General features: G+C 44.4%; 91 protein-coding genes and 1 pseudogene (1 of these 92 running past the window's edge). 58 read left to right on the plus strand and 34 right to left on the minus strand.

The features are described 5' to 3' along the window. The 10 genes from ACX6CI_RS18180 to ACX6CI_RS18225 form a co-directional block, all read right to left on the minus strand. On the minus strand, nucleotides 1–285 hold the 5' portion of the coding sequence (locus ACX6CI_RS18180; RefSeq protein ID WP_458775077.1) for a DsrE family protein. It extends 75 nt beyond the left edge of the window; only the first 285 of its 360 coding nucleotides appear in the window; the start codon lies at nucleotides 283–285; the stop codon falls past the left edge of the window. A 30-nt stretch (nucleotides 286–315) separates the two neighbouring features. Beyond that, nucleotides 316–861, minus strand: coding sequence for a DOMON-like domain-containing protein (locus ACX6CI_RS18185; protein WP_458775078.1), 546 nt, complete (start codon nucleotides 859–861; stop codon nucleotides 316–318). A gap of 151 nt (nucleotides 862–1,012) precedes the next feature. Next, on the minus strand, nucleotides 1,013–1,243 hold the full coding sequence (locus ACX6CI_RS18190; protein ID WP_458775079.1) for a hypothetical protein: 231 nt from the start codon (nucleotides 1,241–1,243) through the stop codon (nucleotides 1,013–1,015). Continuing rightward, a complete protein-coding gene (locus ACX6CI_RS18195; protein ID WP_458775080.1) occupies nucleotides 1,243–2,541 on the minus strand; it encodes a porin in 1,299 nt (432 codons plus the stop codon). Before ACX6CI_RS18195 ends, ACX6CI_RS18190 begins: the two co-directional genes overlap by 1 nt. Nucleotides 2,542–2,673: 132 nt before the next feature. Continuing rightward, complete coding sequence (locus ACX6CI_RS18200; protein ID WP_458775081.1) at nucleotides 2,674–4,251, minus strand: MBL fold metallo-hydrolase RNA specificity domain-containing protein; 1,578 nt, start codon at nucleotides 4,249–4,251, stop codon at nucleotides 2,674–2,676. 139 nt (nucleotides 4,252–4,390) lie between these two features. Further along, the gene (locus tag ACX6CI_RS18205) at nucleotides 4,391–5,242 is read right to left on the minus strand and encodes a class I SAM-dependent methyltransferase (RefSeq protein WP_458775082.1); all 852 of its coding nucleotides are present in this window, start codon (nucleotides 5,240–5,242) and stop codon (nucleotides 4,391–4,393) included. 119 nt (nucleotides 5,243–5,361) lie between these two features. Continuing rightward, entirely contained in the window at nucleotides 5,362–5,562 is a 201-nt protein-coding gene (locus tag ACX6CI_RS18210) for a cold-shock protein (protein WP_458775083.1), read from the minus strand. 156 nt (nucleotides 5,563–5,718) lie between these two features. After that, nucleotides 5,719–6,252, minus strand: a complete 534-nt coding sequence (locus ACX6CI_RS18215) for a GDYXXLXY domain-containing protein (RefSeq protein ID WP_458775084.1) — start codon at nucleotides 6,250–6,252, stop codon at nucleotides 5,719–5,721. Further along, nucleotides 6,245–7,315 carry a DUF4401 domain-containing protein gene (locus ACX6CI_RS18220; protein ID WP_458775085.1) on the minus strand — a complete coding sequence of 357 codons (1,071 nt, stop codon included), beginning with the start codon at nucleotides 7,313–7,315 and terminating at the stop codon, nucleotides 6,245–6,247. Before ACX6CI_RS18220 ends, ACX6CI_RS18215 begins: the two co-directional genes overlap by 8 nt. Further along, nucleotides 7,312–8,280 carry a DUF2157 domain-containing protein gene (locus tag ACX6CI_RS18225; protein WP_458775086.1) on the minus strand — a complete coding sequence of 323 codons (969 nt, stop codon included), beginning with the start codon at nucleotides 8,278–8,280 and terminating at the stop codon, nucleotides 7,312–7,314. Before ACX6CI_RS18225 ends, ACX6CI_RS18220 begins: the two co-directional genes overlap by 4 nt. 112 nt (nucleotides 8,281–8,392) lie before the next feature. Between ACX6CI_RS18225 and ACX6CI_RS18230 the strand changes: the two are divergent. After that, nucleotides 8,393–8,518, plus strand: a pseudogene (locus tag ACX6CI_RS18230) (alcohol dehydrogenase catalytic domain-containing protein); the annotation flags it as partial. Nucleotides 8,519–8,656: 138 nt separating this feature from the next. Here ACX6CI_RS18230 and tyrS read toward each other — a convergent pair. Further along, on the minus strand, nucleotides 8,657–9,949 hold the full coding sequence (tyrS, locus tag ACX6CI_RS18235; protein ID WP_458778486.1) for a tyrosine--tRNA ligase: 1,293 nt from the start codon (nucleotides 9,947–9,949) through the stop codon (nucleotides 8,657–8,659). 404 nt (nucleotides 9,950–10,353) lie between these two features. Here tyrS and ACX6CI_RS18240 point away from each other — a divergent pair, with 404 nt between their 5' ends. From ACX6CI_RS18240 to ACX6CI_RS18315, 16 genes are all read left to right on the plus strand, one after another. Then, nucleotides 10,354–12,126, plus strand: coding sequence for a sigma 54-interacting transcriptional regulator (locus ACX6CI_RS18240; protein WP_458775087.1), 1,773 nt, complete (start codon nucleotides 10,354–10,356; stop codon nucleotides 12,124–12,126). 286 nt (nucleotides 12,127–12,412) lie between these two features. Further along, on the plus strand, nucleotides 12,413–13,528 hold the full coding sequence (locus ACX6CI_RS18245; protein ID WP_458775089.1) for an ABC transporter substrate-binding protein: 1,116 nt from the start codon (nucleotides 12,413–12,415) through the stop codon (nucleotides 13,526–13,528). A 160-nt stretch (nucleotides 13,529–13,688) separates the two neighbouring features. Continuing rightward, nucleotides 13,689–15,767, plus strand: a complete 2,079-nt coding sequence (locus tag ACX6CI_RS18250) for a PAS domain-containing protein (RefSeq protein WP_458775090.1) — start codon at nucleotides 13,689–13,691, stop codon at nucleotides 15,765–15,767. Between the two features lie 735 nt (nucleotides 15,768–16,502). Next, nucleotides 16,503–17,516 carry a TRAP transporter substrate-binding protein DctP gene (gene dctP / locus ACX6CI_RS18255; RefSeq protein ID WP_458775091.1) on the plus strand — a complete coding sequence of 338 codons (1,014 nt, stop codon included), beginning with the start codon at nucleotides 16,503–16,505 and terminating at the stop codon, nucleotides 17,514–17,516. Nucleotides 17,517–17,611: 95 nt separating this feature from the next. Beyond that, nucleotides 17,612–18,211 carry a TRAP transporter small permease gene (locus tag ACX6CI_RS18260; RefSeq protein ID WP_458775092.1) on the plus strand — a complete coding sequence of 200 codons (600 nt, stop codon included), beginning with the start codon at nucleotides 17,612–17,614 and terminating at the stop codon, nucleotides 18,209–18,211. After that, nucleotides 18,208–19,524, plus strand: coding sequence for a TRAP transporter large permease (locus ACX6CI_RS18265; RefSeq protein WP_458775093.1), 1,317 nt, complete (start codon nucleotides 18,208–18,210; stop codon nucleotides 19,522–19,524). Before ACX6CI_RS18260 ends, ACX6CI_RS18265 begins: the two co-directional genes overlap by 4 nt. Nucleotides 19,525–19,534: 10 nt before the next feature. Continuing rightward, nucleotides 19,535–19,687 (plus strand): hypothetical protein, encoded by a 153-nt coding sequence (locus ACX6CI_RS18270; protein ID WP_458775094.1) that lies wholly within the window; start codon nucleotides 19,535–19,537, stop codon nucleotides 19,685–19,687. A 107-nt stretch (nucleotides 19,688–19,794) separates the two neighbouring features. Then, entirely contained in the window at nucleotides 19,795–20,706 is a 912-nt protein-coding gene (locus tag ACX6CI_RS18275; RefSeq protein WP_458775095.1) for a proline dehydrogenase family protein, read from the plus strand. A 327-nt stretch (nucleotides 20,707–21,033) separates the two neighbouring features. Then, the gene (locus ACX6CI_RS18280; protein WP_458775096.1) at nucleotides 21,034–22,740 is read left to right on the plus strand and encodes an aldehyde ferredoxin oxidoreductase C-terminal domain-containing protein; all 1,707 of its coding nucleotides are present in this window, start codon (nucleotides 21,034–21,036) and stop codon (nucleotides 22,738–22,740) included. Continuing rightward, nucleotides 22,734–22,952 carry a hypothetical protein gene (locus ACX6CI_RS18285; RefSeq protein ID WP_458775097.1) on the plus strand — a complete coding sequence of 73 codons (219 nt, stop codon included), beginning with the start codon at nucleotides 22,734–22,736 and terminating at the stop codon, nucleotides 22,950–22,952. Before ACX6CI_RS18280 ends, ACX6CI_RS18285 begins: the two co-directional genes overlap by 7 nt. 194 nt (nucleotides 22,953–23,146) lie before the next feature. Beyond that, a complete protein-coding gene (locus tag ACX6CI_RS18290) occupies nucleotides 23,147–23,368 on the plus strand; it encodes a 4Fe-4S dicluster domain-containing protein (protein WP_458775098.1) in 222 nt (73 codons plus the stop codon). Further along, complete coding sequence (locus ACX6CI_RS18295; protein ID WP_458775099.1) at nucleotides 23,361–24,509, plus strand: 2-oxoacid:acceptor oxidoreductase subunit alpha; 1,149 nt, start codon at nucleotides 23,361–23,363, stop codon at nucleotides 24,507–24,509. Before ACX6CI_RS18290 ends, ACX6CI_RS18295 begins: the two co-directional genes overlap by 8 nt. A 1-nt stretch (nucleotide 24,510) precedes the next feature. Further along, nucleotides 24,511–25,317, plus strand: a complete 807-nt coding sequence (locus ACX6CI_RS18300; protein ID WP_458775100.1) for a 2-oxoacid:ferredoxin oxidoreductase subunit beta — start codon at nucleotides 24,511–24,513, stop codon at nucleotides 25,315–25,317. Beyond that, the gene (locus tag ACX6CI_RS18305; protein WP_458775101.1) at nucleotides 25,317–25,868 is read left to right on the plus strand and encodes a 2-oxoacid:acceptor oxidoreductase family protein; all 552 of its coding nucleotides are present in this window, start codon (nucleotides 25,317–25,319) and stop codon (nucleotides 25,866–25,868) included. Before ACX6CI_RS18300 ends, ACX6CI_RS18305 begins: the two co-directional genes overlap by 1 nt. A gap of 367 nt (nucleotides 25,869–26,235) precedes the next feature. Continuing rightward, nucleotides 26,236–28,062, plus strand: coding sequence for an SLC13 family permease (locus ACX6CI_RS18310; RefSeq protein ID WP_458775102.1), 1,827 nt, complete (start codon nucleotides 26,236–26,238; stop codon nucleotides 28,060–28,062). Between the two features lie 93 nt (nucleotides 28,063–28,155). Then, complete coding sequence (locus ACX6CI_RS18315) at nucleotides 28,156–29,199, plus strand: CAP domain-containing protein (protein WP_458775103.1); 1,044 nt, start codon at nucleotides 28,156–28,158, stop codon at nucleotides 29,197–29,199. A 109-nt stretch (nucleotides 29,200–29,308) separates the two neighbouring features. Here ACX6CI_RS18315 and ACX6CI_RS18320 read toward each other — a convergent pair whose 3' ends face one another. From ACX6CI_RS18320 to proV, 4 genes are all read right to left on the minus strand, one after another. Then, nucleotides 29,309–29,782, minus strand: coding sequence for a MarR family winged helix-turn-helix transcriptional regulator (locus ACX6CI_RS18320; RefSeq protein WP_458775104.1), 474 nt, complete (start codon nucleotides 29,780–29,782; stop codon nucleotides 29,309–29,311). A 193-nt stretch (nucleotides 29,783–29,975) separates the two neighbouring features. Then, nucleotides 29,976–31,004 (minus strand): glycine betaine/L-proline ABC transporter substrate-binding protein ProX, encoded by a 1,029-nt coding sequence (gene proX / locus ACX6CI_RS18325; protein ID WP_458775105.1) that lies wholly within the window; start codon nucleotides 31,002–31,004, stop codon nucleotides 29,976–29,978. A gap of 17 nt (nucleotides 31,005–31,021) precedes the next feature. After that, nucleotides 31,022–31,861, minus strand: a complete 840-nt coding sequence (locus tag ACX6CI_RS18330) for an ABC transporter permease (protein WP_458775106.1) — start codon at nucleotides 31,859–31,861, stop codon at nucleotides 31,022–31,024. Between the two features lie 28 nt (nucleotides 31,862–31,889). After that, nucleotides 31,890–33,113 carry a glycine betaine/L-proline ABC transporter ATP-binding protein ProV gene (proV, locus tag ACX6CI_RS18335; protein ID WP_458775107.1) on the minus strand — a complete coding sequence of 408 codons (1,224 nt, stop codon included), beginning with the start codon at nucleotides 33,111–33,113 and terminating at the stop codon, nucleotides 31,890–31,892. Between the two features lie 495 nt (nucleotides 33,114–33,608). Here proV and ACX6CI_RS18340 point away from each other — a divergent pair, with 495 nt between their 5' ends. Together ACX6CI_RS18340 and ACX6CI_RS18345 are read left to right on the plus strand one after the other, a co-directional pair. Further along, nucleotides 33,609–34,493, plus strand: a complete 885-nt coding sequence (locus ACX6CI_RS18340) for an ArsA family ATPase (protein ID WP_458775108.1) — start codon at nucleotides 33,609–33,611, stop codon at nucleotides 34,491–34,493. 230 nt (nucleotides 34,494–34,723) lie between these two features. Continuing rightward, nucleotides 34,724–35,020: an isoamylase early set domain-containing protein gene (locus ACX6CI_RS18345; protein WP_458775109.1), complete on the plus strand. Its 297-nt coding sequence runs from the start codon at nucleotides 34,724–34,726 to the stop codon at nucleotides 35,018–35,020. A gap of 35 nt (nucleotides 35,021–35,055) precedes the next feature. Here the strand turns inward: ACX6CI_RS18345 and ACX6CI_RS18350 are convergent, their stop codons facing one another. After that, entirely contained in the window at nucleotides 35,056–36,366 is a 1,311-nt protein-coding gene (locus tag ACX6CI_RS18350; protein WP_458775110.1) for an MBL fold metallo-hydrolase, read from the minus strand. Between the two features lie 409 nt (nucleotides 36,367–36,775). Between ACX6CI_RS18350 and ACX6CI_RS18355 the strand changes: the two genes are divergently transcribed. The 6 genes from ACX6CI_RS18355 to ACX6CI_RS18380 all read left to right on the plus strand — a co-directional run bounded on the left by ACX6CI_RS18355 (nucleotide 36,776) and on the right by ACX6CI_RS18380 (nucleotide 44,990). Continuing rightward, nucleotides 36,776–37,792, plus strand: a complete 1,017-nt coding sequence (locus ACX6CI_RS18355; RefSeq protein WP_458775111.1) for a LacI family DNA-binding transcriptional regulator — start codon at nucleotides 36,776–36,778, stop codon at nucleotides 37,790–37,792. 76 nt (nucleotides 37,793–37,868) lie between these two features. After that, nucleotides 37,869–38,867: a C4-dicarboxylate TRAP transporter substrate-binding protein gene (locus ACX6CI_RS18360; protein WP_458775112.1), complete on the plus strand. Its 999-nt coding sequence runs from the start codon at nucleotides 37,869–37,871 to the stop codon at nucleotides 38,865–38,867. Between the two features lie 110 nt (nucleotides 38,868–38,977). Next, on the plus strand, nucleotides 38,978–39,478 hold the full coding sequence (locus ACX6CI_RS18365) for a TRAP transporter small permease (protein ID WP_458775113.1): 501 nt from the start codon (nucleotides 38,978–38,980) through the stop codon (nucleotides 39,476–39,478). 115 nt (nucleotides 39,479–39,593) lie between these two features. Then, a complete protein-coding gene (locus ACX6CI_RS18370) occupies nucleotides 39,594–40,874 on the plus strand; it encodes a TRAP transporter large permease (RefSeq protein ID WP_458775114.1) in 1,281 nt (426 codons plus the stop codon). A 12-nt stretch (nucleotides 40,875–40,886) separates the two neighbouring features. Beyond that, a complete protein-coding gene (locus ACX6CI_RS18375) occupies nucleotides 40,887–41,837 on the plus strand; it encodes a glycerophosphodiester phosphodiesterase (protein WP_458775115.1) in 951 nt (316 codons plus the stop codon). Between the two features lie 57 nt (nucleotides 41,838–41,894). Then, on the plus strand, nucleotides 41,895–44,990 hold the full coding sequence (locus ACX6CI_RS18380) for a hypothetical protein (RefSeq protein ID WP_458775116.1): 3,096 nt from the start codon (nucleotides 41,895–41,897) through the stop codon (nucleotides 44,988–44,990). A 53-nt stretch (nucleotides 44,991–45,043) separates the two neighbouring features. Here the strand turns inward: ACX6CI_RS18380 and ACX6CI_RS18385 are convergent, their stop codons facing one another. Further along, nucleotides 45,044–46,048 (minus strand): AraC family transcriptional regulator, encoded by a 1,005-nt coding sequence (locus ACX6CI_RS18385; protein ID WP_458775117.1) that lies wholly within the window; start codon nucleotides 46,046–46,048, stop codon nucleotides 45,044–45,046. Nucleotides 46,049–46,251: 203 nt separating this feature from the next. Here ACX6CI_RS18385 and ACX6CI_RS18390 point away from each other — a divergent pair, with 203 nt between their 5' ends. The 3 genes from ACX6CI_RS18390 to ACX6CI_RS18400 all read left to right on the plus strand — a co-directional run bounded on the left by ACX6CI_RS18390 (nucleotide 46,252) and on the right by ACX6CI_RS18400 (nucleotide 48,984). Next, the gene (locus ACX6CI_RS18390; RefSeq protein ID WP_458775118.1) at nucleotides 46,252–46,656 is read left to right on the plus strand and encodes a hypothetical protein; all 405 of its coding nucleotides are present in this window, start codon (nucleotides 46,252–46,254) and stop codon (nucleotides 46,654–46,656) included. Next, nucleotides 46,653–47,180 carry a hypothetical protein gene (locus ACX6CI_RS18395; RefSeq protein WP_458775119.1) on the plus strand — a complete coding sequence of 176 codons (528 nt, stop codon included), beginning with the start codon at nucleotides 46,653–46,655 and terminating at the stop codon, nucleotides 47,178–47,180. Before ACX6CI_RS18390 ends, ACX6CI_RS18395 begins: the two co-directional genes overlap by 4 nt. Nucleotides 47,181–47,325: 145 nt before the next feature. Continuing rightward, nucleotides 47,326–48,984: an alpha/beta hydrolase gene (locus ACX6CI_RS18400; protein ID WP_458775120.1), complete on the plus strand. Its 1,659-nt coding sequence runs from the start codon at nucleotides 47,326–47,328 to the stop codon at nucleotides 48,982–48,984. Nucleotides 48,985–48,997: 13 nt separating this feature from the next. Here the strand turns inward: ACX6CI_RS18400 and ACX6CI_RS18405 are convergent, their stop codons facing one another. The 4 genes from ACX6CI_RS18405 to ACX6CI_RS18420 are packed head-to-tail and all read right to left on the minus strand — an operon-like array spanning nucleotide 48,998 to nucleotide 51,447. Next, the gene (locus ACX6CI_RS18405) at nucleotides 48,998–49,462 is read right to left on the minus strand and encodes a GDP-mannose mannosyl hydrolase (RefSeq protein ID WP_458775121.1); all 465 of its coding nucleotides are present in this window, start codon (nucleotides 49,460–49,462) and stop codon (nucleotides 48,998–49,000) included. Nucleotides 49,463–49,480: 18 nt separating this feature from the next. After that, nucleotides 49,481–50,689 carry a winged helix-turn-helix domain-containing protein gene (locus ACX6CI_RS18410; RefSeq protein WP_458775122.1) on the minus strand — a complete coding sequence of 403 codons (1,209 nt, stop codon included), beginning with the start codon at nucleotides 50,687–50,689 and terminating at the stop codon, nucleotides 49,481–49,483. Continuing rightward, nucleotides 50,686–51,012 carry a TfoX/Sxy family protein gene (locus ACX6CI_RS18415; protein ID WP_458775123.1) on the minus strand — a complete coding sequence of 109 codons (327 nt, stop codon included), beginning with the start codon at nucleotides 51,010–51,012 and terminating at the stop codon, nucleotides 50,686–50,688. The genes ACX6CI_RS18410 and ACX6CI_RS18415 overlap by 4 nt, the downstream gene beginning before the upstream one ends. A gap of 12 nt (nucleotides 51,013–51,024) precedes the next feature. After that, nucleotides 51,025–51,447, minus strand: a complete 423-nt coding sequence (locus ACX6CI_RS18420) for a QcrA and Rieske domain-containing protein (RefSeq protein WP_458775124.1) — start codon at nucleotides 51,445–51,447, stop codon at nucleotides 51,025–51,027. 448 nt (nucleotides 51,448–51,895) lie between these two features. On the opposite strand from ACX6CI_RS18420, the gene ACX6CI_RS18425 reads away from it, so the two are divergent. From ACX6CI_RS18425 to ACX6CI_RS18435, 3 genes are all read left to right on the plus strand, one after another. Further along, the gene (locus tag ACX6CI_RS18425) at nucleotides 51,896–52,258 is read left to right on the plus strand and encodes a hypothetical protein (protein WP_458775125.1); all 363 of its coding nucleotides are present in this window, start codon (nucleotides 51,896–51,898) and stop codon (nucleotides 52,256–52,258) included. Between the two features lie 43 nt (nucleotides 52,259–52,301). Beyond that, entirely contained in the window at nucleotides 52,302–53,894 is a 1,593-nt protein-coding gene (locus ACX6CI_RS18430; protein WP_458775126.1) for a cation:proton antiporter domain-containing protein, read from the plus strand. Nucleotides 53,895–54,059: 165 nt separating this feature from the next. Then, nucleotides 54,060–54,518, plus strand: coding sequence for a hypothetical protein (locus ACX6CI_RS18435; protein ID WP_458775127.1), 459 nt, complete (start codon nucleotides 54,060–54,062; stop codon nucleotides 54,516–54,518). Nucleotides 54,519–54,612: 94 nt separating this feature from the next. On the opposite strand, the gene ACX6CI_RS18440 is transcribed toward ACX6CI_RS18435, so the two are convergent. Then, nucleotides 54,613–57,150 carry a transporter substrate-binding domain-containing protein gene (locus ACX6CI_RS18440; RefSeq protein ID WP_458775128.1) on the minus strand — a complete coding sequence of 846 codons (2,538 nt, stop codon included), beginning with the start codon at nucleotides 57,148–57,150 and terminating at the stop codon, nucleotides 54,613–54,615. A gap of 692 nt (nucleotides 57,151–57,842) precedes the next feature. Here ACX6CI_RS18440 and ACX6CI_RS18445 point away from each other — a divergent pair. Further along, nucleotides 57,843–58,778 (plus strand): nuclease-related domain-containing protein, encoded by a 936-nt coding sequence (locus ACX6CI_RS18445; RefSeq protein WP_458778487.1) that lies wholly within the window; start codon nucleotides 57,843–57,845, stop codon nucleotides 58,776–58,778. A 77-nt stretch (nucleotides 58,779–58,855) separates the two neighbouring features. Here the strand turns inward: ACX6CI_RS18445 and ACX6CI_RS18450 are convergent, their stop codons facing one another. Next, nucleotides 58,856–60,355, minus strand: a complete 1,500-nt coding sequence (locus ACX6CI_RS18450) for a DHA2 family efflux MFS transporter permease subunit (RefSeq protein WP_458775129.1) — start codon at nucleotides 60,353–60,355, stop codon at nucleotides 58,856–58,858. 354 nt (nucleotides 60,356–60,709) lie between these two features. On the opposite strand from ACX6CI_RS18450, the gene ACX6CI_RS18455 reads away from it, so the two are divergent. Continuing rightward, on the plus strand, nucleotides 60,710–60,835 hold the full coding sequence (locus ACX6CI_RS18455) for a hypothetical protein (RefSeq protein WP_458775130.1): 126 nt from the start codon (nucleotides 60,710–60,712) through the stop codon (nucleotides 60,833–60,835). 136 nt (nucleotides 60,836–60,971) lie between these two features. On the opposite strand, the gene ACX6CI_RS18460 is transcribed toward ACX6CI_RS18455, so the two are convergent. Further along, entirely contained in the window at nucleotides 60,972–61,988 is a 1,017-nt protein-coding gene (locus ACX6CI_RS18460; protein WP_458775131.1) for an alpha/beta hydrolase, read from the minus strand. Between the two features lie 230 nt (nucleotides 61,989–62,218). Here ACX6CI_RS18460 and ACX6CI_RS18465 point away from each other — a divergent pair, with 230 nt between their 5' ends. Together ACX6CI_RS18465 and ACX6CI_RS18470 are read left to right on the plus strand one after the other, a co-directional pair. Continuing rightward, nucleotides 62,219–64,174, plus strand: coding sequence for an ABC transporter substrate-binding protein (locus ACX6CI_RS18465; RefSeq protein WP_458775132.1), 1,956 nt, complete (start codon nucleotides 62,219–62,221; stop codon nucleotides 64,172–64,174). Nucleotides 64,175–64,204: 30 nt separating this feature from the next. After that, nucleotides 64,205–66,526, plus strand: coding sequence for a hybrid sensor histidine kinase/response regulator (locus ACX6CI_RS18470; RefSeq protein WP_458775133.1), 2,322 nt, complete (start codon nucleotides 64,205–64,207; stop codon nucleotides 66,524–66,526). Nucleotides 66,527–66,563: 37 nt separating this feature from the next. On the opposite strand, the gene ACX6CI_RS18475 is transcribed toward ACX6CI_RS18470, so the two are convergent. Together ACX6CI_RS18475 and ACX6CI_RS18480 are read right to left on the minus strand one after the other, a co-directional pair. Further along, nucleotides 66,564–68,714 carry a hybrid sensor histidine kinase/response regulator gene (locus ACX6CI_RS18475; protein ID WP_458775134.1) on the minus strand — a complete coding sequence of 717 codons (2,151 nt, stop codon included), beginning with the start codon at nucleotides 68,712–68,714 and terminating at the stop codon, nucleotides 66,564–66,566. Between the two features lie 150 nt (nucleotides 68,715–68,864). After that, nucleotides 68,865–71,978, minus strand: a complete 3,114-nt coding sequence (locus ACX6CI_RS18480) for a PAS domain-containing hybrid sensor histidine kinase/response regulator (RefSeq protein ID WP_458775135.1) — start codon at nucleotides 71,976–71,978, stop codon at nucleotides 68,865–68,867. A 373-nt stretch (nucleotides 71,979–72,351) separates the two neighbouring features. Here ACX6CI_RS18480 and ACX6CI_RS18485 point away from each other — a divergent pair, with 373 nt between their 5' ends. Further along, nucleotides 72,352–74,313, plus strand: a complete 1,962-nt coding sequence (locus tag ACX6CI_RS18485) for a RecQ family ATP-dependent DNA helicase (protein WP_458775136.1) — start codon at nucleotides 72,352–72,354, stop codon at nucleotides 74,311–74,313. Nucleotides 74,314–74,364: 51 nt separating this feature from the next. On the opposite strand, the gene ACX6CI_RS18490 is transcribed toward ACX6CI_RS18485, so the two are convergent. The 4 genes from ACX6CI_RS18490 to ACX6CI_RS18505 form a co-directional block, all read right to left on the minus strand. Beyond that, a complete protein-coding gene (locus tag ACX6CI_RS18490) occupies nucleotides 74,365–75,039 on the minus strand; it encodes a class I SAM-dependent methyltransferase (protein WP_458775137.1) in 675 nt (224 codons plus the stop codon). 11 nt (nucleotides 75,040–75,050) lie between these two features. Further along, the gene (locus tag ACX6CI_RS18495; RefSeq protein ID WP_458775138.1) at nucleotides 75,051–76,604 is read right to left on the minus strand and encodes a hypothetical protein; all 1,554 of its coding nucleotides are present in this window, start codon (nucleotides 76,602–76,604) and stop codon (nucleotides 75,051–75,053) included. Nucleotides 76,605–76,694: 90 nt separating this feature from the next. Further along, nucleotides 76,695–77,414 (minus strand): transglutaminase-like cysteine peptidase, encoded by a 720-nt coding sequence (locus ACX6CI_RS18500; protein ID WP_458775139.1) that lies wholly within the window; start codon nucleotides 77,412–77,414, stop codon nucleotides 76,695–76,697. 65 nt (nucleotides 77,415–77,479) lie between these two features. Continuing rightward, complete coding sequence (locus tag ACX6CI_RS18505; protein ID WP_458775140.1) at nucleotides 77,480–77,983, minus strand: cupin domain-containing protein; 504 nt, start codon at nucleotides 77,981–77,983, stop codon at nucleotides 77,480–77,482. Nucleotides 77,984–78,288: 305 nt separating this feature from the next. On the opposite strand from ACX6CI_RS18505, the gene ACX6CI_RS18510 reads away from it, so the two are divergent. Both ACX6CI_RS18510 and ACX6CI_RS18515 read left to right on the plus strand, forming a co-directional pair. Further along, complete coding sequence (locus ACX6CI_RS18510) at nucleotides 78,289–79,734, plus strand: trimethylamine methyltransferase family protein (RefSeq protein WP_458775141.1); 1,446 nt, start codon at nucleotides 78,289–78,291, stop codon at nucleotides 79,732–79,734. 304 nt (nucleotides 79,735–80,038) lie between these two features. Continuing rightward, nucleotides 80,039–81,727, plus strand: coding sequence for a SpoIIE family protein phosphatase (locus ACX6CI_RS18515; RefSeq protein WP_458775142.1), 1,689 nt, complete (start codon nucleotides 80,039–80,041; stop codon nucleotides 81,725–81,727). A 572-nt stretch (nucleotides 81,728–82,299) separates the two neighbouring features. Here the strand turns inward: ACX6CI_RS18515 and ACX6CI_RS18520 are convergent. Next, nucleotides 82,300–82,479, minus strand: coding sequence for a hypothetical protein (locus ACX6CI_RS18520; RefSeq protein WP_458775143.1), 180 nt, complete (start codon nucleotides 82,477–82,479; stop codon nucleotides 82,300–82,302). Between the two features lie 155 nt (nucleotides 82,480–82,634). Next, nucleotides 82,635–83,369, minus strand: coding sequence for an SDR family NAD(P)-dependent oxidoreductase (locus tag ACX6CI_RS18525; RefSeq protein WP_458775144.1), 735 nt, complete (start codon nucleotides 83,367–83,369; stop codon nucleotides 82,635–82,637). Nucleotides 83,370–83,637: 268 nt separating this feature from the next. Here ACX6CI_RS18525 and ACX6CI_RS18530 point away from each other — a divergent pair, with 268 nt between their 5' ends. The 3 genes from ACX6CI_RS18530 to ACX6CI_RS18540 all read left to right on the plus strand — a co-directional run bounded on the left by ACX6CI_RS18530 (nucleotide 83,638) and on the right by ACX6CI_RS18540 (nucleotide 89,031). Further along, on the plus strand, nucleotides 83,638–85,422 hold the full coding sequence (locus ACX6CI_RS18530) for a sensor domain-containing diguanylate cyclase (RefSeq protein ID WP_458775145.1): 1,785 nt from the start codon (nucleotides 83,638–83,640) through the stop codon (nucleotides 85,420–85,422). A 569-nt stretch (nucleotides 85,423–85,991) separates the two neighbouring features. Next, nucleotides 85,992–86,984 (plus strand): TAXI family TRAP transporter solute-binding subunit, encoded by a 993-nt coding sequence (locus tag ACX6CI_RS18535; RefSeq protein WP_458775146.1) that lies wholly within the window; start codon nucleotides 85,992–85,994, stop codon nucleotides 86,982–86,984. A gap of 94 nt (nucleotides 86,985–87,078) precedes the next feature. Beyond that, a complete protein-coding gene (locus ACX6CI_RS18540; protein ID WP_458775147.1) occupies nucleotides 87,079–89,031 on the plus strand; it encodes an ExeA family protein in 1,953 nt (650 codons plus the stop codon). Nucleotides 89,032–89,092: 61 nt separating this feature from the next. On the opposite strand, the gene ACX6CI_RS18545 is transcribed toward ACX6CI_RS18540, so the two are convergent. After that, on the minus strand, nucleotides 89,093–90,247 hold the full coding sequence (locus ACX6CI_RS18545; RefSeq protein ID WP_458775148.1) for an amidohydrolase: 1,155 nt from the start codon (nucleotides 90,245–90,247) through the stop codon (nucleotides 89,093–89,095). Between the two features lie 248 nt (nucleotides 90,248–90,495). Here ACX6CI_RS18545 and ACX6CI_RS18550 point away from each other — a divergent pair, with 248 nt between their 5' ends. From ACX6CI_RS18550 to ACX6CI_RS18630, 17 genes are all read left to right on the plus strand, one after another. Further along, entirely contained in the window at nucleotides 90,496–91,332 is an 837-nt protein-coding gene (locus tag ACX6CI_RS18550) for a sulfide/dihydroorotate dehydrogenase-like FAD/NAD-binding protein (RefSeq protein WP_458775149.1), read from the plus strand. Nucleotides 91,333–91,379: 47 nt separating this feature from the next. Next, on the plus strand, nucleotides 91,380–92,792 hold the full coding sequence (gene gltA / locus ACX6CI_RS18555; RefSeq protein ID WP_458775150.1) for an NADPH-dependent glutamate synthase: 1,413 nt from the start codon (nucleotides 91,380–91,382) through the stop codon (nucleotides 92,790–92,792). Between the two features lie 645 nt (nucleotides 92,793–93,437). Beyond that, complete coding sequence (locus ACX6CI_RS18560; protein ID WP_458775151.1) at nucleotides 93,438–93,797, plus strand: NADH-quinone oxidoreductase subunit A; 360 nt, start codon at nucleotides 93,438–93,440, stop codon at nucleotides 93,795–93,797. Further along, on the plus strand, nucleotides 93,788–94,300 hold the full coding sequence (locus ACX6CI_RS18565) for an NADH-quinone oxidoreductase subunit B (RefSeq protein ID WP_458775152.1): 513 nt from the start codon (nucleotides 93,788–93,790) through the stop codon (nucleotides 94,298–94,300). The genes ACX6CI_RS18560 and ACX6CI_RS18565 overlap by 10 nt, the downstream gene beginning before the upstream one ends. A gap of 1 nt (nucleotide 94,301) precedes the next feature. Further along, nucleotides 94,302–96,017 (plus strand): NADH-quinone oxidoreductase subunit D, encoded by a 1,716-nt coding sequence (locus ACX6CI_RS18570; protein ID WP_458775153.1) that lies wholly within the window; start codon nucleotides 94,302–94,304, stop codon nucleotides 96,015–96,017. Next, entirely contained in the window at nucleotides 96,014–96,520 is a 507-nt protein-coding gene (locus tag ACX6CI_RS18575) for an NADH-quinone oxidoreductase subunit NuoE family protein (protein ID WP_458775154.1), read from the plus strand. Before ACX6CI_RS18570 ends, ACX6CI_RS18575 begins: the two co-directional genes overlap by 4 nt. Nucleotides 96,521–96,533: 13 nt before the next feature. After that, entirely contained in the window at nucleotides 96,534–97,820 is a 1,287-nt protein-coding gene (gene nuoF, locus ACX6CI_RS18580) for an NADH-quinone oxidoreductase subunit NuoF (protein ID WP_458775155.1), read from the plus strand. Between the two features lie 7 nt (nucleotides 97,821–97,827). Continuing rightward, entirely contained in the window at nucleotides 97,828–99,390 is a 1,563-nt protein-coding gene (locus ACX6CI_RS18585) for a 2Fe-2S iron-sulfur cluster-binding protein (protein WP_458775156.1), read from the plus strand. A 7-nt stretch (nucleotides 99,391–99,397) separates the two neighbouring features. Continuing rightward, nucleotides 99,398–100,663 (plus strand): complex I subunit 1/NuoH family protein, encoded by a 1,266-nt coding sequence (locus ACX6CI_RS18590; RefSeq protein WP_458775157.1) that lies wholly within the window; start codon nucleotides 99,398–99,400, stop codon nucleotides 100,661–100,663. A gap of 11 nt (nucleotides 100,664–100,674) precedes the next feature. Continuing rightward, on the plus strand, nucleotides 100,675–101,199 hold the full coding sequence (locus ACX6CI_RS18595; RefSeq protein ID WP_458775158.1) for a NuoI/complex I 23 kDa subunit family protein: 525 nt from the start codon (nucleotides 100,675–100,677) through the stop codon (nucleotides 101,197–101,199). A 4-nt stretch (nucleotides 101,200–101,203) separates the two neighbouring features. Further along, nucleotides 101,204–101,713 carry an NADH-quinone oxidoreductase subunit J family protein gene (locus ACX6CI_RS18600; RefSeq protein ID WP_458775159.1) on the plus strand — a complete coding sequence of 170 codons (510 nt, stop codon included), beginning with the start codon at nucleotides 101,204–101,206 and terminating at the stop codon, nucleotides 101,711–101,713. Beyond that, nucleotides 101,710–102,006, plus strand: a complete 297-nt coding sequence (gene nuoK, locus ACX6CI_RS18605; RefSeq protein WP_458775160.1) for an NADH-quinone oxidoreductase subunit NuoK — start codon at nucleotides 101,710–101,712, stop codon at nucleotides 102,004–102,006. The genes ACX6CI_RS18600 and nuoK overlap by 4 nt, the downstream gene beginning before the upstream one ends. A gap of 4 nt (nucleotides 102,007–102,010) precedes the next feature. Next, a complete protein-coding gene (nuoL, locus tag ACX6CI_RS18610; protein ID WP_458775161.1) occupies nucleotides 102,011–103,924 on the plus strand; it encodes an NADH-quinone oxidoreductase subunit L in 1,914 nt (637 codons plus the stop codon). Between the two features lie 19 nt (nucleotides 103,925–103,943). Next, complete coding sequence (locus ACX6CI_RS18615; protein ID WP_458775162.1) at nucleotides 103,944–105,467, plus strand: complex I subunit 4 family protein; 1,524 nt, start codon at nucleotides 103,944–103,946, stop codon at nucleotides 105,465–105,467. A 15-nt stretch (nucleotides 105,468–105,482) separates the two neighbouring features. Next, entirely contained in the window at nucleotides 105,483–106,892 is a 1,410-nt protein-coding gene (locus ACX6CI_RS18620) for an NADH-quinone oxidoreductase subunit N (RefSeq protein WP_458775163.1), read from the plus strand. A 154-nt stretch (nucleotides 106,893–107,046) separates the two neighbouring features. Next, on the plus strand, nucleotides 107,047–107,487 hold the full coding sequence (locus ACX6CI_RS18625) for a CBS domain-containing protein (RefSeq protein WP_458775164.1): 441 nt from the start codon (nucleotides 107,047–107,049) through the stop codon (nucleotides 107,485–107,487). A gap of 246 nt (nucleotides 107,488–107,733) precedes the next feature. Beyond that, nucleotides 107,734–113,745 carry an AAA family ATPase gene (locus ACX6CI_RS18630; RefSeq protein ID WP_458775165.1) on the plus strand — a complete coding sequence of 2,004 codons (6,012 nt, stop codon included), beginning with the start codon at nucleotides 107,734–107,736 and terminating at the stop codon, nucleotides 113,743–113,745. 209 nt (nucleotides 113,746–113,954) lie between these two features. Here the strand turns inward: ACX6CI_RS18630 and ACX6CI_RS18635 are convergent, their stop codons facing one another. Beyond that, nucleotides 113,955–115,160: a diguanylate cyclase gene (locus tag ACX6CI_RS18635; RefSeq protein ID WP_458775166.1), complete on the minus strand. Its 1,206-nt coding sequence runs from the start codon at nucleotides 115,158–115,160 to the stop codon at nucleotides 113,955–113,957. Between the last annotated feature and the right edge of the window lie 183 nt (nucleotides 115,161–115,343).

Here is a 115,343-nt window from a genome sequence, read left to right on the forward strand (position 1 = left end):
TGGTATGTCCTGCTTTTCTGCCTCCTCAAAAGTTCCCATTTTCTGAGAACAGGCCTTACAAATACAGGTCAGTAGCCCTTTTTCTTTAAGCTCTGCATATACCTTAGAAAACGGTGCATCCGGTTTGGCAAGCTCTGTAATAAGCTTTGTGGCCGAACCTTCGAGCACCACCTTAACCTCATAACCTTTTTTATTAAAATCAAGGGCATAGAGCATTACGTGGGCAAAGCACATCAATTCGCCATTATATGCGAGCAAGGCAACTTTTTTGGTATCTTTTTCCATCTCTTCCTCCGTATTTTAATTTTCTTTTCCCTAGAAACTCTTTAAAAAACAACGCGGATCATGAAAATCCGGTTTCTCTCCTGGATGTGATAGAGCCCAGTAACCAAACGTACCTCCCAGGCCTTCAACAATGCAACTCACCCCTACATCAATTGCACCTGCAGCTGGAATAAAACTGTCCAGATCAACCTCTGCGCAGAGGGAAAAGATCTTAGCTGTTTTCTCGGTAACGATGACAGGTTCTGATTTAACATATGCCTGCGTCATACCTGTCCTATACGAGTCAAAGGAATATATGTTCCAATCACCCGAAGGTGAGAAGTTACATTCAAGATAGCCTTCCACCTGTGTGTCCGCATCTTTAACAAAAAGCTCCAGACACGTGTGACGCCACAAATCATCACAACGCTTTCCTTTCGAGTCTTCAACATAGGGTGGAATCACAAGATGGCTGAGTAAACCGTATATATCATATTCAACACGGAGTTTCGTCCCATCACGCCATACTCCATATTCAATCCCCTCAACAGCATCAGCCTCATTGCCAGCAAATGGTCTCAACGCCCTTTTAATCAATGACTTCTCCAATTTCTCTTAAGGTAAACCTGCAAACTACGTTTGTCGGCCAACATAGATATTGTACCGCCATAAAAAAACCGGAGACACATCCGAAGATATGTCTCCGGCTTAAGCTACCACCAGATAATAGTTATCCCAACAAATTCTGCTACTCTGAAGATGTTTTTTCTGCGGCCTCTTTTTCTTTGCCCACTTCTTTTGAATCCTTTCCGATGACAGTAAAGACGCCATCATCTCCTGAGAAAAGGCCTGGCCCCGGTTTCTCTTCGTTGGCATCAACATAGGTGTAATCGGTACCACTACAGCTACAGAGTAGACACCCAAGAAAAAGAACCATCAGACAGTATGTTTTATTTCCTACTTTTCTCGAGCAAGACACTAAAATTTTACCCTCGCCCCACCCATGACCGCATTAACATCGTCATAGGACAGGGATTCAGAATCGAGACTATAGTTTCTAAAGGCGAGATAAAATTCAGTACCCCATGAAGGGATATCCTGCACGGCGGATACCGCCCAGGTCTTACCAGTCTCTCCGTTGCTTCTGATATCTTCATTTTCACCATAGTCTACAGCAAAGGAGGTGGTTCCCATGCTGCATACGTTCACCCTGTAGCCGAGTTTTCCATACCAGGTAGTGGCGTCATCCCTGTCGTCATCACTCATTTCCCGTAACCCTGCAGAAAATGTCGCATTTAGACCATTACCAAGAAGAATGGACATGGAACCATCATACTGATTATCTACACTTGTATTGGTATCAGCGGGGTTTGCCCAGGCAACTGCGGCCGCCACCTTGGTATCGCCATAGGATCTGGAGTATCTAAGGGCTGCATCGTAAGCATCACCTGAAACTGCAGAACCACTCAGGGTAAGCCCCATCACACTCGGGCTATCATAACGCAGTCTATCGTCACGGCCTAAGCCATCCATATTAGAGTAAAAATTTTTCACCTGTAACTCTGAAAGAGCGTCGGAATCTGACTCATAAAGATATTGTCCTCCTGCATAGTCGCCAACACTTGAGTAGGCAATAACAGTCGTTCCTGAAAGATCGATCTCAGCCGTGCCATCAGAGGCCGTACTTCCCTGACCAAGGGATACCTTACCATAGGTCTTTGAGGTGAGAAAAATATCGGCATGTCGCAGATTCCAGTTAACAGAAGTAGCGCCATTGGTATCAATTTGATTGACGTCTGCAGAGGCGTTGGACTTAATGCCATACTCAATCTTACCGCCTACATTAAAGTCTTCAGAAGGTGATACCGAAGCATTAACTCCAATTCGAGATTGCGAATTACTGTTATCCACAAAACTTACCTTACTGGCATCTCCGTTATCAGCCCATAGAACACCCTTATTGATGTGTCCATAGAGGTTGACATCCACCTCTTTCAACCTCGAAGAAACAACTTTTTCTTCACCAGCAGCCGCTGGTTCTTTCGCTTCAGCCTTCTCCGCCATAGGTGCCTGCGCGACAGCACCACCACTCAGTTGATTTTTAAGATCCGCAATCTGTGCTGCCTGGGTATCAAGCTGTTTTTGCTGCTGTTCAATCAGCTTTTTCAGCTCAAGCAGCATTGTTTCATCTACCCCTTCGGCATTGGCTACTGTGGCCAGGGAACAGATCAGCGCAGTTCCCGAAGCTGCAGCTGCGATCTTTTTTACAATTGTCATACTTACTCCTCCGTTTTCAAGCATGATTAACGTTACCTGATTCCATCCTTAACTACTGTTATTATGAATAAAATTCTAAAAATCATTGTAAACTCTGAACGCATAAAGACCTTCGAAGTACTTAACCCCGAGTTATACCTCTACACTCTGTCCATGCCGTGGAACCACGACATCAAACCCCTCATCTCGCAGATAATCACCAAATGCTAGGGTCTGCTCTTCTTCGCCGTGAACCAGGGCTATCTTCTTAATATTCAGATTCGATTCTTTAACCACCCTCGTCATTTCATCCCTGTCTCCATGGGCTGAAAAACCTCCCAGGGTAATGACCTCTGCCTTGAGAGGATAGTCCTTATTATAAAAGCGGACCGTTGGCGGCTCACCCTGGCGACCATCCGCAGCATACTTTTCACCTTTCTCCTGAAGCTGACGACCAAAGGTGTTCTGCCCCATGTATCCCACTATCAAAACGGTATTACGTGAGTCATGGATTTTATGACGCAGGTGATGCAGGACCCTCCCGCCCTCACACATCCCTGAACCCGCAAGCACGATATGGGACTTGGTTTCCCGGTTAAGGGCCATTGACTGCTCGACACTCTGAACAAATTCCAGTTGGGTAAAATCAAATGGATTCAAACCTTTTCGTAGAAATGCCTCATGGGTCTCTTCATCGTAGGTCTCCGGATGTTCACCAAAGACATGGGTTATCTTAGTGGCAAGAGGACTATCAACCCACACAGGCATAGGAGGAACATCCCCTGCCAGATACAACTCATGGAGGAAGTATATAAGTTCCTGGGTTCGACCGTAGGAAAATGCTGGAATAATCACAGAACCACCACGGTCAAAGGTCTCCTGGAGAACTTTTTTGAGTAGCGGCTTCATGTTAACAACAGGATCGTGAACCCTGTTCCCATAGGTGCTCTCCATAATCATCAAGTCGATATCCCTGTGTTCTTCCAGGAAATCAAGAGTTGGATCTTTTATAATCGGCTTATTAAATCGGCCTAAATCACCGGTATAGAGCACTGTTTTTGTCTCACCGTTTGCCTTGTACTGCAAAACTGTCATGGCAGAACCAAGAATATGTCCTGCCACATAAAATGTGCATGTCAGGTCTTTTCCTATGGTGACAGTCTCTTTAAAAGGGACACCGCGAAAGGCCTCAAGCGACTCTTCCGCCTCTGTCATAGTGTAGAGTGGTTCTACTATTTCAAGATTTTCCTCACGAAGCAGTTTACCTATTGTCTCGTTTCGAAGATCATGATTACCGGACTTCAGCAAAGATTTAATCTCAGCTGCCTGGGCCTTTGTCATGCTCTTTTTGCCCCCTCCTGTTTTAATCTTACCAAGAAAGGCCTTAGCTGTTTTATAGTTAAGATAAGAGGCATCACCTTCCTGAATCTTTGCTGAATCCATTAACAAAAACTCACTGGCATGGGCCGTGGGCCGTGTAGAATAGATGTTTCCGCTAAAATTGTTTTTGCACAGCATGGGGATTCGACCGGAATGATCAATATGGGCATGGGATAAAACCATATTTGTAAGAATTTGTGGATCAACTGGTAAGACTTTGTTTTTAACCTCAGCCTCTTTTCGCCTACCCTGAAACAAGCCACAATCTAAGAGGATATTGTCGTGATCGGTTGTAAGAGTGTGAAATGATCCAGTAACTTCCCGAGTTGCGCCATAAAATGAAACGTGCATACCTACTCCTTATCTGACTTTCCTTTTGCATCAATCCATGTCCACAGGACACCGCATCGCCATAATATACCCGTACAGTACATAACAAACAGTAGTACAAACTACAACTGCAATAGCGGTAAATAAATGGTTGGTTTTTTCAAACAATCTGGGCATCTACACATATTCTATAACTTCTTGGCCCACAGTGACCGCAGCGTGTCACACTCGTTTGAGACAGCACGCGACCAGCCTGCCTGCAGGCGTCTTTAACCCGCAAAACAGCTGTTTCAAACGCGCCCTCTTGTGCCATCTCATAGTAGTGGATCGTGCCTCCAGCCGGCTTTAACATTGCAAACCCCTTGTCTAAGAACTGATACCCCATGGTCGGCAGCGGCATAACAATACGATCAAATCGATCATCGATTAGATCTGATAGGGCAGAATCGTCGCCTACATCGCCCACGTCACCCATGTGCAACTGAACATTTTTGATATTTTTATTGAGTTGTATATTTTTAAGGGCGTATTCATGGGCCTGGGGGTTCTTTTCAATTCCTATGACACACTCAGCCTCACTATGCTTTGCGATAAGTAAAGGATAGGGTCCAACACCAGAGAACATCACCAAAACCCGTTCTCCCGCACCAACCAGTGATGCAATTCGCCTTCTCTCATTACCACTTCTGACGCTATAATACGTCGTTTCAACATTAACAAGGAGACGCACTCCAAACTCTGTGATATGAGTTTCTTTTCTCTCTTCTCCTGCGATTACCTCAAGTGCAATAGTGCGATACTCACCTCCATAATGCCCAACTCTTCTGGCAACAACCTGCACATTTTTATTATCTTCAAGAATTGCTTCACCAATGATTTTTTGCCTGTGAAGCAAGCCTTCAGGGATAATGATAATGGCGATATCTCCGACAATATCATAACTTCCCACAACTCGTCCCAACTCCTCAGGCTTGAGCTGTGATGCGAGCAGATCCTTTAATTTAGATGACATACAAACAATACATGGTGACACTGGTTGGTTACAAAAATGCGCCGTTAAGAAGATATGAGGATATTCTCACACCATCCACGACGCATACAAAAAACTAAGCCCATTGGGGCCTACTTTTACTATATTTTTTTTACATTTTCCGCGGCTGGCCCTTTTTGGCTCTCCACAAGATCAAAGCTAACCTTCACCCCTTCATCCAGGGACTTGAAACCCTCCATCTGTATGGACGAGTGGTGAACAAAGACATCTTTTCCACCATCATGTTCGATAAATCCAAAGCCTTTAGAATTGTTAAACCATTTTACTGTTCCTTCCGTCATGATGTAACCCCTCTACCGCAAAAGTAACTGTCTATGGTCCCTTCAAGGGACCACTCCTCTTTTTGGTTATACTCTTTTGAAGAATAATTTCAACAGGAGATAGTGGCTGAATCGCTCTAATTGCTCTGTTTGTAGTTAATCTGTACCATTCAAACACTACCGGTCATTTTTTTCATTTGGCTCAAGTTTGACCAAATCTTTATCATACATGGCGACCAGCAGTAACTCTCCCTTCTCGTCCACACGAAACTGACCGTACCGTGCCGGTTGATAGTACTTGCCATGACCTTCCTGGAAATAATAGGCATTGGTGGCAAATTTAATGGTTCCGTTTCGAACTCGGTAACGCATCAGAACCTCATTTTGAGCCAGGGGCTGATCAGTGTGAAGACGCTTAAATGATCCGATGTTTCGAGCGTCCATGCTAATAACCACAGAACCGTCCGATGACCCCTTATCTTGCGCCGGCGGTCTACCATTTTCCGCTTTTAAAAGGGCTTTATACACTTCATCGGTTAAACGAAAACGCAGCGCCATGTAATCACCTTGCATCAGGGAACGCGGGTCCACAGGTGCTAGCTCGAGATAAACAATCTTACCTTCTGCCAACTGTTTTTCCTTGTTAAAGATAGACCAGTTCACAAGAATCAAGACAATAGCAAGGGCAATAAACGCGATTTTTTTAAACATGTTGCGCCCCCTTTTGTGCAGGTAGAAATCGCAGCATCAACAATCGGAGAGTGAGTAGCGTCAGACCGACAATTAATAAGGTCTTGGACTTGTCCAGCAGGGTCGCATCAAGCAGGTAATAGTATGAAGAAATATAAAACAGCAGTGACACTATACCTAAACCGAGGAGTACGCGATTAGAAGCCGAAAAACCCAGGAACATTATCACAATACCCACAGTAATGCCCTGGACCTCAAGTGATACGGCAATTAACAATAACGCACCCAGAAAGGCCAGGATTGAGAGACGTCCAGAAATAGTCTGTTTGTATCTTTGCAATACATGCCAGACGATGTACAGCGTAACCAGCCCGATAAGTATTTCACCAATCCATACCGAAGATAATGCAGCAGGCTGATAACGACCAAACAGCCACCCAATAGACCTGTAGCCATACAACGCAGTCCCCTGAAGCAGTAGCAAAGCCAGCACTACCCCATAACCAATGGCGCGTATCTTTTCCATATGTTGCGGATAGCGAAATTCGTTAAGCCAGCACAGGGCGGAGAGAAACAAGACAGCACCACTGACAATATAAGGCAAATCCATAATTATCAAAGCCATGGAAACAGCGAATACCCCAACAAAAGAAGAAAAGACACGGTGAACAAAACTAGGCATGACCGCAGCCAGGGGTACTTGCAGTAGAGCGACAAGCAACCATGCAATTTCCTCACTTCTGTTGGAAAAATCAAATATTGCAAACACGACTAAAGCCTGGCCCGCAAGACTTCCAGCCAATCCTAGATGCTCAATAAATTCATTTTTGGGAATACGTAATATGAGAAAAGCACCTCCGATCATCATGCTGCCCATGATCAAGGTTACAGGCCTGTTTTCGAAGATGATATCAAACCCCATGGCAAGAAAACCAAGTAGGAACAGTGCTGCGAGCCAGCCGGAAAAAGCCAGTAATACCTTAACATACCAAGGAGCCTCCGGGCTTTCTGTTTCCGGTTCGCTTCCCTGAACTAAACCGCCCTCAAGTAACGTCGTCCACACCTTTTCAATCTGTCTTGTCATCGCTGATTCTCCTGGTGGACATTTTTAAGCCACAAAGCCGCTCCCGCACCCATGCCAATGACCACCAGGGCGAGAAAAAGGAATCCCCCGGCATCTCCGTCTGCCAGTAGATGCTTGCCCAAAAAGGAGACCGTCACCGTAATTCCGGCCAGGCAACAACCAGCCAGCATAAAGAGATCAGATATTACCTTTCGATAAACAAACAACATTACCCCCAACCAGATAACCCACACAAAACCGGATATAAGGCCGCCACCATGGGAGAATATCACTTCAAGACTGAGCATAGTTACAGGAACGCCGCTGCCAACAGCCAGAAGGCGAATCGCCCATCGTTCCGACAACCAAGACCATATATTTTTAGAAAACTCCCAGACAACGAGGGCAAGAGTATTAAATGAAAAGGCAAGCCACAATCCTCCGGTTTCTGAATTGGGCATAAACCATAAGGCCCCCGGGAAAGTGTGCTGATACAGGATGATGGAGGTATTTATGAGTACGACCCATACAATCCAGATCGCTGGAAAACGTCCAATTATCGCCCATGGAAGCATCAATAGCGCCCAGTTGAAAAATAATTGCCATGGATCAGCCCCGGTTTGATAGGTCTGGCCATATAAGGCGAGTAGTACGCCAAGGCAGATCGTCGCTATGAGTAGCGACACCTTACTGGCAGCTGTATCTCTATCAAGTATACAGTAAGCGATAATAGCTAGAACAATACATCCTTCCACCATCGCAAATTTGGTAAAATGTCCAATATCCGCCCAGTTATAGGCAATAAAAAACAGAACAGCAAAGGCCAGTGCTAAACCGCCAAGCCAGAGCAAAAGATGATCAATAAAGTTTCGCCAGCTTTTGCCGTCCGGCATGACGTTAAGAGCGGTGAGAGCCTCATCTATATTTTTTAACGGAATCGCTCCCTTCTCTATAAATTCAATAATTTGACTACGTGGAGAAATCAAAGTTACATCCTGTATTAATGTTATTCTGTACACAAGTGAATCGTAGAGTGAATGTGCTCATGGTGACACATTGAAGATGCAAATGCACCCCAAAACATGGAACGTGAAATAGCAGGTGCTCTGTTGGGACGCAACAGGCATCATTAAAGAAGTGGGTGACGAAGTCACTCATTTTAAGGTTGGTGACAAGGTATACTATACAGGAAATCTTACACGCTCCGGCAGTAATGCAGAGTACTACACTGGGAGCTGATGTTCACACGCTCAATGCTGCAGACCTTGCACAGGCACACGCCATGATCGAATTACAGCAAACGGCCCTTGGCAAGTAACCGAGAGCCGTTGTTTACAGAACGCGCTATTGAACTCAACTCAACTAAACAGCTTCAATAATAAAATATGTTTTCTTTCCTTTCTGGACAAGCAGGTACGATTCATTGATGAGATCCGCTGTGGTAACAGAGTATTCCTGATCAGCAAGCTTTGCCTTATTCAGACTCAAACCATTGCCTTTAATAGTACGACGAACCTCACTCTTATTAGGAAAGGTCGCAGTCTCGGCGGCGAGCAATTCTATGATGGGGACTCCGGCCTCAAGTTTACTTCTCTCAATCTCAAAGGTCGGCACCCCTTCAAATACAGCAAGAAAGGTTTGCTTGTCGAGTTTAGCTAAGCTTTCGGTGGTTGCCTTGCCAAAAAGAATCTGAGAAGCCTCCACAGCCATATTATACTCGTCCTCACCATGAACCATACAGGTCACTTCTTTTGCCAACCGCTTTTGCAATGGTCTGAGGTGTGGAGCGTCTTCCTGCTCTTTTACGAGCTCTGCTACTTCGGTTTGATTGAGCAGCGTAAAAATTTTGATGTATTTTTCGGCGTCAGCATCAGACACATTAAGCCAGAACTGAAAAAACTTATATGGAGTGGTCAGTCTCGCATCAAGCCAGACATTACCGCTCTCTGTTTTACCGAACTTGCCGCCGTCAGCTTTTGTAATCAGTGGACAGGTAAGAGCAAAAGCTTCTCCACTTTCTTTTCTGCGAATAAGCTCTGTTCCGGTGGTGATATTTCCCCACTGATCAGAACCACCCATCTGCAGTTTACAGTTCTTTTCCCGGTAGAGATGTAAGAAATCTGTTCCCTGAACCAACTGATAGGTAAATTCGGTGAAAGACAGCCCCATCTTGGACTCTTCACCCAGACGTTTTTTTACACTGTCTTTGGCCATCATATAATTGACCGTTATATGCTTACCAATATCCCGAATAAATTCTAGAAAGCCGAAGTCTTTCATCCAGTCATAGTTGTTCACAAGCTCAGCCGCATTTGGGGCATCCGATTCAAAATCCAGAAATTTTTCCAGCTGTTTCTTCAGGCACTCTTCATTATGACGCAGGGTCTCTTCATCGAGAAGGTTACGCTCTGCGGACTTACCAGAAGGATCCCCGATCATGCCTGTGGCTCCACCAACCAGAGCAAGTGGCTTATGCCCTGCAAGCTGGAAATGCTTAAGCATCATCACACTGACCAAGTGACCAATATGAAGTGAATCTGCAGTCGGATCAATACCAACGTATGCGGCAGTCATTTCTTTTTTTAACTGCTCTTCTGTCCCTGGCATGATGTCATGTATCATGCCGCGCCATGTCAATTCTTCGATAAAGTTCATCTTGATAATTTTATAATTTTTTTTATTGTTGAGCTTCTGCTCTGTCACACTATGGGTACGTTCATAAGCCCCATGACTAGATTGAGATTCCTGTACGTTTCCGACCTGACCTCTTTTCTTCGAATCTGTGGACATCACTTCTGCTTTAATTCAGGATATAGCTTTTACCATGGGCGCGTATATTTGTCCTGTCCAAATTTTTTCTACCTCTCCCCCCACCATTTTCATCTAATGTTGCCATAACCACGTTGCATACATCTCTTGGTAGACGGACCATACACTAAGATTGACTGATAGGCGGAGCCTGAATTTAATTATTCTAATGTGAATAGAAATTCAAAATTGTATAATCTAATTAAACATTCCTACTTCCCCGCATATTTCGCATATACAGGCTGGACACCATGACAAACAGCAACATATCTTCAAGTATTGATGAGTTGATCAACAACCCTCCTCCCCATTGGCAGATATTGAGCCAGGGGATTATCAACGTTTCAAGAAACTGCTTATTTGCCATAGACCGCAAAGGCACCATTTTCATGAGTAACACCAGTGCCAATGAAAAATTTGGGCCCATAAAGACTATGGATTTGAGTGAGGCGATACCTGAACTGAGCCAATTTGTTGAAAAAACATTTGTCGATGGTCAGCGACACACTGTAAAATCAATGTTTGTGCGTTCGTCAGAGTACAGAGTTATTGTCAGCCCAATACTCGCGGAAGACAAGGTTGTGGGAGCAATTTGCCAGTTAGAGGAAAGTACCGAAGTTGAAAAAGTTGCCCGTCAAATGCGCTTCTTTCAGCATATGACCAGAGAACTTGAAGCCATAATTGATTCTTCTTCCGACGGCCTTTTTGTCTGCGACGCCCAGGCAAATGTTATCCGTGTCAATCCTGCATCTGAACGTATCCACAAAGTAAAAGCTAAGGAGTTGATAGGCAAAAATATGGTTAATCTGGTTGAGGAAGGATTCATCGATCAATCCGCAACACTCCTCGCCATCGATCGGAGAGCAACCACAAGTCTTTTACAGGAGAAAGATAACCGTAAACTCATATCCATTGCGACTCCAGTTTTTGACAATAATGGTGTCCTTATTAGTGTGGTTGTAAGCGAACGTGATATTACAGAAATTGACACCTTACACCGTGAGCTTGAGGAACAAGGGTCGCTCGCAGACCGTTTACAATATCAGTTGTTGGAAATGCAACTCGCTGAACTCAAATCAAATAAGGTTATTGCCAGAAGCCCGTCCATGATCAAGGTGATGGAAAAAGCAATAAAGGTTAGTCCTGCCAATTCCACGGTCCTGATAACTGGAGAATCGGGAGTAGGTAAAGGCCTCATCACTAACCTGATACACAACAATTCAAGCCGCGCTGAAAAACCTCTTATTCGAATTAACTGTGGCGCCATACCTGAATCGCTTATCGAGTCAGAGCTCTTTGGCTATGAAGAGGGGGCATTTACCGGAGCGAAAATCGGCGGCAAAGCCGGATCCCTCGAGCTTGCCGATGGCGGCAGCCTCTTCCTTGACGAAATTGGAGAACTACCTTTATCCGCCCAGGTAAAACTCCTGCGGTTTCTCGAAAAAGGTCGGCTCACACGGGTTGGTGGCTCAAAAGTTCGAACCATCGACGCACGTATCCTGGTCGCCACCAACCGTAATCTTCATGACATGGTTGCCGAGGGATCATTTCGCCAGGATTTGTATTATCGCCTTAGCGTTATCCCTTTACGTGTTCCACCTCTGCGCGACCGCAAAGAGTGTATCCTGCCACTTATCACCTACTATATTGATCATTTCGCCAATATTTCAAAGACCAGCAAACGAATTTCCAGGTCAGCCCTTGATGTACTCCTGACCTACCCATACCCTGGAAATGTTCGCGAACTTATGAATATTTGTGAACACGCAGCCGTAATGTCTGAGACAGAAGTCGTAGATCTAATTGACCTTCCAAAAGATGTTCGACAACACAACTCGTCACCATCTGTGCTTGAAACAGAACTGCCAGAAGGCATGTCACTGAAGCAAATTCTTGAAAATGTAGAGCAAAAAGTGATGAGTCAGGCGTTTAAACGTTATAAAAACCAGGCGGCTGTGGCTTCCGCATTAGGGGTCAGCCAACCAACAATCGCCCGTCGTTTCAAAAAATATACCATTGAATGACAGTGTATCATTGCGGTTGATATAGCGTGTCCGAAACCAGAACGTTTGCCAGGTTGTAGGGCTGGAGTGCTGCGGTGTCGTCCAAGGAGCCAACTATCTCCGAAACCGTATTGGAAAATTTACCAGTGATTAAGCCCTGACTGTAAGAATGGTATTGTTTGAAATAAGTAAACAATCTGAATACAAGGGTGCCTGGGGATAATTGACATTTTCCACCGTATTTGCGATAATTTAAATCATTCAGGGTTTATCTACCTCTTTCAATTCGCCACTAAAGGTCAAAAATATGATTTTTGCCACGTCGTTTCGAACGATTGTTTTCACCTTGTTAGTAGCGCTGAACACCACACTGTGTCTGGCTACAACAGCGCCGAATCCGTCGCCCAACCCAAGCGTTGTTTTCCTCAATCCCGGCGAACCTGTCGATCGTGGCAAGGGGATGTTTTGGCCGATGACTGCTCGGTTAATGGGCATCGCTGCAAAGACCTTCGGAATGCAGCTTGAGGTGTTGTACGCCGAGCGTGACCACTTACTGATGCTGCGGCAGGCGGAAAGCGTTGCCCAGCGCACTGATCTACCTAACTATGTCGTGTTAGTCAACGAGAAGCAGGCCGCACCAAAGATGCTGCAAATGTTCGCTGGCACCCATACCAAAGTTCTGCTGATCCACAACGACCTGACCGTAGAGCAACGGCGTACCATCGGGAACGAGCGCGAACAGATGACCAATTGGATAGGTACCGCAAAGACCGATGAGGAGCGTAGCACTTTCCGCATGATGGAAGAGTTGTATCGTCAACTCGGCACCCCCGAGCCACAAGTGCTAGGCATTACCGGTGCCCGCGGTACGACGGTATCAAAGGAGCGCGCACAGGGTGTCAGCAATTACATAGCCCATACCGGACGAGGCCAGCAACTTCAATTGGCGTATGGCAATTGGGGCGCCACCGACGCAGAGAGCAAAATTGATGTCCTGCTTACCCGCTATCCTCAGACCAACATTGTCTGGGCCGCTAATTACTCGATGTCACTTGGTGCACTGCGTGCGGTGAAGGCCCGTAATACAAAAATATTGGTTGGTAGCACCGCTGCCGCACCACAAGCCGTACCAAGCATGGCCGAGCAAGGTATGGCGGTTAGCCTGGGAAGTCATTTTTTCATTGGTGCCTGGGCTATGGTCCTGCTGTACGATTATCACCACGGTGTCGACTTTGCCGCACACGGCGGAGCAAGACAAAAGCTTGACTACCTCTACGTAATTAAACCAGACAACGCTTCGCGTTACTATGAGGCAGTGTACGACCAAACCGACGCAATGGACTTTAGTGTTTTTTCGAAGTACCTTCACCCCTCTCCCGGCTTATACAAGTTTTCCTTGGCGCCGCTGATGCACAAGAAATAGCATGCCCTTGTCAAGTCGACTGAGCCTGACCAGCCTTCACACCAAGCTAATGCTGATGCTGGCGATACTTGTCACTCTGGCAGTGGTTTGTGTGGCTTCTGTGCTACTCGAACGCGAGCGCGAAACTCGTTTTATTGAGCTGGAAGGGCGTGCGGATCGCTTGATCGATCTTGCCAGCCACTCGGTGGCCTACTCACTCTGGAACGTCGACCTTACTGCGATCGATAAACAGCTTGCTTCTTTGGCATCTGATCCCGAGGTTGTGCAATTCAGCGTCACAGCCGTTGGCTACGGCAAGCTGCGCGAGGTCACCAAACCAGCGGGGTCGCTGGTTGACCCGGTCGTGCGCCAACAGGATATCAACTTCGTCACTGCCGAGACCGGATCGCAGAAAATTGGCGAGGTCCGTGTCGTGCTGACAAGAGAGCTTGTAGAGCAGGCTATCACGAAAGCACACCGCGCCGTATGGGTACTGGTGGCCGTAACCCTGGTCGTACTGTATATCGCAACCTTTATGCTTCTCAGACGCATGGTCAGCGTGCCCGTCAATCGCCTGGAGGCCATGGTTGTTCGAATTGCTTCTGGTGACTTGGATGCAGAGTGCGCTGTAGAGTCCGGCGACGAATTAGGGCGGTTGGCCAAGCGCTTCAACACGATGGCCAAACAGCTGCGTGAGTCAGGCGAAAGCTTGCGTGACAGCGAAACACGCTTACAACTTGTGCTTGATGGCAGCCAATTAGGTTCCTGGGACTGGGACATTGAAACAGGTGAAGTAATTCGAAATCCTCGTTGGGCCGAGATGCTTGGATACAGTCCGGAAGAGATTGAATCTTCTATGACACAGTGGACCAATCTGTTACATCCTGATGATCAAACTCTCGCGTGGGAGTCTATTAATGACCACCTGGAAGGACGATTGTCAGCCCATGAAATGGAATATCGTATGCGTACAAAGGATGGGCAGGATATATGGATACTTGATCAGGCGAAGATTGTCAGCTGGGACGCACTGGGAAAGCCATTGAGGATGTGTGGCACCCTTAGAGACATCACAAAACGTAAACAGGCCGAACAGGATCGGGAAAAACTGCAAAATCAGTTAATTCAAGCCCAAAAAATGGAGTCCGTAGGTAGATTGGCCGGTGGAGTTGCCCATGACTACAACAATATTTCAAGTATCATCATCGGTTATTCAGAACTGGCTTTGGAAAAAGTTGAATATGATGACCCTTTACATGAGGATCTCATAGAGATTCTTACCGCCGCAAATCGTTCGACGGACATTACCCGGCAACTCCTTGCTTTTTCCCGCCAACAAACCATAGCTCCCAAGACTCTCGATCTGAATGATACCATAGGAAGTATGCTCAAGATGCTCAGGCGGTTGATAGGTGAGGATATCGATCTTGGTTGGCTGCCTGGAGATGATGTGTGGCCTATTAAAATTGATCCCTCCCAGGTCGATCAGATTATGGTAAATCTCTGTGTCAACGCTCGAGACGCTATCGCAGATGTCGGCAAGCTGACCGTTGAAACAAAAAATATCAAATTTGATAAAGACTACTGCGCTGAGCATCAAGGTTTTTTGCCTGGGGAGTATGTATTACTGGCTGTAAGTGATAATGGTTGTGGAATCGCGCCTGAGATTCTGGAAAAAATATTTGAACCGTTTTTTACCACTAAAGGGTTGGGCAAGGGGACCGGGTTGGGGTTAGCAACAGTTTATGGCATTGTCAAACAGAACAACGGGTTTATTAACGTCTACAGCGAACAGGGCAATGGGACAACCATAAAGATCTATTTTCCTCAACATTCAGGTCAGGCTGATGTCGTAATCCATGAAGAAGTTTCTGAAATTCCGTTAAGCTGCGGTGAGACAATATTGCTCGTTGAAGACGAGGGCTCCATTTTGACACTCGGCAAAAGGATACTGGGAGATCTGGGATATACTGTGCTGGCTGCAACCAGCCCCAACGAGGCTATCAATTTGGCAGAAGAACACTCTCACGAAATCAAACTTTTAATAACAGACGTGATTATGCCAGAAATGAATGGTCGCGAATTATCCGAACAACTGCAAATGTTTTATCCAAACCTCAAAGTTCTTTTCATGTCTGGATACACGGCTAACGTTATTGCCCACCTGGGTGTGTTAAATGACGGCGTATGTTTCTTGCCAAAGCCGTTTTCCAAAATGGAAATGGCTGTCAAGGTCAGAGAGGTGCTGGCTGGAAATTAACAACTAATGAGCCTTTTGCAAATGGCTTTGATGGTCTCGTGTATCATCATATTGTTACGTTCTGTACAGGGCATCCTGACCGGTGTGGACAACCCTGCAACACACAGACGTAAATCACTATTTTTTCATCCTTACTTCAACAAACTATTCTACTTTGAATTAGTTATTCATATTTGAATTAATTTGGTATTGCCTTTACAAGAGGTGAACCAAATTCCTCCCACCCCACCAAAAAAAGGAAAAAGTTAACAAAAAAGTAATACAACCCAACTTTCTATCAAACAGTTGGCACTGAGTAAATTCTCAGAGGAACTCAATTCGCCCCCTTGTTTATTCAGAATTGAATAAATATCTCTATTCTGCCTCCTTTCCCTCCCTTTGACCACGGTCTGTCACAGTCAACAATGTCAATATTGCACATTAAAAGTCTACCTTGCACCGTCACAGCTGCGAAGAAACACCCCGAAAAATTCACAAAATAACATTTGATATCAGACCATTACACCGTTCAACACCCTAAGTATCTGCCGACATCTCCCTTCTTACTTCGAAGTAAGAAAAATGATGGCACCAATGTTGCTATGAACCGATCAACAGTTAAAAATACAGGCTCCACAGCACACGGCTCGCCTGTAGTATTTTGGAATTAATCATTACCAGAGGGGGAAAAGCGAAACGAGTATTCAGTACTGATCAGAAGGCCACATAAATGTCAATTTTCACGGAGAATTCAGAATGTCTTTTAAATTCAAATCTATCATCGTATCTACTTCATTAAGTTTGCTTCTTTCAGTGGGCAGCCTTACCGCAATGGCGGCACCTGAAATGGTTCTCAAATTTGCCGGTCAAAGCGCAGCCGATCATCCTGCAACTCAACTAATGAACGACGTTGCGAAACAGATTGCAGAGAAAACAGACGGCCGCATCGAAGTCAAAGTTTATCCTGCAAGTCAGCTTGGCGATTACAGCCTGGTCTATGAAGAACAGATTCGTGGAACCATTGATATGTCCTGTATCTCTGTACCAAGCCAATTCGACGCAAGAATGGAGCTGATTTATATAAACGGCTTCGCAGGTGACTATGAAGACCTGAAGACAGTATTTGCTCAAGATGGCTGGATGTTTGGCAAAATGAACGAGTTCAACGAGAGACTTGGCGTTAAGCTCCTTGGTTTCTTCGTCGAAGGCATGATCGGTACCGGTACCACTAAACCCGCTAAAGAGCCTCTCAACCCAGAAGTAAACAAGGGTGTTCTTGTTCGTGTTCCTGGTATGGATGTATACAAACTTGCCGCAGAAGCAATGGGATATAACTCTGTTGGTATTCCATACGCAGATGTCTATCAGGCGATTCAGACCGGCGTAGCTGATGGTGTTAATGGATACCCCGTTGCCTCAGCATATTCTACCCTGGGTGATGTTATCAAGTATTGGTACATGACCAACTATTCCGTTGAAGTCCTCAACTTTATGATTAGTGGCCAAAGCTGGGCTAAAATCAAACCGGCTGACCAGAAAATTATAGAAGACATCCTTGCCAAAGCTACCATCGACAGCATCAACAATGCCAAGGCACTTGATGAGCATCATATGCAGCTCATGAAAGACAAAGGAATTGAGGTTTTCACCTACACCAAGGAGCAACTCGCTCCTCTCATGAAAGCATGTGCCAGCACCTGGCCAAAACTTGAAAAGAATATGACTAAAGAGCTTATGGACGAATTCAGAAAAGAACTTGGTCCTCAATGATTCTTACTGCTTTAACACGATTTTCTTTTCACTAGAAAACAGATCCGGAGAAGGCTCCTCTTCTCCGGATTTAGAGCTTTTCAAGGAGGTCCGTTGTGCCAGGTAACAAAAATGAAAAAAAATTTCCCTCTTTCAAATGCGACACATTGCCTCCGGGCGTACTCACTGCAGATACCCCTAAGAATTTTTTCGATAAAATTGTCATAAACGGCTTCTCCATTATCAGCTTCAGTACCACAATTTTACTGACTGTAATTATATGTGCCGCTGCTTTTTTCCGTTACATCCTCAATGGAGATCTTACAGGCTATGAGGAGTGGGTAAAGATCTTTGCCTTTTGGCTCTATTTCTCAGCTGCAGCAATCGGGGCTTATAATCGCACCCACGTTTCTGCGGATCTCGTCCAGGCCTATGTCCCTAATGGCAAGCTCAAAGACTTCCTCGTTTTCGTAAAAGATCTTATTACCGTAGGTGTTTGCCTGCTCTTCACCTGGTATGGGTATGAGTTTTTCATGTTTGGCTACGCAGGCCCCTTAGGGACAGGAATTGCTATTCCAAAAACAAGTGTATGGAGAATCAGCTTATGGATAGGCTACCTTTCCGTTTTTCTTGGCTTGATCTTCATGACCTACTATTTCGCAAGGGACCTTTTCATGAGCACCGTCACACTCATTACAGGGAGGCAATATAAATGATTTACATTGCTCTTCTCATCCTCGTTTTATGTCTCATAGTCGGTGTACCGGTTCCAATCAGCTTTATGGCCTCTGGCGCCTGGCTTGTCTTTTTTGGTGGTGCTGATGGCGCTGGCTACCCTGCAAGCCAACTTCTACCTTACGGATACAAACAGATGGATTCCGTTCCCCTCATCGCCATTGCACTTTTTATCGCCGCAGGTGGTATTATGGAACGGGGAAAAATTGGTGAGAAACTCATCGATTTTGTCGATGTCTTTGTCGGCGACCTCAAAGGTGGTCTTGGCATCGTAGCAACCATCTCCTGTGCTATTGTTGGATCCATTTGTGGTGCTGCCTGTGCCACATTATCCTGTGTAGGTACTATCACCTTTCCAAGATTTAAATCTGAAGGATACCCGAGAGGACTTGCCGCCGCACTCTTGGCCAACGCGTCCCTTCTCGGCCTTCTCATCCCACCAAACGCCACACTCATTATCTTTGCCTGGATTACAGGCCAACCTGTGCTTGCCTGTTTTCTCGCAACCGTAGTACCGGGTTTTATGGTCATTTTTCTTTTATGTGTGGTCAACAGGTGGCTCTTACGAAAAAACACAACTGTAATCGTAGCAGCGAAAAGATCTACTACCCAAAAAGTAGAGCTCCTCAAAAGCAGATCAAGGCAGGCACTGCCGTCATTGCTGCTCCCCTTCATTGTTTTGGGTGGTATCTACGGTGGCTTTATGACCACAACCGAGGCCTCGGCCATGGCGGTTCTCTATGCTATTCCCATTGGAATGTTTGTCTACAAAGCACTGAGTCTAAAGGGGACCTATCAGGTACTTGTTGAATCGGCAATTACCACCGGTGTCATCATGGTAATGCTCTATTCAGTCGCCATGCTCAGCCGTCTCTATCTACTTGAAGACCTTCCAGAAGTTCTGCTTGGAATTTTCCAGGCTGTTTCAAGTGATCCGATGGTCATCATGTTCATGATCAATATCTTCCTCGTCATTATGGGAATGTTGATGGATGATATTAGTGTTGTGGTGCTCGCCACCCCAATACTCATGCCGATAGTTATGCAACTCGGATTCAGCCCCATCCATTTTGCAGCAATCATTGGTGTCAATACAGGACTTGGATGTATTACTCCACCTGCAGCCCCGGTTCTCTATCTATCTGGTCGACTCGGTTCTGCCCCAATCGATGAAATGATGAAGCCCTGCCTCTGGTTTATCGTACTTTGCTGGATACCGGTACTCGCCTTGGTCGTCTTCTTTCCGAAAATTTCACTACTGTTGCCTCATATGATCCTCGGCACAGCCTGGTAAGGAGATAAAAATGACATTTTATCGAAACTTTTTTGCAGTCCTCTGTTTTGCTTTTTTCTTTGCTGGCATGACGACTCAAGCACCTTTTGCGTTTCTTGCTGCCATGTTTTGTGGCGCAATGTCAAGGACTGCCGAGAAAAGAGGTTGGCCGGATCCCTTTTAGCACGTATCCCGGCTTGTTTCTCGTTTGCCGGGGTTATAAATCAGCACTAATTACTGATTCCCTAACCGGAATCGCTACAACATTATTTATAGTTATGGAGTTTTAAGATGCTCAACAAACTGATTTCACATGTGCTGCCATACATGCCCAAAAAACTGGTATGGCAGTTTTCAAAGGATTACATTGCCGGGGAGACCATAGAGGATGCCATTGCTGCCTCCAAAAAGCTTAACGACGAAGGTATCTTAACCACCATTGATGTCCTTGGTGAATTTATTACCAACTTGAATGAAGCGGAAGCAAACAAGGACGAATATCTTGACGTTATTGAAAAAGCGGAGGCAGCTGGTGTTAAAGGAAACTACAGTCTCAAACCCACCTTTTTTGGTTTACTGATAGATAAAGAGGTCGCCTATACACATATTCGCGAAGTTGTTGCAAAAGCTGCTTCCTATGATAATTTCGTCAGAATAGATATGGAAGATACCCCATGTACCGACATGTCTATTGAATTATTGCGTAGAATAAAAGCCGAATTTCCTGAAAATGTTGGTCTTGTCTTCCAGGCGTATCTCAAACGTACAAACGATGACATCAAAGGACTTGCTGATCTTCATAGCGAAGACAATCCACTCAACTTCCGTCTTTGCAAAGGCATCTACGTTGAACCAGAAGAATTGGCCTACAAAGATTATAATGAAATCAACAACCACTTTTTAAATGACATTGAGTTCATGCTGAAGGAGGGGATGTATCCTTCCATTGCAACCCATGACAAGCCTGTTGTTGATGGAGCTCTTCAATTGCTCAAAAAATACAACCCGCCTAAAGATCGATATGAATTCCAAATGCTGTATGGTGTAGCTCCGTCTCTTAGAAAATCCATTGTGAACGATGGCCACACCATGCGAGTTTACGTTCCCTTTGGTAAGCAGTGGTTTGGCTACTGCACACGCCGCGTAAAAGAAAATCCGAGCATGGCGGGTGTTATCATGAAAGCTATTTTCGTTAAGGGATAACAGGGCCACCCAACCTGTTACTTAACGTCATTTAAAGTTTGTTTGTGGTCTAACTTGGGTAAGCAAGATTACTACCTTCAGGAATTTTTTTTCTGCGGCTGTAACACACTGTGATCACGACACATTTATTAGTATTGAGCAAAAAGTACGGCAAGCATGTAAATTTTTTTCTTGCATGCTGCCATACAAATCAACGTAAATACGTTGACATGGGCCACAAAACAATTGTATACAATTTATGTATTCAACGACTATTGATTGGTTTCCCTAACGGGCCGCCTGTTTGTAAAAAAAAGTAATTCTTAGCTCCACTGTAGAGGAAATATTATGTTTAAACTTTTGCGTATCAACATTGTTACCGGTGAAACAAAAACAGAGTCCTATGATTCTAAAGAATTTCTTCTCGGAGGGAGAACCTTATCCTCATACCTGGTGAGCAAAGAGGTGACTCCAAACTGTGACCCATTTGGAAAATCCAACAAGCTGTTTTTCACTATCGGAGCCCTGAGCGGCACCATAGTTTCCAGTGCAAACAGACTATCTATTGGTTCAAAAAGCCCACTAACAGGTGGAATAAAAGAAAGTAATGCTGGTGGTATTGTTGGACTCAGAATGGCTCAGCAGGGCCTTCGTTGCATAGTACTTGAGGATGCCCCTGTGGCAGATAAACGATGGAAAATTGTCGTTGTAGGAAAGGACAAAACAGAAATCATCGATGGAAGTTTTCTGGTTGGTAAAGGGGTGTACGAGAAATCAGAACTACTGAGTGAAAAATTTGGCAAAAAAGCTGGTTGTATTACCATTGGCCCCGCAGGAGAAAACCTGCTGCTCGCATCGGGCATTGCCTGTTCTGATCCCCATGGTGTCTGTTCCCGCTATGCTGGACGCGGTGGCCTCGGTGCTGTTATGGGTTCCAAGAGAGTTATCGCAATGGTTGTCCTTGACGATGGTGCTGAAAAACCAGACTTTGTTGATTCAGATAAATTCAAAACTGCAAGCAAACGTATTCTCGAACTCTTAAAAGAGAATCCGGTATCATCCCAATTTACCAAATATGGCACCGCGGCCATGGTTGATATATGTCAGGCGTTTAAGGTTCTTCCCACAAGGAACTTTACTCAAGGGACACTGAAAGATGCAGAAAAAATTAACGCCCAAACAATGTATGATACAATTAAGGAACGTGGAGGTGCCGGTCGTACCCAACATGCTTGTATGACTCCCTGCGCAATCCAGTGTTCCAATGTATACCCCGACGAAAAGGGTGAATTGCTGTGTTCACCAATAGAGTATGAGACCATGGCACTCATGGGGTCCAATCTCTGTCTGACCAATCTCGATACCATCGCCATGATGAATAAAATTGCCAATGATGCCGGAGTTGATACCCTTGATGTGGGTGCTGCAATCGGCGTGGCCATGGAAGCAGGCATTGCCGATTTTGGTGACGATGAAGCCGTTATACGTTTAATGAATGAAGTCTTGGATATCACACCCCTTGGTCGTATCTTAGCCTCTGGCTGTAAGGTTGCAGGCCAGGTCTTTGGTGTCAAGCATGCACCACATGTTTTAGGTCAGGCACTGCCCGCCTACGAACCCCGTGGCACAAAAGGTATGGCCATGACCTATCTCTCCTCTCCCATGGGGGCTGACCATACTTTTGGTTTTACACTAAGAGATGAAGAAGACCCGATTACCAAAGAAGGAAAAGTTGAATTGTCCAAAAAGTTTCAGGTTATAGGATCACGAATGGATGCCATGGGAACCTGTAACTTCGTTCGTTATTCGGTACGAAATGATATGTCGCCCCTTTTAGACCTGATCAAGGCTCTCTATGGTGTTGATATCTCCCCTGAGGAATTTGATGATTTTGTCAAAGATACCCTGAGACGCGAACATAAGTTTAATAGTGACGCGGGAGTTACCGCTGCTGACCATAGATTCACGGAAACCTTTTACACTACAGAACAAACCGACACCGGAGAAAAGATGGATATAACCGATGAAGAAGTCGCTGAGGCTATGAATTGGTAACAGTTCGTTTTAAGCTCAGTGAGCTCGGGACGGTAGAGATACCTATTACAGTTCCAACACGGTTTGAACGTATACTGGAGTTGTGTGCTGAACATACAGGCCGTCCTGTGGGCTCAGTTCTCGCAGTGCGAAATGAAAAAGTAATAAACTTGCTGGACAAAATAGAAGAAGATGATGTAATTGATGTTTACCCTGCACTCTCGGGTGGATAATTTGTTTTCTGCCTGGAATTTGAGCTGTTGGGAATTGGATATGTAAACTCAAGGAAACCTTGAGTAACTAGCCTCGGTAAACTGGAAATAAGCCGGGGTAAGTACCGTCATGAAATCATTGTAAACCAGAAATAACAAAAAATGATCTCTACGGCACTCATTCAAACTTCACTAAAGGCAAATAGGGAAAAGCCATGGCTAAGAAGCAGCTCAAAGAGCTGAAAATCAACGGAGACTGGTGCAAAGGGTGCGGTATTTGCGTTAGTTTCTGTCCTAAAAATGTTTTGGAACTCAATGCAAAAGATACGGCTGTTGCGGTGCGACCGGAAGACTGTATCTGTTGTATGTTATGTGAACTAAGGTGCCCGGATCTCGCGATCGAGGTACTAATTGACCAGGATAAGGACAATGACTGAGAATATACGTTTTATTCAAGGCAATGAAGCGTGTGTTGAGGGGGCTATCTACGCAGGGATTGAGTTCTTTGCAGGCTACCCGATTACACCTTCCACAGAGATTGCAGAACATTTATCCCAAAGGCTTCCTGAGCAGGGAGGCAAGTTTATTCAGATGGAAGATGAGATCGCTTCCATGTGTGCCATTATTGGAGCCTCTCTTACCGGCCGAAAAGTTATGACCGCAACCAGTGGTCCAGGCTTTTCCTTGAAGCAGGAGGCTATCGGTTACGCATGTATGACTGAGATCCCTTGCGTTATTGCCAATGTACAACGTGGCGGGCCATCCACAGGAAACCCAACCCACGTCAGTCAGGGAGATATCAACCAGGCAAGATGGGGAACCCATGGTGATCATAACATCATTGCGTTAACCGCTTCCAACCACCAGGATATTTTCCAGATCACCGTCGATGCCTTTAATATGGCTGAAACCTATCGTACCCCTGTAATCCTTTTGCTCGATGAGGCCGTTGGCCATATGCGGGAAAAGCTGGTTATCCCTGAAAAAGGCGCACTTGAGATTGTCGACCGCCTCAGAACATCCCTTGGCAAAGGGGTCGACTACCACCCTTACCTGCCAAGAGAAGATGGTCGTCTACCGATGTCTGACTTTGGTGGCGAGCACAGATATAACGTCACTGGTCTTTTCCATGACATGTGGGGTTTTCCTTCAAACAACCCAAAGGTTGTCAATGAGCTGCTCCGTCATCTCGTTGACAAGATTGACAACAATATCCATGAAATCACACGCTACAAAGAGCATTTCATGGATGACGCTGAGTATGTCTTCGTCTCCTACGGTTCCTCTGCAAGATCTGCCATACATCTTGCCAAGACCAGAAGAGCCAGAGGTGAAAAGATTGGGGTACTTGAGCTTCAGTCCATCTGGCCTTTCCCTAAAGAGCTCGTTCGTGAAAAGTGCGACCGCGCAAAAGCTGTACTGGTTGTCGAGATGAATATGGGCCAGGTTCTCGCGCAGGTGAAGGCCGCAGTGAAAAAACCGGGTCGTGTATTTCTTGCAAATCGCATTGATGGTGAATTGATAACACCTTCAGATATTAAGAAACTTCTTCGGGTAATCCAGGGGAGGGGAGTGTGAGATGGCTGTAAAAGATTATTTACGGGAACGATTTTTCCCGCACATGTGGTGTCCCGGTTGCGGGCATGGAACTATTCTCAATTCACTCCTACGCGCTGTTGAAGAGCTCGGTTTAAATAAGAATGAGATTGTTATGACTTCTGGTATCGGGTGTTCTGCCAGAATTTCAGGTTATGTTGACTTTCACTCTTTGCATACCATGCATGGACGAGCACTTGCCTGTGCGACAGGGGTAAAGCTCAGTAAGCCAAACCTTAACGTACTGGTTCCCATGGGCGATGGAGATGCACTTGCCATTGGTGGTAACCACTTCATCCATGCGGCGCGGCGTAACATAGATATTACCGCAATCGTCATGAACAACAGAATCTATGGCATGACCGGTGGACAGTTTTCTCCACTATCAGGCCCTGGTGTTAAAGCAACGACTGCGCCCTACCTCACCATTGACAACAACTTTGATGTGGTCGAGCTTGCAAAAGCTGCTGGCGCCACCTTTGTTGCCAGATCCACCGCCTACCATGCCAAAGAATCAACGGGCTATCTGAAACAGGCGATACAGCACAAGGGCTTTTCTGTGGTTGAAATACTTTCCCAGTGTCCTACCCACTATGGCAGGAAGAACAGGGAAGGTGATGCCGTCAGCATGCTTGAGATTCATAAGAATAACACAGCAAAACTTGGTTCAAAGGCCTTGGAGGAGAATCCAGATCTCATCCCACGTGGAATCTTTGTGGATATAGAGCGACCTGAATACTGTGCTTCATATGATGAAGTAATCAAGCACGCAATGAAGGAGGACGTGTAATGAGTAGAATACGTCTGGTATTTACCGGCTCCGGTGGCCAGGGAGTCATTACTGCGGCTATTATCCTCGCTGAGGCAGCAGTTATAAAAGAAGGCCTCAATGCAACTCAATCCCAGAGCTATGGTGCTGCTGCCCGTGGTGGATCTACCCGCAGCGATATCATCATCTCTGATAAAGAGATCGATTTTCCTGAGGTCACCCAACCCAATGTTTTGGTTTGTCTCACCCAGGATGCCTATAACAGTTACGCCCCCATCATTCGTCCTGGTGGTATCTTACTTTCGGACAGTCGCTATGTACAGACTACCCGTAAGGTCGATGCCAAGCAGATCGAGTTGCCGATGTATGACAGCGTGATGGAGAAGATAGGTAAGCCAGTTGTCTTTAATATCTGTATGTTGGGAACACTGGTTGCCATTACAGAAGTAATCAAACCAAAGTCTGTCCTTAGTGCTGTTATTGGCAAGGTGCCAAAAGACTTTATTGAGCTGAACACCAAGGCTTTTGAACTTGGTATGGAGCTCGGTGCGGATTACAGCTGGACTAAGTAGTATCTTGTAAGGCTTAGACCTTGTATTGCCATAGCTGAAATGCAATGACAATATGAGGTCTTCTTTTTTCTCCTACTGTATAAGCAGCTCACTATACCTCATTATATCCTTCCGTAAGTACTGCTGGAATCGATTCATACACAATTTTAAAAGTTCTCCTGTAGCATTCCATTTTTTCTAATTTTTAAATCTCCTTCCCGCACCTTCCTCAACCGAAAACTCGGAGTTTTTGGTATCAAGCACGTTGTATATAATCTTCATTTCGTTTATCAATTATAGATACTTAATCAAGTACAAAAGTTAACAGGCATAACAATCTATTGCCCCACAGCTTCAACTCAAGCTGAACCAGTCCAAAGAAAACGCCATGACCCCAGATATACTTATCGTCTTTTCTATCCTTGCAGCTGCGGCAGTACTCTTTACTACCAACATTCTCCGAAGCGATATCACCGCAATGCTGGTGCTTTTGGCGCTACTCCTGACTAATACTCTTACGGCAAGCGAAGCCTTTGCAGGTTTTTCTGATCCAACTGTGATGATTGTCATTGCCATGTTTATCGTAAGCGAAGCCATTGTTTTCAGCGGTATCGCCGCAAGCCTCGGAGACCTTATTCTTCGATACGGCGGCGAAAGTGAAATTCGCCTGATGGTCATAATCATGCTTGTTGTAGCTGTTGTTGGCGCTTTTATGAGCTCAACAGCTACAGTCGCAATATTTATCCCAATTACTCTGGTGGTAGCAGAAAAGGCGAATATCAACCACCGCAGGCTGCTCATGCCCCTTGCGGTCGGTGCTCTCATCAGCGGCATGATGACCCTTATTGCCACCACTCCTAACCTGATTGTTAATACAGCCCTCGCTCAACAGGGGTTGGATACATTGAGTTTTTTCAGCTTCACACCGTTTGGCCTTGTAACTCTTTTGGCAGCCATCCTCTTTATGGGGACTATTGGACGTGGTCTGCTCAGTCCGGGCAGACAGTCTGTAAAGACCTCAAAAAAGCAGACTATCCGTCAGCTCCTCATCAGCTATGGGCTCCTTGACAAAACCCACCGCGTCCGCATTAATGCAGGTTCTCCCTTAATAGACCGGGCTGTGGCCAGAGTAAAACTTCGAGAACATTATGGTCTGCAACTAACCGCCATTGAACGAAATATAAGCGGGGAAAATACTATTTTCAAGGCATCTCCAGGCACTGTATTTGAGCAAGGAGATATTTTGTATTTTCTTGGAAAAAACGATAACTGCTGGGCAATGGCTCAAGATTTACAGGGCAGCAAGCTGTCAATTCACGTAAAAGAACAAAAAAGAAAACAACTCATTCAGGCAATGGGCACAGTGGAGGTTATGCTCACTCCAAACTCAAGTCTTCTGGGTAAAAACCTTACCGAGTTAGCATTTCATTCCAAGTTCAATGGCCTTGTTATTGGTATTCGAAGAAATGGAAACCCAATCACAGAAGATCTCGCCACCCTGCCGTTGACCTTCGGGGATGTTTTACTGATCAGTTCAAACTGGGATGATATCCTAAGACTACGTGAATATCCTGACGATTTTTTGATACTAACCCTCCCGGAGGACTACCGGGATGTCATCCCCGGAAGAGGCCGAATCCCTTTGGTTCTGGCAATACTAACAGGGATGGTTGTTGCGATGATGACGGGGGTAGTGCCTACTGTTACTGCAGCGGTGGTTACAGCTGTTCTTCTCATCTTGACAGGTTGCCTGCGCCAAGAAAGTATCTATCAGATTATCAGTTGGCAGGCGGTGGTTCTCATTGCAGGGATTCTTCCCCTTGCGACTGCCCTTTACAAAACCGGAGCAGCCTCACTTCTCTCCGGGCTGATGATTTCCACAATGGGAGCCATGGCTCCAGTAGCTATGCTTAGCTGCGTATTTATAATTACAGCCTTGGTTGGTCTTTTTATTTCCAATACTGCTACAGCAGTTCTAATAGCGCCCATTGCAATAGATGTGGCACTTACCTTAGGCATTCCACCTCAGGCCTTTGCAATGACGGTAGCTATTGCCTGTTCAGCGGCATATGTCACACCAATTTCTTCACCGGTCAACCTACTGGTTCAACACCCTGGGGAATATTCCTTTTTCGATTTCGTTCAGGTTGGTTTACCCTTACAACTCATTACCATGATCTGTACCGTGGGACTTGCCTGGGTTATTTACCTCTAGACAAGGACAACCTAGGGAACAGCAACAGTTCTAATTCCAGATTTCCATATGAACAATCCACTTTTTCCTCAATTTTTAAGGCGATTAAACAACATGTCAACTATAGGACAATTCAGAGTTAGCCTCATATTTCTGATAATTGCCATTGGGCCGTCGACACTTCAAGCAGGTTATGGAGATGAGGTTAACGGCTTTCCAACTCAGCTGGAACGTGATGTACACCTGATTACCAATCTTGTAAGGACGGCACCGCAGGAATTTCGAGATACCTATATAGGTGACTATGAGATACTACTACCCGAAAATTATCCTGCAGTTCAGCCCATATACCTTAACAGTGAATTAAATAATTCAGCAAGAAGCCACGCCGAGGACATGGCCGCAGACTGTGGACTTTCCCATACCTCCTGCGACGGAACTCTATGGTCTGCCCGTATCAAATCCTACTACAGCACCAGCGGTTATATAGCAGAAAACGTTGCGACAGGATTTTCTACCGGATTTAAAACGGTTATCCAACTTTTACGCGATGATATAGGCAAAGACCCTGCAGCAGACAACTCCTCCGGAGATGGTCACCGAAAAAATATTATGAATAGTCAGTACCAGGATTTTGGCCCAGGCTACGCCTATAGTTCAAGCAGGGCCTGGTACCATTTCTGGGTGCAGGACTTTGGAGGTGGCCCCCATGACTATTATGCCATTGCCTCAGGCAGCCATCTATATCTCTCCGATGGATACATTAGCTTTATGGCAACTTATTATGACCCTGACGGTAATGCGCCGCAATCAGCACAGGTTGTTATTAATGGCGTACCCTATGAGCTGAACCACCACCTTGGAAGTTCGTCAAACGGTTCCTACCAGCTTCAGCTCGCTGATGACAATGATTGCCTGGACTATTATTTTCAGTTTGTAGATTCAGACAATAGTAGCTGGCGCTATCCAGAAACGACTGAATTATCCAACAACCCGGACCAGGCCTGCTATGTTCCTGCAAGTCTTGTGGATGCCATCCATGCACTCCAGGTTGTTTCAGATACATCCTTGAATGGGACCGACATTGTAAATGCTGTTGATTATAGCGGCGATGGAAAAATAGGACTGGAAGACGCGATATTTATTTTGGGAAAATGAGCGGGCGAGTAGGCCACTGGGCCAAAAGGACAGTGCTTCTTGAAAACACAAACAAAGGCCGAACATTAAAATGTTCGGGCTTTTTTAATAACGATCGATAGAAGATCAATCAGCTCATTTGAATCGGTATGAGACCTGCTTGATCATCTTCAGCGTGCATTGCCTCAAGCAACAGACCAAAACTCTGCTCCAGTTGAGTTAATTGATCAGGAGACAACTTACTCAAACTAGCACTCAGTATTCCTTCAGGAGCAGAAGGAGCCTTTGCAAGTACCCCCTGACCCTCTTCAGTAATATAGAGGTGAACTGCCCGCTGATCAGACTTACTGCGCTTACGATAAATCAAATTTTTATCTTCAAGTTTATCCAGCATATTGGAGCAAGTCGACCTGTGGATAGACAAGATTGACGCAAGCTCCGAAACTTTTATACCTTCAATGGAGCTGATTTCAAAGAGCATCCAAAGTCGAACACTGCTTAAACCGCAGGATTTTTCAATACTCTTTGAATGTGCCTGAATAGCCTTAAACATTTTCCTGAGTTGCTGGGTTATAGTTTTTTCTTGCTCTATGCGGATATCCATTGACACGTATCAGGTTAAATAAATCATATGAGTAAGTGGAGCAATGGTGTTATACATTTCCCTATGAATATTCTCCACAGAAAAACAATCCAGGGGTAAAAAAATCCCCTGGATCATCTCGCTATCGCAGCTTGAGTACCACTTGACGATACTATACTGAGTCCCGGCTGTACTTCCAGCTTACCTGGGCCGCTTATTTTGCTGCCTGTCTTGCTGCTTCAAGCCAACCGTTCCATTTTTCCTGATTTTTAGCAATCCATTCATCAGCATGGCGAGCAATATCTTTTTGGCTCTTTTCGCCTTCATTCATCCGAGTATTCTGCTCACTAATATCACTTAACGGCAGGGTAAAAACCTCAAAAAACTTCTTCGCTGCGGGATTATCTGCCATAAATTTTTTATTGGCAACAATCTGGATATCAGAGACAACAAAACCAAGCTTGACGGGATCAGATACAGCGCCCACAATACCGCTTACTTCCATACGGTCTTTTCCCGCCATCTGGGATTCTTTAGGTAAGGTTTCGGGAACATTAATCCACATGACGTCTTCACCTGGCTTCAATTTAAATATGGTCCAATTTGGAGCCCAGGTATAAAAGAAAGCAGGTCCACCAGCATTATACTCAGCAAGGGTTGCAGCCATTCCTGCCTCATAAGCTGCTTTAACAGGGTTGATGTGCTTATCAAGATCGTAGACCTTCATATGATGTTCAATTACCTGTTCGCAACCCCAACCAGCAGGACATGCTGTAAGATCCGCCTTGCCGTCGCCATTCTTATCAAATGCCTTCTTAACATCATCACGTTTAAAATCTTCGAGGGATTTGATGCCAAACTGCTCAACATGTTTCTTTGAAACGAGATATCCCTGCAAACCACCAGATTTTACCACAAAACCGACTTTTTCAGCTTTATCATAGAATCCTTTTGGCAACTGACCATCATGGTTCGGAAACCAACCATTAGTCCAGTAATCAACATCACCGAGAGCGAGAGATTTATAAAATATTGGATTTGCCAAATCTTTTGGTTTTTTTACTTTATAACCAAGTTCTCCCAGTGCCTTGCTGACTAATGCTTCCTGGAAAAAACCTGTGTTCCATGTTGCTCTTGCAGGGCGAACGGTTACACCTTTTCCTGGTTGTTCCATCTCAGCTGATACCGAACCAACTAGAGTTATTGAAGCCACCGCTGCAGCCAACAATAATTTTTTAAGCATGTTTTCTCTCCTGTTATTTAATTTGATTTTGAACCCAGAGACTGGGTTATTCTATCTAATATTATTGCAATAAGTACAATGGACAGACCACCAATTGTTGCAAGCCCAATATCAAGAGTATTGAGTCCTCGAACAACGGGAGCCCCAAGCCCACCAGCCCCAATTAAAGCGGCAATAACCACCATGGACAGCGCCATCATTATGGTTTGATTTAACCCAGCCATAATTGTCGGCATTGCCAGGGGAATTTGTACTTTTAAAAGGACCTGATTACCTGTGGCACCAAAGGCAAGGGCCGCTTCAACAAGCTCAGGGTGAACCTGCCTGATACCCAGAGCAGTCAAGCGAACAATGGGGGGAAGGGAAAAAACTATTGTTGCCAAAACACCCGCCACGTTTCCAATGGAAAAGAGCATTACGATAGGTACAAGATAGACAAATGCCGGTGTTGTCTGCATTCCATCAAGAAGTGGCCGCATAAACGACTCAAACCTATCACTCTTACCTGCATATATTCCTAAAGGAATTCCCACAATCACACAAAAAACCACCGAGGAAAAGACCATGGCAAATGTTATCATGGTGTCCTCCCAAAACCCGAGAAGACCTATAAAGACGAGAGCTGCCACCGTGAAAATAGCCAAACGAATGCCCGCCGTTTTCCATGCAATTACAGCTATCAGTGCAATGATAACCAGCGGAGGAACAGCAAGAAGTCCATTTTCCAGACCTGAGAGAGTTACTTCCACTGGCCATTTAATGCCCTGAAAAAACCATCGATATCCTTCGACCAACCAATCAATGAATAAGGATATCCAATCGTCAAGCGGGATAAGTTTATCTTCAAAATTCAACATTTTTTTCTCCTAATACTACTAAAATATTCTATAAAACTACGTCGCTAGACTCATCAGCTCTATACAAAGTTTTGAGGAATCTATTTTTTGAGACAACACCTTTAAACACTGAATCCTCATCAACTACCGGGATAGGCCATGGGTGAGAGGCCACCTGGGGGAGGATATCCTGGAGATATTCGGTATCTTTCACCACAAGGGCTTCTTTGATAAAGGCATCTTCAATTTTCTTTTTCGAATCAGGGGGAGGTGTCTCAAGAAGGGTGCGTAAGGTAGTAGTGGAGACAACTCCATAGAAACGACGCTCTGAGTCCAGAACATAGGCATATTCTCTATCTTGATTATTTAGTAGCTCAAGGGTTGCCCTGGGACTGCCCTGGGGAGTATGCCATATAACGGTGGGTTGACTTTGAAGAACAATATCCCCGGCAGAGATAACACCAGTTGGATCAACACCCCGGAAAAAGGCTCGTACATAATCATCGGCGGGATTTTGCAAGATTTCCTCAGGAGTACCGACCTGCACCACACTTCCGCCTTCCATAATTGCAATGCGATCGCCAATCCGGAGGGCCTCATCAAGATCATGGGAGATAAAAACTATTGTCCGTTCCTGCCTGTCCTGGAGTTTTAACAATTCATCCTGCATCTCTGTACGAATAAGCGGATCAAGTGCTGAAAAGGCCTCATCCATGAGCAGAATATCAGGGTCAACGGCAAGACCACGGGCCAGACCAACACGTTGCTGCATACCACCACTCAACTCTGAAGGTAAAGCATTCTCCCAGCCATCCAGGCCAACCTGTTTGAGTGCATCAAGAGACCTTTCATCCCGCACAGACTTTTCTATACCATCCAGTTCAAGGCCAAAAGCGACATTATCAAGCACGGTCAAATGGGGCATGAGTGCAAAGGACTGGAAAACCATGCTGGTCTTACTTCTTCTGAATTTCACAAGACTCTGCTTATCCATTTTCAGAATATCCTGCCCATCTATGATCACTTCCCCTGACGTGGGCTCGATGAGTCTGTTTAACATCCGCACCAGGGTCGATTTACCTGAACCGGACAGACCCATCACAACAAAGATCTCACCTTTTTCTACATCAAAACTGGCTCCTTGAACGCCAACAGTCATTCCTGTTGATTCATAAATTTCTTCTTTAGTCTGCCCATCACCGAGCATCTTTAAGGCCTTACGAGGAGATGGACCAAAAATTTTATATAAATTTTTAATTGAGATTTCAGGCATAGCTAAATCAGACTCACTTATTTTTATTTTATCTTGAAGAATACAAAGATTGGGTTCAGGTAGGTTTTCACAATACAGTTTTATGCAATATCATATCTCACAATACAGTATCAGGCAATACTATATTGCCAAAATCTAATGTATTGGCTCCTGTACCTAGACCTGATAAAGGAGTTTTGTCCTGTTATCTGTAGTTCAACACTATTAAGGTTACTATTTTTTAAGATACTATATTAAATAGTTACCGATGATCAGGACGTAACGATCTATCTTTTCCAAATATTAGTTTTACTGCAGCGGACAAAAGCGAATCTTTCCAGATAAAGATCGCTGAGCAGCGGAGTTTGTGATTAATAGTGCATTAAGTATGCAAAACTTGAAGATTACTTTTACAGCACTTGCAATAATTCAGGCCATCCATTTGCGTTATTGGACAATCACCTTAAGGTACATATCACAACTGCTTACTATAAATTCTTCCTTTGGTTTCTCACCATGACAAAAATTCAAATGTTCACCGGTAAAGGTGGTGTAGGCAAGACAACTATGTCTGTGGCAACAGCTCTGCATCACGCTAAACAACATAAAACCCTGCTGATCTCAACCGATCCTTCCGGATCATTATCTGAAATATTTTCAAGGCCTCTGGATCGTATGGTGTATAATGTGGCGCCCAATCTTGACGCCGTAGAATTAAGCCGATCCCTCGTCTTAGAGCTATGGAGGGAGAAGTTTTCTGAAGATATCTATTCAGTACTCTCATCATTTCTACCAGTGGGCCGTGAAATCATCGACTATATCGAAGGTGCTCCCGGTATTGCTGAAGAATTTATGCTCGACTACCTCCTTACCATGGCAGAATCCGGTGAGTACCAAACTATTATTTGGGATACCGCTCCCACGGTGACCACCTTGAACCTGCTCTTTGTTCAACAGATGTTCTATTCCCACCTGACCCAGGCCCACAAGATCTATTTCAAGGTGAAAAGTGTCTTTAATAATGTTGATCCGCTTGAACTCATCAACACCTGGCGATCTCTGACTGAACGAATCATCGCCCTCCTGCAACAAGAGACTTCTGCCTGGGTGGTAGCAAACCCCGAACCACTTCCGGTTGAGCAAGCGGCTGACATTGCACAGTCATTTGAAGAATTTGGAATAGAGGTCCGAGGTTTTATCCTCAACAAGGTACTACCGCTGGAAGTGTGCCAGGGACATGCCTTCTGGCAATCAAAGTATAATGCCCAACAAAAATGCAGAAAAAACATGCAGGAGAAGGCCAACGACCTACCCTTAATAGAAATCCCTGATCTGGTTGGTGATATCGAAGTTGACGGATTTTTACGAGACGTTTCAAAACTCCTGCACGAAGGTTCCTGACAATTTTTTAATCCTTCTCATTTTGTACTATTCTCCGCTATTTTTTGTAGGTATTCTACAAAGATGTCGAGGTGTGTATTGCAAAAAAAACCACTCATAATTACCTATCATATTGACAACATAGCAACTATCACACAGGTACGTATATTGCAAAATACTATGTAGATAGACGCATAGATGTGCCGTCTCCGAAATAGAGAAAACCAGAAAAATATAATCAGGAGAAAAGCATGCTGACCAAGAATTACTCAAAAACAGGTAAGATATGTCGTGTTACCTTCAGGTACAACAATCCAGAAAATGCGGCCGTTGCAACTCTGGTGGGAGACTTTAACAGCTGGTCATTCCAGAACAATCCCATGAAAAAACGTAAAGACGGCAGTTTTTCTACCACCCTCTCTTTGCTGGCTGGGAATTCATATGCATTCCGCTACGTACTGAACGGTAACACATGGGTAAATGATGAAAAAGCAGACAACTACCAACCCAATGACTTTGGAGAAGATAACTCTGTTGTAGTTGTTTAAACGGGGCAGATGTGTCCGAGCATAAACCAGACCTATCAGGTTACAATATTTATGGTGTCATCAAGCAGATAGCGGCACCCTTCTCGTACGAGGTCAAAGGGGCTGTTTTGCAAAAAAGCTGTGTGATACCCAAGGACCTTTCCCGGAATTGACCGCTGTAACGACTCCACCTGCTTCCAATGACTATGCACACTATTCGGATTATCAAACTCTATCTCATGGAAGACAAGATCACATGGAGCAAACCACGCAGCTGTCAACTCTTCCCGCTTCAAGATAGTGTTAATTAATTCATCATATTTGGTGTCGCCCGAATAGCCAAAACATCTTCCTCCAGCAGATATCCTGAGCCCAATTGTCCCGTAGGGGAGGATGTGGTGATTCCAACGACTTTCAATATTCAGCGGTCCAAGATTAAGTGGCGTACCCGGTCGCAGAGCTTCGATATCCACAAGATCCATCAGGTCAGGAAAGAGTGGTGAGTAAAGCTCCTTTAAAAGGCGAAAAACATTATCCGCGACAAGCAGGTTGAGCCGGCGTTTTCTCTTTCGTGCATGGTGCAGGCAGGCGGTAAACCCCTGGGTATGATCTTCATGATTATGACTAAAAAGAAAATGAGTAATGTCATCTAAATGAATGTTGTGACGGGCAAGGCTGTGAGCAGGATAACCGCATGGATCTATCCAGATAGCATACTTGCCAAACCGAACAAGCACATTGGCGGTTGTGCCATTGAATCCATTGCCACTACCAATGGGAACAATCTCCATACAATCTCTATGGGCATGGTCTCTTGGTATGGTTGCGAGCAGTGATTCAATGTCGTCATCTGGAATTCCGGCTGGGGTTAGTTCTGAACGGTCATAGATGATTCTCCCCGCATCTGAGATGACAATAGTATCAGAGCTACACTCTATCTCTAGCTCTCTATTTCGATATGTTGGTTCACAGGGGTTAGGGTTAAACCAATTACCGAGCCACCTCTTTCGCACAATGGAAAGACGCTTTTCATCAAAGAAATAGGGAAAGATACGTCCAAGGTGGTGGTGGATCTGATGTACATTGTTTCTTAAACCAATATACTCTTTTCTGAGACCTCCCCTCATTTCAGCCTGCCAGAGAATGAATTCTTCACCAGTACGGTTGTCACCAGCCTGGGAGACCTCCCAATCCGGGATTACAACAATCTCCTCACGAAAACCATGTTCGGTTTGAAATTTTGCAATATCCGGCATACTGCCTACACGAACAGTACCTCCTGTTGTAGAAACGAGATCAACATACAATCCACCGTAGTCAATCCGCTGTACCCTATCTGTCAACGTTGTTAAGCGACTGTGCTTCATTCACACTTCCTTAGTAGCGTAGTACCTTACTCAGGCAAAACTATCATAAAAAACATGTAGCGTAGACTCCGAAAAACTGAGTCGAGGTACATTCATTGTTTCGAGTAATTCACAAGGTACTTATCCCGTTTATCGGGGTTAGAAATTCATTCCCTGTTTTTTGTGGATGAATTTCGTGAAGGTACTTATCCTGGCTTCTTTCCCGTTTACCGGGGTGAGTTAAAATGTATATGTTTACATTGGAGATGATAGTATCTAATTAAAATTTTCATTTCAACATCTTAATCCTGACAACAACATAATTATTTTTTAACGGTAAATTAACATGTAAGATAGATAGTAAAAAAATATTGACATCGTGTTGGCTACACTGTTATAGAAATGTAAGCGTTTACATATGGAGATTTCAATGAGTACCATTCTTGATGTTGCACGACTTGCAGGAGTATCAACGGCCACAGTGTCGAGAGTCATCAATGCGCCGAATTCCGTCCGGGAAAAGACTCGTGAAAAAGTTCTCCTGGCAATGACGAAGTGTAACTACAAGTATAACGCCCTTGCCCGTGGTTTCGTGACCAAAAAGTCGAATACCATCGGCCTCATCATCCCCACCATCAACAACCCTGTTTTTGCCGACTCCACCCTGGGTGTTCAGGAATATGCAGATCAAAAGAGCATTAAGGTTGTCCTCGGCAACTCATATTATAAGTATTCCCAGGAAGAAAACCTGATAAAGGTCCTTCGGGAAAGTCAGGTAGATGGACTCATCATCACCACAACCGACCTTAAAGGTAAAATCCTTAAATCACTGGTTGATGAGGACTTTCCGTTCGTGCTTCTCTTTAGTACGGTTAAAAGTGGCCCCATGTCTGCCGTTGGTATTGACAACTACCGGGGCGGCTACGAAGCCACTGAACACCTCATATCGCTAGGACATACACGTATCGGCATGGTTGCAGGTAAATTCACCATGACTGATAGAAGCTTCCACCGCTGGCATGGCTATAAGAAATGCTTAAAAGACAACGGAATTGCCTACGACAAACAGTTACTGGTTCAGACAGACTACTCCCTCTCTGGTGGTCGGGACTCAATCAAAAAACTCCTCAGCCTGACTCAACCTCCCACTGCAGCCTTCTGTTCCAACGACTACATTGCCCTTGGAGCAACGAAGGGAGCACGGGAGATGGGCCTTAATCTACCCGAGGATTTATCAATCGTCGGCTTTGATGACGTACAGACGGCATCCTATATGGTTCCTGCGCTCACCACGATCCACCAACCAGCATATGAAATGGGCCAGCGTGCGGCACAACTGCTGTTGCAAATGATAGAAAAGAAGTCAAAACCGGTACAGGACATGATGAATTCAAAACTGATTGTTCGGGAATCAACCACCAACGTACCGACTACAAACAATAGCTGAAATTGAAGTACATTAAATAGGCTGCTGCAATTGTTGCGACAGCTACTACGTAACAACGACTAACAAGGAGAACATTATGAACATTAAGAGATCTCTATCCGTCCTTTGTGCAGGCCTTATCCTGTCCGTGGGCACCCAGAGTATGGCAGCCGATGATTACAAACTCACCCTGAAACTGAGCCACGTATTCAGCCCTGCAGAGCAACTCACCAAGTCCATGGACCTGGTTTCAGAAGCGATTTTGGAAAAAACTGGTGGAGCAATCAACATCCAGACCTTTCCACAGGCACAACTTCCAGCATATAAGGAAGGTGTTGAGCAGGTCGTTCGTGGTGCTAAATTCATCTCCGTTGAAGATCCTTCTTTTATCGGCGACTACGTTCCGGATTTCAAGGCTCTTTATGCACCAATGCTCTACCGTAGTTTTGATGAGTACGTAACACTAACCAACACTCAGATGGTTGCAGACATGAAGGCAGCAGCTGAGAAACAAGGCATCAAAATTCTCGCTCTTGACTATATCTATGGTTTTAGAAATCTGATCACCCAGAAGGTTATTAAGACTCCAGCTGATCTCAAAGGCATGAAGATCAGAACTCCTGGTTCAAAATCATACATCGATACTCTCACCGCAATGGGCGCTTCTGCAACTCCACTTCCATGGGGCGAGACTATGTCTGCGGTACAGCAAGGCGTTGTTGATGGACTCGAAGGATCTGAGTTCACCAATATCGGCACCAAGGTCTATGAAGGACCTGCAAAGCACGTTGCCAACACCCGTCATATCCTCGGAACCTGTGGTGTTTATATTTCCACCAAGGTCTGGAATGAGATTCCTGCCAATTACCAGGCAATCATTCAGGATGAGTTCAGCAAGGGAGCAAACCACATGGTTGAACTCCTCAAGTCTCAGCATGGTGGCGTGGTTAAAGAACTCGAGTCCTTTGGCGTACAGTTCAACGAAGTTGACGGCGATGCATTCCGCAGTGCGTTGGCACCACTCTACGAAGAACAAGAAGGTATGACACCTGGCGTTTTCCAGGCGATATTCTCAGAGCTTGACGCCATGAGATAAACAGAACGTGCCCGAACATTTTGTTTCTGAAATGTTCGGGCATAACTGAACACACCACCCTAATTGCACCACCCCGATAAGCGGGAAATAAGGCACTAAATTTGTGAGCAATGTCTACTACACCTAAACAAATTTTCTATAACCTGGACCTGATACTCAGTGGTTTTTTCCTCTGTATCACTGTTCTGGTTGTTATCGTCAATGTCGCCCTCAGATACCTTTTCCATGGCGGCATTTTCTGGGCTGAAGAAGTAGCTACAACCTCCTTTATCTGGAGTGTTTTTATCGGTTCTGCTGCGGCCTACCGCTATAAAATGCACATCGGTATCGACCTTGTCTCAAAGTTTGGCCCTGCAAGATGGCGTGCATTTATCGCAGTGCTCATCGATGCAATGATGCTTGTTATCAACGGTTATATCGTCTATCTCAGCATCTTCTTTATGAACGCCAATAAACTAAAACGAACACCGGTTTTAGATATCCCAGCCTTCTATGTCAATCTGGCATTGACTGTCGGTTTTAGTCTGATGGTCATCTACGCACTGGGATTTTTGTACCGGGACCTTCGTATACTGTTTGGTTCCAAAGAAACGATCTCACAATTGTCATAACCCAGGGACACTTGTGACAAATTTCCAGAATAATTACCGGAATATATTGGACATTATCCAACATTTTTTGTCCTCACTCTGCCAAAAGGCCCTAAACCTCACTTAAAATAAAGTTATGTTAACATTTCCTGTCATCATAGTAATGGCGCTTTATTTCACCAGTATTCCGATCGCTTTTGCCCTTTTGGCTGCAGGTCTTGCCTACTTTACCTTTGGCGATGTCGGCACACCACCGGATCTGATTTTACAAAAATTTATAACTTCAGCCTCATCTTTTCCCCTTCTCGCTGTCCCGTTTTTTATTATGGCAGGCGAGATCATGAACTACTCAGGGATCAGCTCAAACCTCATGAAAATGGCCGATGTACTCACCGGACATTTACGGGGTGGCCTGGCCCAGGTCAATGTGCTGCTCTCGACTCTTATGGGTGGTATCTCCGGCTCCGCCAATGCTGATGCGGCTATGCAGTCCAAAATTATTGTTCCACAGATGACTGAGCGTGGTTACAGCGCCTCCTTTTCCACAGCCATCACTGCAGCATCTTCTGCCATTGCCCCGGTTATTCCCCCTGGGATTAACCTTATCATCTATGCGCTCATTGCCCAGGTCTCAGTGGCGAAGATGTTTATCGCCGGATATACCCCGGGCCTTCTCATGTGTTTAGGTTTGATGCTCACTGTCAACTTCATCGCAGGGAAAAGAGATTACAAACCATCACGGGAAAAGATGGCTTCTGGCCGTGAGATTTTCAAGCAGTTCAAACAGTCCATCTGGGGTCTGCTTCTCCCTTTTGGCATTATCTTTGGTATTCGCTTCGGCATCTTTACCCCCACTGAAGCAGGTGCGATGGCAGTACTGTTTTGTATTGTGATTGGTGTCTTTCTCTATAAGGAACTGAAGTGGGAACACGCTCCAATTATTCTTAAGAACACCATCCTGTCCACAAGCTCAGTTATGCTCATTATTATTGCCGCATCTGTCTTCGGCCAATATATGAGCTGGGAACGCATCCCCCACCAGCTGACAAAAAGTATTCTGGCTATCTCAGATTCTCCGTGGATCATTCTGATTGTAATCAATATTCTGCTGCTTGTACTCGGCATGTTCCTTGAGGGCGGCGCCCTGTTGATTATTGTCGCACCTCTTTTAGTACCACTTGTCACAACGATGAATATTGACCTCATTCATTTTGGCCTGATTATGATTGTCAATATCATGATCGGTGGAATCACACCACCTTTTGGCTCGATGATGTTTACAACCTGTGCCATAACCGGGGTCACTGTCGGTCAGTTTGTTAAAGAAATCTGGCCCTTTATCCTTGCTCTGCTTCTGGTTCTGGTTGTCGTGACCTATATGCCGGCAGTGGTAATGTTTCTTCCTAACCTCTTATAAAGTGAAATACTCATGATTCTCATAGGACACCGTGGATGTTTCTATCCGGGATATAATCAGAATACTATCCGCGCTTTTGATAAAGTGGCCAAGGAAGGGGTTCCGGCCATTGAGTTTGATGTACAGTTATGCGGCGATGGCGAGCTGGTCATTGTCCATAATCTGGATCTTGAAGAAGTCTCCAACGGAACAGGCCAGGTATCGAGCACAACGTCCAAGGAGCTGAAAACCCTTTACGCTGGAGATCCTGCCAGAGGTAAGGACCGCATCCCATTCCTCGCCGAAGTGTTAGACTTTTTTGCTTCCCTTGCGCCCCATGATCGTCCGATCATTCATCTGGAACTCAAAGGTGATGGAACCGGAAGGCCCACGGGTGCGATGGTTAAGGAGTACCTTGCAGATGGGAGATTACTCCATGACGGCGTCCTCGTCAGTTCCTTTAACTGGCAGGAACTTGAAAGTATCCGTACAATTATTCCTACTCTGCAAATTGCCCTTCTTGAAGGAGCCATACGACGCAAGGTGCTGCTTGAAAAAGCACCAATTGGCGCAGAATCATATTTTGAACGAGTTTTCAGCTATGGCTGTGAACAGTATATGCTGCCTCGGTTTATCAATCTTACAGAAAACCTCGAGCTACTTGAGCAGGAGTGCAGTGATCCCCATCTACGTGAGATTTTTTCAGCAGAAATAGAATCTTGTCTGCTTGGCAAAAATTACAACGACGAATTGCTCAGCACAGCCTGCGAAATGAAAGCTGTGTCAGTAAACCTCTGGCATCAAACGGTTGCCAAAGAGTTTGTCGACAAAGCCCACAGTAAGGGCCTTGCCGTACAGGTCTATACCGCAAATGCTCCAGAGGAACTCAAGGCGCTAAGCCTCATGGGTGTAGACGGGATTTTTACCGATTACTACTCGGAGGCTGCAGCAACACTTGCTGGTTTTACCAAACCTCAATCGTGACAAAACCTTTTCCTCCTGCATTTTTCTTAAGACTTTGTCACAACTGTTACGTCAAACATGAATACAATTGCTTCACCCATTTTTTTTGATAAAAACGATTACCATCTCCTGCAAATTGTTGACGATGTACTCAAGCGTGGGCCCGAATCCAGAGAATTCAGATCCCTGCTGGTGGAGCACATGCACCCCCATGGCATCAAGGAATTAGCAGCCCCAAGGGGGCTCAGAATCGCTTATGCCGTGGTGAGTCTACTCGGTTCTTTCGAGAAAGGTAGAGCCCACGACCGACTGAAAGCACTCCGCTCCCTGCGTGATGAGGTTTTTCTCTCTGCATCAACCTACTATCGAAAAAATACGGCGAGGGTGTTACTGCAAATCATGAAAGAACTTGTTCGCACCCGGGACAACGAGATGCGCCGGCTCAAATTGGCCCATGATTTTCGAATGGTTTCCACCGGGCAGCCGCGGAGGATACGTAAAGAACTTGCCAACTACCACCTGGTGGAAATGCCTGAAGAATGGAACCAACTGGCATTTGACGACCATGTACACGACGCCAACACCAAGGGAAGAAAATCCCCAACCCATCTTGTCATGGATGCCTGGATTAAAGGGATACGTAATCTGACCGTCGTCTACTACAACTATGTTCAGCCTGACGTTATTGAGGAACTGCATGAGGCTGGCAAGATACTCGACATTACAATACGAGTCGGCATAGAAATCTCCGCCCGTTTTCGTGATAAATATATCAGGTTCACCTGGGAACCTAATGGTTTTCAAGACAATAATGCTTTTATACAGTTTCTTGAAAAAGAAGCCGTTGTTGAGTTCTTAAAAGAGGGTCGTGAGGTCTCCCAATACCAACAAAATTATGTCTTCGATGTCCTGAAGGTCTTCAACACCAGGCACAGATTGGAATTAAAACGTGAGTTCGGTATCTCTCTATCCCCTCTCATTTTAGATGATTTTCTCTTATTTGTCGGCAAGGGTCAGCCATCCATACTCCACCTGGCCCGCTTCATCCACAACACGGTTTCTGAACGGGTTGCATTTTGTTCACAGCCCCAAAATCGTGCAGTCGATGAAACTCTCGAACAATTCGATGATGGCAAAATCCACTGCTTGACAGTCAACTCAATAATTGCTGATTATCTTCAACCATCAAAAAACCCTGAAGTCCATGATCCAAGCTGCCCCCAACATGGACGTGAATTACCCCAACTTCTGCAATCAGACATACAACACATTCTAAAAAGGCTTCTCCTTCTACATCCCAGTTCCAACTTCACGTTGAACCTTGGTAACCTTTCTGCCCAGGATACGCTTGAGATTCTCTATGCGGGTGGGGGGATTTTTACCCATATTGAGGCCTACAATCTTAAAGTCGCAAGCAGTGCTTTGAGCAGCGGGACGACTGTAGCCACACCGCTGCAGAACCCAACCGCTGAAACTAACAATAGTCAAGGCCACTACACTCTTATCAGTAAACTGCAAAATGCGCTCAACGACGACAACGTCATAAGCTTAAAGAGTGCAATACGAGAAATCATTCTCGACCATGACAGGCAACAGCACACAGTAAAAAGTAGAGTACAGGAGAGTGGCAAGAAAAAGAATAAGCTTCTGACTGATGAGCTTTCACTCCTCCAGGAACGAAAGCTACAACTAATTGATATACTGTCAGATCTTGAGATGTTCCATAGCAGTTACAGAAAAAGAACACTCAGGGCCAGAATCGGCTCCGGCTCGACAGGACAGGCGGAACACCGTCACGGTATGGGCTTTGTCGTCCTCGACACCCTTCCCCCGAGAGCCCGTAAGCAATTCTCCGATAAAACCGGTTGTGCTGGCAGAGTCCTCATTCCCGTTAGCGCCAAAATAGTTAAGAATACCCTCACACAGCCAAAACTTGCCCAGGATAAAACCACGGATGGCCCCAGACGATGGACAAAATGGACATTCGATCGATTTATTCTCCATGCCGGTAAAGCTGGGAACATCGGGACTCTTGGTGGGCTCAGCAAGGAAATTGGTGTTGAACATGAGATAGAGAGTAAGACGGAAACAGAATCAATCCGTGAACCTTGGAAATACCTCAACACCAATCTGAAAAACATGGCGAAGGTTTTATTTGGATTTATCCCTGCATTCCTCACCTTCTACCTCACCAAAGAGTGGTGGGTACTCTCCTTTTTTGGTGCCTTTATCTGGTTTGGCATTACAGGATCACGAAATATAATTCAATCGATCCTTGGAGGTGGAGGACTACGCCGATCTCCGTTACTCACAAGAAACAGGCTTATCAGTTGGACCAGAATAACTGACTCATTACTCTATACCGGTTTTTCAGTACCGCTTCTTGATTATCTGGTCAAAACCCTGTTACTTGACCGAACCCTTGGTGTGACGACCTCCACTGACCCGATACTGTTGTATTCGATCATGGGTCTTGCCAATGGAATTTACATCTCAAGTCACAATGCCATAAGAGGCCTTCCCAAAGGTGCTACCATTGGTAATTTTTTCCGTTCAATCCTCGCCATTCCCATGGCGATTCTGCTCAATACATTAATTGGAACCTTGCTTGGAATGGGTGGAATACCTGATGTTACCGGCATACTTCAAAAATGGGCCGCTATTATTTCAAAATTTGCATCAGATTGTGTTGCCGCTGTGATCGAAGGTCTTGCGGATCGACAGGCAAACATTACAGCACGGCTTGTTGGTTACCGAACAAAAATCACACAGCTCTTTTCGGTTTTTTCCAGATTAGATCTGTTGTTTCCTGAAGAAGATGTACTCTCCATTCTCCAGACCCCAAAAATAATGATGAAGACTCTCAGTCAGGAAGCACAGGATCTGGAACGACTTATCATTGTTAACGCCCTCGATCTTATGTATTTCTGGATGTATCAGCCGAGATCTCGCAAGGCTCTGACTATTATTATCCAGGAAATGTCTGAGGAAGAGTGGTTGATATTCTATCGTTCCCAACTCGTCCTTACACGGCACAAGGAAATAAGCCAGGTTTTTGTCGATGGACTCGTTGGAAAACATTTTTCTAAGGCTCTTTCTTTTTACCTCGACCAGTCGACTCAATACCTGGAAGACATGAAACTACTCAAAGAAAAATGCAATGCACACAGTTAAGATATTTTGGAATTGTTACCTGTCAGGGTGATTGACATTCAAATATCAAATCATCACCCGGTTTTCCTATAGACACTTGGAGACTTCCCGGTCCATCTTTTAAATGATCTTGAAAAGGTACTCTGTTCCGCAAACCCAAGGAGAAAGGCTATTTCTGTTAAATCCATCTCCTTATCCTTCACATACTGTTTGGCAATGTCCTTTCTGGTCTCATTGATCAGATTAATAAAGGAGGTACCTTCTTCCTGTAGTAAGCGTTGAAGTTTTCGTTTGCTCATAAAGAGATCCGAAGCCGTTTTCTCTACAGTAGCATTGCCAGTTGGAAGATGTTCCACAATAATTTTTCTCACCTTAGACGCAAGAGAACCACCAGCTCTGGCCTCAAGATATTGTGTCATTGCCTGATCGTTGAATTCCGCCATCTCCTTATTGGCGCTTGGAAGAATTTTATCAGCATCCTTAAGAGAAATTGCTATTTTAGTCGAAGGCGTATCAAAATAAACCGGGCATTGAAACAGTTCATAATACCTACCACTGCAACTCGGTTTACCATGGGTTAAATGCACTGAAACCGGAGTAAATTTTTTCTGATAATTGACCCTTAAAACAGACAGCAGCCATGCCAATAGTGCATCTTCTCTGGCTGGCACATGAAAATCAGCACTGCTCTTATATTGAACATCATAGATAAGATTACCCCCTTCTTCTGAAAGTACAGTACAGCCAATCGGCTCATCAATAACGCACCTGTTAAATCGCATAAGCCTCAGCACTGTTTCCCGTAAACTTGTACTCATCAAAAGAGCGTAACCGAGGGTTCCAAAATTAGATGGATGCCATTTCTCTGCCGCCTTAAGTCCAAAACAGGGGTCAGAAATAACCGTAGTCACCTCCTGCCAGAGTTCTTTCACCTTAGCAAGGGGATACCTGCCTCCAGAGTGATACATTAACTCTGGGTCAAGCTGTAAACTAGTAAATATAGGGAGTGGGTCTTCATTATACTCTTCCAAAATATTCCAAAGAACGACTTCCAGGCTTGCAAGGGTCGTGAGCTGCATAATTTCCACCGCTTATTTATACATATCCATGAGTAACTGATTTCATACAGTACGAAATGTAGATTGTATCACAGTCCAGTGTACCTACCTTGGCACTAAATGCCAAATAATTTGCATCTAGAGCCAAGAAATCCCTCCATTCAAAGAGTATTATCTCTTTAAGAGCAACAAAGTAGTAGTTCGAACAATATGGAGGAGGAGATATGGAATATTCGGTCAATACAAACAGCAAGGTAATTCACGCCCAGTTCAGAGGGGCCGTAAACTCCGATAACCTTATCAATAGTATCCTGACAATACGATCTGATAAGTATTTTCAGGATGGTTATAACCTCATTGTCAACTTTCGAGAGGCTTATCCCCCTAAAGGCTATATGGAAGTCGCACAGGTTGCAGAATTTGTAAAGTTAACTTCGGTTGCAAGAGCTACGTTTAAAATGGCAATTCTTGTAAACGATGCAGGGCAAACTCGAAGCGCCAAGCTGTACATACTGCTCACAGAACAAGAAAATGTGCAAATATTCCATTCCATTAAAACTGCCAGGAACTGGGTTGCACAAACTTCAGAGTCTCAAGACGGGCAAAGAGTTGAGGACTATACAATATGAATCGATCCAACACCCTTATAGCACCTGAAAAAGCAGAGACACCATCGTTCTACGAAGAGAGTTCATTTAAGCTCGTGAGCAATTTACTCACAGAGGAACTTGGGAGAAAATGTCAAAGCATTACGGTTACGTCAAAATCAGGAAACTTTATACACGACCAAACTGTGGGAGTTGAATATACTGAGACGAGCCACCTTTTAATCCATGGCGCAAACGTCATTGAAAGAGAGCGGGTAACAGAAATATTAATAGATGGTTCAGTTAGAAAAAGAAATGGGACAAATAATAAATTTTCTATCTTCTTTACTATGTACCGACAATTTCTGGTTATTCCCAAACCTTTTAAAGAGAGAGAGAACAGAACGACTAAAACGATAAAAAGCTCACAACTCCTCGGTTTTGGTGGCATGCTCTACAACTCAATATTCACTTTAAGCCTCAACTGCGCGGACAAATCGGGTTGTCAATATCCACTTGGAGTGGGCAGAGGCTACCTGATTTTTGATGAAGAACAGCGGGAATAGTCAGGACTGACATGAGAATTCAGAAGAAGGGAAAACTTGATTTATAGTCTAATTTCTGTACTCTATACAGTTTGAAGGCTATAAATCACGTTACGTAAGACATAAGGCCTCCTCTTAGGGGGCCTGTATCCCTCTGATGGAATCTATGCTTAAATATATTCATCAATTTAGTAGTTCATTTTCTCCACTAGGCTTACTTATTGGTCTGGTGTTTTTCTGTATCTCACTCACCCCATCACTCCTCCCCCGCAATTTTGTAGTACAGGGCATTCTCTCAGGAGTCGTATTTACTACTGGTTATATTGTGGCCAAATTTGGTCATTGGCTCTGGAAATTCATGGAGCTGAGAGAACTCTCCCAGAAGACTTCCCGAAAAATATACTGGCCGCTGTTATTAACTCTAACCGCACTTACTGTTTTCACCCTTGGCAGAATTATTGTCTGGCAAAATTCCATTAGATTACTGATGGAGATGGCACCGATAGAAACGGCCTACCCAGTCAGACTCTGCGGTATCGCGATTGTAACTGCACTTTCCATCATTCTGCTTCTTCGCCTGCTCAGACTTGCAGCAGGATTTGTTGTGAACGTTATTGACCGTTACCTGCCAAGACGCATAGCTATTGTTGTTGGCAGTATAACTGTCACCATGTTGCTGCTTTCATTTATTAACGGTGTAATCATCAAAAGCGCCCTCAACGCAATGGATGAATCTTTTGCAACGCTCAACAAACTCATGGACAGTGACTACGACCAACCACAACGACCTCAGCAATCGGGAAGTAAAGTCTCTCTCATATCCTGGAGTGATATTGGCAGGAATGGTAAAAAATATGTTGTAGACGGACCAACCAAAGAAGAAATAACGGAGGTCACCGGGAAAAAGTCAATGCAGCCCATCCGGGTATATGCAGGTTTTGATACCGGAGAAACCCTGGAAGATCGTGCCCAGGCTGCATTAGACGAACTAAAAAGGGTTGGCGGATTTAACCGCTCGACACTGATTATTGCCACCTCAACAGGAACCGGCTGGCTGGACCCGTCTGCAGTCGACACCATCGAATACATCCACTCCGGTAATATCACCACAGTTTCCCTCCAGTACTCCTACTTACCCAGCTGGTTGACCCTGCTTGTTGAGCCGGAAGCAGCCATTGAAGCATCGAGTACCCTGTTCCATGCCGTCTACAATTACTGGACAACCCTTCCCACCAACAAAAGACCCAAACTGTATCTCTATGGTCTCAGCCTGGGAGCACTTGGCTCAGCTGACGCGATTGATCTGCTCACCATCATCTCTAATCCCATCGATGGTGCCCTTTGGAGCGGGCCTCCATTCTTGAGTAGAAGATGGAATGACCTGACCCGCAACCGACTCCCGGATTCCCCTCAGTGGCGGCCAGTCTATGGAGATAGTTCAGTGGTGCGCTTTGCAACACAGGATGGATTTTCTGCAATTGATAATCTTAAATGGAGTTCTTTTCGGATTGTGTACCTACAGCACCCAAGCGATCCTATGAGCTTTTTTTCAAGTAATCTCGCCTATGCAAAACCGGACTGGCTCGGCGCAAACAGAGGTCCGGACGTATCGCCATATCTTCGTTGGTTCCCCATAGTTTCCGCTCTACAGGTGGCCTTTGATGTTCCTATGGCCACCAGTGTTCCGCTAGGATACGGTCATAACTTTGCACCTGCAGCTTATATTGACGCCTGGATTGAGGTCACACAGCCTGAAGACTGGGATGAAGCTGACACCAAAAGACTCAAGGAGCATTTTGTGGATTTCAATCCGAGCCCAACCTGATAGAGTGAATGCTCTATGAGAGCTTCGTCAAATAAGAGAAATACACAACAGAATTTTTGTGTACATTTTCTAACTCATCATCCTCATGAATCCAGCGATAATTACTGTGTTGTTCACCAGGAAGATCTCTAAGCTCAATTGAGGTTTGCAACTCATAGGCAAGTACAACATAGTGTGTGCCTACTCCCGGTTCCATTGCAAAATTAGTGTTATACAGATGTGTGAATGCACCCATTAACCGACCATTGTCAATACCAATAGGTTCTCCAAGTTCAGCCTTTGTAATTCGTAAAAAAGCTGTATCCAGAGTTTCACCTTTGCATATAATCCCACCGGGAACAAACCAGTACCCCGCTGCAGGCTGATTCATACGCAACCCCATTAACACCGCACCTTCCGGCGACCTCACAATAAGATCGATTGATACCAGCGGAGTACATTTAACAACCTGTAAAAACTGATTTTTATCTAACAACATTTTTCCCTGTTCATTTCACTACTGAGCTTCACTATTCAAGTCATCTATCACCGTTTCCAGTTCCATCTCAATATAAACTGGTGTCGTCCTATGTAATACTACATTACGGCAATTATTAAATTGTAGAAATGATGTCAGCTCTTTTCCAAGAGCCTGGCAAAATTCGCCTGTTTTCCGTAGATTTGGCTCCAAAACCAAATGCTGGATGTGCATCAGCGATTTTTTTCTCTCCACCTTACAGTCCATTCGGGCAACCAGCCTCCCATCCCACAGAATAGGCAGGGAAAAATAGCCATATCGTCGTTTTGCCGCAGGCAGATAACACTCAAGCAGGTAGTCAAATTCAAACAGGGCCTGTATTCGCTTGCGCTGGATCAGAAGATTATCAAAGGGGGAAAGTATCTTCAACTTACTGCGGGCAAGAGGCTTTTTTAATAACTCTAAAGATGCCGCAAAAGCATAATAGCTATGAGCCCCGACACCAACTTGAAGTAACTCACCTGTTAACAGCATTTCCTCTACTACATCTTCAACAAGGCTTGGACTATTTCGCAATAAATAGACTATTTCACTCACCTGCCCCAAGCCATTTGCCTGTAAGTAGCGAGTAATAAGATGGCGGGTATGTCCCCTAAGACTCGGGAGTTTCCTATCAACAGTATTCGGTATTACCCGCTCAGTGAGGTCATACACCTTATGAAAGTTACGACGAGACGAAACCATAAGATCGCCCTGCATAAACAGATTCTCCAAGGCACGTTTAGCCGGCTTGCTCTTCCATTCACCTGTCTTGTGCCCTTTATACTCAAAGTCCCTGGCCATGAGAGGGCCTTCAACCTCAATGCGGCGCAGCACCTCTTTCATCAACGGTTCATCTTTTATGTACCAGTGTTTCTGAGCACCACTGGCTATTGCCTTTTTTCTCGGTAGACTAAATCGATAATCACACATTGGCAGATAGGCTGCCGCATGTGTCCAATATTCAAATATTTGTTTATCTTCAACAAGCTGATCAAGGTGGGTGATTTTATAGCGGGGATTACGGTTCCAGAGGGTGTGATGGTGGGCTCGCTGAATAACCGAAATGGTGTCAATCTGGATATACCCCAGATGTTCAATCGCAAGAAGAGTAGCATCTTTGGCACGGCCTTTCTGCTTTGGTGGTGGCAGTCGCTGGGAAAGCAGTACAAGTTTTCTCGCTTGCTGAATTGAAAGTGATTCAGTCATTTTCTTCTTTTTTGAATGAATAGCGACTCTCCTGCCCATTCCATCAGTTCTTCCGGGTCTTCTAGTACTTCAGCAGGAACCTCATAATATGACATAATAGTTGGCCTTTGAGGAAATGGTTTAAAAGGCGTTGAACCGGCTGCGACAAACTTTTCTCTATTTGTTTCATCCACTTTTAAGTAGATCACATCATCTGCAATAAGAGCAAACATCTTCTCTTCACGATAGAGTCCTGCACCCCCAAACATCCTTTTAACACTCACATCACCCCATTTGGAGAGCTGATCCAAAACATAATCAACAAAACCCTTGGTCACTGCCATACTACTCTCACATCAGTCCAATGAAACGATTAACTTCTCATCATCCAGCTCTACCGGGTAACTTTTTATCGAGTGTGGTGCAGGCCCAAAGATGGTATTACCGCTCTTATCAAAAGTGGATTTATTGATACTGCAGCACTGCACAGTATTTGTACCAGGAACCGGATCCAGACGACGGTGTCCCAGATGTGTACAGCGATTGTGATAGGCACGATATTCTCCATTCTCACTACGAACAACAAGAACCCGCACCGGTAGATTATTTCCTTCCAGTCGTATTGCACCATTTGAATCCTGCAATTCGGACGCTTGACTCAAATTAATCACAAGTTTTCCCTCCGAATAACTCCAACAGCTCTTCACCCTGGGCTCTTGTGTAACTGATTTTCCAAGTATCCTCTGGAAGATACTTCTCTTGATAAATGTAACGCTCATTTCGCCCTCTTCTACTGAAGATTTATTTTCCTGATGAGTACGGTCTTACTCACTTTTACCTGCAACAAGTATTGCTGTATCACGTACACCACGCAAGCAATCCTCTTTTGGGTCCTGCCGTGCCACTACGCGCATACCTTTTATGCGTGTCATACTCTCTCACACTCCCTTCTACCTATAACAAAACGTTCGCTCAAATACAGTCTTGTTTATTGGCTACTGTCAATATTCTTTTAAAATGAACAGGTAGGTAACAAGAGAAATAACAGCTAACCAGCAGATCAAATATTGATTTTCAATCTGTGCTAAAATCAGACATCTATTGTAACTACTCAGCAATTTATTATAAACGTTAGACTCTATCAGGCAAAGGTTTTACAGTGAGATCTAACTGACTGAAATTTTATTCCATTACGCGGACCAAAAACAATTTGAAGAGAAACTAACAATGAAAACCAGACTACCCAATGTTTTCATACTCTATTTGACTCTCATCCTCTTCCCAACGCTGCTCTTCGCCAAAACAGAACCCTTTCACATATCAGTTATCAAGGTGAACAAATCGTATTACACGAGCGACATGGCATTCTATACAGCCAGGTGCAACGTCCAAAACAATAGTGAGCAAGCAGGGAAATTTTACGTGAGGTTAATGGGCCTTGATCAGCAGGGCGTCAAGTTGCATACAATTCAATTGTCTGGCACTATCAAGAAGAGCGGTACAAAAGTCTTGCGGATGAAAAACCAGATGGATGCTAAGATCTACAAGAAAATCAAGAAATGGATGGTTGATGAGGCGGAGTTCTACTAACTCATAACGTTGTATTGAATCTTTATAAATAACGAATAACAATATGGACCCTCTTATTATCACCCTTGTATTTATCTTCGGTTATCTCGCCTACAGAGTGAACTTACCCCCCTTAATCGGGTATCTATTAGCGGGTTTTGCCCTCAGTGGTCTTGGCTATACAACAACGCCCATTTTAACAAACGTCGCTGATGTGGGTGTCACTATCCTGCTTTTCACCATTGGTCTCAAACTCAACCTTAAAGATCTGGTAAAACCCGAAGTCTGGGCCGGCGCATCACTGCACATGGTGCTCACTGTGGCCGTCATGGGCACTGTTATTTTTCTCTGTACCCATTTAGGCCTTTCCTTCTTTTTCGGCATGCAATTTGGCCCAGCTCTGATTGTTGCCTTTGGCCTCAGTTTTTCCAGTACTGTTTTTGCAGTAAAAGTGCTGGAAGAAAATGGTGGAATGAACTCGTTGAGTGGAAAAACCGCCATCGGTATCCTCATTATTCAGGACCTTATCGCTGTTATTTATCTCACTCTTGCCAGTGGCAAGGTTCCATCCCTCTGGGCCATTGCTGTTATTTGCGCTCTACCTTTTGCAAGAAGACTATTCCTCTATATGATGGATCAAGTTGGCCACAGTGAGGTACAGGTACTGTTCGGCCTGTTTTTAGCTCTAAGCGCAGGTGCTGCAAGTTTTGATATGGTAGGATTAAAGGCTGATCTTGGTGCCCTTATCATAGGTGTTTTAATTGCACCTCATCCAAGGGCAAAGGATATGGCCCAATCGCTACTGACCGTCAAAGATATTCTTCTGGTCGGCTTCTTTCTTAATATTGGACTCTCAGGTATCCCCACGTTGTCAGGATTTATTGCGGCCCTCATCCTCATATTAGTGCTACCTCTAAAAATGTTCATTTATTATGCCCTGTTCACCAGGTTTAAATTACGGGCTCGGACCGCGTTTGTCACAACGGTCAACCTCGCTAATTACAGCGAATTTGGTCTCATCGTCTGCTCCATGTCTGTAGCATCTGGCCAAATCGACCAGGAATGGCTGGTGGTTCTGGCCATCGCACTTGCTTTATCCTTTCTGCTGGTATCCCCTCTTGCTAAAAACGTTGATGTAATCTACGAAAAATTAAGCAGAGTCCTCCACTGGTTTGAAACAAAAGAGGAACACCCCGATGAAACACCATTTAAACAGGAATCATGGGATATCATCATAGTCGGAATGGGAAGAGTCGGTATAGGAGCCTACGACCATTTTCAAGAACGATTGGGTGGTAAAATTCTGGGAATTGATTTTGATACTGAAACAGTAATACAACAAACAGAACAAGGCCGAACCGTCCGCCAGGGTGACATTACAGACCCCGATTTTTGGCGCCGAATACCTCAGGCAGATACCCAGCTTAAACTGGTGGTACTTGCAATCCCTAACATTGACTCAAAACTCTATGTGGTCAATATGTTGAAAAAACGTAATTCAACAGCTGAAATCGCCGCCATAGCCCATTATGACGACGAAGTTGAAATCTTACATGATGCCGGTGTCGATAAGGCCTTTAATCTCTATGGCGAGGCGGGCCTTGGTCTTGCTTCCCATGCCTGTGATCTATTAAACATGGAATCATTACAACATTAACGAAATCAATAACACACACAAGGGGCACAATTACAAAGGCGATTACAAAGGCGATTACAAAGGCGATTACAAAAGCGAGATCAACCTGAATAGATCTATTGGTGGTTGTTCATTGAGATTTTGATTATTCAACTATTGTACATTTACTAATAAACTGTGACTATTATGAAAACCGTTGTGCTTCTATTTGTTGTTATGGCATGTTTCTCTCTATCGTCAGCTACAGCATCACCCATAGATGGGCACCAGCCTCTCGGAATATGCACCAAAGATATTAATCTATGGGGCCATCCCGGCAAATGTTCCTGCAAGGATGCTAAAATATATGACCCACGAGCAGGTTTATGCTTCAATGACAGTCGTAGCGATACTAAAGAGAAAATAATGGTACAAGGACCAATATTAACCGACATGGTTGCAATCGGAGGAGAAACAACCGGCTTTGTACTCAACACTCCTCAGAACGCTGCCTATGAGTTGATAGTAACAGTTGCTGATCAGAAGAAGTTGCAAACAATCGGTAATATATGGTTTGAAGTCACTGGTGATCTCATTAATATTATATCTGTAGAACATGGTCCACGACAAGCTATCATTGTTGAGACCCTCAGAGTTCTTGAGTAACAGTAAGGCAAGGACGATAACCCGTTCAATTGCATAGAGCAAAAATCGTTGATTTCAGCCATTCAGCCATTCAGCCATTCAGCCACTCAGCCACTCAGCCATTACTCTTATCTAAAACTTCCCGGACAGCAAGAAGCATGGCCCTCCGACTTATAGGTTTTGTCATGTATTTATCAATCCCCAGCTCGCTCGCCTGGTCTTCGGAAATTGTGGTGCTGTAACCAGTACATAAGATAATGGGGATATCAGCTCTTATTTCCCGTAGCTTTTGAGCCAATTCCGATCCCCGAAGATCTGGCATAGTCTGGTCGGTAATTACAAGGTCGAAATCGTCCGGAGAATTCTGAAATAACTCTAATGTTTTTAGACTGCTAAAGTGCGCAGTAACATGGTATCCTTCCCTTTCCAATATCATTTGGCACAAACTGACAACAGTTTCTTCGTCATCGACAAAAAGTATTCTCTCCGTTCCTTTTGGTATCGGCCCTTTTTCTTGTATTCCTGCCTCAATAGATTTCTCCCCTGCATAAACTGGAAAATAAACCTTAAAAGTAGTCCCTCTCCCCGGAGAACTGTCCACCTGAATATGACCACGACAATTCTGGACAATACCATGCACAACAGCCAGTCCCATACCACTCCCTTTATGGGCATCTCTGGTTGTAAAATAGGGCTCAAAAATTCGCTCAACCGTGGCCTTAGTCATTCCACACCCCGTATCACGAACTATCAATTCGACAAAGGTACCTGAGCGACTAACATCATCACCAACCACATCTGGCTGATGTAATTCCACCCTTCTTAAGCTCACCTCGATAGTACCCTGTTCGCTCTTCATTGCATGTAGAGCATTAGTACAAAGGTTTACTACTATCTGATGAATGTTCGTTGAATTTGCCAGAATCAAACCATTGTCTTCACTGATATCTTCAGATAATTCTATTGTCGTAGGTAGTGAAGCGCGCATGAGTTTTAGCGCCTCCTTTATTACTAAATGAGGCTCGATAGGATGATTTTTATCCAAATTCTTACGACTAAAGGTGAGGATTTGTTCAACGAGCCCCTTGGCCCTATGCCCGGCTGTAAGTACTTCATTTATATGACCTGCAGCATCATCTGATAAACTACTATCCATTTTTGCAAGCTCAGCATAACCAATAATAGCAACCAGAATATTATTAAAATCGTGGGCAATTCCTCCGGCCATTGTGCCCATGGCTTGCATTTTATGGGCCTGACGAAGCTCTTCTTCAAGGTTAACTCGCTTTGTGATATCCCTGTCGATTCCACGATATCCTCTAAACGTCCCCTCACTATCAATGATAGGAACCCCACTGGACTCTATAATGACATCTGTGCCGTTTCTATGTGTATTAACGTTTATAAGATTAGAAAATGGTTTCCTTTCATCTTTAAAACGATAAAATTCTTTGGCAATCTTTCCGGCTTCAGGGGAGGGCATTGGCTCGAAAGCTGACCGACCTATAAGTTCTTCAGGTGTATAGCCCAGAAGATCAACTATCCTGTCACTTGTATATGTGAAAATCTCATTTTCATCAAATTCCCAAATCAAATCGGTGGAATTTTTCGCCAGATCAAGAAACCTTTTCTCACTCTTTCTAAAGGCTTTTTCATACAGTTTCCGTTCTGCAATCTCCTTTTGAAGCGCTTCAGTCCTCTCCTGCACTTTGCGGTTCAACATACGGTTCCATAGAAGAAAACCAGCGACCAACACCGTTATAACCAGTAGGACACCAAGCAATACGATTTGAACTTCTTTGGTCGTGAGTCCTGATGCTGTTCCCAGATGAATCCATTTACGGTAGATGGTCTTTCGTTCTTCGTCCGTTATCTGTGCAATGCTTTTCTCAAGTATTGAGCTGAGTTCAGGCCAATCAGAACGCACAGCAAATCCTGAAATATTTGGAGGTTCGCTTTCACCGGCGAGTTTAAGGTTAGTGATTTTATCAAGCTCTATGTAAAAACTAGCTGTGGCTAAGTCCCCTACAAAAGCATCTGCAATTCCAAATGATACTTTTCTCAGAGCTGCTTTTAAATCAGCAACAAGATCTATCTCTATCTCAGGATATGTATTACGAATAAGATCCACATAGCCATAGCCGGAAACCATTACCACATGCATACCTTTGAGCATTTCAAGTGTCAGCTCTCGGGTAACCGTTTTCTTTACTATGATAACAGAAGGAATTTTTAAGTAGGGTTCAGGAAAGAGAAGATATTTTTCCCGCTGTGGCGTTTTAACAACGGCATTCAGCATATCCACTTGCCGCTGCTGGGCAAGCACCAGAACCTCATCCCAATTTTCACACTGAATTATTTCTATAGTAATACCTAATTTCTCAGCAATCAGCCTGGCATAGTCGGCTCCTATCCCCTGATAATTATTATTCTCGTCAAAGAACTCAATGGGCTTAAATTCTGGATCGGGTGCAAGCCGAATTACCGGATGCTGCTTAAGCCATGCCTGTTCCGCTGGTGTCAGTTCTACTGTTGGACCAGTCGTGCCAGCAAAGGCCGATCGGCCACTAAGAGATGATAGTGAAAAGATTACAAACCATAGGATAAATAAAGCGTCGACAATATTCACTCCTTTGATTTTCATTATTTTCATTTATATTCCTGGACACTTAAGATGGAAATCTGGTTACAACGTGTCGCCTCAATAATTATGAACCATCCTACATATATAATATTCAACTATAACTATATCAAAATGAGAGATATCTATCCAGCGTGATAGCTTACTGAATCGATACCACGTCTAGACACTTGATAAAATTGAGTAATCAACTTAGCGACCAGCATAGCCCAGGAGACTGTGAGCTATCTTAGTCTAACCTAACAAGCGGATTTTTTTAGTATCGCAGTCAGCTCTTCAACAGCTGGATCTTGCACACAGAAGTGAAATACATCGGTTCCCGATATGGGAAAATGTTCTTGGATATGTCATTATAATGCTCCTTTTATTAATTTCGTTGTCGAGGTACTACTCTTTGTAGAATTGCCCAAGGGCAACAGGAGATAGCGAAACAAGAAGACACACTTTTATTCGACACACACCAATTGGTTCGAATTAGTTCGAATAGGTTCGTATAAATTCATATTGGCGGGATTAGGACGCTCTAAGCGAATTTTTTTGAAAGTTTTTAAAATACGACAGAAGATTAAAGCCTTACTCTTGAACTACTGCAATAAAAATCAAGAAAAGAGGGAGCAGTTGCCATGACATCTTTTTTTACATATTTGTTGATCGGAGGACTATTTTTACTATTCATATTTCTCAAATCTTCAAAAGCTAAGGGTATGATCGGTGAGTTCAGAGTAAATCGGGCTCTGCAAAGGAATCTCGATACTACAAAATACTTCCTGATAAAAGACGTAACAATTTATGATGATAAAGGGACAACCCAGATAGATCACCTTGTTGTGTCACCATATGGAATATTTGTAATTGAGACCAAGAATCTAAAAGGGTGGATTTTTGGTTCACCACAGCAACAAAAATGGACTCAGTCCATCTATAAAAAGAAGTTTCATTTTCAGAATCCTGTTCATCAAAATTACAGACATATCAAAGCACTGGAATCTGCTCTAACCTTAGAATCCAAATTTTTACTACCTGTTATTGTTTTTGTTGGCAAATGTACATTGAAAACCGATATGCCGGACAACGTAGTCAGGGGGACCGGGGCTTTAATACGATATATACAATCAGTGGATCAAGTTCAAATATCTGACTCACAATTACCCATTTTAATAGAGCGTATTGAAGGCATACGTCTCAATCGAGGAAGTGCCACAGATAGACTACACGTTCAAAATTTACAAAATGAAGGTAGAGGGAAGAAAAATAGCCGAAATACGATTCGAAGAGTACCGAAAGCCATAGGTATACTGATTTTTACTTTTGTTATACTTTTAGTCCTTACTCACCTCAACATCCCACCAAAACAAGAAAATCACACAACTTCCCCTGGTCTACCATCGACAAATTTGGAAACAGTCCCAGCGACGTTATCAAAGCTCAATAAACACAGTATGGGAGAAGGTAATAGTCCTACGACGGCTATAAATAGAAAGCAGACCGCTTCTCTCTATGAAATTGAACTAAAATCCGGAGGCAGGCTGTATGCAAAAAACCTTGTTAAAACCGAAAAAACGGTAGCTTATGAGGACGGAAAAGGTTTAATCACCATACTTAGTCGCGCAGATATTGTAGAGATACGAAAGCTGCGATAACGACCTTGTACTATGAAAGCGAAACAGCTGTATTTTGCAGCTGATTACCATAGCAAGCATCTATTACTTCTCTGCAATCACCTATCTCCTTTTGGGAGCAGTAAAGACAGTCCAAGATTAATCACAGATACAGTAAAAACGATGACAAAAGCAAGATACACACCTTGTAAGACAGCGTCTTGCAGCACAAGCTCCATACCATCTGGAATCATCGCCTGAAATTCAGCCTGAAACAGGTTGGCTGTACTCTCTTTTAGCTTCTCAATTAATGCATCAGGTAAGCTCTGACCAGCAACAGCCAATTCTCCTATCAATCTATCCGTTACTACCCCTCCGCAGAGACCAACACCGATTGTGCCGCCCATGGTTCTTGAGAACTGATGAAATGAGGTTGCCGTCCCCAAGTCTTTCGGCTCTACGCTGTTCTGAACCACAAGTAGCGTCGTCAACGAAACAAATCCCATACCAAAACCGACAATTAAAAAGACTATAAAACACTCAACAATCCCGGTTGTCAGTGAAAACTGAAGCGTCATACCAGTACCGATAACGACCAGCACAGCACCAATCAATGTCGATCTCTTCTGACCGATTTTGTTCATATTTCTTCCAGCAATAAAGGATGAAACAGACCAGCCAATGCTCAGTGAGACCATGGCGTATCCAACCTGAAGCGGTGTTTGAGAAAGCGCCCCCTGGAGAAGTATTGGAGCGTAGGCAAAAAGGGAAAATATCGCAAAACTTGAAAAGAACACCAGCACATTACCAAGGGTATAGGCTGGAGATTTAAAGAAACTGAAATCAAGCACCGGATTCTCAGCCCGCACCTCGACCCTGTAGAACCAGATCCCCATTGTGATGGTTATGATAGCAGTCAGAATATACGGCACAGAGGTTATGGGCAATTCCCGTCCACCGGTTATGATAAGAGTCAAGAGCCCCAGTATAAACCCAGACAACAGGGTCGCACCCAAAATATCGAGATCCTTTCCGGGCGTCTTTTCACGGAATTCCTTAAAGTATACCGCTACACCAAATAAAGAGATCAGGCCCAGGGGAATATTGATAAAAAAGATCCATCTCCATGAGAACCAGGTGACAAGAAATCCACCCAATGTCGGCCCAACCAAGCTGGAAATACCCCAGACAACGCTTGCAAAGGAGATTGTTTTTGCTCTTTGCGCCGGCGAAGAGACTTCAGAGAGCACAACATACACAAGGGCAAAAATACCTCCACAACCAAGCCCCTGAAACACCCTTGTCACAACCAGAAATCCCATGGATTGTGAACAACCTGCAGCCATGGAGGCCAGAAGAAAAAGAGTGATGGAAAACAAGAACAGTATTCTGGAAGAATACATGTCTGATAGTTTGCCAAATATCGGTAGGGCCACAGCCCGGGCCATGAAATATGCTGTATAGGTCCAGGCGTACAAATGCAGTCCGCCAAGTTCTGCAATTATCGTTGGCATGGCCGCAGTCATAACCAGTGCATCCAGTGCGCCTAAAAAAAGCGCCAGCAGCACCGACCAGATAATCCAGTTCCTGCTGCTATCATCTACATCCGATACAGTCATCAATATGTCCTTTTTTCCATACCTCTAATACTATTTTTCGACACTACTGTTGATGGAGAAGACAGCAGTGTCGTTATGAACAGGGTGAGGAATCTACACGGGGACTATTGCAGTATTGGGGGAAAAATACAATAGAGCAAACATCTACTGCCATAATAGAGGCTACCGTATCCCTCTTGTGTGATATGAAATGAAGCAGGCTTGCGGGAAGCAAGTGACAGCTGAAACCTTTGTAAGATCCACGTCCCTCCTGTTGACAATGCCACAGAGTGGTATTACCCGTTTGAGGTATGGCAACAGATCGCAAGTATATAGCTGTTGCATTTTATTCACCCCCGTATGGAGGTAAGGAAAATGAAATTCCTCAAATCACTCATCTTCTCTATTGCTCTTGTCCTTTCTGTCGCCTCGATTGCGGTAGTACCCGCTATGAGTTGCCCCTATAGTGACGACAAAAAAGTGGAAAATTCTTCAACATAAACAATATTTATCAAAAATATGCTATGGATTGAGGGTTTCAGCCAGACCGGCTGGAACCCTTTTTTCGTCAAATCCCCCCCTGACTCCAGCGCACCTCCTCACCGAATCCTTAATATTTAATCGCCAGAGCAATAGATTATGATTTTTCAAAATATTGAAAGATCAGATCAAATGTCTGGGTTCGATAGGCTTCTATTTCGTTCGCAAGCTGATGTTTTGCACCGGGAATAATGTGAACCTCCAAATTCTCCACCTTGGTTTCCATAAACGGGAGATTATATTTCCACTTCACAATGGAATCGTTATCGCCCTGAATAACGCAGATGGAACCGGACCAGACCGGAGCACTCCTGATCTGCTTTTCCCATTGATACAGATCTCCAAGGTAGTCGTAGGATAGGGTAGAATTGTGCAGCGGATCCTTTTTCACAAAAGCCAAATAGTCATTATCGTTTGAATTCTTTTTGTCACGACGGCGGACCTGGTTGATAAAGGGGTTGGAAATAGCATAGCCAAATTTTCCCAAGCCCCAGTAGGTATGCCGAATCAGCGGAGCCAGAAAAACCATGCTCTCAAAAACATAAGGATCGAGATTATGCAGATATTCTATTGCAATAGAGCAACCGGTGCTGTGCGCAATGACATGCATAGGGTGGGGGAGCTTCGTATTGGACCGCTCCACAATATCAAAAAATTGCTCTGCGCAGAGATGAAACTGTCCTGTATCTGTGCGGTTCCCGGACGATAGACCGTGGCCCGGCAAGTCCCATGCAACTACGGCATAACCCCGGTTCAGGCTTTCCGCAATCAGTTTTGACAGGGTGCCGGTGTGATCAAAATATCCGTGAATCAGAAACAAGGTTCCGCGAGGATTTTCGGGCATAAATGCATGGGCTGCCAAGCTTGAGCCTTCTGATTTAACCGTGCCGAACCAGTGTTGCACATTCGTGAAGTTCAGGCCATAGAAATTAAAATAAGCTTCAATGTTTTCAGTTGGTTGGTACGGTTGGCTCAAGTCAATGGGCCGCATGTCGGCCTGGACCTGGCTGAGCGAATATCCCGACGTATCTGTATCTTCCGAACCACTTCTGAAATAGGTACACCCGGCAAGTACGGCGGACAGGGTGAAAAGGATAAATAAACGACTGAGCATTATTTCAATTCCTCCGGCTGATACAGGGTCAAACAGCCTATGGTTTTTTCAACAACCTATCTGCTTTTTTCCTTTTTTTCATTAATTTTCAATACACTTACGCGCGATGCTATACCATCCTTAACAAAAATATTTTGTAATTTACAGTGAGGAAATATTATGATTGAGATGAGTTAGGCAAATACAACGCTGTTTTCTCATATCATTTAGAAATGTGGAGTACGTATCTCATGAAGTACCTTAAGTCACTTCTGGCAAATGTTTCAACCAGCATGCTATTGGTCATACTTTTCACCACCTGTACTGTTGGCAGCGAAACTCCCGTATCTTCTGAACTCCATGATAAAAAAGTGTTCTGGGTTGATTCCTACGACCAGGGATATCCATGGAGTGATGGTATTGAGCTGGGAATAAAGAAAGCTCTGAACAAGAGTGGTGTTGAACTGCATGTACACCACATGGGAACGAAGAACAATAACAGCGCTGATTTTTGTATAAAAGCCGGAGCGGCTGCAAAAAAGGAACTTGATACGCTACAGCCGGATCTGGTGATTGCGACGGATGATAATGCCCAGCAATGTTTTGTTGTTCCCTACCTGAAAGGTACAGATACCCCGGTTGTATTTGGTGGGGTGAACTGGAGTGCAGATGAGTACGGCTATCCTACAGAGAATATTACCGGAATGGTAGAGATAGATCTGGTTGATGAACTGGTATCTCTTATGAAAGAGGACGCTGCAGGTAACCGGATCGGTTTTTTGAGCACCGATGTGCTAACCGCCAGGAAAGTGGGCCAGGAGTTGAATGCCCGTTTTTTTGACGGTGGTATGAAGCTTTATATGGTGAAAACTTTTGCTGAGTTTAAAGAGCGATTTTTACAAGCCCAGCAGGAAGTTGATATGCTGATACTCTACAACTATATGGGAATCAGTGACTGGGACAGTATTGCTGCTGAGAGTTTTCTAGCTCGAAACACCTCTATCCCCACCGGTGCTATGCTCGATTTCTTGAAGCAGTTCGCTGTTTACACCAACAGTAAATCACCAGAAGAGCAGGGAGAATACACAGGCAGAACGGCGTTGCGTATTCTCTCAGGAGTGAAGCCTACGGATATACCTGTTGCCAAAAACAAAAACTCAAAACTTACGGTAAACCTGAAAATTGCCAAAGCGGCAAATATTCTTTTCCCGCTCTCAGTTCTCAAAACTGCGGAAATATATGGTCGCGATATTTATGGAGAGCCACAAGTAATTAAGAATGAATCTGTTGCATATAGTGGCAAGAAGGTACTTTGGGTGGATTCCTACCATGAGGGATTTGCGTGGAGTGATGGTATTGGACTTGGGATACAGCAGGTTTTTGTGGACAAAGAGATTCAGTTCAAAACCGTTCATATGGATTCTAAACGGGAAAAATCACCTGAGCTTATTCGCCGGGCTGCGCTTGAAACGCTGGGAGTGATAGAAGCTTTTGAACCTGATGCCATAATAGCCTCAGACGATAATGCCCAGAAATATTTAGTAGTCCCGTATCTTCTGCAAAAGAAAATTCCTATCATCTTCTGTGGTGTGAATGATGATGCGACGATGTACGGTTACCCTCTGGAGAATGTAACTGGGATGCTTGAAGTTGAGCCAACTTATGCCTTGCTGGAATTGCTTGGTAAATATGCCAAAGGGAAAAAAGTTGGATATCTGAGTGGAAATACAGAAACAGAAGCGAAAACCATCGCCAACTACCAGCGGGATATTTTTAACGGGAAACTCCAGGTATATAAGGCGGAAAATTTTGAGGATTTTAAGCACTTCTTTTTGCGGGCTCAAGATGAAGTTGACATGATGATTCTCCCAAACCATGCAGGAATTGTGGATTGGCAGGACGATGCGGCTGAAGAGTTTATCCTGGAGCATGTCCGTGTCCCGACGGGCAGCTTTTCCGGTTATATGAATCGTTACGTGCTGTTCACCATGGCAAATTCCCCCATTGAGCAGGGGAAATATGCTGCAAATAGTGTGCTTCGAGTTTTTAACGGCGAAAAGATAAAAAATATGCCAATATCAGCCAATAAAACAGGGGACACGACGATTAACCTTAAAATGGCCGACGCTGCAAATCTTGTTTTACCCCTCTCTGCCTTCAAAGAGGCGAAGAGTGTGATTGGTCAGGACACATTCTACCAGCAATAACCATAACGCTTTCACGTGTAATACGACTCGATGAACCTTCAATACAAAATAAACCTGACGTCACTGGCAATCCTGATTGCTGTTACAGCAGCACTGACTGTGGCGGGAGTTGTTGCTATTACCAGACTTACCTATGATCTCAACGCAAAGTTGTTAACCAAGGAAATTGCAAATCTGCAAGGAGATATCCAGTCTGCCATCACAATACTCAAAGAAAGTGGGGTTGCAACTGTTGAGGTGTATCAACAGAGAGCAAAAGTGGATGTGCTTGCAGGTTTTCGTGAGTCTGTAGTCGATGAAAACCAGATGCTTATTGTGGTGGATAAAGTTAACGGGCTGGCGCTGCTTAACGGTCCAACCAACAGTGAAGACTCTGATATTATCAAAGAAATATCACAGGAAGACGCCGGGAGTATGCGCGGTAATTATAATGGGGAATCCCGATTTTTCCTTTACGCCAGTAACAATGAGTGGAACTGGCAGCTTATTCTTGCTGATAAAACAGAGACAATATTTGAAGTACGACGCGGCTTTATTGAGCTGGTTCTCCTTATTTTACTTTTCGGGTTGGGGATAGGTTCTGCCCTGCTGCTCTGGTCCACAAGGAAGATAGTACAACCGCTTAAACTTCTGGCAAGTGCAGCAGATGCTCTTAGTCATGGCCAATGGGGAAACAAATTGCCGGAGGTGCGTGGTCAGGATGAGGTCGCACAACTCACCAGTTCGTTTCAGCACATGGCGGAAAAGCTCGCTGAAACCTATGCGGATCTCAATGATAATATACGTGACATAAGGAACTCCCGGGAAGAGTTGAGTGCAGAGAAGGAGCGGCTTGCCATCACCCTACGCTCCATTGGTGATGGCGTAATAAGTACCGATATTGATGGGCATATTACCCTTATAAACCGCAGAGCCGAGGAGTTGACTGGCTGGGATCAGGAAGATGCTCTAGGGAAACATATTGAAGATGTGCTTCGTTTAGATGAATCAGAGGCAGAAAAGGTAAAAGAATATGTTTCGCCGATTCTGGTACCTGAATCAAAGGATATCTCTCGGCAACAGGTAACATTGGTCGCGCAGGACAGCAGGCAAAGCACTATTTCATTGAGTAGTGCCCCTATTTATGGAGAACAGGGAACCAAGCTTGGGGTCATCCTGGTGTTTCGGGATATAACAGAACATTTGAAAATACAGGACGAGCTGGCAAAGTCAAATAAGCTTGAATCGGTGGGTGTTCTTGCGGGGGGGATCGCGCACGATTTTAATAATATACTCACGGGGATTCTCGGCAATCTCTCCCTGGCCAAATACATTGTTACAGATGATGACGCGCTCTATAAAAGACTCGACAATGCAGAAAAAGCCTCCTTGCGCGCAAAGGATCTGACAAAGCAATTACTCACCTTCTCTAAAGGTGGTGAACCCATTAAAAGACCAGTGGAACTATCAGCGACCATTCAGGAGACAGCCACGTTTGCGCTGGCTGGTTCCAATTGTACCTGTACGTTTGATATGGGCAGCGATGTAGTTTCTGTAGAAGCGGATGTGGGGCAGATCAGCCAGGTTATTCACAATCTCGTCATAAACGGATGCCAGGCCATGCCTGAAGGTGGTAGTGTACGTATATGCAGTAAAAGAGAAGATGTTGGGCTGACAAATCAACTCAACCTTAAAGCAGGAGTCTATCTAAAAATCTCTATTATTGATACTGGACATGGAATAGACAAGAGTCTGATGACCCGCATATTTGATCCCTATTACTCAACCAAGTCCGATGGCAAAGGGCTTGGACTGGCGTCTGCATATTCCATCATGAAAAAGCATGAGGGCACCATCAATGTACTCTCAGAACCTGGACAGGGCACAATCTTCGAACTCTATCTTCCCGCCTCTGATGCAAAGACTGAGATGGAAAATGACCAAGGCCAAATCGTGCAGATGGGGCGTGGACGGGTGCTGCTACTCGACGATGAAGAGATCGTCCGGGACGTTGCAGGTACCATGTTAACATCACTGGGCTATGAGGTCGACTGTGTGGTGGATGGAAAAAGTGCGATTACACGTTATAGAGAAGGGGTTAAGGCGAATAAGAAGTATGATTTTGTCATTGTGGACCTCACTATCCCTGGAGGGATGGGAGGCAAGGAGGCGATGCACCACCTCCTGCAGCTTGACCCGGAGATTGTTGCCATAGTCTCAAGTGGCTATGCAAACGATCCAATAATGGCAAATTACAAAGATCATGGTTTTGTGGCCTTGCTGCCCAAACCTTTCAGCCTTGAAGAACTGTCCAGTGTTATTGCCAGTGTATGTGGAAAGCATGATCTATCTTTGCAGGGCGTATACACTTGAAGCGTTGATAGAGTATTAGACCTTCGAGATGGCAATATTAAGGCGTCGGAAGATCGGACCTTGTTGTTTCGTCCAAAACCTTGCGAACTACTTTTGCTAACTCGGATTTGTTAATAGGTTTCATCATATATGAACGTACCCCAATCTCCACAGCTTCTTTTTCAGAAATCCTGGCGCTATACCCCGTACAAATAATCGTTGGCATATCTTTACGGATTTTCAAAATTTCAATAACTAATTGATCACCTGTCATGCTGGGCATGGCCATGTCTGTAATAAGTAAATCAAATTTATTTGGATCGGCTCGTACCATATCCAATGCTTTTACAGGATCGGTTATTGATACAGCAGTGTATCCAAAATGTTCTAAAAGGCGTTTACCAAGTTTAGCTAATAATGGTTCATCATCGACATAAAGAATACATTCATCTCCGACGGGTAGGATGTCCCGTTTACCAGCCTCCTGTTCGCAGAGACTTTCATGGGCTGGCAAGAATATGGTGAACGTTGTTCCTTTGCCTGGTTGGCTGTCGACAATTATCGCACCCCCATGCCTCTCAACGATACCATGAGCTACAGCCATTCCAATGCCTGTGCCTTTTCCAATAGCTTTGGTTGTAAAGTAGGGTTCAAATACTCTATCAAGAGTTGCACTATCCATCCCGCTACCATTATCACTGACTATCAGTTTAGTATATTGACCCGGTTTTAATTTGGATTGGTACTTGGTTTGCTGCATACCAATGATTTCATTATGCAGCTCAATAGTTATTACGCCATCCTTTTCCGGTAAGGCATCCACAGCGTTATTGCATAAATTTATAAGGAGTTGATTTATCTGAGTGTCATTACCGATTACTTGATAGGTATCTGCTGACAAATTTTGCTCAATCTTTATATTTACTGGAATTGTTGAGCGAATAAGTTTCATGGACTCTTGCACAGCTAACTGTAAATCCATTACTTTTTTAACGGCATCGTCCTGCCTGCTGAAGGTCAAAAGTTGTTTCACTACATCCCTGGCACGTAATCCTGCGATTCTGATCTCTTCAGTACTCTCTCTGGCTGGGCTTCTTTGTGGTAATTCGTCAATTATAAGTTCATTGTTACCCATGATGATGGCGAGCATATTGTTGAACTCATGGGCAATCCCACCAGCAAGCTTCCCGATGGATTCCATTTTTTGGGATTGGTGGAGTTTTTTCTCAAGTGTTTGCTGTGTTTGCTCAGCTTTCTTTTTTTCAGTGATATCTCGTACAATTCCTTTTATACCGGTAATCGCATTGTTATCATCCAAAATTGCGGAAAATGTTCCATCCAGGTATCGGATTGACTCGTTTGATGGTAAGCATTCTAACTCTATATTCAGAACAGATTTTTGTGAGTTGAAAATTTCCTGTAATTCATCATTAGTCCTGGTTGTTTCTACATTTCCTAAAAGTGCCTGAACGCTGGTGCCAACAACCTTTTCAACCGGCTTATCCACAATTGTACACATTGCTGGATTTGCCAATGTTATTATGCCTTGCTGATCTAGCTCAAAGTACCCCTCAACCATAGTTTCAAGAATGGTACGATACTTTTTTTCGGAAGAAATCAACGCCTCTTCATACTGTTTGCGTTCAATGGCCAAGGCTATTTGATCAGAGACTGAAATAAGGGTATTAAAATCCATTTCGTCAAAGAGTTCGGCATCATGATAACTCAACGTGGCCATAACACCGATCACTTCATTTTTCACCTTCAATGGAATGCCTAACCACAGTTCTGGTACTGTTCCCATAAGTGTTTTTGAATCACGTCTCTTTTCAAGTTCATTTTTTCTCAAAAAAACAGGAGAAGCCTTTTGAATAACTCCGCCGGTCAGGCAGTTGTCGAGTTGCAACTCGTCACAATAGACTTCCTCATCATCGTATTTATCTTTAAAATATGGAAAACTAATCCGTTCCTGTTTTTTATCATATAAGGCGATGAAAAAGTTTGACAAATCCATAATTTCACCAAGAATATCATGGATTGACCCATATAGATCTTTAAGATCCTTAGAAATTCTGACTGCATTTGAAATCTTAAAAAGCGTTTGGTTGAGTTGTCTTGCTCGTTCTAGAGATGAAGAATTTTTCCCTTTGCTATGTGGGGTAACTGAAGAGTGGATCCGAGATAGTATATTGTCCAGATTGTTATTCATAGTTGAAGTATATTGCTCGTATTATCATTATATTCCGGTTGTTGCTGATCTGCAGTACGGAGTCTGAACAACTTGCGAGCAGGAATAGTATATATTGTAAAATTATCAGTTTTAGGGAGGTTCGTACTGGTAATATCAAACCTCGTAATATCAGCAATCATCCAAAACTTCCCTGATGGTTTTGGCCAAATCAGCCTTAGTCAATGGTTTGTAAACAAAAGCATCAATTCCTATCTGCTTTGCACTCTCATCATTAATTGTATTGCTATACCCTGTACAAAGAATAATCAGGATGTCGTGTCTGATTTTCCGCATTTCAACTGAAAGCTGGTCTCCAGTCATAGATGGCATAGTCATGTCAGTTATAACCAGATCGAAAGTATCTGGCTTTTCCTTAAATAACTCGAGAGCTTCAAAACTGCTCGTACGTATAGTCACAGTATACCCAAGACTCTCAAGCATACGGCTTCCCATTCGAGCTATCGGTGGTTCATCATCGACAAATAGAATTCTTTCTGTACCAGAGGCAGCTCGATCGATTTGCTCTAATTCCTCATACTTTTTTCCCGTTGCTACAGGAAATCTGATTGCAAAAGAAGTCTTTTTCCCTGGCACGCTTTGCACCTTGATATCACCACCATAGCTCTCCACTATACCCTTCACCATCGCCAACCCCATTCCTGAACCTTCGCCAACTCCTTTTGTCGTGAAATATGGCTCAAAAATGTTCTCAATTATTGTGGGATCGATTCCAGGACCATTATCAGAAACAGTGAGCTCAACATACTCTCCTGCTGGTAGCTTAGAGGTTTGAGGTTCAGAATCTTTATTAAGAAAAATATTTCTCAGATCAATTTCGAGAACTCCGCCTGATTCCTCAAGCGAATAAATCGCATTAGTGCAAAGATTCATAACAATCTGGTGCAGTTGCGAACTGTTTCCAGTTACCTTTACTGGGTTATCGATGGTCGGTTTGATGTCAATAGTTGTGGGTGTTGATGGCCGAAGTAATTTGAGTGCTTCAGTGATAATATCATTTAACCTGACTGGCTTCGTCTCTTTTTCTGACTGACGGGCAAAAGCCAGAATCTGTTGCACTAGTTCTTTTGCCCGATTACCAGCTATGTATACCTCTTTGAGGTCTTCTCTCTGGGTTGAACCTTCTGGGGCTGCTTCTATAGCCAGTTCGGTAAAGCCAATAATTGATGAGAGGATGTTGTTAAAATCATGGGCAATACCGCCAGCCAGGTTACCGATGGACTCCATCTTTTGGGCTTGTTGGAGTTGACGCTCCGTTTCCACTTTTTCAGTAACATCGCGAACAAATGCAAGAAGGAATATGTCCTCTTTAAATTTATATCGTGTTAAGCTGATCTCAACTGGAATCTGGGAATTATCCTTTCTTATATGATGTGTTGAAAGTGTTGCAATCCCACCTAAATCGATATTTTCCCAGATATTTTCCATATCCTGATCTTCTATGGTACGAGGATCAAGGTCACGAACGTCCATTGATAGCAATTCTTTTTTACTGAATCCAGTCTGTTTCTGTGCAACCGAATTAACGTCGAGTATTTTGCCTTCCATGGATACCACATATATGGCATCAGCAGCATTTTCGAAAAGAGACCTGAATCTCATTTCACTTTCTTTCAACTGACGTTCAGACTCCACACGTTCTGAGATGTCGGTTGAAATAACCAGAATACCAACGACTTTCTCATCTTCAAAATAAGGGATTTTGTCGGTTAGTAGCCACTTTGTTTTGCCATCTGCTGTCGGCAACGGTTCAACAAAGCCAAGCTTTGGTTGCCCTGTCCGAATAACCTCCAGGTCATCTTCCCAGTATTTTTCGACCATATCTGGGTAAACTTCTTTTGAAGGTCTGCCTTCAATTTCATTTTTGGGCAGACCTGTCATCAGAGCAACACTATTCGTAACTTTGAGAATAGTGTTTTGAGTATCTTTAAAAATGATAAAGTTAGGTACGTTATCAAGGATAATATTTTGATCTCGAACAAGGCTTTTCAGTTCTTTATCCCTAGCTTTCCGTTCGGTGATATTAACATGGGTACCCACGACTCTTTCTGCTTTTCCTTCATCATTAAATACAACATTGGCCCGGGATAAAATATCAACCCAATCGCCATTCTTGTGCTTCATTTTTATTTCTATTTCAAACCTGGCCCGTTTTCGGTCAATCACTTCATTAAGCATCTGCAATGAGGCCTTAGTATCGTCTGGATGTGTAAGTCGCTCCCACAGAGAGAAATTGTTTTCCAATTCATCAGGTTCATAACCCAACATTTTTTTCCAGCCTGAAGAATACCAGATTTCATTCGTCTCCAAGTTCCAGTCGTACAGACCATCGTTGGTGAACTGCATTGCGAGATCAAATCTATTTTGACTTACTAACAATTGTTGTTCAGCAAGCCACTTTGAGGTGTTATCAACAAGTGTAATTAATACCTTTTTCAAAGTATTTTCATATCCAGGCAGTATTTTGTAGCTGACTTTCACATAGCGAAGTTCGTCATCTAGTGTTTTCACCACTCCGTCATAACTGTTTTGGATCTTGCCATTCCATAAATCAACTATCTCTTTTCTAAACGTTTCAAATGATTCAGGTGTAAAGGTTTTTTCCAGTCCTTGAAATAATTGATCCTTACTCTCTGCCTTGTGAAGGTCTAAAGTGGCCTGGTTAACATCATTGATTTCGATGGCTTGAGATATTTGCACTAACTCTTCCGGAGACTCATCAATGTAAACTTCTAAATCTGCGATTCCCCTTTCACGAAGATCTTCAAAGTGTTTTTGCACTTTAGAGAAATCCTCTAGCCAGCAAGATACCGGGTTATTTTCAAAAAAGGCCCTGAACTCCTCCTCGCTGTCATGCAAAGCCGCTCCCAATTTATTATGTTCTTGCTCCTCTTTTGGAAGCCATCTTTTGAGCAGTAATATGATAATAATTACAGCAGCAATAACGTTAATGATTTTCGGGATTATCACGAGTTCAGGCCGTGTCAGAAATTCACCTATCTGCAGAGGTATCAGACCTGAAAGAGATGTGTACCAGAGGCCAAAATAGAAACTTTCAAAGAGGGTTCGAAAGGCGTCTATGGCGAGAATAACCACTAGAGCATGAAACAACTGTTTCGTTTTGCTGTCCCACATCTTCTTTACATAAAAATAAAGAATGAAAGACCACAGTAGAATCAGAACCCAATAAGTAATTGGAGTTATAAGTCGAAACATTTCAGCCATATGTTTCACCCCGTAATTTGGCAAATAATAAGATTACAACACATAGCATCAGTATCTCACAATATTTTCAGGTTAGTCAAAGCAAAAACAGGAGAGATACTCTCTACTCGACGAAAAATGCCGGATCTTCAGCACTCCCTTAATAATTCGCACGCTTTGCACAACTCAATATTCAAATTTCCTGGAATCTGCGCTACCTGTTTTGTAAAGCAAAATTTCTAGAATGAGACACAAAGAAGATCTGTTTGGCTACAACTTTTTAATATGTTAATAACGGAGTATCTTGCCACAAATAATATGATAGGCATTTTAGTCTATTTTTTATCAAGAATACGTTGGACAAACATATAGCCGATAGAGAGAAATGTAAGCCATGGATTTTCAGCAAGCTAAAGATCGAATAGATAAACGTGATATTTATCAAACGCTCAAAGATAATTTTGGATTTAATACTTTTCGTTCTGGTCAAGAAGAGGTCATCACCACATTGCTGGGTGGTGAGAGTGCTGCTGCCATCTTTCCCACTGGCTCTGGAAAAAGTCTCTGCTATCAATTACCCGCCTTACTGATGCCTGGATTAACCCTTGTCATTTCGCCATTGATTGCGCTTATGAAGGATCAAATTGACAGCTTAAAAAAGCAGGGTATCGCTGCAGAGCGTCTTGACTCCAGCCTGGATGCTGATGGCTACCGAAGTACAATGAACAACATTCGTACGGGGCAACTTAAAATTCTGTTTGTTGCTCCCGAGCGCATGTCAAACGAGAGGTTCTTGAGTATCATTAAAGGTCAACGACTCAGCTTGTTGGCAGTAGATGAAGCCCATTGCATTTCTGCATGGGGACATAATTTTAGGCCAGATTACTTAAAGCTTGCTCGGGTTGCTCAAGAGCTCCGCGTGGAGCGAGTACTTGCTCTCACAGCAACGGCAACGCCTAAGGTGTCTGCTGATATGGCTGAAGCATTTGATATAAAAGATCACAATATTATCAACACAGGATTCTACAGGCCCAACCTTGAAATGCGCGTTACTGCATGCAGCAATAGTGAAAGACCCACACTCCTCATCAAGAGATTACGTGAAAGAGCACCCGGATCAACAATTGTATATGTCAGCTTGCAGCGCGACGCAGAAATGGCCGCTCAAAATCTTGCGGAAAATGGTTTTAATGCAAAGGCCTACCATGCTGGAATGTCGGCTGAGAACCGTGCAGCCGTGCAAGATGGGTTCATGGATGATTCCATAGATATTATTTGTGCCACAATTGCCTTTGGCATGGGCATAGATAAAGCCAACATACGCTATATTTACCACTATCACCTGCCGAAAGGATTTGAGAGCTATATGCAGGAAATAGGCAGAGCAGGCCGTGATGGTAAGCCATCTGTTTGCGAACTTTTCGCCTGCGCCGACGACTGCACCACACTTGAAAACTTTGTCTATGGTGACACACCTGATCCTCAAAGTATTGTAGACATTGTGGATGATATATTTGATCAGGGAGGTGAAATAGACGTTTCTACCTACGAACTTTCACGCAAACACGATATGCGCACACTTGTTGTGAACACCTTGTTGACTCGTCTGGAGCTTATGGGAATTATCCGTTCGGAAGGTTTTTATTATAGCAATATTCGATTAGCTCCGGCTTTTAGCTTTGATGAAATTGTCTCCCATTACCAGGAAAACCAGGCTTCTTTTCTGCGTAAGATGTTGAGCTGTTGCACCATGGCGAAAAAATGGGGCACTTTGGATACTGACCAGGCTACCATCACCACTGGTCATAACCGTTCAGTTATTCTTCGAGCATTGGAGGATCTGGAAAATAAAGGTTTTATTGAACTTCAACTGGGTGGTTACAGGCAACGATTCAGAAGACTTGATAAAGATGTACATCGTCAGGAAGTCTGTAGCCATCTACAGAGGACATTTCTAGAACATGAGCAGATGGAGATTGGCAGGATTCAAAACATGCTCGACTACGCACAACATGATGGCTGCTTAACTGGCTATCTTTTGCATTACTTTGGTGAAATCTTGAATACATGCGGCCATTGTGGCATATGCCTTGGCGACTCTCCTGCCAAGGTGCAGAAAAGGATAGTTGAAGAAGTGCAAACCGACAAAGTAGAAGGGGTACGATCGCTGACCAAAGAATATCCAAATGCATTGTCACAACCCCGACAGCAGGCACGTTTTCTCTGTGGTCTGAACTCACCAGCAGTTTCAGCAACCAGAATTCTGCGGGGTAATCCACTCTTTGGCAGCCTTGCCCAGGTGCCTTTTGCACATGTTTTGCAATATTGCAAATCTTCTCTGGGATCCAGTGATTGATTGGAACCTTACTCCAAAATCACGTCATAAGGGCCTCTACAACAGAGACAATCATTTTTTAACCCACTGTACAGCGAGAAAGGCCCCGGTATCTGGATACAATGTGCAGCCCTTTTCCTCTATAATGGGAATATCCTCAACAGATTCATTCTTTTGAAAGTGTACTGCCGTCTTAATCACACTGTCTTTTGGGGTGAGTAAACGCATATCAGCCGGAGATCTAAAAATAATATTCTGAAAGAGTGAGTGGCCTTCTTCTGCCTTTTGAGTACGTCGCTTTGCCCATGGACTTAAACTATTGAGGGTGGTTACCACTATAGTCCCCCCTATTTTCACAACGCGGCTCAGTTCACAAATAGCCTGGGCAGCATCGGGGATAAACTCGATTGCTGTCATGGAAAACACCCTGTCAAAACTGTTGTCAGCAAAAGGCAGGGCACACATATCTCCGCAAACACCTGAAAAATAAGGCCCCTTCATGCTCAAGTACCCCTTTGCTACCATTGGAGCTGACAGATCCATACCGACAATTTTTGTGCCCCGATGTATAATATCCCGGGTGAAAACTCCTGTACCGCAGCCCGCATCAAAAATCAGATCCCCCGGCTGGGGATCTAACATCTCAAGAAGAAGAGCCAACTCATATTGTTTTACATATTGCCCGACAGGGGTTTCAAACCAGTTGTCATACTTTTCAGTCCATGTGTCAAAAAGCGGCTTTTTCATCGGTCTACACGTTATCGCATTCGAATTGGAAAATTCTGAAAATCTCGACATTTACTCCGTAAGAGAAGTGCCAGAGCAAAACCAACATACTGAGGTCCTGGTGCATCTTTCGTGGTTTCATACCGCATGGAAATAGAACGCCCACCGTCATCATCCAAGGCTACCAATATTGTTCCACCTGTGATTTCACCATCTTCTCCCCCTTCGGTATGGACCCGAATAAGGCGATTACGCCCCCGCTCATATTCACTATTGTTCACATGGGTAAAATAACGATCAACAAAGCTGCGGTCTATTTTCTCAAACTGTTCTTCAACCCAGTCAACCTTACTGTGTCTCGAAAAATTAATCTGAGCCTGACCATCGTTTTCAACCCACTGGCCAAGCTGTTCTTCAATCAGCCCCTGACTTTCCTCCCATTCCCTTAATTCCCGTAGATGAGCCTGGCCTAAGCGGAGCTGCTCTGACTGCCTGTTCCGTAATTCATTGTGGGTATCCTGTATAGCAACCTGCAATTTACGAATTTGCTGGTTCCGGTCCCGTAACTTTGTACTCAAATCTTCCCTGCGATCCTCAACCTCATGGAGAAGTTGGTCAGCAGCTTCGAGCTCCGAACGCGTATGCTCAAGTTCATGTTCATAAAACGCAACTTTGACATTGTAGCTGGCCAAGGCACGTTCAACCTGATTCTTTCTGTTCCTCGCCTCCTTAAAGCGAGGATCATCCCCATCAATTGAACCAGCGGCCTGTACAAGATCCTGATACTCGCGTTCTATTCCACCAATTTCTTCCACCAACTGATCCCTGTTGCGAATCGCTTCATCACGCTGAGTCGTTGTCTGTTTCACCTGATCATGAAAGTTGGCAACGTCTTCTGAGTGCTGTTTCTCCATTTCTTCAAGTTCAACTTCCAATTCTCTGGCTTCCCCATCAAGTCTGGTTAACTCAAGCTGATCCCGGTAAAAAGCACGTATTGTACCAAACCCTACAAGCAAAATAGTTATGAGATAGCCATAGAGGGGAATTGACCTGTTATAGAGAAACTGCTCTCTCCACTGTTGTGGGTTCTCAATATAATCAAGGGCTGAAAAACTCCATGCCCTGAACAGGGCTACTCTGAAAGGTGGCCGAATACCTACTCGAAAAGAAACATACAGGGATGAACTTAAATCCGTTGCTCTACCGGCCTCAAGTTCAAATTCTGAAACCACAGGGACACGGGTTTCATCAACAACAACATCATTGGATTCAAGCCATTCGACTTGTTTTTCATCACCTTTCTGAACACGACTCACATCTATGAGCTGACGCCTTGACTCGCTGTACCTTGCCACTGCCTCCCGAAAATGGGCATCATTTCCAGGGGACGCCCTGGTCACAATGGCGAGCGTTTCTATATCCTTTGCAACTTGAGCAGCCCTATTTTGGGCAAAGTTTGTTCTGGTATCATAAAACGTATGCCAGTTAAACCCATACAAAACTGAGGCAATTACAACAGAAATGAGCAATCCTGCTAAACCAGCACGAACCGGTGAACTCCAGGTTCTGGACCAGAAACCGTTCATGGTGTTACCCTTTGTGTATATTGAATATTACCACCTGCATGAAAAAAGATGATTCCCATGATCTGGTGTATTCCTGAGCCTTCGTCAGAGTTAAGGTAGAAGAGCCCGGCCATCATTCAGCTCTTTGAATCGTTCTCTGTCCTCTTGAATTTTCTTAATTAAGTCATCAAGCTTTTTGGTTTTACGATCTTTGAATACACCTTTTATAAAATGATCCTTACCTCTGGTTCCAATTATAACAATAGTCCCATCCCTGTCAGTGAGATACACCGCTATCAGATCAGTACGTTCCGATCCTTTTTTAACTTCGGGATCATAATTATCAAGCACATAGGCCTCCCACTGTTCTGGCGGCTCTGAGGGATTTGATATATATAAAAGTACCATATGATTTTCACCGGTTGCTTTGATTTTCACATAAGCTAGCCGGAAATGTTCGGGCTTAATACCAAGGTGGCGAAGTACCAGCCACTTCGCCACTGCAAAGTCTTCACAATCACCGCCAAAAGTAGTGATTGTTTCCATTGGAGAGGCCCAGTAATCTGACTTTTTCCAGTGTTGGCTGTCTGCAATCCAGGGAATATTATTCAGTGTCCTGTTGACGAGTTTCAGTTTCTCCATCACATGTAAATCCTGATTCTCAAGAATCATCGTATGGAGATAACGAAGACGTTTCACAGCTCCTTCGCCATACTCTTGTTCAACAGCTCTAAAAACATTCTCGGACCATGGCTGGTAGTCAGCAGTAACACCACTCGCAGGATTGAGAAACAAGAATACTACACAACACATAACCAATAGATATTTCATATTAAATTTCCAAAATCGAAAACGGCGTCCAGCATTACCACCCATGGGGCGACAAACAACACCAATTAATATTTTGTAAATAATTCTATTATTTTACGATGCTCAGGAAAGACCCGAATAAGCTCTACCCGCTCTGGTAGCTCAAAATCTTCAAAGTCAAACCCAGGAGATACTGTACAGCCCACCAGGCCAAACGACTCTTTGTCGTTTACTTCTGCGGCAAAATAGGTGCCGGCCATAACGACCACTTGAAATGACTCTCCATTTTCAATATTTCTACCAAGTACATGTTTCGAATATACTCCGTTTTCTGATATGCAATGAATGGTTAGAGCAGTACCTTCGTAAAAATGCCAAATTTCATCCTGCTTAATCCTATGAAAACGTGATATATTTCTATTGTTAAGTAAGTAGTAGATACTTGTGGAAAAAGCTCGTTTTCCAGAAAATCGATCTGGTAATGCCTCCTTGGAAATAGCGTCATCTGATCGATAGATTTCCTTAAAAAATCCACCTTCCGGATGTATTTCAAGCTCTAACTTTTCTACCCAATAATTCGCATCTTTCATCGTTCCACTCTTGGCTTACATATTTTTATGAAAATTACTCAGATATCCGTTATTGATACAACCTTGCTCTGGAATCTTACACACTAACACTTTCTGCACAGCCTTACAAAAACCGCACTACGTCGTTTCTCTATAATTATTCAATAAAAGCCCTGACACCTGGACTTTTACTTGGAAAAATAACTCCTTTTACAAAAATATTTTATATAGATAATCAAACAATTACGATTATCTTAAAAAGAATAGTTTTCATCAATATTGGAATTAACCATTACATTTGTACGTAAAATATGGTCAAGACAACAATGAAAACAGAGGCAGATACAATATTTAACAAGGGTTTGCTCTTGGAGAAGAGGGCTCAATTCAGAGATGCCAAATCAATTTATACCGATATTTTAATCCATGCCACCGACAAAGATGTTCTGAAAAAAGCGAAATGTCGGATGGAGGATATAGGCAACTTGATCACGGAAAAAGCTACCTACCAACGTATTGACGAAAACGCAAAACAACTACTTACTGATATCGGTATAAATATCGCCCTGAACCAGCCACTCATGGATCTGCTTATACAAGCCGATGCCATAGATTTCGACAATGAAACCGCGCTGTTTATTCCTTTGAAGCGGGATTATATCGATCACTGCCTTGAGCTGGTACCTCGTGAAATGGCAATAAACCCTGGAATGAACACCTTTGGCACCGGTGCAACACCACCCTTTTTAAAAAGGGCTGACAACGAAGATCTGCGTCCTGCCAACCGCCAGGAGTACAAGAAAATTATCTCCACGGTGGGTGAGCAGCAGGATGTTACCGAAATTTTCAGCCTGCCGGTGGCCTGGGACAAGTCTATTTCCCTCATCGAGATCGCCCAGTTGATGGAGGAAAATTATCAGGGCCTCAAAATGATCACCACCAGGACCATGGGTGACGACGAGCTCACATTTTTCAAAGGCAAAGACCACTGGATGGACGGCACTAGTCTGATCACCTCCCTTACACCTATGAATAATATGGTTGATCCTTTTTTACGTAGTGCTCGTAGAGGTAACCACCTTCTACTTATCGACCAGTGCATTGCAGGCGTCTCTGGCCCCTTTAGCCCTGAATCTTTCCTGACACAAAATCATGCCCAGGTCCTTTTCATGATGATTATCGCCCAGACCGTTACCCCGGGTATATCCTGTATTCACTGTGGCATACCAAGTGTTACCGAGGCGGGTGGTAATCTATCTTACAGTTCCCCCCATCAAACGTTTATCAATGCAGCCCTGGCGCGGCTCAACACCTGGATTACCAAGTTCCCCTCCGCCCAAACCGGAGGCAGTACCAGTGCAGCCGATGTGACCTCCCAGGCTCTGTCCGATTCAGAATTAAGCCGTAACGCGCTCCGCAAGTATGGAGTACATATGATACGACACGCCTTGGGGGCTCTAGGAAGCCTCAATTTTTTCAGCCTGAAAAAGTTTGTGGAAGACTGTGAACGTGAGCGACAGTCCAAAGCACTATTTGCAGAAATCCCAAAGGATAAAGGAGAAATACCATTGTACTTTCCTACTGATGCTGAGGCCCTTGCAGGAATCCGGGAAATTGCGGAAAAGGGTAACCCAAAGTTTACCAACCATACATTGAAAAATGTGAATTCTTTTCACCAGTGGGAGGACGTTATCTGCCAAGCTGCTCGAAAGAAACTCTATTACCCGTTATTAAAGGATACTGTCATGAACTTAATAGGTTCCGATGCATGACTTGTATCATTGGACAACCGCCCGACCCTTAGCAGAAGAAGTGGCTCTATTTCTAATAGAGCACAATCTATTTTTGGCTCAACCATGAATAATCAGTCATCTCTGTCTCTTGAGAACACATTCCTTATGTAAATTCCATATTAATACTGTTATTGGCCATGCAAATGCTTACACGTTGTATTGATAATTATTGGTGAATAACTAGCTTGTTACAAATTCTTCATTCTCGTTACTTACCCTATAATAGTTGAACATACAGTTGGACATGATCGAATATAAACTGCGAATGTAATCTGGTGTAATAATGACAAACAGTACAAAAAGTAGAGAGCAGGAACTTTTAAATCAAATAGCAGATCTTCGCGATCAGCTCTCTGCGGCTGCAGGACTTCGTAGCGAGCTTATAGCTGCGGAAAACAAGCTCGCCGCACTTAAACAATCTATAGCACGTGACAAAGAAAACCTGACCAAGGAATGTGCCGAGCATACGAAAGTCCTTAAGGAATTACGTATGGCTGATCTCATAGTCGAACGCAGTCCCGTCATCCTCTTTCGAAGAGAAGCTGGTAATGAGAGCCCTCGCCTTGAATACATCAGCAAGAATCTCCAGCAATTTGGCTACTCACCCCAAGAATTTTTTGATGGAGGTATAGAATACAAAGATATTATTCATCCGGATGACATGGATCGGGTCAAAGAAGAAATTGTTAGTCATGCGGACAGTGATGTTGAAGAATACACCATGATCTATCGGTGTATTACACGATCGGGTGACATTCGCTGGGTAGAAGACCAAACCTCGGTGGTGCGTGATGAAGATGGAAACAAAACCCATAATCAAGGTGTACTCTTTGATATTACTGAAAGAAAACAGGCAGAAGATGCACTTCGGAAAAGTGAAGAAAAGTTCCGCAGAATAGTAGAAACAACTTCAGAAGGTTTTGTCTTAATGGATGAAGACCTTGCCGTTATTGATTTTAACCAGGCATACTGCAACCTGCTTGGTTACAGCCCGGAAGAAATCAGAGGAAAATCTCCATTTGATGTGGCAACAGAAGAATTCAAAAACTACATGCTCGCCAATCGTGAGTCTTTACTACAACAGGAATATAGGAAAATTGAGGGGTCGCTGGTTGCAAAAGACGGTCGACACATCCCTATTCTTATTCATGGCAACACATTAAGAGATGATCAAGGCAGAACAATTGGCAACATGGCCTTTATCACCGATATGACGGAACACAAAAAAGCCCTTATGCTGGCAGGAGAAGTCCAGAAAAGCCTACTACCCCAAGGGGAGCCAGCAGTTAAGGGCCTTGATATTGCCGGCAGAAATGTCTCCTGTGATGAAATTGGCGGGGACTATTATGACTTTATCTGGCGACAAGAATCGGGCAAAGGGCCTTTAGGTGTCGTTGTTGGTGATATCTCCGGCCATGGTGTTGACTCTGCACTGCTTATGACCACTGCCAGGGCTTTTCTACGAATGAGAGCCTCTCAACCCGGTACAAGTTCAGAAATAATCTCAGCCATGAATAGTCATCTGTCAAAGGATGTGCTTGAGACTGGACGCTTTATGACCCTCTTTTATCTTTCCCTCGACCCGGAAAGTAAATCAATTGAGTGGATACGGGCCGGCCATGATCCTGCACTGCTCTACGACCCCGCCTCAGATACTTTTGAAGAGCTCAAAGGCAGCGGTATTGCCCTTGGAGTCATGGATGAAGTTGAATATAAGATCAATAAAAGAGAAGGTCTTGTCCATGACCAGATCATTGCCGTCGGCACAGATGGTATCTGGGAGGCATTTAACCCCCAGGAAGAAATGTTTGGAAAAAAACGACTGCGTGAACTGATCAGAGCAAACGCCAGCCGTAGTGCCGGAGCCATTCTTAATACAGTCTATGACGAGCTGAAACACTTTACCGCCGGAAGGAAAAACGAGGACGATATTACTCTGGTTATTATTAAAGCCACCGGACTTTCTAATTAGTGCCTTACTCCTAAAAACCGGTCATAAAAATAGGTAGCGTAGACTCCGAGAAACTCAGGAATTGTTTTTGAAAACCTAAGTTAATCTTACCACCAAGGCACTTATGCCCTTGTGGGGTGTTAGTGCCTTACTCCTAAAAACCGGTCATAAAAATAAGAAACTCAGGAATTGTTTTTGAAAACCTAAGTTAATCTTACCACCAAGGCACTTATGCCCTTGTGGGGTGTTAGTGCCTTACTCCTGAAAACCGGTCATAAAAATAGGTAGCGTAGACTCCGAGAAACTCAGGAATTGTTTTTGAAAACCTAAGTTAATCTTACCACCAAGGCACTTATGCCCTTGTGGGGTGTTAGTGCCTTACTCCTGAAAACCTGTCATAAAAACAGGTAGCGTAGACTCCGGGTAGCGTAGACTCCGGGTAGCGTAGACACCGAGAAACTCAGGATCGATATTAAAAATCGTGAAGTTGATTGTTACCAACAAGGCATTTATCCCGGCTTTACTTCCCGTTTATCGGGGTTAGACATAAAACTCTGCAAGCGACGACAGGGTAAACACCTTGCCCTTTAGAGCTAGAGGATAGTCCCTTTTATTTTTTTCACCATCTCCTGGCCACAACATTGTAGAGGAACCGAGCATTGAATGGTTCCATCAGCCCCCCCGCATTTGCAGGTTTTATGCACTCTTAATTCCAAGCCACATTTTTCACAAACAAATATTTCACCTTCTTTCATTTCACCGCAGTTTGCCATTGCAATCTCCTTTTGATTGTTGAAATTGATGAGTAGTACAAACCTCAGAACAAATGTAACAAACTCTGTTTGCCAATGCACCAGTTGATCTTTCTAAATCCAGACTAGACATCTTTCATGAAAGGCTACGCTCAAAAACAATAGTACATGTTAATTCACCGAAGTTCCAGCTTTCGTACATCAGCATAATCACCGCTTTTAACTAGTGTCGGCAATTGCTTAATGACTACTGCTATATGCTCTGCAGCAAGATCCGGCTGGGGCATAATTTCTGAATTGCGAGCTGATTTGAGTTTTTCAAGAATTGAATAACTTTCATCCCCTTCAAGATTACATAAATAGTCTTGCATTGGTGAATCAACCAGACCGGGTGCTAGGGCACAGAAGTGGGTCTCCGAAATCTCTACCGCATAAAGCTTAATCATCATATTGAGTGCAGCCTTTGATATTCCGTAACCACCCCAGCCCTTGGCTCCACTGATGGATGCACCGGAGGAAATTGCAACAACCTGCGCAACTCCAATAGTTTCTGAAACCAGGAAATCGACAATAACCTTGTTTGACCAGACATTCACGTCCATAATCTCATGCAATGCTTCTAAGGTTGCATCAGCCATATCCCCAAACGTACCAATGATACCAGCGTTCAAAATCACAAGATCCAATTCTTCACAATCAACAAGGTCTCTTATACCTGTGGTAACAGATTGAAAATCTGAAAGATCCACATGTACAAATTTAAATTTTTCATGGCCCATAAGCTGTTCTGGCTTTCGTCTGCTCAAGCCATACACATGCCAGCCCTCTCTTAGATAAAGAGTGGCTAAAGCTTCGCCTAATCCAGAGCTCACTCCTGTTATTAATACGTTCCTTCGAGTGGAATGTGTCATAGTCACCTCTTGGGGTTATAGAAATGCTCAGTGCATAATCAGCAAACATCTACAGTTTTTTTCAGTCCTTCTTTGAAAAAGGTAATCCAGCTGTGCTAAAATGCGATAACAAATGAGCCTTTTGCAAATGGCTCAAATAAGAAGAGATACATAGAGCAAGGCTCTTAGAAAAGAATATTTACACTTCAGGAGAACTGTTATTCAAATAATATCTCATACAAAAAAGAAACATTCACACCTCTTTTTTCATCTCTTCATTCTCACTATTGTGCTCTGCTGCAAGACAACTTTCGCATTTGCATCAGTAACCTGCGTCAACCTCAATCCCGTTGATAACAGTTACCATCTCAAGGGGGCCATCAGGTTCATTGAGGATGAAACCACAGAACAAAACATCGATCAAATACTACATATTCCTGAAAAAGAGTGGGCTCTTGAACGCGACGCAGTTCCAAGTTTTGGATTTAGCAGTTCAGCTTACTGGTTAAACATACAAATCTGTGGCTCATTAGAACCCGGACCAGATACGATTCTTGAGATCGGCTACCCACTCTTGGATCAGATAGACTTGTATGTGGCCCATAATAAAACAATAACCCTTACCAGTACAACAGGGGACCAGATCCTCTTTAGCCAACGCCCCGTCAAACACCGTAACTTCATCTTTCACCTCCCGTCCACAGAACAGGATCAAGATATATATATCCGCGTTAAGTCCAAGAGTTCCGTTCAGATCCCCGTAAGAATTTACTCTTCTACAGGATTCTTTCAAAGCAATCAGGCAAGTCTCATCTTTCAGGGCCACTATTTTGGGATAATTCTGGCGATGATCCTCTACAACACTTTTCTCTTTTTCTCCCTAAGGGAATGGTCGTATCTCTTATATGTCTTCTTTACTTTTAGTTACTTCTTTTTTCAGGGGGTTTTACAGGGTTTTTTTCAGCAATATGCCTTGGATTCAGTGTGGTGGCAGGAACACGCTTTACTGCTTTTTGGTTTTCTAACAATTGTTTTTGCCAATTTGTTTGCAACTTCCTTTCTCAATCTCAGAAAAACAAGCCCGTATCTACAAAAGATATTGCATACTATGGCACTTATTGCTGTGATTGCAGGGTCTTTTGCTCCCTTTTTGCCATACGGACCAATGGTTAAGCTGATGCTTCTCCTTGCAATCCCCAGTGCGATCCTGATCATGTCTGCAGGCCTCCGTCTCTGGTGGTCAGGTCATTTAGCTGCACGGATTTTTACCCTTGCCTGGTTTACACTTCTAGCCTCCTTTGTTTTGGCATCTCTTAGTAAATTTGGACTACTTCCACGCGTATTCTGGACTGAAAACATTATGCAATTAGGTGGTGTTCTTGAGGTAATTTTATTGTCAATCGCTCTTGGAGAAAGAATCAACGAAGAAAAACGACAACGAATCCTTGCCGAACAAAACCTATCCAGCTCTCTTGAAAGAATGGTCAAGGATCGAACACTTGAGTTAAACAAAACCCTAAAACAACTTGAGACCGCCAATGAAGCCCTGGATAAAATAGCACTTACAGATGGGCTCACCCAGATCTCGAATCGTCGGGCATTTGATATTTGCTTAGAACGGGAATTTAATGATGCCAAGAGAAACGACTCCCCCCTTGCACTCATCATGATCGACATTGACCACTTCAAGAATTTCAACGACACCTATGGCCATCAGTCTGGTGATGAAGTTATTAAAAATGTCGCACAAATATTGAAATCCCTTGCGACCAGACCTCGAGACATGGCCTTTCGTTATGGTGGAGAAGAATTTGCGGTTATACTGAGTGTTACAGATACAAAAGGAGCAATGACTGTTGCAGAAAAGATCCGGAGCAAAATTGAGACAACCCAGATGCACTTCAACGATACACCATGTACTGTTACGATCAGTGCCGGTATTAGCATCGTAAACAGTAAAGTATCTTATGTTCCGGTTAAAGATATGGAGGAATTTATTCGTATGGCTGACACAGAACTCTATCACGCCAAAAGCAATGGTAGAAATCGGGTCTCCGTGGCAAAAGCATCATAAGACTAACTGTAGGGTATCAAAAGTCCTAGAAACTGCTAATGGCCAGTAATGCCGCATCACCGCCCACTATCGACAGTTTCAGATGAGTGTACAGGTATTACTCTACCAACTCAATCATACGACCCATCAACAAAACCTCTTTTCCTGTTGCTCCTTTCATACAAAAATACTGATTTTTCCCTTTCCTACCTGTGCATAGTCCGCGCTATGGCAGTAGCTACTGCCGCAGATTTTGTCAGGATATCTGTCATCCTCTCGTCCGGTTCAAAGGGCTGCCCCTTTTAGTGCCCAAGGTACTACTATTTACCGTATCCGTATTTCCAGGCCAAAAAGCTCCTATTAAATGTTACAGAGATACTATAATCACTGCTATAGTCAGTACTTCACCAGGTGTTCTACACACCTGAGTCATATCGTCCCTTACGACTATAAGCTATGAAAAATACCCGAAAAAAATTTGAAAATGAATCGTATTACAGTTAGGATTAGTTTACCCAACGAAAATCACTCCATACACTTCTCTTAGTTCTTTTCAGGAGGCAAAATCTTAGAATTGCAGGAGCCTTAAAATGACACAACCGATTCGTATTCTATTTTTCATCCTTCTCTTCACATTGAGTTCATCAATTGCTGCCCAGTCGCAAAGCACACCCTCTATTCCTATGGGGATCATGACCGGTGGACTTCAAGGTACATACTACCAGTTTGGTCTCAATCTCAAGGCTCTAACACAAGACAAAGGTGTCAACCTATCGGTCATTAACTCTAACGGCTCTGTCTCTAATGTATACGCTGTCTATAAGCGCCCTGGAACCCAATTGGGAATAGTTCAGTCGGATGTTCTTGCCTTTGTTGCAAAGGTTCAAACCGATCCCGTACTCAAGAGTATTGCCAAAAAAATCAGGATGGTCTTTCCCCTCTATAACGAAGAAGTTCACCTTGTCGGTCATAAAGGGATAACCTCGTTTGATGATCTTAAGGGAAAGAATGTTGCCATTGGTAAAGAAGGCAGTGGAACATACCTCACATCGAAATTACTCTTTAAGGTCTCAGGTATTACACCCGCCAATATGGTCACAGTTGGATCAGGTGATGCATTGAGTCAGCTTAAGGCAGGGGAAGTAGATGCAATGTTTTATGTAGCAGGATATCCAGTTAAACTTTTTAGCGAACAGATCAGCGACACCGACAATTTGCATGTTATTCCCATTGAAAATAAGGCCATTGTCGATTTTTATCCAGAAAGTAAAATTCCGGGTGCAACCTATCCATGGCAGACTGAACCAGTGAACTCTGTTGCGGTCAAATCAGTACTGATTTCCTATAACTTTCGTAACACCCAATGCAGAAATGTCGGTCGTTTTGCGGCACTTATAAACAACAACCTCGATTGGCTCAAAGCAAACGGCCACCCAAAGTGGAACTCAGTTGATCTGGACTATCCTCTAAAAGGGTGGGAACAATACGATTGTGTCAAGAAACATTTGCATCAGACTGAAATTCAACCAAATATTATAAAAGAAGAGAATCCAATTCTGGATGCAATTAAAGAAATGTTATAAACTATATGTTGTAGCTTGCAAACACGCCGGATCATTAGACGAATACACCAGCCAGTAGGTCGGATCAGCTTGAAAAGTTTAGAGGAGACAGGGGATGGAGTATCTTTCCTACTATACATTAAATAAAAAACCGTTTCAGATAAGCACTGATCCGAAATTTCTCTGGCTGGGAAATAAGCATCAACAGGCCTTGTCGATCCTTAAATATGGAATTGAAGATGACAAGGGTTTCCTTCTGTTAACAGGGGATGTGGGAACCGGGAAAACCACATTGATCAATGCCTTTGTTAACAGCCTTGAAGATGATATCATTGTTGCCCGGGTTTCAGACCCGGGACTCACTAAACTCGATTTCATAAATTTCGTTGCCCAAAAGTTCCAGATGGGTGCTCATTTTGAATCAAAGAGTGACTTTTTAATCCAGTTCACAGCATTATTGGAACAAGCTGACAAAGATCAGAAGAAAGTTCTCCTCATTATCGATGAAGCACAGCATTTAACTGATGAAGTTCTGGAAGAAATTCGACTCCTTTCTAACATTGAGAACCAGGACAAAAAATTACTCAATATATTTTTAGTCGGCCAGAATGAATTTAATGCCAGCCTAGAAAAGTACGAAAACAGGGCTCTACGGCAACGTATAACTCTAAACTACACTCTCTTTCCTCTAGAACCTGAAGAAACAAAGACATGTATTGAATACCGACTTGGGATAGCCGGCTGCCAAAAAGAACTTTTTACCCCGGAAGCAATTACTGCAGTACATACTCTTTCAGAAGGTTTTCCTCGTGTAATCAATATCATCTGTGACCATGCCCTGTTCTATGGATGTCAAAATCAACTGGACAAGATTACAGATGAAACGATTTGGAAATCCTCTGCGCACCTTCGATTTTCCCACATTCCCCAGACTTTTCAGGAGCCTGATTTTACTGAGTCAACTGATGAAGACTGGCTGGAAGCATCAGAAGTTCCCCCCTTATCCGTTGAAGAAATATACAAGGCATCACAACCACTACCGGACCCTGAACCTGAGCTTGAACTAGCAGTAGAGCCAAAAAGAAAGAGCAGAAAATATAGGGTGGCTGTTCCTATATTCATCATCGCCTTTCTCATGTCTGGTTTCCTGGTCCTTGATGAAAACAAAGTTGAGTCGATCAGCCAATACATTGAAAAATTATATAAAGAAACCATTGCCTCTTCTGGTAACGGGAAAGCCACTGGCCAGGCTACAGGTGTGATACCTCAGGAAAACAGACATCTCAACGCACAGGCAGAACCCCAGGATGGGGGTAATTCCACCGAGGTTGCCAAAGCTCCAGAAAGAGAAAAGCCAAACAATATTGCCAAAGAGCAGCCACAAATCACTCCCCTGGAACCTGCAGTACCTCTTGCAAAAGAGGTTCCCGAGGTTAAGGACCAGAGCTCTACGACAACAGAGCAAAAGGTCATTTTTTCTACAGCAGTAGAAAGTACAGAACCCGAGATCGGTGAAGTGCCTCCAACTCAACCTGAAACTATCGTAACAGCCCCAGAGAGTAATGGAACAGAAAATAATGGATTAGAAAATCGTACTGATGAGTCGAAGGATCAAGTTGCTCCATCCTCCACCAAGGTGGATCAGCAGTCTCAGTCAGTGGTCACTGATACACCTGCCCGAGATGAAAACGTAGTACTCCCCGAAATAGTAGAAAAAGTCCAAACACCTACCGTTGCACTGACTCCTCAACCAGCGGAACCGGTTTCAAAACCATCCCAACCAGCAACCACGGAACTAACTTCCCCCCCTGATTCTCCAGTTGTTAGTGACGAAACACCAACAACCACAGGCCCAGAGCAGCAAACGGTTGAACAAGCAGTGACACCCGAAATTATAGAAGATCTGCCAGAACAACCTTCCATTCTTACCACTGAAACAGCAGCTCCAAAAGCCCAGTTATCCCCAGTCCCTGATAAACCTGAGTCCGCTCCTGCCCGGGAAAAACCTGCTCCCGCTGAAGATCCAGGTGCTGTTATTGACTGGTTGCTTGAGTCAAATAACAATTGAGCAAAACATCGGAAGAAAAGCTATCACGCAGCCAGTAAAATATCGAAACATCTATAGAGCTTTACGGTAGCGGGGCTCCAGCAACAAGAGACATTGCCCGAACCAGTGGATCAATAAGGTTATCGTTAAAGTCATAGGTGGTATTATGACATGGAATGGAGTGTCGTCCACCGTCTCCAGCCCCCACCAGGGCAAATGCCCCAGGTACTTTTTCAAGATAGTAACTGAAATCTTCAGAAGCCATGAGAGGTACCGCAGTCTCATGGCATTCAAAATCTTCACCGAATACCTGAACCAGACTCTTGCTCAACAGAGCGGCCTCCTCCCTTGTGTTAATCACCGCCGGATAGCGCTGTTTAAAGTTAACCCTTGCCTCGACTCCATAGCCTTGAGCCACCGAGCTTGCAACCTCCTGCATAATCTCGCCGATTCTTGCCAGACCCTTAATAGAAGCCATGCGAACAGTACCATTCAACGTTGCTCGGTTGGGAATCACTGTTTCACCACTTTTACCATCAAAGGAAGTTACACTAACCACCGCTGCATCCTGAGGTGGTAGTCTGCGGCTGACAATCTGCTGCAGGGCCAGGGTAATTGCTGCAGCACCAAGTACCGGATCCTGGCATATATCGGGTTGACTGGCATGGCCGCCCCGCCCCTCAACCTCAATGGTAAAACTTGCGTTCCCGCACATGACAACACCCTCTTTACAAACAGCCTTGCCATATGCAATTGCCGGCCAGTTGTGCCAGCCAAAGATTTTATCCACTCCCTCTAAAGCGCCACCAGCTATCATTTCCCTGGCCCCATATCCGCCTTCTTCAGCAGGTTGAAAAATAAGGGTAACAGGCCCGGGTAGCTGGCCCTCATGTTTTTTTAACCAACAAGCAGTAGCCAGCATCACCGCCATATGACCATCGTGGCCGCAACCATGCATTCGATGATTTTCCGTGGATTTGTAAACAAACTCATTTGCCTCATCCATCAAAAGACCATCCATGTCGGCTCGTAGTGCAATATGAGGTCCTGTTGCATTCTGTGCCAAATGAGCTGTTAAACCTGTCTTGCTACACGGTTTCCATACTATTTTATAAGCATCCAAGGCCTGTATAAGAAACGCCAACGTCTTATTTTCCTCCCAGCACAGCTCGGGAATCTTATGTAATTCTCTACGATTAACTAATCCTTCTTCAATTATTTCCTTCCACTGCATCATCTCGCTCCTGAGACTATTTAACTCATATTTCTAAAACGCACCCTACCAGCAAAAGCACAACCCGCACAGATCACCCGTTCATTTTCACCATTAATACAGAAAGATACCTCACAACCTTTTAGCGTATCTCAACAATAGATGTTGATTAATAGGCCGCTTTATGATTATTTAACTGTGGAAATCTACCCCAATCACAGATTCTTTTTTTGCTTGTAAAATTCAATGGTTTTTTACACCCGGAGGGAAAAATGTTTAAGATTGTGAGACGAGAAGAGATGGCAGAAGGAACTGTTATTCTCAATGAAATCGAAGCTCCCCTAATTGCCAAAAAAGCTCTGCCCGGCCAGTTTGTCATCCTTAAAGCTAATGAAAATGGAGAGAGAATCCCTCTCACCATGGCGGAAACTGATCCGTCCAAAGGCACCATTACTATAATATATATGGTCGTTGGAAAATCCACTGCTTTATTTAAGGACCTCGCAGTTGGCGATGGCTACCAGGATGTCATCGGCCCGCTTGGCAAGCCTACCCACCTTGAAAAACTCGGAAAAGTCGTCTGTGTTGGCGGCGGAACTGGGGTTGCTGTTCTCCACCCGATCACCCGCGGCTTAAAAGATGTGGGCAACGACGTGACTTGCATCATCGGCGCCAGAAACAAGGGCTTGCTCATGATGGAAGATCAGATGAGAAAAGCATCCCACGATCTAAAACTATGTAGTGACGATGGCTCCATAGGACACCACGGTTTTGTAACGGACGTTTTAAAAGATGTTCTTGAAAAAGAAGATATTAAACTTGTTGTAGCCATCGGCCCCGTCCCCATGATGAAGGCAGTCTCCAACCTGACCAAAGAATTCAACGTGGAAACCATGGTAAGTCTTAATCCAATTATGGTTGATGGCACCGGCATGTGTGGTGGTTGTCGGGTAACCATCGGTGGAGAAACAAAATTTGCCTGTGTTGACGGCCCTGAGTTTGATGGCCATAAAGTTGACTATGACGAATTAATATTGCGGCTCAGAGCCTATGCGGCTGATGAAAAAAAATGCCACAGTGACTACTGCACTATTCGCGACGCTCAATAATCGTTTATAACATATTACTGTGAAGTTAAATGTCTACGGAGGACATTATGGCGGAGACAGCTACAAAAGACAAGAAGGCCGGCAGAGTTGCAATGCCGGAACAAGAAGCTAAAGTACGTGCGCGCAATTTTCTCGAAGTGCCCACCGGTTACACCGTTAAAATGGCTCAGGAAGAGGCCGCACGTTGTCTGCAGTGTAAAAAACCAGCCTGCGTAGCGGGCTGCCCGGTTGGCGTTGACATCCCCGGATTTATAGAGTTGATCACTGAAGGTGATTTTACCGGGGCTGCAAGAAATCTTTGGAGTAAAAACGCTCTTCCAGCGGTATGTGGCAGAGTATGCCCTCAAGAAATTCAGTGTGAAGGAAAATGTATTGTTGGTCGTAAAGGTGAGCCTGTCGCCATCGGAAACCTTGAACGCTTCGTGGCCGATTACGAGCGGGACCATGGCACCGGAGAACTTCCTCCACGGGCTGAGCTCACCGGTAAAAAAGTTGCCGTTGTTGGTTCAGGTCCTTCAGGCCTGACTGTCGCCGGAGATCTTGTCGCCAAAGGCCATGACGTCACCATTTTTGAGGCCTTCCATAAGCCTGGTGGTGTTCTGGTGTACGGCATTCCCGAATTCCGGCTACCAAAAGAAATCGTGGCCCAGGAAGTTAATTTCCTCGAACGACAAGGCGCTAAACTGGAATGCAATGCAGTGGTCGGTCGCACTGTTTCTCTGGACGAGCTCTTTGAACAGGGCTTTGATGCTATTTACATAGGTGTTGGAGCAGGGCTACCACGCTTCATGAATATTCCCGGGGAAAACTATGTAGGCATTCTTTCAGCTAACGAATACCTCACCCGTGCCAACCTCATGAAAGCCTATGAGTATCCGAAGGTTGACACTCCGATCCCTATTGGCAAGAACGTGGTCGTTCTTGGCGCGGGCAATGTTGCAATGGATTCGGCCCGAACCGCCATGCGGCTCGGTGCTGAAAGCGTTAAGATTGTCTATCGACGCTCCAAAGAAGAAATGCCGGCCCGTACTGCTGAGATCCATCACGCCGAGGAAGAAGGTATTGAGCTCTTTCTTCTCACAAACCCAACCCAGTATCTTGGGGATGAAGATGGCCGGTTAATTGGCATGGAATGCCTCAAGATGGAACTCGGTGAACCCGATGATTCAGGACGAAGACGACCTGTCGCAATAGAGGGCTCTGAATTCGAGCTTGCCTGCGATCTCTGTATCGTTGCTGTTGGGTCTGGCGCCAACCCTCTACTCACCAGTGAGACCCCTGATATGGAGCTCAACAGGTGGGGTAACGTTGTTACTGAAGCCGCCACTGGCAAAACCACTAAAAAAGGTGTCTGGGCCGGTGGGGATATCGTTACTGGAGCTGCTACCGTTATTCTTGCAATGGGAGCAGGAAGAGAAGCAGCAGACTCTATCGACGATTACCTGAAGTTAGGATGGTAACGTAACACTCAGTTATCTTTTGATTTACCACCCCTCAATTTTTCTATACGAATTGAGGGGTGTTTTTTTCTGTTACTTTTTGACCCATTTCTTACCCAACTAACCCCCCGTTCCACCTCGTACATTCACTGTTATTTAAAATCATAATATTTATTCTCCACCCACACCCACCACAAACTACTGATTTATCGTGATTTGACCATTACGTTACATTTCACCATAACATGCCATAAAACACGCCACGCACACCACCTGTTGTGCAATATGTGCAATAGGCAAATCCGAGAAAAGCTTACAATTACTCTCCCTCTTTCGCGACCACACCCTCAACTGGCCATTTTTATTACACTTAAATCTTGAACTCTTTGTCGAATACCAATCTTCACAGCCAGACTCACTTAACACGCCAAACAGGCCATGGTCACAAAATAAACCAACAGGCGCCCAACCTGCACATGCCGCAAACCCGCGACGCACAAAGAAAAGCTTCACTTCACTTACTAAATAGCTGTTTGATCTGATAATATTATACTTGACATGCCATAGTAACGACTGTTTAATGAATACCTATTCAGGGTGGTTTTTTTACTTTACCGTGCCTGTTACCTAAAGCATGGTATAAAAAAAAGCAGCGAGAGGATAAGTATGTCATCGGAACTGTTTTACTCAGCTGCGGCTCTATTTCTCATCGCCGCATTCGTTCCTTGCTTGATGGTAGCGACCACGGTCCTCGGACCGCGTTCCAAAGGTAAGATCAAAAACGAGGCCTATGAAAGTGGTATTGGGCCCATCATCGGAACTGTTGACCAAAAATTCAGCGTCAAGTTCTACCTCCTCGCAATTCTCTTTCTCATTTTCGACATTGAAGCTGTGTTCATGTATCCCTGGGCTGTTTCGTTACGGGAGCTAGGCTGGTTTGGATTTTTTGAAATGGTGGTCTTTATGCTGCTGCTTCTTACCGGACTCATCTATATCATCAAGAAAGGGGTGCTCAATTGGCGTTAGGACTAGAATCAAACCTCGGTGATACCGTAATCACGACCAACCTTGATTTCGTTGTAAACTGGGGAAGACAATACTCATTGTGGCCATTCGTCTTTGGAACCGCCTGCTGCGCTATTGAGTTTATGAGTGCAGCGGCCAGTCAGCATGACGTGTCAAGATTCGGGGCGGAAGTTGTTCGTTTTTCACCCCGGCAGGCTGACCTCATGCTTGTTTGCGGAACAATTACCTACAAGCAGGCTCCAATACTCAAACGTATCTACGAACAGATGCCCGATCCCAAATGGGTCATCGCAATTGGTGCCTGTGCAACATCTGGTGGAATCTACAACAACTATTGCACCGTCCAGGGGATAGACAACATCATCCCTGTGGATATTTTGGTTTCAGGCTGCCCTCCGCGGCCTGAAACAATTCTTGATGCACTTATCAAACTCCAGGACCAGATTAAAGGCGAAAGTGTCCTGAAAGATCGCCATAAAGACTTTAAAGGGATTCTCGACTGATATGAATACGACGGCTTTAGAAAAAATCCAAGCCGCGTTTCCTGATGCGACCTGCAGAGTCGTACTGGATTCGGTGGTACTTGATGTTCAGCCGGATGATCTGGAGAAGACCCTTTCCCGGCTTAAAAATGACGCTGAATTTAATTGTGGCCTCTTAGTCGATGTCACCGCCATTGATTATATGGATTACCCGGAACAACCCGAAGCACGATTCACTGTTGTGTATACCATACGCAACTGGGAAAAAGCTCTGCTAATCCAGGTTCGTACCCCGGTGTCCGACCCCGAAACGGGGGTATCTTCAGCAACTCATCTCTGGGGATCAGCTCTCTGGGGCGAAAGAGAAACCTACGATCAGTATGGAATTAATTTCCAGGGACACCCTGATCTTAGAAGGATCCTCAATCACTGGCAGTTTAAGGGACACCCTCTTCGTAAAGACTACCCCATTGATAAGCGACAGATCTGTTACGAAACAGATAGCTTAGAAAATGAGATACGGGCAAGGCTTACTAAAAAAGGTGTGGATGAAGAGGTACTCAGTGATATCAATACTGAAGTAATGTTTCTTAACCTCGGACCCTCCCACCCCGCCACCCACGGCGCCATCCGTATCCTCACCGCCCTTGATGGTGAGACGATTCTTGCAAACGTCAATGAGATTGGCTACCTGCACAGGGGCTTTGAGAAAAACTCAGAAAAAATGACCTATAACCAGATCATCCCCATGACTGACAGGCTCAACTACTGTTCGTCGATGATCAACAACATTGCCTACGTCAAGGCAGTGGAATCCTGGCTGGACGTCACCATCACTGAGCGCGCTCAGTTTATGCGCGTCGTTCTCACAGAGTTCTACCGGGTTCTCGATCACCTTGTCTGCCTCTCTGCCGCCTTTGTTGATATTGGTGGGCTTACCGGCTACTGGTATCTCTATAATGAAAAAGAGGCTGCATATGACTTTATCAGTCGCCTTTGCGGTGCGCGCCTGACCAGTACTTTCACCCGAGTAGGTGGAATGTACCGCGATTTTTATGACGGCTGGCAGAAAGATATGGAATTTCATATCAAGGCCATTGAAAAAGGTATTGATGATGCTCTAACCCTTATCGCCAAAAACCGTATCCTTCACGACAGAACCCAGGACGTTTGTGTTATTTCAGGGGAAACGGCTCTTAGTTATGGTGTTACCGGACCTTGTTTGCGAGCAAGCGGTGTCCCCTACGATCTTCGCAAAGACGCTCCTTATTATAACTATGAGTCCTTTGATTTTGAGGTTCCGGTGGGGTCGAAAGGTGATGTGTACGATCGTTTTATGATTCGTTTCTATGAGATGAAAGAATCGATCAAGATCATCCGTCAGGCCACGAAGGTCATCCCCGAAGGTCCAGTCAACGTTTCTGACAATCAGATCTGTCTACCACCTAAAAGCAAGGTCTATGATAACATTGAGGGTCTTGCCAATCACTTCAAGCTGGTTTTTGAAGGTGTAAAAACACCTCCTGGTGAATGGTACGACAGTTTTGAAGCGGCTAACGGAGAACTTGGCTTCCATTTTGTTTCAGATGGTTCCGGAAGACCATACAAACTCAAGGTGCGTCCGCCATGTTTCTACACCATGGGCGCCTTCCATAAAATGGTTGAGGGTAACATGATCGCCGATGCGGTCATTAATCTCAGTTGTATCAATATTATCGGTGGGGAGTTGGACAGATGAGTGACCGTTCACAACTGATCTCTACAGGAAAACCATTTAAGTTCGATAAGAAAAGAGATACTGAATTCGAACGTTTGGTAAAACGTTATCCAACCAGAGAATCGATGATTCTTCCTGCTCTCTGGCTGACCCAGGAGCAGGAGGGGTGGGTCAGTCAAGAAGCCATTGGTTATATAGCTGATCGTATAGGGACCTTTGCCAGCAAGGTGTATGAGGCAGCCACCTTTTATACCATGTACAACCTCCACCCCATGGGCAAATACCATATCTGTGTGTGCAGGACGCTGTCCTGCTGGCTCAGAGGGAAACAGGAGATAGTAGATTATCTTCGTGATGAAATAGGTGTCACCCCTGGAAATGCTACCGAGGATGGCAAATTCAGCCTCGAAGAAGTTGAGTGTCTTGGCCACTGCGGGACTGCCCCGGTTGTCCAGATTAATGGCGAGTTCTACGAGAACATGGACGTGGAACAGCTTAAATCGCTACTGGCAACGATGAAATAGGAGGCAACAGGATATGGAAGTTAAAATTCTCAGTGCCAAGTTTGATATCAAAAATTCCAATAAGCTTAGCATCGCCAAAAAGCACGGTGCTTACGCAAACCTGGATAAGCTTTTTGCAATGGAGCCTGCTGAAGTCATCGAAGTTGTTAAGAACAGCGGTCTGCGCGGCAGAGGCGGAGCAGGTTTTCCGGCAGGTGTTAAATGGGGATTCTTACCCAAAGACACAGGCAAACCTGTGTACCTCGCAGTAAATTCAGATGAATCTGAGCCTGCAACCTTTAAGGATAGATACATCCTCGTGGAAGATCCTCATATGATGATAGAAGGTATCATCATCTGCAGTTACGCCATTGGCTCACATGACACTTATATCTACATTCGTGGTGAATACACGAGCCAAGTCAAGGTCCTTCAGGCTGCAATTGATGAGGCGTATAAGGCTGGATATCTTGGGGACAAGGTTGACGGTCACGACTTCCGTCTCGACGTGACGGTACATAGAGGTGCTGGCGCCTATGTCTGTGGTGAAGAAACCGCACTCCTTGAATCCATCGAAGGCAGAAAAGGCCAACCAAGGTCCAAGCCACCATTTCCTGCTGTTGCGGGACTCTATGGTTGTCCTACCATCATTAACAATGTTCAGAGTATTGCCTCGTTGCCATTTATTATCGAAAACGGTGCAGATGCCTACAAAGCTTATGGCACAGAGAAGAGTCCAGGAACGCATCTCTTTGGCATCTCCGGTCATGTGGAAAAGCCTGGTATGTATGAATTACCCCTTGGTCTTCCAATGATGGAAGTAATTGAGAAGGTAGCGGGCGGTGTGTGGAAGGGAAGAAAACTTAAAGGAATTGTCCCTGGTGGAAGTTCCACTCCGGTACTTCTTCCTGATGAGGCTGCCACCACGACCCTTGATTATGAATCTATGGCTGAGCATAAAACCATGTTCGGATCAGGTGGTATCGTCGTACTTGATGAGACGGTTGACATCGTCGAGCTGGTGCAAAATCTCATCCACTTCTACCACCATGAATCCTGCGGTCAATGTACTCCATGCCGTGAGGGCTTAGGCTGGATGAAAAAGATCAATCAGAAAATCTTAAATGGTGAAGGCACTATGGCTGATATCGATTTGTTGCGGGAACTCTGCGACAATATCGAGATGAAAACGGTCTGTGTACTTTCAGCAGCCTGTACCATGCCGGTACGGAGCTACCTTGATAAGTTCAGACACGAGTTTGAAGCGTATGTTACGGATAAGGAAGAAGCACCTTCAGTAGCAGAAGCAACAGAGGAATAGGGCAACCATGGCTGACAAGATTAAACTTTTTGTAAATGGTGAAGAGGTTGAAGTCGAAGCGGGTAAAAACCTGATCGACGCAGTCGGTGCTGTTGGCATTGAGATACCTCATCTGTGCTACCACCCTGCACTTGGTGCTGATGGTAACTGTCGAATGTGTCTTGTGGGTATTGAAGATGGCAGACCGCCACTGGTACCCGCGTGCAAGACCCCTGCACAGGAAGGCATGAAGGTCCTCCTTGATGCGGAAAATATCAAGAAAATACAACGCGACGTCATGGAGTTTGAGCTGATCAATCACCCCATCGACTGTCCCGTTTGTGATCAGGCCGGGGAATGTAAACTACAGGACTACTATATGTCGTACGACCAGGCAGAAAGTCGTATGAATGTTCCCCAGGTCAATAAAAACAAGAACATGGACTTTGGTGGTGGCGTTGTCCACGACCAGGAACGCTGCATTGTCTGCGGCAGGTGTGTCCGTTTCCTCCGCCAGATCACAAAAACCGGTGAGCTCGGAATCATCAACCGCACCGATGTTGCTCGGGTAAACATCTTTCCCGGAAGACCCATTGATAATCGTTATGGGGTAAACGTCGTTGACCTTTGTCCTGTGGGGGCCATGACCAGCAGCGATTTCCGCTTTAAACAGCGGGTCTGGTTCTTGAAAAAGGCGCTCGGGGTTTGTCATGGTTGTTCCAAGGGCTGCAACATCACCATCGATCACAACAAAGAAAAGAACAAAGATGATCTCATCTACAGATTTAGACCACGGCTCAATGAGCAGGTAAACGGTTATTTTATCTGTGATGAAGGACGCCTGAGCTACAAACGTGAAAACGAGGGTAGACTCACTACACCCAAAATTGGCAAGGTTGAGCGGGACATGGCTGGGGTAATCACCGCCTGCAACAATGAGATTGCCGTTAGCAGCAAGCCCGCATTTCTCATCTCCCCAAGTGCAAGCCTCGAGCAGATGATTGCTGTCAGGGCACTGGCCGAGAAATTAAATGCCCCGATTTCCGGCTTTAGTGATGGCTACATCAAACAAGGTGATGGCGACGACTATCTTATTCAGGACGATAAGGCCGCTAACCGAAAAGGTTTGGAGCTGCTCGGTATTGATACATCAAAGGCGGGTTTTGAAACCGCTGTTAAAGCTTCGGATCTCCTTATCAATTTCGGCAATGATCTCAGCCTCTCATATGCAAACGACGAGCTAAAAACTCTTCTAGGCACTTCTAAAACCATTGTCTGCGCAAGCCATGAGAATGAGTACATTGAGAGTGCCAACATCACCATACCACTCAGTTCTTACTCAGAATATGAAGGATGCATCGTCAACTGCGACAACATCCTGCAAAAGTTTTCAAAAGCGGTCACAAAGAATAACGAACTCCCTGATATCTTTCAGCTCGCAGTCGGCTTCGGCAGCCCACTTACCACCGCTGCTGAAATCTTCACAGAGCTGCAGAAAGTCGCCCCGGCACTTACGCAATATCAACTTGCCACCATTCCGGCAGAAGGATTGAACCTAAACGATAGCGAGGCTGCAAATGTCACTGCTTGATATGTTAATGATTTCTTTCCGAGTCTCCTTCAGCGCCTTTGTACCACTGTGCTTTATAGCGGTATGCGTATGGATGGAAAGACGGGGAGCTGGTTTTTTTCAAGATAGATCCGGCCCCAACAGGGCCGCCATCTTTGGCTTTAGGGCAGCAGGCCTCGTACAAAATGCAGCTGACGGTATAAAGCTTTTTTTCAAAGAAGACATGATCTCTGATCATATCAAACATAAGTTTTTCTTTGTGTTAGCTCCACTTATCGTCTTCTTCTGTTCAGTCATCTCCTTTGCGGTTGTGCCGTTCGCTGATACGCTTGTGCTCGGTGGCAAAAGCTACATCATGCAGGGAATTCCAATGGACACCGGAATCCTCTGGTTTCTTGCCATCGCAGGCTTTTCCGTCTATGGAATAATCCTGGCTGGCTGGTCCTCATCCAATAAATTCGGAATCTTAGGCAGTCTACGATCAGCGGCCCAGGTCATCAGTTATGAAATCCCCATGGGTTTATCGCTTGTCAGCCTGCTCATTGTATACGGAACAATTAATCTGAGCGAAATGGCACAGTTTCAGGGCCAACTGCTGTTCGGCTTTATCCCCATGTGGGGTGCAGTTCTCCAGCCACTCGGTCTTGTTATCTTCGTAATCGCTGCCTTTGCCGAATGTAACAGAACCCCGTTTGACCTTGCTGAAGGTGAGAGTGAGATCGTTGCAGGCTTCCATGTTGAATACAGCGCCATGAAATTTGCAGTCTTTTTCATGGGAGAATATGTGGCGATGTTTGCCTCAAGCGCCATCATCATCACCTTATTTTTTGGCGGTTATCAGATACCGTTCTTAAATACACAGGCACTTATCAGTGTGGCAAAACCTGTCGCCTTTCTTCTGATGGTAGGATTACCCATCGGCATGTACTATTTCGCCGGCTGGATCAGAAGAAGTAATATCAGTCACTACGCGCGGGAAAATGACCCACGAGCCTTTGAAGCTAAAATCTATATCAGATGTTTCTGGGGCTTGATTGCAATCATCGAGTTGCTACTCCTTGGGATCCTGATCACTCAATCCGGTGGTGCAGCAACCCACATCTTTGTGGCACTCCTGCAGATCTGCACCTTCCTCGTGAAGGTGACCATGATGATCTTTGTGTACATCTGGGTTCGCTGGACCCTGCCCCGCTTTCGTTATGATCAGTTACAAAAATTGGGATGGCAGATGCTCTTACCACTAGCACTTCTGAACATCTTCATTACAAGCGCCGTTGTAGTGGCGCTCAGCTAAAGGAGGATGACATGGGAGCAAAAGTCAAAACGATAGAACGCAGAGGTTCAACCTTCCTAGAGAGAATCTACCTTTTTGAGATTTTCAACGGTATGGCCAGGACTCTCCGCCATCTTATAGGCAACCTCAAGGATAATTCGAAGCTTCTTGTACGACACTACCCTGAGGTCAAACCTGAAATTCCAGTACGCTGGCGCGGTCGCCACAGACTCACTCAACACGAAGACGGCACAGTAAAATGTGTGGCCTGCTTCATGTGCCAGACCAACTGCCCTGCAGAATGTATTTCAATTGAGGCCGGTGAACGCCTGGACGACAAAGCAGAGAAAATGCCGGTCAGCTTTAATATTAACCTGCTGGAATGTATCTACTGCGGTTATTGCGTTGAAGCCTGTCCGCTCGATGCAATCCGTATGGACACAGGTATCTACTCTGTAACAGATAACAACCGACAGTCATTCATTATCGGGCTCGACGAGTTACTCCAAACTCCTGGTGCCTATTCAGAAGAAGAATACAAGAAGGGGGGCGCTTAATATCATGTTTGCCGAGATATTATTTACCGCTTTTGCCGTGCTGTCAGTGCTAGGAGCAATTGGCCTCATCCTTTTTCGTCATCCGATGAAGGGTGCCATGAGCCTCATTGTGACCATGATCTCCCTTGCAGGACTCTACGCCCTGCTCTCGGCCAAGCTGATCTTCGTACTTCAGCTTATCGTCTATGCCGGGGCCATCATGTCACTTATTCTCTTTATCATCATGTTTCTCAACATCCAGGACGATGATCTGCCCGAAGAAGAAGGGCGGTTTCTCTACCTGGCTGGTGGAATAGCTGTCATCATCCCCATTGCCTCCTTTCTCCTTAAGGTGGTGAAAAGCATACCTGAAACCCAGGCTACAATAGTTGGTAACGGGTTTGGCGGGATTAAAGAGGTCGGTCTTGTTCTTTTTCAGGACTGGCTCCTACCATTTGAAATTGTTTCACTACTCCTGCTTGTCGCTCTCATCGGGGCAGTCGTGCTAGCGGGTAAGAGGAGGTTGGTCAAGTGATTCAGGATTATCTCATACTCAGTGTCATTCTTTTCTGCCTGGGAATTTTAGGCGTAATTTCGAGAAGAAATGTCTTCACCGTCTTCATGTCAATTGAGCTCATGCTCAATGCTGCTAACCTTGCGTTTATCGCTTTTTCCAGGGTGCACGAGAGTATGGACGGACATGTTCTGGCGATGATGGTTATGGCGGTTGCCGCGGCAGAAGCAGCTCTTGCTCTGGCAGTGGTCATTCTGCTTCACAAGCACAAAGGTAAACTGGATACAAACGTATTCAGCCTTTTAAAAGGGTGATTTCATGGAACAAACCGCAAACTATCTAGGACTTATCCCCCTGTTCCCGCTCATTGGTGCCTTGGTCATTGGCCTGATGCACATGATGACCTGCACCAAAAAGCCACTACCCGAAAAAGTGTACAGCATCCTTGCCTGCATAGGCCCGTTGCTCTCCTTTTTCATGGCGGTTGTCGTCCTGGTCCAACTAAAAGACATGGTCCCGGAAGAACGTTTTCTAAGCCACATCCCTTTTACCTGGTTCGCAGTGGGAGATCTCCACGTGGATATGGGTTTTCTCGCTGACCCACTCAGTTCACTGATGCTGATATTTGTTACATTTATCGGCTCTCTGATCCACATCTACTCCATTGGCTACATGGCGGGTGAAGAGAACTACGGTAAATTCTTTGCCTACCTCAATCTCTTTCTTGGTTCCATGCTCATTCTGGTACTTGGAAACGGACCTGTGGTCATGTTTGTTGGCTGGGAGGGTGTTGGTCTTTGCTCCTATCTACTTATCAGTTTCTACACCAAGGATAGTGATAATGTCCTTGCTGGCAACAAGGCCTTTATCGTCAACCGTATCGGTGACCTCGGCTTTGTACTGGGTATGTCCTTTCTCTTCTGGGCCATTGGTTCAGGCGGATTTGACTATCTTTCCCTCAGAGAAAATGCCCACCTGCTCACCCCGGGCATTGGCTTTGCTGTATGTTTACTCCTCTTTGTAGGTGCCTGTGGTAAGTCGGCTCAGATACCCCTCTACGTATGGCTACCGGATGCCATGGCGGGCCCAACCCCTGTATCTGCTCTTATACACGCAGCCACCATGGTTACAGCCGGTGTATATATGGTCGCCCGCTTTAGCTTTATCTATGCCCATTTTCCTTCTGCAGGTACCATCGTGGCCTGGGTCGGTATTCTCACTGCCCTCTTGTCAGCGATTTTTGGAATGTTTCAAAAAGATATCAAGAAGATCCTTGCATACTCTACTGTAAGTCAGCTAGGCTATATGTTCGCTGGTGTCGGCCTTGCTGCATATTCTGCTGGTATCTTCCATGTCTTCACCCACGCATTTTTTAAGGCCCTGCTGTTTCTTGGCGCAGGTTCAGTTATCTATGCCCTGCACCATCAACAGGACGTCTGGAAGATGGGTGGTCTTAAAGCAAAAATGCCTACGACCTACGCAACCATGCTCATTGGCGCCCTGGCACTTGCTGGCTGTCCACCATTCTCTGGATTTTTCAGTAAGGATGAGATCCTCTTTATGGCCCTTGCTAAAGGCCACCCGGGTATCTGGCTCATCGGTGTTGCCGTTGCAGGAATGACAGCGTACTACACCTTTCGTATGATCTTTCTGGTCTTCCATGGGGAACCAAGGGACAAAGAAGCGTATGATCATGCCCATGAACCTCCTTCTGTTATGACCGTGCCTCTTATTATCCTCGCAGTTGGTGCCGCCTTTGCTGGAGTCTTCAACCTGCCCGCAATCTTTGGTGGACATATGTCTGTCTCCCACTGGCTCGCACCAAGTCTTATCGAGCATCATCCCCACGTGAGTATCTGGCTTGAGATTTTTGCGATCCTTGCAAGTGTAGCTGCTGTTGCTGTTGGTATAACCATTGCCTACAAAAAATTTGCACACGGTGCAGAAGAGCCTGAATATAGGGGATTTGCCAAGTTTGGTTATAACAAGTTCTATGTGGATGAGATCTACAATGCGGTTTTTGTTCAACCGTATAAGGCTTTTGGCTCTCTTATCTCCAGAATTCTTGAACCAAATGTCACAGATATCCATGTCAAAATCACTACATGGCTTTACAAAAAATCAGGAAAAGGATTCAAGGTCTTTCAGGTTGGATACGTTCGGGTCTATGCGATCTACATGGTCATAGGGCTGAGTCTAATGAGCTTCTTCTTATCTCAATCGATTAACTAGGACTAGGTAAGGTGTAAGAATGTTTGAATATGCCCTTTCAGTAATGATCTTTCTGCCAATTCTTGTGGGACTGGCGCTCTTCCTCTTTCCAATGAGTAAAGGGGGGGCCCGGGTCACTGGTTTCATATCGTCAGTGGTGGTACTTTTCATCGGGATTGAAATATTCCTTGGCTTTAACGGTACGTCAGGAATGGAATATGTCGAATTCCACGAGTGGGTCCCTTCTGTTGGTGTGAACTACTCTCTAGGAATAGATGGAATCAGCCTGTTGGTACTCCTTGCCGCAACCGTCCTTTTTCCTATGGTCTTTGGAGTCTTTGCTTCCAAGACTAAGGGATTTTACGGTAACCTCCTGCTCGCCCAAGGGGCCATGATCGGCGCTATTTGTGCTACCGATCTGGTACTCTTTTATATCTTCTGGGAAATTATGCTGCTGCCGATATTTTTTATGATCGGTATTTATGGCGGAGAAAAGCGACTACCTGCAACCATAAAACTCACCATATACACCATCGCTGGCTCCCTGCTCATGCTGGCAGCTCTTATCTATGTAGGTACCTCCTACCATACTCAGTTCGGTAAGTGGTCCTTTAACATCGGTGACCTACAGGCACTAAGTCTTGGCGGAGGCTTTGCTGTAACCGCCTTTCTTATGTTCATGGTGGCCTTTGCCATCAAGATCCCGCTCTTCCCATTCCATACCTGGCTCCCTGATGGTTATACAGAAGCTCCAACCTCCACCACCTTTGTTCTTTCAGCCATTATGGCAAAGATCGGTGTCTACGGTGTGATTCGCTTTGTCATACCGGTTTTTGAAATTGAATTTGCACGGTTTGCTGTCCTCTTCTCCCTGCTTGGAGTGGCCGGTATGATGTACTGTGGCCTTGCTGCCATTGCCCAGAAGGACATGAAACGGTTACTGGCCTTTTCTTCCGCCTCCCATATGGGAATTATTGCATTAGGTGTCTTCTGTATGAATGTACAGGCACTTGCGGGTAGCCTTTTCCAGATTGTGGCCCATGCCACCAGTACGGGGGTACTCTTTCTCTTTATTGGCCTTATGGAAGAACGTCTTCAGACAAGAAATATTGATGACCTCGGTGGAATTGCCTATCGGGCTCCGGTTTTTGCCACATTTTTTGCAATCGCCATGCTGGCTTCTGTCGGTCTGCCCGGAACAAGTGGTTTTATCGGGGAATTTCTTATCATCCTCGGTGCCATCAAGTTCAGTGCCTTTATCGGCTTTCTTGCCGGAACTACCCTCATCATAGGTGTCTGCTATATGTTGTGGATGTTCCAACGGGTATTCTTTGAAAAGGGTAGGGAGAAATGTGAAAAATTTGAAGACTTAACCGGTCTTGAGATCATCACCTTTGTTCCAGTTATTCTGCTCATTTTAGGGATGGGTATTTTCCCCCAGAGTTTTCTCCAAAAAATTGAACCAACAGCACAACAGCATATAGCACAACTTACTAGCGTCAGTGCTACTCAGGTTGCAGAAACAACGACCCAGAAGCCAGAACTTAATAACCATAAGAACTAAGACAGGGTAAACACTATGCATGATTTTCTGTCCTTACTCCCTCTGATCATTATCACCTCAGGAGCCGTCCTGTTGATGCTTCTTTCTACCTGTGAAGAAATGAAGGTAGAAGTTGCATCCTATATCAGTATGGGATTTTATGGCGCCGCCTTTTTTGTCCAGCTCGTCGTTGGCTGTGGTCCTGAAACAACCATTTTCGCCCAGACCTTCAACGGTATGCTGGTTGCAAATAATTTTAGTATGGCAGCAGGACTCGTGATTTTAGGATGTGGCTTTTTCACCTCTGTCTCTGGAAACAGTTACTTCAAGGTGAATAATTTCTGCACCCTCGAATTCTATTCAATTATGATGTTTGCCACCTGCGGTATGATTCTGCTCACTCTTTCTCAGGAGCTTATTTCCGCCTTTATCGCCATCGAGATTATGTCTCTTGCCATCTATATTCTAGTGGGGTATGAGCGCAAGAATGTGAAGGCCACTGAGGCCATTCTTAAATATCTTATGTTAGGTGCCTTTGCCGGTGCCTTTTTCACAATGGGGGCAGCTCTTATTTACGGTGCTGTCGGAAGCACCAAGTTTGCAGCCATTGCAGCAGCACTCAGTATAGAAAAAAGTTTTGCTCCCCTTATGCTGGGAGGAGGCTTCTTCATCCTCGTCGCCCTGCTCTTTAAGGTCGCCGCCTTCCCATTCCACGCATGGGTTATCGATGTATACGATGGCGCTGCCGCACCGGTCACAGGCTTTATGGCCACCGCACTTAAAACCGCCGTTTTTGCTCTTTTTGCTAATTTTCTGGCACTGCATACCACAATGCACGATGGTTGGGTAACATTTCTCTTCTACCTTGCCGTCCTTACCATGTTTGGTGGTAACCTCATTGCCATTGGCCAGGACAATATTAAACGAATGCTGGCAGCTTCAGGCATCGTCCATTCAGGATATCTGCTCATTGCGCTCGTTGCCCTTAACGCTGAACAGTTCACTGGTTCTGTTATTGCCTACTACCTTGCGGCATATGCTGTAGGAACATTAGGGATATTTGCGGCACTGTCATATCTTGGTGGTGAGGGTGAAAAACGAGCCAACTTCGATGATTTCAAGGGCCTTGCTAAAGTACACCCCTATTCCGCTGCCGCCATTACTGTCTTCCTGCTCTCCATGGCAGGAATTCCACCAACGGCTGGCTTCATGGGTAAATTTTACGTTATTACAAGCGCCTTTACTGCGGGCCACATCGCCCTTGCTGTGCTTGGAGTCATCAGTAGCATTCTTTCCATGTGGTATTATCTGCGACTCATCATTACTATGTATTTTCATGAGGCAACGGACAGTTTCGAAATTAAGGGATGCCCGCTTGCAAGCATTGGGACCTTTACCCTTGCACTCTTTGTCTTTGTTATTGCCTTATACCCTGTAGTTGTATGAGCACCATGATATAAACAACAGTATCAGCCACCCCACCTGCAGTGAGCTGACCCCGATGAACGGGACAGGTACCTTGGAACTTACTTTAAGCCCTTAGTTTCAATAGAGTAAGGTACTAATACAACTGCTGGTAAAAAAATCTGGAGGCTTCTCTATGAAAGTAAAAGATATTCTGGCTACAAAAGGAAGCCGGGTCGTAACCATTGAACAGTCCACCAAAGTCTTTGATGCCATGACCATCTTCTCGGCAAACCGGGTCGGCTCTCTGCTGGTGGTTGATAAAGATGAAGCTATACTCGGTATTATAGCAGCCAGAGACGTTCTTATGGCTGTTGTAAATCACTACGATACCATCAAGGAAATCACAGTTGAAACAATTATGACCAAGGACCTTATCGTCTGTGGTGAAAATGATGATATTGAGTATGTTCAAACAGCTATGACTGAGAACCGGATACGACACATCCCGGTTCTTGCAGGCAAGGAGCTTAAAGGACTTATCTCCATTGGCGATGTTGTAAAGAGTCAGTTAAAAGAAGTGCACGTGGAAAACAAATATCTCAAAGACTATATGGCAGACAAATATCCAGGCTAAGGACCGTGGTACCTGGCAAATCGGTAGCCAACACCCCTTATCCTCCTTTGGGGTGGTTTCCGGTTTGCAATACAAAGCACCGTTCAGTCCAGAGACTGTCCGGTGCTTTTTTTAATTTGTCTCCCTTTATATCATTTACCAAGCCATTCATAATCACTTCAATCATCACCCATATTATGATACATATAATAAAAGAAGGAGAATTCCACCCACAATAATTGACCCTCCGATACGACACTTTCACACATGAATATATTTGGCTACCAAATCGCAACAACCCTTTTTGAAAGCGAAAAATCTATAATATATCGAACAAAGCCTGATAAAAGAAACACAGTCCAGAAAATTCTAAAAGTTCATAAAGGTGCCCTTCTTCCACAGGAAGAAAAAGTCAGATATCAACAGGAATATACCATAGCCCAAACCCTGGACCATCCAGGAATTCTCAAATCAACTGAACTACTCTCTGATGCCCAAGACATAGCAATTGTTTTTGAAAACTTTAAAGGTCAGTCGCTCCAAGAGTTAGTTGCAAAAGATCCATTCTCTTTAAAAACAGCACTCTCAATAGCAATCCAATTATCCACCGTTCTTGAGTATATTCATACCAATAAAATTATTCACAAAGACATTTGCCCTGGGAATATCCTGTGGAACAGTGACACTGAAGAGCTGCGCCTCATCGATTTTGGAATTGCCACCTCTCTCGAATACGAGCACTATTCAGGGCACCCCACCGACAGATTAGAGGGAACTATTCAATTCATCTCGCCTGAGCAGACTGGGAGAATGAATAGAATTATAGACTATAGAACAGATTTCTACTCCATGGGAATGACCCTCTATCTTCTCTTCACAGGCAAGCTGCCTTTTACAACCAGCGACCCTTTAGAAATCCTCCACTTCCATTTGGCCAGAACCATCCCGCGACCAAGTACTATTTACCCGACACTCCCCCAGCAGCTGTCAGAAATAATCCTTAAGCTCTTGGAGAAAGAGGCCGAAAACCGCTATCAGACAGCCTATGGAATCCGTCGTGACCTCGAAGAGTGCAGCGATCAATTACAGTTAAAAAACTCCATTTCTGTGTTTCCCCTTGCTCGGCATGATATTTATGATCGACTTAACATCTCTCAGAAAATCTATGGAAGAGAGACTGAAATTAATCAATTACTACAAGCTTTTGACCGAGTGAGCCACGGTACTTCGGAGATGATTTTTGTAGCGGGCTATTCCGGCGTCGGGAAAACTGCACTGATCAATGAAGTACATAAGCCTATTGCTGAGAAAAAAGGTGTTTTTATATCGGGTAAATATGATCAGTACCAGAGAAATACACCCTATTATGCCTTCATCCGTATCTTTTCACAACTAGTCAGAAATGTACTGCTCCTCCCCGAATCACAGCTTGAAATATATAGAAGTCAAATTATCGCTGCACTGGGTAACAATGCAGGAATTATGACAAACCTTGTGCCTGATCTTGAGATACTCGTCGGCAAACACGAAGATGTTGCGACAACTGGCGCACTTGGCGCACTTGGCGCACTTGAGACACAAAACCTATTCAATGAACTCACCAGAAGATTTATCAAAATATTTGCCACTGCGGAACACCCCCTCGTACTCTTTATCGACGATTTTCAATGGGCAGATCTCGCAAGTTTACAAATGTTAAATGTGCTTCTCACTGATAAAACCGTTAAACATCTGCTGATTCTAGGATCCTACCGTGATAACGAGGTACATAGGACTCACCCACTCCTTTTAGCCAAAGAAGAGATAGAGAAAAAAGCAGTTATCAATACCATTACTCTAGAGCCCTTATCTCAGCAGCACGTTAACGCACTGATACAAGACACCTTCCATGTAAGCGAAGATAATGCCAAGACCCTTTCAGTTCTGGTAATGGAAAAAACGCTGGGGAATCCCTTTTTTATAAATCATTTCCTTAAACGCCTGCACGACGATGGTTTAATTGTCTACGATCACCTACAGGGTTCATGGTGCTGGGAAATTGAACGGATACATGAGTGTGATATAACGGATAACGTTGTTGAACTTATGTTAACCAGATTGTCTAAGCTTCCATCTGAAACAAGAGAATTGATGATGATAGCAAGCTGCATAGGAGAACAAATTTCACTGAGCTGGCTAGCTGCTATAATCGGTCAATCTGTTACTGAAGTCACTAGAAGCATCTGGCCTATGGTCAAGGTTGGTCTTATGCTTCCATTGTCTGGTACAGGAAAATATATTCAAGTTTTAAAAGAGTTGCCCGATGATGATTCATCCAACTCCATAGAAATGCATGTCAAATTCTTGCATGACAGGGTTCAACAGGCAGCATATTCGATGATACCAGAGAATGAAAGGGAGGCTGTACACCTACTCATTGGTCGTAAGTTGCGTGGATTTTTATCTGCGAAAGAACTCAGTGACAATGTGTTTACTATAATTTCCCAGTTTAATTTTGCCTCGCAAATGATAACCAACAAAGATGAAAAGTTGGCCATGGCAAAACTGAACCTTCAGGCTGCCCTCAATGCTAAAGCAACCCTTGCCAATGAATCGGCAATAGAGCTACTTGACCATGGCGTTACCATGTTAGATCGAGAGTTGGCAGTTGCGCATCCAGATCTCTTCTTTGAACTGCTCTATGAAAAAGCAGAAGCATATTATTTTACTGCAGAACTCTTAAAGGCTGAACAGGAGTTTGAAAGACTCCTGAAGATTGCAAACACAACCATAAAACAAGCCAGAATCTACAAAGTGCTGATTGACCTTTACACAACAAAAGGTGAAATCGAACATGCGGTAAAAGCAGCGATAGCCGGCTGCGATCTTTTTGGAATCACCCTCTATCTCCATCCCACAAGAGACCAGGTTCTTGAAGTGTATGAGGAAATACTAGAACTCATAGGTTCACGTAACATTGAAGATTTAGTTAATCTTCCTGACATGGACAACCCGGAAATGGAACTCGCCTTATCCATTCTGGCGGCAATGATGCCTCCGGCTCTGTTTTACGACCAGAACCTTCTCTATCTTGAACATTGCCACATGGTGCACATTGCACTTCGCCACGGCAACGCCCCAGCCTCCGCCTCCGGGTATGCCTATTTTGGAATGATCATCGGCTGCATGCTTGGTGCATTTGAACAAGGTTACGAATTCGGAAAACTGGGTTACAGCCTGCTTGCAAAAGAAGGCTATGAACAGTTTAGAGCAAAGGTCTGCTTGAGTTTTGGCTCTAATGTCAATTTCTGGGTCAATCACGTTACGTCAGATCTTCAATATCTTGAAGAAGGCTTTAAGGCAGCCCTTGAAACAGGGGACGTCACCTACTCCTGCTACCATTGCAACCACATTGTCATGGTTAATCTGGCCTCAGGAATGGATCTTGAACAGGTTTTTGTCGATGCAGAAAAACGTAAAAAATATGTAGCCACCACAGGCTATACCGAAATAGTCGACATTATTGAGAGCAAACAGCGTCTGGTTCAACTGCTGAGAGGGAAAACAGACACTCCCCACTCATATAGTGACGAGACCTTTAATGAAGTTGAGTTTGAGCTGCACCTTCAAACCAATATGTCCATTACAGTCTGTTGGTACTATATCCATAAAACACAGGCTCGTTACCTCTTTGGCTATTTTGAGGAAGCGGTAGCTGCAGCTCAAAAAGCCGAAGAATTGATCTGGTCATCTGTGGCCCACGTAGAAGTTCCTGAGCATTATCTCTATTACTCCCTGGCGCTTACAGCATTGTACAGTTCTGTTTCCAAGAAAAAACAACAGGAGATTGTAACCACACTTAATCTCCACCTCGATTATTTTAAACAATGGAAGGCAAGCTGCTCTGATAATTTCGAGCATAAATACCTGTTGATAGAAGCCGAAATTGCAAGAATTGAAGGTAAACAGCTTGAAGCCCTTCAAGGGTATGAAAAATGTATCGCCGAAGCACATAAAACCGGTTTTATCCAGATTGAGGCCTTGGCAAATGAACTTGCTGGCCGTCATTCTCTTGGATGTGGTTTAAAGGGTGCGGCCAAAGACTATCTGGCCGAATCACTCTACTATTACCGTCAATGGAAGGCCATTGGAAAGCTGAAACATTTAGAGCAGGAATTTTCTGACCTCTTTAGGGAACGAACCCCGCATAAAAGTGCACACACCCACGCCCCAACTCCCGCAAGCACCTTTTTTGGTTCAGCTGAAGAAGATAAAAACTTTGTCGATTATCAGACCATTGTCAACATCTCAAGGGCCATAGCAACCCAGATGGATATGTCTGTTCTGCTCACAGAGATCATGAAGTATACCTTGGAAAATACCGGGGCTGAAAAAGCAAGTATTGTCATTATCAATGGAGAAGACATTCGTGTGGAAGTTGCCGCCAATGAAGAGACCATCCATTCAGGGAAAACTGCAGGTCCTGTTATGGCACAACTCTCCAGGTATATATCCGAAGCAATCATCCGTTATGTGGCCCGGACCGATGAAACATTGATTCTTGAGAATGCCAGTTTAGAAGGAGATTTTACCAATGATCCGTACGTGCTCAGAAACAATTGTAAATCGATTTTATGTATGCCGTTTTCTTATAAGAAGGGGCAAAATAGAATCCTGTTTATTGAAAATAATCAAATTGTAGATGCGTTTCCCCATTATCGAGTTGAAACATTGCGACTCATTCTTCCTCAGGTGGCTATCTCCATAGAAAATGCCCAGCTATTTACAGGGCTCAACCAAGCCCATGAACAGCTCAGGTCAATTTTTGACAATTCTGTTGATGGTATTGGTGTAGCTCAATCGGGTATTCATACACTGGTTAATCCCGCTTATATGAAAATGTTTGGTTATGAGGATCGTAGCCAGTTAATTGATCAACCACTGCTGGAAATCATTGCCCCTGACAAAAGACCCCAATTCATGGCCTATCTGGCCGAGAAAGAGGATTCTCCAGTACGGGATATTTATTATGAAACAAAAGGGATAAAAAAGAATGGTACGGAGTTTGCGCTTGAAGTAAATGTCTCCCAATACGGTACAGAAGAAGACAGAAATACCCTCCTTATTTTACGAGATGCCAGCCAACGAATCCAACTGGAAGACCAGGTACGTCAGGCCCAGAAAATGGAAGCCATTGGTACCCTTGCAGGTGGCATTGCCCATGACTTCAACAATATTCTTTCCGCAATAATAGGCTACTCAGAACTCGCCCGACTTGATGCATCGGCCTCGGAAAAATTGAAGAAATATCTGGATGCTGTTCTTAACGCAAGCAACCGGGCTAAAGGTCTTATTCAACAAATCCTGGCATTTAGCCGCCAAACAAACACCAATAGATTACCGCTTAAGCCGGTTACAATAGTGGAAGAAGTGGTGAAAATGCTACGCCCCTCTCTCCCTGCCACCATTGAGATCACACAAAATATTAGTTCTGAAGTTGGCTTTATTCTGGCCGACCCAATTCAGATACATCAAATCCTGATGAACCTGTCTACCAATGCCTTCCATGCCATGGAAAAAACAGGTGGAATGCTCAGCATCTCAATGAAAAATGTACATCTCACAAAAGACCAGCTACCACCTGACATTGATATTAAGGAGGGTAACTATGTGCAATTCTCAGTAGGTGATACGGGCCCTGGTATTGCTCCTGAAATACAAAGTAAAATATTTGACCCATATTTTACAACTAAGAGTCAGGGGAAAGGAACTGGTATGGGACTTGCCATCGTTCATGGGACAGTTAAGTCATATGGCGGGTTTCTCTCGTTGAATAGTGTACCTGAAAAAGGCACTACTTTTGATGTATTCCTGCCCGTTTTTAACAAAGAACAGATCCATTCGAGACCGGAGGTAATCGAGCAATATCAAACCGGAAGCGAATCTATTCTTTTTATTGATGATGAACCACATCTTGCCAATATGGGAAGAGAAATTCTTGAGCAGTTGGGCTACACTGTAAGTGCTCAAACATCCGGTGCTAATGCACTTGAAGTATTCAACAAAAATCCTGGTTCGTTTGATTTAGTTATAACCGACCAAACCATGCCTGGTATGACCGGAGTTGAACTTGCCGAGAAAATACTTCAGACCAGAGCGGATATACCTATCATATTATGTACTGGATACTCCTCAATAACCTCAAGAGAAGAAGCCAAATTATCAGGTATTAGGGAATTTGTGTTAAAACCCATTACAGTAAATGAACTCTCCACATTAATACGTCAGGTCCTGCAATAAAATCAGATCACAACATGCCACTCGGCACTGATTGCCCATTAGTGCCTTAGACAGAAAAACCTGTCATAAAAAACAGGGAGCGTAGACTCCGAGATACCGAGTGTTGGAAAAATTGCTGATATCGCACCATTTCCAGATAGCGACCGCGGGGAGGCCTTCGGGGTACTTATCCAGCGATACTAAAATTTTTCCCCCTTCTCGGGTTAGAATCAACTGGAGGATTCAGGAGTACCTGATACGACACGATTACGCCCCTCTTCTTTTGCTCTATAGAGAAATGTGTCAGCACAATGTAAAAAATCTTCATGACCTAATGAGCCATGACTTTTCCAGTCTTCGACAGTCGTTAAGCCAAAACTTGCTGTGATTTTGACATTTTCTCCAGAAAAGACAAATGGTATTTCCTCTATTACGCTCCGTAATCTCTCTCCAGTAACCTCAGCGCCTTTTTGATCCGTGAAAGGCATCACCAGTAGAAACTCCTCCCCTCCGTACCTTGCCAGCCAATCAATATCACTCCGAATATTATCCTCAATAGTGGCAACAACTTTCTGCAGTACAACATCACCTGACTGATGACCATAGTTATCATTGACCCTTTTAAAATGGTCCAGATCACAAAGCATAATAGAGATTGGGTTATTATACCGCTTCGCCCGTTTCAATTCCTTGGGGAGAGATGAGTTAATAGCACCACGATTAAAACACCCTGTAAGCGCGTCTTTAATAGAAATTTCTTTGATTTTTTTGATGGCAGTTTCAAGCTCCACCGTTCTTCTATTAACAATGACCTCAAGATTATCTCTGTAAGCAGTGAGTTCATTTTGTGACCGCTCAAGGGACTGAACCATCTTCTGATGCCTGAGCTGCTGATAAGCCTGATTTGAAATCTGGTTTGCCATCAACCAGAGAAAGTCCAATTTTTCTTTGAATTCACTTTCACTTATAGCATCCATTGACAGGAAAGCCTCAAGCATATCATGCTTATCTACTCCAATCTCCTCTGCATAAGCAAGTATTCGCTCTTCATTAACCGCCCCTCTCCAACTCTGGCCTATTAACCAATTGGCAATATGCACACCCTCGATTACTATAGGTGCGGAAGCATCTACGAAACCAACACTTTTACAAAAATGATACGAGGGTTTTTGTGAGTTTATGGACAGCTCCCCTAAAATTTTACCGGATCGTATACAATTTCTTTCACCTTTCTGAGTAGACCTGATCAATTGACAAACCGCACTATGATTGCTGGGTCGTGTAATTGGCAACCCATGAATATCCACTATGGTTGAAGCAACCCGATTCGCCTTGGCAAATGAATCCTGAAGCTTCTGGAGATCCTCAACATCCAAAATATCCAAGAGAGATATTTCGTGATTTGCTTTACTGTCACCCAACGAGTTTAATCCCACGAGGCTACTCCCTTAAAAAATTAAGTTCATGTAAATGTTGATTACATTGTATGATATTTTTTTTTATATTTGCAAGATCCTTTAGCAGAGCTTCCCAGTGATATTTCTGGTAAAAATTTGTTTTTCTCACTACAAGTTCTCTAGCAATAGTTCTGATACTGGACACGCCTGCTTAAAAAGAAG

This window comes from Desulforhopalus glucosivorans (assembly GCF_054397165.1).

What these genes read in the sequence shown, in the direction of transcription:
- ACX6CI_RS18275 (WP_458775095.1), top strand. Translation starts at nt 19,795, where the DNA reads ATGCTCAACAAACTGATTTCACATGTGCTGCCATACATGCCCAAAAAA.
- ACX6CI_RS18365 (WP_458775113.1), top strand. Translation starts at nt 38,978, where the DNA reads ATGTCTACTACACCTAAACAAATTTTCTATAACCTGGACCTGATACTC.
- ACX6CI_RS18560 (WP_458775151.1), top strand. Translation starts at nt 93,438, where the DNA reads ATGTCATCGGAACTGTTTTACTCAGCTGCGGCTCTATTTCTCATCGCC.
- ACX6CI_RS18370 (WP_458775114.1), top strand. Translation starts at nt 39,594, where the DNA reads ATGTTAACATTTCCTGTCATCATAGTAATGGCGCTTTATTTCACCAGT.
- ACX6CI_RS18320 (WP_458775104.1), bottom strand. Translation starts at nt 29,782, where the DNA reads ATGGATATCCGCATAGAGCAAGAAAAAACTATAACCCAGCAACTCAGG.
- ACX6CI_RS18310 (WP_458775102.1), top strand. Translation starts at nt 26,236, where the DNA reads ATGACCCCAGATATACTTATCGTCTTTTCTATCCTTGCAGCTGCGGCA.
- ACX6CI_RS18265 (WP_458775093.1), top strand. Translation starts at nt 18,208, where the DNA reads ATGATTTACATTGCTCTTCTCATCCTCGTTTTATGTCTCATAGTCGGT.
- ACX6CI_RS18215 (WP_458775084.1), bottom strand. Translation starts at nt 6,252, where the DNA reads ATGTTTAAAAAAATCGCGTTTATTGCCCTTGCTATTGTCTTGATTCTT.
- ACX6CI_RS18460 (WP_458775131.1), bottom strand. Translation starts at nt 61,988, where the DNA reads ATGCTCAGTCGTTTATTTATCCTTTTCACCCTGTCCGCCGTACTTGCC.
- ACX6CI_RS18300 (WP_458775100.1), top strand. Translation starts at nt 24,511, where the DNA reads ATGGCTGTAAAAGATTATTTACGGGAACGATTTTTCCCGCACATGTGG.
- ACX6CI_RS18305 (WP_458775101.1), top strand. Translation starts at nt 25,317, where the DNA reads ATGAGTAGAATACGTCTGGTATTTACCGGCTCCGGTGGCCAGGGAGTC.
- ACX6CI_RS18595 (WP_458775158.1), top strand. Translation starts at nt 100,675, where the DNA reads ATGGGAGCAAAAGTCAAAACGATAGAACGCAGAGGTTCAACCTTCCTA.
- ACX6CI_RS18490 (WP_458775137.1), bottom strand. Translation starts at nt 75,039, where the DNA reads ATGAAAAAGCCGCTTTTTGACACATGGACTGAAAAGTATGACAACTGG.
- ACX6CI_RS18195 (WP_458775080.1), bottom strand. Translation starts at nt 2,541, where the DNA reads ATGACAATTGTAAAAAAGATCGCAGCTGCAGCTTCGGGAACTGCGCTG.
- ACX6CI_RS18450 (WP_458775129.1), bottom strand. Translation starts at nt 60,355, where the DNA reads ATGACTGTATCGGATGTAGATGATAGCAGCAGGAACTGGATTATCTGG.
- nuoL (WP_458775161.1), top strand. Translation starts at nt 102,011, where the DNA reads ATGGAACAAACCGCAAACTATCTAGGACTTATCCCCCTGTTCCCGCTC.
- ACX6CI_RS18210 (WP_458775083.1), bottom strand. Translation starts at nt 5,562, where the DNA reads ATGACGGAAGGAACAGTAAAATGGTTTAACAATTCTAAAGGCTTTGGA.
- ACX6CI_RS18240 (WP_458775087.1), top strand. Translation starts at nt 10,354, where the DNA reads ATGACAAACAGCAACATATCTTCAAGTATTGATGAGTTGATCAACAAC.
- ACX6CI_RS18590 (WP_458775157.1), top strand. Translation starts at nt 99,398, where the DNA reads ATGATTTCTTTCCGAGTCTCCTTCAGCGCCTTTGTACCACTGTGCTTT.
- ACX6CI_RS18350 (WP_458775110.1), bottom strand. Translation starts at nt 36,366, where the DNA reads ATGAAGCACAGTCGCTTAACAACGTTGACAGATAGGGTACAGCGGATT.
- ACX6CI_RS18625 (WP_458775164.1), top strand. Translation starts at nt 107,047, where the DNA reads ATGAAAGTAAAAGATATTCTGGCTACAAAAGGAAGCCGGGTCGTAACC.
- ACX6CI_RS18470 (WP_458775133.1), top strand. Translation starts at nt 64,205, where the DNA reads ATGAACCTTCAATACAAAATAAACCTGACGTCACTGGCAATCCTGATT.
- ACX6CI_RS18205 (WP_458775082.1), bottom strand. Translation starts at nt 5,242, where the DNA reads ATGTCATCTAAATTAAAGGATCTGCTCGCATCACAGCTCAAGCCTGAG.
- ACX6CI_RS18575 (WP_458775154.1), top strand. Translation starts at nt 96,014, where the DNA reads ATGAGTGACCGTTCACAACTGATCTCTACAGGAAAACCATTTAAGTTC.
- ACX6CI_RS18355 (WP_458775111.1), top strand. Translation starts at nt 36,776, where the DNA reads ATGAGTACCATTCTTGATGTTGCACGACTTGCAGGAGTATCAACGGCC.
- ACX6CI_RS18395 (WP_458775119.1), top strand. Translation starts at nt 46,653, where the DNA reads ATGAATCGATCCAACACCCTTATAGCACCTGAAAAAGCAGAGACACCA.
- ACX6CI_RS18200 (WP_458775081.1), bottom strand. Translation starts at nt 4,251, where the DNA reads ATGCACGTTTCATTTTATGGCGCAACTCGGGAAGTTACTGGATCATTT.
- ACX6CI_RS18400 (WP_458775120.1), top strand. Translation starts at nt 47,326, where the DNA reads ATGCTTAAATATATTCATCAATTTAGTAGTTCATTTTCTCCACTAGGC.
- ACX6CI_RS18435 (WP_458775127.1), top strand. Translation starts at nt 54,060, where the DNA reads ATGAAAACCGTTGTGCTTCTATTTGTTGTTATGGCATGTTTCTCTCTA.
- ACX6CI_RS18440 (WP_458775128.1), bottom strand. Translation starts at nt 57,150, where the DNA reads ATGAAAATAATGAAAATCAAAGGAGTGAATATTGTCGACGCTTTATTT.
- ACX6CI_RS18415 (WP_458775123.1), bottom strand. Translation starts at nt 51,012, where the DNA reads ATGGCAGTGACCAAGGGTTTTGTTGATTATGTTTTGGATCAGCTCTCC.
- ACX6CI_RS18425 (WP_458775125.1), top strand. Translation starts at nt 51,896, where the DNA reads ATGAAAACCAGACTACCCAATGTTTTCATACTCTATTTGACTCTCATC.
- ACX6CI_RS18455 (WP_458775130.1), top strand. Translation starts at nt 60,710, where the DNA reads ATGAAATTCCTCAAATCACTCATCTTCTCTATTGCTCTTGTCCTTTCT.
- ACX6CI_RS18360 (WP_458775112.1), top strand. Translation starts at nt 37,869, where the DNA reads ATGAACATTAAGAGATCTCTATCCGTCCTTTGTGCAGGCCTTATCCTG.
- ACX6CI_RS18405 (WP_458775121.1), bottom strand. Translation starts at nt 49,462, where the DNA reads ATGTTGTTAGATAAAAATCAGTTTTTACAGGTTGTTAAATGTACTCCG.
- ACX6CI_RS18545 (WP_458775148.1), bottom strand. Translation starts at nt 90,247, where the DNA reads ATGATGCAGTGGAAGGAAATAATTGAAGAAGGATTAGTTAATCGTAGA.
- ACX6CI_RS18505 (WP_458775140.1), bottom strand. Translation starts at nt 77,983, where the DNA reads ATGAAAGATGCGAATTATTGGGTAGAAAAGTTAGAGCTTGAAATACAT.
- ACX6CI_RS18475 (WP_458775134.1), bottom strand. Translation starts at nt 68,714, where the DNA reads ATGAATAACAATCTGGACAATATACTATCTCGGATCCACTCTTCAGTT.
- ACX6CI_RS18500 (WP_458775139.1), bottom strand. Translation starts at nt 77,414, where the DNA reads ATGAAATATCTATTGGTTATGTGTTGTGTAGTATTCTTGTTTCTCAAT.
- ACX6CI_RS18570 (WP_458775153.1), top strand. Translation starts at nt 94,302, where the DNA reads ATGAATACGACGGCTTTAGAAAAAATCCAAGCCGCGTTTCCTGATGCG.
- ACX6CI_RS18630 (WP_458775165.1), top strand. Translation starts at nt 107,734, where the DNA reads ATGAATATATTTGGCTACCAAATCGCAACAACCCTTTTTGAAAGCGAA.
- proV (WP_458775107.1), bottom strand. Translation starts at nt 33,113, where the DNA reads ATGCCTGAAATCTCAATTAAAAATTTATATAAAATTTTTGGTCCATCT.
- ACX6CI_RS18290 (WP_458775098.1), top strand. Translation starts at nt 23,147, where the DNA reads ATGGCTAAGAAGCAGCTCAAAGAGCTGAAAATCAACGGAGACTGGTGC.
- ACX6CI_RS18495 (WP_458775138.1), bottom strand. Translation starts at nt 76,604, where the DNA reads ATGAACGGTTTCTGGTCCAGAACCTGGAGTTCACCGGTTCGTGCTGGT.
- gltA (WP_458775150.1), top strand. Translation starts at nt 91,380, where the DNA reads ATGGCGGAGACAGCTACAAAAGACAAGAAGGCCGGCAGAGTTGCAATG.
- ACX6CI_RS18535 (WP_458775146.1), top strand. Translation starts at nt 85,992, where the DNA reads ATGACACAACCGATTCGTATTCTATTTTTCATCCTTCTCTTCACATTG.
- ACX6CI_RS18465 (WP_458775132.1), top strand. Translation starts at nt 62,219, where the DNA reads ATGAAGTACCTTAAGTCACTTCTGGCAAATGTTTCAACCAGCATGCTA.
- ACX6CI_RS18540 (WP_458775147.1), top strand. Translation starts at nt 87,079, where the DNA reads ATGGAGTATCTTTCCTACTATACATTAAATAAAAAACCGTTTCAGATA.
- ACX6CI_RS18410 (WP_458775122.1), bottom strand. Translation starts at nt 50,689, where the DNA reads ATGACTGAATCACTTTCAATTCAGCAAGCGAGAAAACTTGTACTGCTT.
- ACX6CI_RS18345 (WP_458775109.1), top strand. Translation starts at nt 34,724, where the DNA reads ATGCTGACCAAGAATTACTCAAAAACAGGTAAGATATGTCGTGTTACC.
- ACX6CI_RS18420 (WP_458775124.1), bottom strand. Translation starts at nt 51,447, where the DNA reads ATGAGCGTTACATTTATCAAGAGAAGTATCTTCCAGAGGATACTTGGA.
- ACX6CI_RS18485 (WP_458775136.1), top strand. Translation starts at nt 72,352, where the DNA reads ATGGATTTTCAGCAAGCTAAAGATCGAATAGATAAACGTGATATTTAT.
- ACX6CI_RS18480 (WP_458775135.1), bottom strand. Translation starts at nt 71,978, where the DNA reads ATGGCTGAAATGTTTCGACTTATAACTCCAATTACTTATTGGGTTCTG.
- tyrS (WP_458778486.1), bottom strand. Translation starts at nt 9,949, where the DNA reads ATGAACTTTATCGAAGAATTGACATGGCGCGGCATGATACATGACATC.
- ACX6CI_RS18280 (WP_458775096.1), top strand. Translation starts at nt 21,034, where the DNA reads ATGTTTAAACTTTTGCGTATCAACATTGTTACCGGTGAAACAAAAACA.
- ACX6CI_RS18295 (WP_458775099.1), top strand. Translation starts at nt 23,361, where the DNA reads ATGACTGAGAATATACGTTTTATTCAAGGCAATGAAGCGTGTGTTGAG.
- ACX6CI_RS18375 (WP_458775115.1), top strand. Translation starts at nt 40,887, where the DNA reads ATGATTCTCATAGGACACCGTGGATGTTTCTATCCGGGATATAATCAG.
- ACX6CI_RS18380 (WP_458775116.1), top strand. Translation starts at nt 41,895, where the DNA reads ATGAATACAATTGCTTCACCCATTTTTTTTGATAAAAACGATTACCAT.
- ACX6CI_RS18315 (WP_458775103.1), top strand. Translation starts at nt 28,156, where the DNA reads ATGTCAACTATAGGACAATTCAGAGTTAGCCTCATATTTCTGATAATT.
- ACX6CI_RS18340 (WP_458775108.1), top strand. Translation starts at nt 33,609, where the DNA reads ATGACAAAAATTCAAATGTTCACCGGTAAAGGTGGTGTAGGCAAGACA.
- dctP (WP_458775091.1), top strand. Translation starts at nt 16,503, where the DNA reads ATGTCTTTTAAATTCAAATCTATCATCGTATCTACTTCATTAAGTTTG.
- ACX6CI_RS18550 (WP_458775149.1), top strand. Translation starts at nt 90,496, where the DNA reads ATGTTTAAGATTGTGAGACGAGAAGAGATGGCAGAAGGAACTGTTATT.
- ACX6CI_RS18270 (WP_458775094.1), top strand. Translation starts at nt 19,535, where the DNA reads ATGACATTTTATCGAAACTTTTTTGCAGTCCTCTGTTTTGCTTTTTTC.
- ACX6CI_RS18445 (WP_458778487.1), top strand. Translation starts at nt 57,843, where the DNA reads ATGATCGGTGAGTTCAGAGTAAATCGGGCTCTGCAAAGGAATCTCGAT.
- ACX6CI_RS18615 (WP_458775162.1), top strand. Translation starts at nt 103,944, where the DNA reads ATGTTTGAATATGCCCTTTCAGTAATGATCTTTCTGCCAATTCTTGTG.
- ACX6CI_RS18520 (WP_458775143.1), bottom strand. Translation starts at nt 82,479, where the DNA reads ATGGCAAACTGCGGTGAAATGAAAGAAGGTGAAATATTTGTTTGTGAA.
- ACX6CI_RS18430 (WP_458775126.1), top strand. Translation starts at nt 52,302, where the DNA reads ATGGACCCTCTTATTATCACCCTTGTATTTATCTTCGGTTATCTCGCC.
- ACX6CI_RS18620 (WP_458775163.1), top strand. Translation starts at nt 105,483, where the DNA reads ATGCATGATTTTCTGTCCTTACTCCCTCTGATCATTATCACCTCAGGA.
- ACX6CI_RS18510 (WP_458775141.1), top strand. Translation starts at nt 78,289, where the DNA reads ATGAAAACAGAGGCAGATACAATATTTAACAAGGGTTTGCTCTTGGAG.
- ACX6CI_RS18330 (WP_458775106.1), bottom strand. Translation starts at nt 31,861, where the DNA reads ATGTTGAATTTTGAAGATAAACTTATCCCGCTTGACGATTGGATATCC.
- ACX6CI_RS18245 (WP_458775089.1), top strand. Translation starts at nt 12,413, where the DNA reads ATGATTTTTGCCACGTCGTTTCGAACGATTGTTTTCACCTTGTTAGTA.
- ACX6CI_RS18525 (WP_458775144.1), bottom strand. Translation starts at nt 83,369, where the DNA reads ATGACACATTCCACTCGAAGGAACGTATTAATAACAGGAGTGAGCTCT.
- proX (WP_458775105.1), bottom strand. Translation starts at nt 31,004, where the DNA reads ATGCTTAAAAAATTATTGTTGGCTGCAGCGGTGGCTTCAATAACTCTA.
- nuoF (WP_458775155.1), top strand. Translation starts at nt 96,534, where the DNA reads ATGGAAGTTAAAATTCTCAGTGCCAAGTTTGATATCAAAAATTCCAAT.
- ACX6CI_RS18385 (WP_458775117.1), bottom strand. Translation starts at nt 46,048, where the DNA reads ATGCAGCTCACGACCCTTGCAAGCCTGGAAGTCGTTCTTTGGAATATT.
- ACX6CI_RS18390 (WP_458775118.1), top strand. Translation starts at nt 46,252, where the DNA reads ATGGAATATTCGGTCAATACAAACAGCAAGGTAATTCACGCCCAGTTC.
- ACX6CI_RS18600 (WP_458775159.1), top strand. Translation starts at nt 101,204, where the DNA reads ATGTTTGCCGAGATATTATTTACCGCTTTTGCCGTGCTGTCAGTGCTA.
- ACX6CI_RS18515 (WP_458775142.1), top strand. Translation starts at nt 80,039, where the DNA reads ATGACAAACAGTACAAAAAGTAGAGAGCAGGAACTTTTAAATCAAATA.
- ACX6CI_RS18585 (WP_458775156.1), top strand. Translation starts at nt 97,828, where the DNA reads ATGGCTGACAAGATTAAACTTTTTGTAAATGGTGAAGAGGTTGAAGTC.
- ACX6CI_RS18220 (WP_458775085.1), bottom strand. Translation starts at nt 7,315, where the DNA reads ATGACAAGACAGATTGAAAAGGTGTGGACGACGTTACTTGAGGGCGGT.